The organism is Trinickia sp. EG282A, assembly GCF_040965455.1.
In the GTDB taxonomy this organism is placed as follows: domain Bacteria; phylum Pseudomonadota; class Gammaproteobacteria; order Burkholderiales; family Burkholderiaceae; genus Trinickia; species Trinickia symbiotica.
Window position 1 is genome coordinate 740,330 of the sequence record NZ_JBFRCC010000001.1, and the last position, 114,214, is coordinate 854,543.

Annotated in this window: 99 protein-coding genes, 8 tRNA genes and 1 pseudogene (2 of these 108 cut by a window edge); 61 read left to right on the forward strand and 47 right to left on the reverse strand. The window is 63.1% G+C overall.

The genetic code is table 11. From position 1 onward, the window contains the following. The 6 genes from AB4Y31_RS03375 to gmd form a co-directional block, all read right to left on the reverse strand. Positions 1-536, reverse strand: the 5' portion of a protein-coding gene (locus AB4Y31_RS03375; protein WP_368672706.1) for a putative colanic acid biosynthesis acetyltransferase. It extends 70 nt beyond the left edge of the window; 536 of the gene's 606 nt are visible here — the first part of the coding sequence; it begins with the start codon at positions 534-536; the stop codon falls past the left edge of the window. 118 nt (positions 537-654) lie between these two features. Continuing rightward, positions 655-1,839, reverse strand: coding sequence for a glycosyltransferase (locus tag AB4Y31_RS03380; protein ID WP_368672707.1), 1,185 nt, complete (start codon positions 1,837-1,839; stop codon positions 655-657). Next, positions 1,836-3,134, reverse strand: a complete 1,299-nt coding sequence (locus AB4Y31_RS03385; RefSeq protein ID WP_368672708.1) for a group 1 glycosyl transferase — start codon at positions 3,132-3,134, stop codon at positions 1,836-1,838. The genes AB4Y31_RS03380 and AB4Y31_RS03385 overlap by 4 nt, the downstream gene beginning before the upstream one ends. After that, a complete protein-coding gene (locus AB4Y31_RS03390; protein WP_368672709.1) occupies positions 3,131-4,294 on the reverse strand; it encodes a glycosyltransferase in 1,164 nt (387 codons plus the stop codon). Before AB4Y31_RS03390 ends, AB4Y31_RS03385 begins: the two co-directional genes overlap by 4 nt. Before the next feature lie 91 nt (positions 4,295-4,385). Further along, on the reverse strand, positions 4,386-5,363 hold the full coding sequence (locus AB4Y31_RS03395) for a GDP-L-fucose synthase family protein (protein ID WP_368672710.1): 978 nt from the start codon (positions 5,361-5,363) through the stop codon (positions 4,386-4,388). Between the two features lie 18 nt (positions 5,364-5,381). Next, positions 5,382-6,476: a GDP-mannose 4,6-dehydratase gene (gene gmd / locus AB4Y31_RS03400; RefSeq protein WP_368672711.1), complete on the reverse strand. Its 1,095-nt coding sequence runs from the start codon at positions 6,474-6,476 to the stop codon at positions 5,382-5,384. A gap of 711 nt (positions 6,477-7,187) precedes the next feature. On the opposite strand from gmd, the gene AB4Y31_RS03405 reads away from it, so the two are divergent. The 13 genes from AB4Y31_RS03405 (at position 7,188) to AB4Y31_RS03465 (ending at position 24,085) form a co-directional block, all read left to right on the forward strand. Continuing rightward, on the forward strand, positions 7,188-8,636 hold the full coding sequence (locus AB4Y31_RS03405; protein ID WP_368673440.1) for a mannose-1-phosphate guanylyltransferase/mannose-6-phosphate isomerase: 1,449 nt from the start codon (positions 7,188-7,190) through the stop codon (positions 8,634-8,636). A gap of 93 nt (positions 8,637-8,729) precedes the next feature. Beyond that, the gene (locus AB4Y31_RS03410; RefSeq protein ID WP_368672712.1) at positions 8,730-10,112 is read left to right on the forward strand and encodes an undecaprenyl-phosphate glucose phosphotransferase; all 1,383 of its coding nucleotides are present in this window, start codon (positions 8,730-8,732) and stop codon (positions 10,110-10,112) included. 110 nt (positions 10,113-10,222) lie between these two features. Next, the gene (locus AB4Y31_RS03415) at positions 10,223-11,350 is read left to right on the forward strand and encodes a polysaccharide biosynthesis/export family protein (RefSeq protein ID WP_368672713.1); all 1,128 of its coding nucleotides are present in this window, start codon (positions 10,223-10,225) and stop codon (positions 11,348-11,350) included. 121 nt (positions 11,351-11,471) lie between these two features. Next, positions 11,472-12,554, forward strand: coding sequence for a helix-turn-helix domain-containing protein (locus tag AB4Y31_RS03420; RefSeq protein ID WP_368672714.1), 1,083 nt, complete (start codon positions 11,472-11,474; stop codon positions 12,552-12,554). Next, entirely contained in the window at positions 12,551-13,888 is a 1,338-nt protein-coding gene (locus tag AB4Y31_RS03425) for a glycosyltransferase WbuB (protein WP_368672715.1), read from the forward strand. The genes AB4Y31_RS03420 and AB4Y31_RS03425 overlap by 4 nt, the downstream gene beginning before the upstream one ends. A gap of 29 nt (positions 13,889-13,917) precedes the next feature. Further along, on the forward strand, positions 13,918-16,167 hold the full coding sequence (locus AB4Y31_RS03430) for a polysaccharide biosynthesis tyrosine autokinase (protein ID WP_368672716.1): 2,250 nt from the start codon (positions 13,918-13,920) through the stop codon (positions 16,165-16,167). A gap of 65 nt (positions 16,168-16,232) precedes the next feature. After that, positions 16,233-16,670: a hypothetical protein gene (locus tag AB4Y31_RS03435; RefSeq protein ID WP_368672717.1), complete on the forward strand. Its 438-nt coding sequence runs from the start codon at positions 16,233-16,235 to the stop codon at positions 16,668-16,670. 34 nt (positions 16,671-16,704) lie between these two features. Further along, positions 16,705-17,970: an oligosaccharide flippase family protein gene (locus AB4Y31_RS03440; protein WP_368672718.1), complete on the forward strand. Its 1,266-nt coding sequence runs from the start codon at positions 16,705-16,707 to the stop codon at positions 17,968-17,970. Continuing rightward, positions 17,967-19,040, forward strand: coding sequence for a glycosyltransferase family 4 protein (locus tag AB4Y31_RS03445; RefSeq protein ID WP_368672719.1), 1,074 nt, complete (start codon positions 17,967-17,969; stop codon positions 19,038-19,040). The genes AB4Y31_RS03440 and AB4Y31_RS03445 overlap by 4 nt, the downstream gene beginning before the upstream one ends. Before the next feature lie 287 nt (positions 19,041-19,327). After that, complete coding sequence (locus AB4Y31_RS03450) at positions 19,328-20,341, forward strand: helix-turn-helix domain-containing protein (protein WP_368672720.1); 1,014 nt, start codon at positions 19,328-19,330, stop codon at positions 20,339-20,341. A 135-nt stretch (positions 20,342-20,476) separates the two neighbouring features. Then, positions 20,477-21,853: a sigma 54-interacting transcriptional regulator gene (locus tag AB4Y31_RS03455; RefSeq protein ID WP_368672721.1), complete on the forward strand. Its 1,377-nt coding sequence runs from the start codon at positions 20,477-20,479 to the stop codon at positions 21,851-21,853. Between the two features lie 310 nt (positions 21,854-22,163). Continuing rightward, the gene (locus AB4Y31_RS03460; protein ID WP_368672722.1) at positions 22,164-22,616 is read left to right on the forward strand and encodes a response regulator; all 453 of its coding nucleotides are present in this window, start codon (positions 22,164-22,166) and stop codon (positions 22,614-22,616) included. Further along, positions 22,613-24,085, forward strand: coding sequence for a PAS domain-containing protein (locus AB4Y31_RS03465; protein ID WP_368672723.1), 1,473 nt, complete (start codon positions 22,613-22,615; stop codon positions 24,083-24,085). The genes AB4Y31_RS03460 and AB4Y31_RS03465 overlap by 4 nt, the downstream gene beginning before the upstream one ends. Positions 24,086-24,089: 4 nt before the next feature. On the opposite strand, the gene AB4Y31_RS03470 is transcribed toward AB4Y31_RS03465, so the two are convergent. Next, positions 24,090-24,938, reverse strand: a complete 849-nt coding sequence (locus AB4Y31_RS03470) for a helix-turn-helix domain-containing protein (RefSeq protein ID WP_368672724.1) — start codon at positions 24,936-24,938, stop codon at positions 24,090-24,092. Positions 24,939-25,471: 533 nt separating this feature from the next. On the opposite strand from AB4Y31_RS03470, the gene AB4Y31_RS03475 reads away from it, so the two are divergent. Next, positions 25,472-26,698: a Bcr/CflA family multidrug efflux MFS transporter gene (locus AB4Y31_RS03475; RefSeq protein ID WP_368672725.1), complete on the forward strand. Its 1,227-nt coding sequence runs from the start codon at positions 25,472-25,474 to the stop codon at positions 26,696-26,698. Between the two features lie 173 nt (positions 26,699-26,871). Here AB4Y31_RS03475 and AB4Y31_RS03480 read toward each other — a convergent pair whose 3' ends face one another. The 4 genes from AB4Y31_RS03480 to zwf all read right to left on the reverse strand — a co-directional run bounded on the left by AB4Y31_RS03480 (position 26,872) and on the right by zwf (position 32,583). Further along, positions 26,872-28,017 carry a porin gene (locus AB4Y31_RS03480; protein WP_368672726.1) on the reverse strand — a complete coding sequence of 382 codons (1,146 nt, stop codon included), beginning with the start codon at positions 28,015-28,017 and terminating at the stop codon, positions 26,872-26,874. Positions 28,018-28,421: 404 nt separating this feature from the next. Then, on the reverse strand, positions 28,422-30,344 hold the full coding sequence (locus AB4Y31_RS03485) for a bifunctional transcriptional regulator/glucokinase (protein ID WP_368672727.1): 1,923 nt from the start codon (positions 30,342-30,344) through the stop codon (positions 28,422-28,424). Continuing rightward, on the reverse strand, positions 30,322-31,023 hold the full coding sequence (gene pgl, locus AB4Y31_RS03490) for a 6-phosphogluconolactonase (protein WP_368672728.1): 702 nt from the start codon (positions 31,021-31,023) through the stop codon (positions 30,322-30,324). Before pgl ends, AB4Y31_RS03485 begins: the two co-directional genes overlap by 23 nt. 99 nt (positions 31,024-31,122) lie before the next feature. Further along, complete coding sequence (gene zwf / locus AB4Y31_RS03495) at positions 31,123-32,583, reverse strand: glucose-6-phosphate dehydrogenase (protein ID WP_368672729.1); 1,461 nt, start codon at positions 32,581-32,583, stop codon at positions 31,123-31,125. A gap of 667 nt (positions 32,584-33,250) precedes the next feature. On the opposite strand from zwf, the gene AB4Y31_RS03500 reads away from it, so the two are divergent. The 4 genes from AB4Y31_RS03500 (at position 33,251) to AB4Y31_RS03515 (ending at position 37,641) form a co-directional block, all read left to right on the forward strand. Further along, positions 33,251-34,516, forward strand: coding sequence for an ABC transporter substrate-binding protein (locus AB4Y31_RS03500; RefSeq protein WP_368672730.1), 1,266 nt, complete (start codon positions 33,251-33,253; stop codon positions 34,514-34,516). A 125-nt stretch (positions 34,517-34,641) separates the two neighbouring features. Further along, positions 34,642-35,583, forward strand: coding sequence for a carbohydrate ABC transporter permease (locus AB4Y31_RS03505; RefSeq protein ID WP_018440514.1), 942 nt, complete (start codon positions 34,642-34,644; stop codon positions 35,581-35,583). Then, positions 35,573-36,430: a carbohydrate ABC transporter permease gene (locus AB4Y31_RS03510; RefSeq protein WP_026229639.1), complete on the forward strand. Its 858-nt coding sequence runs from the start codon at positions 35,573-35,575 to the stop codon at positions 36,428-36,430. The genes AB4Y31_RS03505 and AB4Y31_RS03510 overlap by 11 nt, the downstream gene beginning before the upstream one ends. 92 nt (positions 36,431-36,522) lie before the next feature. After that, positions 36,523-37,641, forward strand: coding sequence for an ABC transporter ATP-binding protein (locus AB4Y31_RS03515; protein ID WP_368672731.1), 1,119 nt, complete (start codon positions 36,523-36,525; stop codon positions 37,639-37,641). 45 nt (positions 37,642-37,686) lie between these two features. Here the strand turns inward: AB4Y31_RS03515 and AB4Y31_RS03520 are convergent, their stop codons facing one another. The 3 genes from AB4Y31_RS03520 to trxB form a co-directional block, all read right to left on the reverse strand. Continuing rightward, positions 37,687-38,307 (reverse strand): trimeric intracellular cation channel family protein, encoded by a 621-nt coding sequence (locus tag AB4Y31_RS03520; RefSeq protein WP_026229640.1) that lies wholly within the window; start codon positions 38,305-38,307, stop codon positions 37,687-37,689. 12 nt (positions 38,308-38,319) lie between these two features. Beyond that, entirely contained in the window at positions 38,320-39,036 is a 717-nt protein-coding gene (locus AB4Y31_RS03525) for a Smr/MutS family protein (RefSeq protein ID WP_368672732.1), read from the reverse strand. Between the two features lie 71 nt (positions 39,037-39,107). Next, complete coding sequence (trxB, locus tag AB4Y31_RS03530; RefSeq protein ID WP_368672733.1) at positions 39,108-40,106, reverse strand: thioredoxin-disulfide reductase; 999 nt, start codon at positions 40,104-40,106, stop codon at positions 39,108-39,110. Positions 40,107-40,431: 325 nt separating this feature from the next. On the opposite strand from trxB, the gene AB4Y31_RS03535 reads away from it, so the two are divergent. The 6 genes from AB4Y31_RS03535 (at position 40,432) to AB4Y31_RS03560 (ending at position 47,200) form a co-directional block, all read left to right on the forward strand. Further along, complete coding sequence (locus AB4Y31_RS03535; RefSeq protein WP_368672734.1) at positions 40,432-42,744, forward strand: DNA translocase FtsK; 2,313 nt, start codon at positions 40,432-40,434, stop codon at positions 42,742-42,744. 65 nt (positions 42,745-42,809) lie between these two features. Beyond that, a complete protein-coding gene (lolA, locus tag AB4Y31_RS03540; protein ID WP_368672735.1) occupies positions 42,810-43,541 on the forward strand; it encodes an outer membrane lipoprotein chaperone LolA in 732 nt (243 codons plus the stop codon). A 4-nt stretch (positions 43,542-43,545) separates the two neighbouring features. Further along, a complete protein-coding gene (locus AB4Y31_RS03545) occupies positions 43,546-44,859 on the forward strand; it encodes a replication-associated recombination protein A (protein WP_368672736.1) in 1,314 nt (437 codons plus the stop codon). Between the two features lie 113 nt (positions 44,860-44,972). Next, positions 44,973-46,268 carry a serine--tRNA ligase gene (serS, locus tag AB4Y31_RS03550; protein ID WP_368672737.1) on the forward strand — a complete coding sequence of 432 codons (1,296 nt, stop codon included), beginning with the start codon at positions 44,973-44,975 and terminating at the stop codon, positions 46,266-46,268. A gap of 192 nt (positions 46,269-46,460) precedes the next feature. Next, positions 46,461-46,551: transfer RNA gene (locus AB4Y31_RS03555), tRNA-Ser, on the forward strand. A gap of 232 nt (positions 46,552-46,783) precedes the next feature. Next, on the forward strand, positions 46,784-47,200 hold the full coding sequence (locus tag AB4Y31_RS03560; protein WP_368672738.1) for a hypothetical protein: 417 nt from the start codon (positions 46,784-46,786) through the stop codon (positions 47,198-47,200). A 50-nt stretch (positions 47,201-47,250) separates the two neighbouring features. Here AB4Y31_RS03560 and AB4Y31_RS03565 read toward each other — a convergent pair whose 3' ends face one another. Then, positions 47,251-48,627, reverse strand: a complete 1,377-nt coding sequence (locus AB4Y31_RS03565) for a GGDEF domain-containing protein (protein WP_368672739.1) — start codon at positions 48,625-48,627, stop codon at positions 47,251-47,253. Positions 48,628-49,071: 444 nt separating this feature from the next. On the opposite strand from AB4Y31_RS03565, the gene AB4Y31_RS03570 reads away from it, so the two are divergent. The 4 genes from AB4Y31_RS03570 (at position 49,072) to minE (ending at position 51,586) form a co-directional block, all read left to right on the forward strand. Further along, positions 49,072-49,587: a GNAT family N-acetyltransferase gene (locus tag AB4Y31_RS03570; RefSeq protein WP_368672740.1), complete on the forward strand. Its 516-nt coding sequence runs from the start codon at positions 49,072-49,074 to the stop codon at positions 49,585-49,587. 78 nt (positions 49,588-49,665) lie between these two features. Continuing rightward, positions 49,666-50,433, forward strand: coding sequence for a septum site-determining protein MinC (gene minC / locus AB4Y31_RS03575; RefSeq protein WP_368672741.1), 768 nt, complete (start codon positions 49,666-49,668; stop codon positions 50,431-50,433). 68 nt (positions 50,434-50,501) lie between these two features. After that, positions 50,502-51,317, forward strand: a complete 816-nt coding sequence (gene minD, locus AB4Y31_RS03580; protein WP_368672742.1) for a septum site-determining protein MinD — start codon at positions 50,502-50,504, stop codon at positions 51,315-51,317. 14 nt (positions 51,318-51,331) lie between these two features. Beyond that, positions 51,332-51,586, forward strand: coding sequence for a cell division topological specificity factor MinE (gene minE / locus AB4Y31_RS03585; RefSeq protein ID WP_368672743.1), 255 nt, complete (start codon positions 51,332-51,334; stop codon positions 51,584-51,586). A gap of 121 nt (positions 51,587-51,707) precedes the next feature. Here minE and AB4Y31_RS03590 read toward each other — a convergent pair whose 3' ends face one another. Both AB4Y31_RS03590 and AB4Y31_RS03595 read right to left on the reverse strand, forming a co-directional pair. Next, positions 51,708-53,108: a chloride channel protein gene (locus AB4Y31_RS03590; protein WP_368672744.1), complete on the reverse strand. Its 1,401-nt coding sequence runs from the start codon at positions 53,106-53,108 to the stop codon at positions 51,708-51,710. A 183-nt stretch (positions 53,109-53,291) separates the two neighbouring features. Beyond that, the gene (locus AB4Y31_RS03595; RefSeq protein WP_368672745.1) at positions 53,292-53,531 is read right to left on the reverse strand and encodes a hypothetical protein; all 240 of its coding nucleotides are present in this window, start codon (positions 53,529-53,531) and stop codon (positions 53,292-53,294) included. 271 nt (positions 53,532-53,802) lie between these two features. Between AB4Y31_RS03595 and AB4Y31_RS03600 the strand changes: the two genes are divergently transcribed. After that, complete coding sequence (locus AB4Y31_RS03600; RefSeq protein ID WP_368672746.1) at positions 53,803-54,957, forward strand: OpgC domain-containing protein; 1,155 nt, start codon at positions 53,803-53,805, stop codon at positions 54,955-54,957. A 5-nt stretch (positions 54,958-54,962) separates the two neighbouring features. Here AB4Y31_RS03600 and AB4Y31_RS03605 read toward each other — a convergent pair whose 3' ends face one another. The 4 genes from AB4Y31_RS03605 to AB4Y31_RS03620 form a co-directional block, all read right to left on the reverse strand. After that, positions 54,963-56,279, reverse strand: a complete 1,317-nt coding sequence (locus AB4Y31_RS03605) for an MFS transporter (protein ID WP_368672747.1) — start codon at positions 56,277-56,279, stop codon at positions 54,963-54,965. A 123-nt stretch (positions 56,280-56,402) separates the two neighbouring features. Beyond that, positions 56,403-56,915 (reverse strand): energy transducer TonB, encoded by a 513-nt coding sequence (locus AB4Y31_RS03610; protein ID WP_368672748.1) that lies wholly within the window; start codon positions 56,913-56,915, stop codon positions 56,403-56,405. Positions 56,916-57,050: 135 nt separating this feature from the next. Then, positions 57,051-57,650 carry a papain-like cysteine protease family protein gene (locus AB4Y31_RS03615; protein ID WP_368672749.1) on the reverse strand — a complete coding sequence of 200 codons (600 nt, stop codon included), beginning with the start codon at positions 57,648-57,650 and terminating at the stop codon, positions 57,051-57,053. A 10-nt stretch (positions 57,651-57,660) separates the two neighbouring features. Then, positions 57,661-58,416, reverse strand: coding sequence for a hypothetical protein (locus AB4Y31_RS03620; protein WP_368672750.1), 756 nt, complete (start codon positions 58,414-58,416; stop codon positions 57,661-57,663). A gap of 436 nt (positions 58,417-58,852) precedes the next feature. Between AB4Y31_RS03620 and AB4Y31_RS03625 the strand changes: the two genes are divergently transcribed. Then, positions 58,853-59,569: a helix-turn-helix transcriptional regulator gene (locus tag AB4Y31_RS03625; RefSeq protein WP_368672751.1), complete on the forward strand. Its 717-nt coding sequence runs from the start codon at positions 58,853-58,855 to the stop codon at positions 59,567-59,569. Positions 59,570-59,589: 20 nt separating this feature from the next. On the opposite strand, the gene AB4Y31_RS03630 is transcribed toward AB4Y31_RS03625, so the two are convergent. From AB4Y31_RS03630 to rph, 4 genes are all read right to left on the reverse strand, one after another. Then, positions 59,590-59,679 (reverse strand) — tRNA-Ser (locus AB4Y31_RS03630). Between the two features lie 47 nt (positions 59,680-59,726). Next, positions 59,727-60,968: a radical SAM family heme chaperone HemW gene (hemW, locus tag AB4Y31_RS03635; protein WP_368673441.1), complete on the reverse strand. Its 1,242-nt coding sequence runs from the start codon at positions 60,966-60,968 to the stop codon at positions 59,727-59,729. Continuing rightward, on the reverse strand, positions 60,968-61,576 hold the full coding sequence (rdgB, locus tag AB4Y31_RS03640; protein WP_026229644.1) for an RdgB/HAM1 family non-canonical purine NTP pyrophosphatase: 609 nt from the start codon (positions 61,574-61,576) through the stop codon (positions 60,968-60,970). The genes hemW and rdgB overlap by 1 nt, the downstream gene beginning before the upstream one ends. Before the next feature lie 46 nt (positions 61,577-61,622). Continuing rightward, positions 61,623-62,363 (reverse strand): ribonuclease PH, encoded by a 741-nt coding sequence (rph, locus tag AB4Y31_RS03645; protein WP_368672752.1) that lies wholly within the window; start codon positions 62,361-62,363, stop codon positions 61,623-61,625. 150 nt (positions 62,364-62,513) lie between these two features. Between rph and AB4Y31_RS03650 the strand changes: the two genes are divergently transcribed. The 4 genes from AB4Y31_RS03650 (at position 62,514) to AB4Y31_RS03665 (ending at position 66,915) form a co-directional block, all read left to right on the forward strand. Further along, on the forward strand, positions 62,514-63,437 hold the full coding sequence (locus AB4Y31_RS03650; protein WP_018440552.1) for a YicC/YloC family endoribonuclease: 924 nt from the start codon (positions 62,514-62,516) through the stop codon (positions 63,435-63,437). Positions 63,438-63,449: 12 nt separating this feature from the next. Then, positions 63,450-64,154 (forward strand): guanylate kinase, encoded by a 705-nt coding sequence (gmk, locus tag AB4Y31_RS03655; RefSeq protein WP_107150852.1) that lies wholly within the window; start codon positions 63,450-63,452, stop codon positions 64,152-64,154. A 60-nt stretch (positions 64,155-64,214) separates the two neighbouring features. Then, positions 64,215-64,418 (forward strand): DNA-directed RNA polymerase subunit omega, encoded by a 204-nt coding sequence (gene rpoZ, locus AB4Y31_RS03660; RefSeq protein ID WP_006999799.1) that lies wholly within the window; start codon positions 64,215-64,217, stop codon positions 64,416-64,418. 106 nt (positions 64,419-64,524) lie between these two features. Continuing rightward, entirely contained in the window at positions 64,525-66,915 is a 2,391-nt protein-coding gene (locus AB4Y31_RS03665) for a bifunctional (p)ppGpp synthetase/guanosine-3',5'-bis(diphosphate) 3'-pyrophosphohydrolase (protein WP_368672753.1), read from the forward strand. Positions 66,916-67,007: 92 nt separating this feature from the next. On the opposite strand, the gene AB4Y31_RS03670 is transcribed toward AB4Y31_RS03665, so the two are convergent. Next, a tRNA-Arg gene (locus AB4Y31_RS03670) sits at positions 67,008-67,084 on the reverse strand. 74 nt (positions 67,085-67,158) lie between these two features. Then, positions 67,159-67,235, reverse strand: a tRNA-Arg gene (locus AB4Y31_RS03675). Between the two features lie 204 nt (positions 67,236-67,439). Between AB4Y31_RS03675 and greB the strand changes: the two genes are divergently transcribed. Then, complete coding sequence (greB, locus tag AB4Y31_RS03680) at positions 67,440-68,006, forward strand: transcription elongation factor GreB (RefSeq protein WP_368672754.1); 567 nt, start codon at positions 67,440-67,442, stop codon at positions 68,004-68,006. Positions 68,007-68,074: 68 nt separating this feature from the next. Here the strand turns inward: greB and AB4Y31_RS03685 are convergent, their stop codons facing one another. Then, complete coding sequence (locus tag AB4Y31_RS03685; RefSeq protein WP_368672755.1) at positions 68,075-69,238, reverse strand: porin; 1,164 nt, start codon at positions 69,236-69,238, stop codon at positions 68,075-68,077. Between the two features lie 554 nt (positions 69,239-69,792). Further along, entirely contained in the window at positions 69,793-70,056 is a 264-nt protein-coding gene (locus AB4Y31_RS03690) for a hypothetical protein (protein ID WP_368672756.1), read from the reverse strand. Positions 70,057-70,437: 381 nt separating this feature from the next. On the opposite strand from AB4Y31_RS03690, the gene AB4Y31_RS03695 reads away from it, so the two are divergent. Both AB4Y31_RS03695 and AB4Y31_RS03700 read left to right on the forward strand, forming a co-directional pair. Further along, a complete protein-coding gene (locus AB4Y31_RS03695) occupies positions 70,438-70,641 on the forward strand; it encodes a cold-shock protein (RefSeq protein ID WP_018440558.1) in 204 nt (67 codons plus the stop codon). 122 nt (positions 70,642-70,763) lie between these two features. Then, on the forward strand, positions 70,764-71,972 hold the full coding sequence (locus tag AB4Y31_RS03700) for an exonuclease domain-containing protein (protein ID WP_368672757.1): 1,209 nt from the start codon (positions 70,764-70,766) through the stop codon (positions 71,970-71,972). On the opposite strand, the gene AB4Y31_RS03705 is transcribed toward AB4Y31_RS03700, so the two are convergent. The 5 genes from AB4Y31_RS03705 to pcaQ all read right to left on the reverse strand — a co-directional run bounded on the left by AB4Y31_RS03705 (position 71,891) and on the right by pcaQ (position 75,990). Next, entirely contained in the window at positions 71,891-72,487 is a 597-nt protein-coding gene (locus AB4Y31_RS03705; protein ID WP_368672758.1) for a chorismate mutase, read from the reverse strand. The two genes, AB4Y31_RS03700 and AB4Y31_RS03705, sit on opposite strands and share 82 nt — an antisense overlap. 256 nt (positions 72,488-72,743) lie before the next feature. Next, entirely contained in the window at positions 72,744-72,893 is a 150-nt protein-coding gene (locus AB4Y31_RS03710) for a hypothetical protein (protein WP_018440562.1), read from the reverse strand. A 254-nt stretch (positions 72,894-73,147) separates the two neighbouring features. Next, the gene (pcaC, locus tag AB4Y31_RS03715; protein WP_107150847.1) at positions 73,148-73,537 is read right to left on the reverse strand and encodes a 4-carboxymuconolactone decarboxylase; all 390 of its coding nucleotides are present in this window, start codon (positions 73,535-73,537) and stop codon (positions 73,148-73,150) included. Between the two features lie 14 nt (positions 73,538-73,551). Next, on the reverse strand, positions 73,552-74,919 hold the full coding sequence (locus AB4Y31_RS03720; protein ID WP_368672759.1) for a 3-carboxy-cis,cis-muconate cycloisomerase: 1,368 nt from the start codon (positions 74,917-74,919) through the stop codon (positions 73,552-73,554). A 114-nt stretch (positions 74,920-75,033) separates the two neighbouring features. Then, on the reverse strand, positions 75,034-75,990 hold the full coding sequence (pcaQ, locus tag AB4Y31_RS03725) for a pca operon transcription factor PcaQ (protein WP_368672760.1): 957 nt from the start codon (positions 75,988-75,990) through the stop codon (positions 75,034-75,036). A 118-nt stretch (positions 75,991-76,108) separates the two neighbouring features. Between pcaQ and pcaH the strand changes: the two genes are divergently transcribed. Both pcaH and pcaG read left to right on the forward strand, forming a co-directional pair. Beyond that, positions 76,109-76,867, forward strand: a complete 759-nt coding sequence (gene pcaH, locus AB4Y31_RS03730; RefSeq protein ID WP_018440566.1) for a protocatechuate 3,4-dioxygenase subunit beta — start codon at positions 76,109-76,111, stop codon at positions 76,865-76,867. Beyond that, positions 76,867-77,547 carry a protocatechuate 3,4-dioxygenase subunit alpha gene (gene pcaG, locus AB4Y31_RS03735; protein WP_368672761.1) on the forward strand — a complete coding sequence of 227 codons (681 nt, stop codon included), beginning with the start codon at positions 76,867-76,869 and terminating at the stop codon, positions 77,545-77,547. Before pcaH ends, pcaG begins: the two co-directional genes overlap by 1 nt. Positions 77,548-77,696: 149 nt before the next feature. Here the strand turns inward: pcaG and AB4Y31_RS03740 are convergent. The 3 genes from AB4Y31_RS03740 to pepN form a co-directional block, all read right to left on the reverse strand. After that, positions 77,697-77,772: transfer RNA gene (locus AB4Y31_RS03740), tRNA-Thr, on the reverse strand. 62 nt (positions 77,773-77,834) lie between these two features. Beyond that, positions 77,835-78,869 carry a class 1 fructose-bisphosphatase gene (locus tag AB4Y31_RS03745; protein ID WP_368672762.1) on the reverse strand — a complete coding sequence of 345 codons (1,035 nt, stop codon included), beginning with the start codon at positions 78,867-78,869 and terminating at the stop codon, positions 77,835-77,837. A gap of 137 nt (positions 78,870-79,006) precedes the next feature. Beyond that, entirely contained in the window at positions 79,007-81,697 is a 2,691-nt protein-coding gene (gene pepN, locus AB4Y31_RS03750; protein WP_368672763.1) for an aminopeptidase N, read from the reverse strand. A gap of 168 nt (positions 81,698-81,865) precedes the next feature. Here pepN and AB4Y31_RS03755 point away from each other — a divergent pair. The 17 genes and pseudogenes from AB4Y31_RS03755 (at position 81,866) to AB4Y31_RS03835 (ending at position 99,160) form a co-directional block, all read left to right on the forward strand. Continuing rightward, positions 81,866-82,518, forward strand: a pseudogene (locus AB4Y31_RS03755) (DUF4136 domain-containing protein). 414 nt (positions 82,519-82,932) lie between these two features. After that, positions 82,933-83,640 (forward strand): beta-ketoacyl synthase chain length factor, encoded by a 708-nt coding sequence (locus AB4Y31_RS03760; RefSeq protein ID WP_368672764.1) that lies wholly within the window; start codon positions 82,933-82,935, stop codon positions 83,638-83,640. After that, the gene (locus tag AB4Y31_RS03765; RefSeq protein WP_368672765.1) at positions 83,637-84,545 is read left to right on the forward strand and encodes a lysophospholipid acyltransferase family protein; all 909 of its coding nucleotides are present in this window, start codon (positions 83,637-83,639) and stop codon (positions 84,543-84,545) included. The genes AB4Y31_RS03760 and AB4Y31_RS03765 overlap by 4 nt, the downstream gene beginning before the upstream one ends. Then, positions 84,526-84,831: a phosphopantetheine-binding protein gene (locus AB4Y31_RS03770; RefSeq protein ID WP_368672766.1), complete on the forward strand. Its 306-nt coding sequence runs from the start codon at positions 84,526-84,528 to the stop codon at positions 84,829-84,831. Before AB4Y31_RS03765 ends, AB4Y31_RS03770 begins: the two co-directional genes overlap by 20 nt. Further along, a complete protein-coding gene (locus AB4Y31_RS03775) occupies positions 84,828-85,082 on the forward strand; it encodes an acyl carrier protein (RefSeq protein WP_368672767.1) in 255 nt (84 codons plus the stop codon). The genes AB4Y31_RS03770 and AB4Y31_RS03775 overlap by 4 nt, the downstream gene beginning before the upstream one ends. Beyond that, positions 85,075-85,725: a hypothetical protein gene (locus tag AB4Y31_RS03780; RefSeq protein WP_368672768.1), complete on the forward strand. Its 651-nt coding sequence runs from the start codon at positions 85,075-85,077 to the stop codon at positions 85,723-85,725. The genes AB4Y31_RS03775 and AB4Y31_RS03780 overlap by 8 nt, the downstream gene beginning before the upstream one ends. After that, the gene (locus AB4Y31_RS03785) at positions 85,722-87,431 is read left to right on the forward strand and encodes an AMP-binding protein (RefSeq protein ID WP_368672769.1); all 1,710 of its coding nucleotides are present in this window, start codon (positions 85,722-85,724) and stop codon (positions 87,429-87,431) included. Before AB4Y31_RS03780 ends, AB4Y31_RS03785 begins: the two co-directional genes overlap by 4 nt. Continuing rightward, on the forward strand, positions 87,428-89,140 hold the full coding sequence (locus tag AB4Y31_RS03790; protein ID WP_368672770.1) for a glycosyltransferase: 1,713 nt from the start codon (positions 87,428-87,430) through the stop codon (positions 89,138-89,140). Before AB4Y31_RS03785 ends, AB4Y31_RS03790 begins: the two co-directional genes overlap by 4 nt. Further along, entirely contained in the window at positions 89,127-90,722 is a 1,596-nt protein-coding gene (gene hutH, locus AB4Y31_RS03795) for a histidine ammonia-lyase (RefSeq protein ID WP_368672771.1), read from the forward strand. The genes AB4Y31_RS03790 and hutH overlap by 14 nt, the downstream gene beginning before the upstream one ends. A 2-nt stretch (positions 90,723-90,724) precedes the next feature. Beyond that, positions 90,725-91,156, forward strand: a complete 432-nt coding sequence (locus AB4Y31_RS03800) for an acyl-CoA thioesterase (protein WP_368672772.1) — start codon at positions 90,725-90,727, stop codon at positions 91,154-91,156. Further along, the gene (locus AB4Y31_RS03805; RefSeq protein ID WP_368672773.1) at positions 91,144-91,887 is read left to right on the forward strand and encodes an outer membrane lipoprotein carrier protein LolA; all 744 of its coding nucleotides are present in this window, start codon (positions 91,144-91,146) and stop codon (positions 91,885-91,887) included. Before AB4Y31_RS03800 ends, AB4Y31_RS03805 begins: the two co-directional genes overlap by 13 nt. After that, entirely contained in the window at positions 91,887-94,292 is a 2,406-nt protein-coding gene (locus tag AB4Y31_RS03810; protein ID WP_368672774.1) for an MMPL family transporter, read from the forward strand. The genes AB4Y31_RS03805 and AB4Y31_RS03810 overlap by 1 nt, the downstream gene beginning before the upstream one ends. Beyond that, positions 94,289-95,470 (forward strand): beta-ketoacyl-[acyl-carrier-protein] synthase family protein, encoded by a 1,182-nt coding sequence (locus tag AB4Y31_RS03815; protein WP_368672775.1) that lies wholly within the window; start codon positions 94,289-94,291, stop codon positions 95,468-95,470. Before AB4Y31_RS03810 ends, AB4Y31_RS03815 begins: the two co-directional genes overlap by 4 nt. 24 nt (positions 95,471-95,494) lie before the next feature. After that, positions 95,495-95,986: a beta-hydroxyacyl-ACP dehydratase gene (locus AB4Y31_RS03820; RefSeq protein ID WP_368673442.1), complete on the forward strand. Its 492-nt coding sequence runs from the start codon at positions 95,495-95,497 to the stop codon at positions 95,984-95,986. Beyond that, complete coding sequence (locus AB4Y31_RS03825) at positions 95,983-96,714, forward strand: 3-ketoacyl-ACP reductase FabG2 (protein ID WP_368672776.1); 732 nt, start codon at positions 95,983-95,985, stop codon at positions 96,712-96,714. Before AB4Y31_RS03820 ends, AB4Y31_RS03825 begins: the two co-directional genes overlap by 4 nt. Next, entirely contained in the window at positions 96,714-97,940 is a 1,227-nt protein-coding gene (locus tag AB4Y31_RS03830) for a beta-ketoacyl-ACP synthase (RefSeq protein WP_368672777.1), read from the forward strand. Before AB4Y31_RS03825 ends, AB4Y31_RS03830 begins: the two co-directional genes overlap by 1 nt. Next, positions 97,937-99,160 carry a beta-ketoacyl synthase N-terminal-like domain-containing protein gene (locus AB4Y31_RS03835; RefSeq protein WP_368672778.1) on the forward strand — a complete coding sequence of 408 codons (1,224 nt, stop codon included), beginning with the start codon at positions 97,937-97,939 and terminating at the stop codon, positions 99,158-99,160. Before AB4Y31_RS03830 ends, AB4Y31_RS03835 begins: the two co-directional genes overlap by 4 nt. A gap of 49 nt (positions 99,161-99,209) precedes the next feature. On the opposite strand, the gene AB4Y31_RS03840 is transcribed toward AB4Y31_RS03835, so the two are convergent. Further along, positions 99,210-99,941, reverse strand: coding sequence for a class I SAM-dependent methyltransferase (locus tag AB4Y31_RS03840; protein ID WP_368672779.1), 732 nt, complete (start codon positions 99,939-99,941; stop codon positions 99,210-99,212). Between the two features lie 140 nt (positions 99,942-100,081). On the opposite strand from AB4Y31_RS03840, the gene AB4Y31_RS03845 reads away from it, so the two are divergent. Next, positions 100,082-101,326 (forward strand): NAD(P)/FAD-dependent oxidoreductase, encoded by a 1,245-nt coding sequence (locus AB4Y31_RS03845; RefSeq protein ID WP_368672780.1) that lies wholly within the window; start codon positions 100,082-100,084, stop codon positions 101,324-101,326. A 57-nt stretch (positions 101,327-101,383) separates the two neighbouring features. On the opposite strand, the gene guaD is transcribed toward AB4Y31_RS03845, so the two are convergent. The 7 genes from guaD to AB4Y31_RS03880 form a co-directional block, all read right to left on the reverse strand. Next, entirely contained in the window at positions 101,384-102,745 is a 1,362-nt protein-coding gene (gene guaD / locus AB4Y31_RS03850; RefSeq protein ID WP_368672781.1) for a guanine deaminase, read from the reverse strand. Positions 102,746-102,865: 120 nt separating this feature from the next. Further along, positions 102,866-103,888: an adenosine deaminase gene (locus AB4Y31_RS03855; protein ID WP_368672782.1), complete on the reverse strand. Its 1,023-nt coding sequence runs from the start codon at positions 103,886-103,888 to the stop codon at positions 102,866-102,868. Then, entirely contained in the window at positions 103,869-104,942 is a 1,074-nt protein-coding gene (gene xdhC, locus AB4Y31_RS03860; RefSeq protein ID WP_368672783.1) for a xanthine dehydrogenase accessory protein XdhC, read from the reverse strand. The genes AB4Y31_RS03855 and xdhC overlap by 20 nt, the downstream gene beginning before the upstream one ends. An 18-nt stretch (positions 104,943-104,960) precedes the next feature. Next, positions 104,961-107,432 carry a xanthine dehydrogenase molybdopterin binding subunit gene (gene xdhB / locus AB4Y31_RS03865; RefSeq protein WP_368672784.1) on the reverse strand — a complete coding sequence of 824 codons (2,472 nt, stop codon included), beginning with the start codon at positions 107,430-107,432 and terminating at the stop codon, positions 104,961-104,963. Then, positions 107,429-108,982 (reverse strand): xanthine dehydrogenase small subunit, encoded by a 1,554-nt coding sequence (gene xdhA, locus AB4Y31_RS03870; protein WP_368672785.1) that lies wholly within the window; start codon positions 108,980-108,982, stop codon positions 107,429-107,431. Before xdhA ends, xdhB begins: the two co-directional genes overlap by 4 nt. Positions 108,983-109,267: 285 nt before the next feature. Further along, positions 109,268-109,789, reverse strand: a complete 522-nt coding sequence (locus AB4Y31_RS03875; RefSeq protein ID WP_368672786.1) for a disulfide bond formation protein B — start codon at positions 109,787-109,789, stop codon at positions 109,268-109,270. Positions 109,790-109,937: 148 nt separating this feature from the next. Beyond that, a complete protein-coding gene (locus AB4Y31_RS03880; RefSeq protein ID WP_368672787.1) occupies positions 109,938-111,365 on the reverse strand; it encodes an amidase in 1,428 nt (475 codons plus the stop codon). A 307-nt stretch (positions 111,366-111,672) separates the two neighbouring features. On the opposite strand from AB4Y31_RS03880, the gene AB4Y31_RS03885 reads away from it, so the two are divergent. From AB4Y31_RS03885 to AB4Y31_RS03900, 4 genes are all read left to right on the forward strand, one after another. After that, positions 111,673-113,148 carry a gamma-glutamyl-gamma-aminobutyrate hydrolase family protein gene (locus AB4Y31_RS03885; protein WP_368672788.1) on the forward strand — a complete coding sequence of 492 codons (1,476 nt, stop codon included), beginning with the start codon at positions 111,673-111,675 and terminating at the stop codon, positions 113,146-113,148. Between the two features lie 147 nt (positions 113,149-113,295). Beyond that, positions 113,296-113,371, forward strand: a tRNA-Gly gene (locus tag AB4Y31_RS03890). A gap of 78 nt (positions 113,372-113,449) precedes the next feature. Then, positions 113,450-113,525, forward strand: a tRNA-Gly gene (locus tag AB4Y31_RS03895). Positions 113,526-113,640: 115 nt separating this feature from the next. Then, positions 113,641-113,714 (forward strand) — tRNA-Cys (locus AB4Y31_RS03900). 42 nt (positions 113,715-113,756) lie between these two features. Here the strand turns inward: AB4Y31_RS03900 and AB4Y31_RS03905 are convergent. Both AB4Y31_RS03905 and AB4Y31_RS03910 read right to left on the reverse strand, forming a co-directional pair. Continuing rightward, the gene (locus AB4Y31_RS03905; RefSeq protein ID WP_107150817.1) at positions 113,757-114,149 is read right to left on the reverse strand and encodes a type II toxin-antitoxin system HicB family antitoxin; all 393 of its coding nucleotides are present in this window, start codon (positions 114,147-114,149) and stop codon (positions 113,757-113,759) included. Positions 114,150-114,168: 19 nt separating this feature from the next. Next, positions 114,169-114,214 carry the end of a type II toxin-antitoxin system HicA family toxin gene (locus AB4Y31_RS03910; protein ID WP_368672789.1) on the reverse strand. The gene runs 125 nt beyond the window's last position, so the window shows 46 of its 171 coding nt (coding positions 126-171); its start codon lies off the right edge, out of view — the gene reads right to left on this strand; the stop codon is at positions 114,169-114,171.

The following is a 114,214-nucleotide window of genomic DNA, read 5'->3' on the forward strand; positions in this document are numbered from 1 at the left end:
TCGAGGTCCTTCATCGCCACTGCGCGTGCGCCGAGAATGGCGCCTTCATGTACCGTAACCCCCGGACCGACGAAGGCTTCGGTACATATCCATGAATCTGCGTTCAGGGTTATGGGTCGCGCGTATAAGGGGAACGCTGAGTCTTCATAGTCGTGGCTCGCCGTGCAGAGGTAAGCGCCTTGGGAGACAATTGCGCGCCTGCCGACTGTCACCTTGCCGATGTTGTAGCAATTGACGCCCGGCCCGATGGTTGCGTATTCGTGGAGCTCCAGGTTCCAGGGCGCCCATATTTTTGCATCCGGATACACATGGGCCCGCGAGCGAAGGGATGCTCGCGCACCCCATAAGATCAGGATCCACAATCGGTATCGGTGGAAGGGGGTAGGCGAGAATCTGAAGAACAGCAGCCGGAAAATTTGCCACGCGGCACGCTTCGAGCGATTGCCCAGCGTGAACGTCGCTCCGTCGAAGCCAGTTCTGGATCCGATCAAGGCGTCGACTTGCCTCGATGGATTCGCTTGGGGTTGTTCGATCATCTATCCTCCCAGGCGTCCCGGTGGGGCGCCGGCAATGGCCGGACTCGGCTCTTGGACACAGCTTCCGCCCGGTTGCGCGGCACATGAAGGCGACGCACTCGCCAAGGCGCAAGCGTCGCTAGCGATAAACGCCATAGGTTGCAAATGCATCCTGCAGCGATCGCAATGTTGCCGATATGTGAAACCGCGTGTTGAAGCATTCGCGCGCGCGCGAGCGCATGGCCAGTCGTTCGTCATGCGACGTTTGCAGCCATCGACGCAGCAACCCGGTCGTCCCCGGTTCGTCGTCCTCGTCGACGAACCCCGCCTGCGCCTGCTCGATTTCCCGCCAGATATTGACCCTCCTGGTGATCAACGTGGGCAGGCCTGCCGATAGCGCTTCGACGACGGCGATGCCAAAGTTCTCCTGGTGGGAGTTCAGCACGAAGGCGTCGGACGCATGAAAAGCTCCCCACTTCAAATCGCCGCTCAGCATGCCCGTCCACGTGATTCGACTTTCGAGGCCCAAACGCTTGCCGAGATCCTTGATTGTCGATGCGTATGCGCTGTCGTCGGGGCCTGCGATGACCAGACGGATATCTTCAGTCTGCGCAATGGACGCGTCGGTCATACATTGCGCGAGCCCGTTAAGTGTGAGGTCAATTCCCTTCTTTTCGTGAACGCGCCCGAGAAAGAGGAGATTGCGCTTGCCGCGAAGATGCGAAAACTTCGAGAAGAATGCTTCGCGCTGTTGTACGGCGTCCCCGGAGGCACCCGCCGTGCCGTAGTTGACGACGACCGGTTTGCAGTCATATGGCCAGAACGACTGGCGAGCCAACCGCATTTCCTCCTCGCAGGTGAAGAACACTGCATTTGCGTCGCGCAGCACTCGATATTCGGCCCATGGCCAGTACAGACATTTCTTCAGGTGCTTGAGCGGATATCGTCTGCGAAAGTAGGGGTCGAGCATCCCGTGGGTGAAGACGAAATAGGGGGTCGACGAGCCATGCAGTGCGCGCCACGCGCCTAGCGACGCATAGTTCCATATACCGTTGACGATGACCGCATTGAACCTCGATGCGTTGTCCTTGAGCCAAGACACGAGTTTGGGCGTGTAGCGATATTTGCCCAACGAGGGCCCCACTGCATGGCAGGGGACCTCGCAAGTTTTGACGGAGCGATCGCTCGGGCAGTCGAGCGAGACGATTTCGACCGTATCGCCGTTACGCTTGTGTCCCCGCGCCATTTGAAGGATCCCTTCGATTGGCCCACCGCTCGCGGGATTCACGGTGGCGACGACGTGCAGGATGCGCAAGCTCATCATCGATGCCTCGTGTCAATCGGCGCGAGATGAGCGTCTATGGCCTTTCGCACCGGGCGGCTCGCGTCGGGGCGGTTGGCATCCGCAGACGTGCGGTCCGTACTGATTGCGGCGGCGAGCGCTTGTTTGAAGCAGTGGAGCGTGTTTTGGGCAAGCATTCGCGTGTCGTCCTCGATGGAGCGGAATGGGATGTTCCATTCGCAGTGATAGATCGCGCTTTTGATCGCCGCGCCGATCGTCGACGGCAGCAGGTTGGGAAGGAGGGGGCCCATTTGATCGTGCTTTGCAAACCAGCCGATCAACCCCGCGGATGTCGCGATCACGATTCTTCGGAAGCGGTGCGCTTGAACGAGGACACCACTCATGCCGTAGTGCTCCTTGTATCCGACCCAAACGACATCGCAGGCCGAGAAGAGGTCCGTTTCCATTTGCGCCGATATGAAGTGGTCGAATACCCTGATACGGCCATCAAGCGCGGATCTGAACGAGCGGAGATAGGCGCGGACAGTGTCATCCTGTTCGCCCGCAATGATGACGAGGGGATGAGCGTCTAACGCCAGACATGCGTTGAGCAGTTCTATGACTCCCTTCCGTTCGGATATGGCGCCGTAGACGAGAATCGTTCGTTGGGCGTCGATTCCTAGGCGCGTTTTGGCTTTCGCCCTTTCGACGGCGCTCACTTCGGGGAACGGATCGGGCAAGTAGTCGACGCGGGTCCGGAGTGCGGCGTACGGCGAGGACGCGTGCCAGCGGGCGAGCGTAGGGTCGATCGAGAGCACTGTCCTGAGGTTCCCATTGCGTAGCGCACGGACGAACAGCTGCTTGTTGACGAAGTCGATGTACCGCCGACGAGGCACCTTGACGCCCATCTGCTGTAGATGAAAGGACTGCCGCATCGTGATGCAAACCCAGGGCGTCGTGGAAAAAGGAGAACCGAGGAGAGCCACCCCCTTCAGGATGTAATCTCCGTATGGAACCACGACCAGGTCGACCGGCTGGGTCTCGACGACAGAGCGATAGGCCGATGCGAACAATGCGTGAAAGGCGAATTCGTCCTTTACGCGAGCCAGGAGCGCGCGTAGCGCTGTCGATGGTGCAGGGTCGCCCTCGAGCCACGACAACGAGATTGCGGATCGACCGCTCCGGTACGACTGGATGAGCGGATGCTCGAAGTTGCGCACATCGGTCGACAAGGTGCATTCATATCCGGCTTCGAGGAGCGTTTCCAGCGTCCACTCGACATATCGCCAGCGATGGCCTGAAAAATTGGGCTCGATGACGAGCGCGCGAACCGTCATGGCGCCGCCCCCACCGCATCGGCAAGAGCGAGGACATTCTCGGCGAAAAGGGAAGGCGTCCACTCTTCAACCGCCTTGACGGCATTGAGCGAGAAGTTTCGACGCAGGCCATGATCTTCGGTGAGCAGGGACATCCTCTGGGTAAGTTCCTCGACGTCGCCTGGCCTCACGATGAAGCCGTTTACGCCGTCGTGCACGAGTTCATGGGCACATCCGCAGGTCGACGTCACGATCGCCGGACACCCTGTCGCCATGGCTTCATGTATGCAGAGACCCCATTGGTCGAACGTGCTGGCCAGAATGATGAAATCGGCAAGGGCGTACAGCGTCGGCATGTCCTGGTTGGGCATCTTCGAGATGATGAGGACTCGCTCATGCAAATCCAACGCGTTGATCCGATCTCGAACTGCCTGCTCCAGCGGGCCTTCGCCTACGAGCAATAGAGAAATGCCGCGGTGCGGGAGAGGCGATCGCGCGAACGCCTCGACAACGAGCAACACATTCTTGCGCTGGACAAAGCGGCTCACACAGATTGCGTAGCGTTCGGGCAAACCGAAACGGGTGCGCTCGTACACAGCATCCGCTTTGGCTCGCTGCGCAGCCTCGCGAAAATAATCGACGTCGATGACATCGAAGCCGATGCGTGAGCGAGCGAAGGGAATGCCGAGCGAGCGCGCATAGACGCGATGCTTTTCTCCCGCAACCAAGGCTCCGTCAAAGCGGGATACGAGTAGCTTCTTCAATCGCTCCTTGAGCCACCGGCGCTTGCCGTCGTCGGCCTTCGAATCGGACATATAGACGAGCTTGAAGCGCTGTGTGATTATTTTTATGGCGCAAAGATAGATCGAGTAGCTCGTCTGGTACCCAAGTGTAACGACGAGATCGGGGCTTCGCGCGCGGAGGACTTCACGTAGTCGCCCGATGATCGATAGCCAATGCTCGTCGCCGTGAGCCTGATTCTTGAAAAGCGTGACCACATTCACGCGACCTTCGGCAAAGAATTTGGCGCGAGCGGGCTGCGGATAAGCGTTTGATCTCGAACGCCCAAAAATCTCCACAAGCGAAACATCGTGTGCGCGCCGCGCCGCAAGCTGAGCCATGGCACGATATCGCGGTATCTGGTAATCGACAAGATTGCAGACGACGAATAAGACGCGCATACGAAGCCATGTTTATTGACGTATTGCTCGACGCAGGGGACCGTACAGCGCGTTGCGCTCCAGACGATGTTCCGCGACCTGCGAGCTGCTTTCATGCCGTTGCATGTTCGGCCGTAGCGACGGCTCGGACGCTGCAAGCATCGAGGTAGCTTTCGTAAGTCTTGCGGATTCCTTCCGAGAGAGAGGTATTGGCACGCCAGCCGAGTGCACGCATCCGCTCGACGCAAAGCAGTTTGCGCGGCGTACCATCAGGTTTGCTGGCATCGAAGACGATGTCGCCTTTGAAACCCACCGTATGCATGATGAGCTCGGCCAAGTCGCGGATCGTGACATCTTCTCCAACTCCAATGTTGAAGATGCCTTCCGTCACGCCGGACTCCATCAAAAAGACGCTTGCGTCCGCCATATCGTCGACAAAGAGAAACTCGCGGTGCGGCGTCCCGGTGCCCCATACCACGATCCTGGAGTCGCCGCGAAGCTTGGCCTCATGTGCCTTGCGCAGCAGAGCGGGCAGCACATGGCTCGTCTGCAGGTCGTAGTTGTCGTTCGGGCCGTAAAGATTCGTCGGCATGAGGCTGATGTAATGCGTTCCGTACTGACGGTTGTATGCTTCGCACAGCTTGATTCCGGCGATCTTGGCGATGGCGTAAGGTTCGTTCGTCTTTTCCAGCGGCCCTGTGAGCAGATACTCCTCGCGTATCGGCTGCGGACAATCGCGCGGATAGATGCACGACGAACCCAGAAAGATCAGCTTGTCGACGCCGGCTTCCTTCGCTGCATGAATGACGTTCGTCTCGATCAACAAGTTGTTGTAGATGAAATCGGCCGGGTAGGTGCTATTGGCGTAGATTCCGCCGACCTTGGCCGCGGCAAGGAAGACGCAGGCGGGCCGCTCCTCGCGAAAGAAGCGCCGAACGGCTTGCTGATCGAGCAGGTCGAGCGAAGCGCGATCACGCGTCACGATGTTCGAGTAGCCGAGCGTATGCAGACGCCTGACGATTGCCGAGCCCACCATACCTCGGTTCCCGGCGACATAGATCGGCGCGTCTCTGTCGATCGATTGATTCATGGGTGGCCTCTTCGCAAGTCATTCGTTGAACGCGAACGTTTCATAGCCGTGCTCCCGCACGAGCTCGTCACGCTCGGCACTGCGTAAGTCTTCGCGAACCATCTCGGCGACGAGATCGGCGAATTTGGTGCGCGGCGCCCATCCGAGCCGTACGCGGGCCTTCGTGGCGTCGCCCAGCAGGCTCTGGACTTCCGTCGGCCTGAAATATCGTGGATCGACGGAGACGATCACGTTCCCGTTCGTGTCGTAGCCTCTCTCGTGGATGCCGCTGCCGCGCCAGGCGATGGGCATGTCGAGCTCTCTCGCGGCTGCGTTGATGAAGTCACGCACGCTGTGCTGGACGCCGGTCGCAATGACGAAGTCTTCGGGCTCGTCCTGCTGGAGCATGAGCCACTGCATTTCGACGTAGTCGCGCGCGTGGCCCCAATCGCGCTTGGCGTCGAGATTGCCGATGTAAAGACATTTTTGTAACCCGAGCTTGATCCGCGCAAGCGACCGGGTGATCTTTCTTGTGACGAACGTTTCGCCCCGAAGCGGCGATTCGTGGTTGAAGAGGATGCCATTGCAGGCATAGATGCCATACGCCTCACGGTAGTTCACCGTGATCCAGTATGCGTATAGCTTTGCGACGGCATACGGAGACCTGGGATAAAAGGGCGTCGTCTCGTTCTGGGGTATTTCCTGGACAAGACCGTACAGCTCGGAGGTCGACGCCTGATAGAACCGTGTCTTCTTCTCGAGCCCGAGGATGCGGATAGCTTCGAGAATGCGGAGCGTGCCGAGTGCGTCAGAGTTTGCCGTGTATTCCGGTTCTTCAAACGAGACAGCCACGTGGCTCTGAGCGGCCAGGTTGTAAATCTCGTCGGGTTGGACGTGCTGAATGATGCGGATCAGACTCGAGGAATCGGTCAGGTCCCCGTGATGCAATAAAAAGCGGGGATTGGGCTCGTGTGGATCCTCGTAAAGGTGGTCGATTCTATCGGTATTGAAAAGTGATGTACGGCGCTTGATGCCATGTACCGTATAGCCGTAGTTAAGCAGGAATTCGGCCAGATAAGCGCCGTCCTGACCCGTCACGCCTGTGATTAATGCGACTTTCACGCAGACCCCCATTAACATTTTTTAAGATAAAGGCAGCCCCGTCACCCTGTCGGAGAATCGACTCCGAAGACCGGTTTCGGCGAACTATGCCGCCCCGCATGACGCCTTGCAAGGCACGGCAAAAAAATGGCGGCCGACGCCTATGCGGGTACAGCTACCTCCACTGTCTTTAGCGTTCGCCCGAAATTTATGGCGCCAAGATAGGCCGTGCGATGGCTGCCCGCCATGGACAACGTTTGCCTCCCCGAACGCCTGTTCTGCGTGCGCGGCGAGATTCGGTGAAGGCAACAGGACTCTTCTTTTCCGAGCGTGACACATGGCGTTACGAGGTCGTTACGTAACGAGTCGACACGTTCGAGAAAAAAATAAATCACGCTCGAGATTCAATTGCGAGCGGGGTCGACAGAACTCGCCAATCTCTAAGCCGCGATCGCGGCTTTCACGCTTGTTTTCCGGACGCATCGCCTGAGGGTTGGCACACATTCTGCAGATTGTCAGGCAGACACCGGGGTCGCCGAGTATCGCAACCGCTCGGAGAAGCGCCCGTCGGGGACGGGCGGCACAACTTAGACAATCGAACCACAAACGAGGGCCACTATGAAGCAGGGGATAACGGACATCGCCACGTATGGCAGCCAACGGGGTTTGCACAATGACCACGCGCCAGATGACCGTCTTGAAAACGTGGGGCTGCTGGCCGGCTCGACGAGCGGCCGCATTGCGATGCCCTTTGCGTTTCCGCTGGCCCCGGTCATTCTGGCTGGAGGGATAGGGACTCGCTTGTGGCCGCTTTCACGAGAGCAATATCCCAAGCAACTGATTGACCTGCTCGGCGACGATACGTTGCTGCAAGCAACGGTTCGGCGAACGCAGCGGCTCGCCGCAACGCACGCGGCGACCGAACCCATTGTCGTCTGTGGCGCCGATCAACGCTTTGCTACTGCCGCGCAAATGCGAGCATGCGGCATCGAGGCGTCTTTCATCGTAGAGCCGGTGCGTCGCAATACGGCGCCGGCACTGACGTTGGCCGCGGCAGTGGTCGCCGCCCAGGGTGACGACGCGATCCTGATGGCGATGCCGGCCGATCATGCCATTGTTGACCAGCACGCGTTCGAGCGCTCGCTGGCTATTGCAACGAGTCATGCGCAGCGCGGTGCGGTGGTCGCGCTCGGCGTGCCGCCTGCGCGGCCGGATACCGCCTTCGGCTATATGCGCGTCGGAGCGCCCGTCGGCGACGGCGCTTTCGCCATTGAGCGCTTCGTCGAAAAGCCGCGTCCAGAGTTCGCCCTCGAATACGTTCAATCGGGCGCCTATTGGTGGAATTGCGGCATATTCGTCGTTCTTGCGACCGTCTGGCTCGATATGGTTCAAGCGCTGCAGCCGCGCATGTACGACGCGTGCATGGCGGCGGTCGAGTCCGGTACGCGAGAGGGCGTGTTCTTCCATCCCGATGATCAGCGATTTGCCGAAGCGCCTTCGGACTCGATCGACTTCGCAGTGATGGAGCATCTGGCCGGAGACGAGGCGCTCGCGCCGGCCGTGGCCGTGCCGCTCGATGCGGGCTGGTCTGACCTCGGTTCGTGGGACGCGGTCTGGGACGCGCTGGATAAAGACGCCGATGGAAATGTCTCGAAAGGCCGTGTCATTTTCGAGGGCGCGAAGTCGACCTTTGCGCATTCGCAAGGACGGCTCGTTGCGTGCGTGGGCGTGACGAACATCGTCGTGGTGGAGACCGATGATGCGGTGCTCGTCGCGGACCGTGCCCACGTGCAAGCCGTGAAAGCCCTTGTGGAGCGCATCAAGGCGCAGGCGGCTCCTGAGGCCGATCATCATCGCAAGGTCCAGCGGCCATGGGGCTACTACGACTCGCTCGATCGAGGGGAGCGCTTCCAGGTCAAGCGCATCGTGATCGAGCCTGGATGCAGGCTGTCGTTGCAGCGGCATCATCATCGCGCTGAACACTGGGTGGTCGTTCGAGGGACGGCACTCGTGACGCGCGGCAGCGAGCAATTCCTCGTCAGCGAGAACGAATCGACGTTCATCCCGGTCGGCGTCATCCATCGTGTCGAAAACCCCGGAAAGTTTCCTCTAGAGATCATCGAGGTTCAATCGGGCGCTTATCTCGGCGAAGACGACATCGTGCGCTTTGATGACAGCTACGGAAGAGCCTGACTCGGCAAATCAAGCGTAGTCGTTCGCTGGCAGGAGCACGAGCCGCGGCAGGCGTGCTCTCGCCTGGTCCACTGTGGATGTTGGAGATGGGTTATGGCCATTCCGGGATCGCTTGCGCGAATTCTCGACGTCGTACTGGTGTTCGCTGGTGCGCAGATAGCCTCACTGATACGCCTGGATGCGCTCGCTGCCAATCCGAACCATGCGGGGTTCGTGGCCTTCGCCGAGGCTGGGGCATTAGCCATGTTCCCGGTGTTCGGCGTCTATCAGTCATGGCGTGGGCGTTCCTTGACGGGGCTTGCGAGCCGCGTCGCCTTGGCTTGGCTGGTGGTCCAGGCGTCGGGCCTCATGCTGATGTTCTCATTGCATGCGAGCGGTGCGATTTCCCGCCTGTGGTTCTTTGATTGGAGCACGCTGACGGGCAGCGCGATGATCGCTTCGCGTCTGGCGGCGGGTGCCGCGCTCGCCCGAGTGCGGCATGCCGGGCTCAATCTGCGGTCGGTCGCCGTCGTGGGCGGCGGTGAGCACAGCGAGCAGATCATTCGCAAGATCGAGGCCTCGACGGGGAGCGGCTTTCGAGCCGTATCGGTGTTCGATGCGCGCGGCGGCGGCATTTCCGCTGCTGTCTGCGCGGGCCTCGCTGAGTTCGATGATTTTGCGCGATTCGCCGGCCACGTGCGCGCGACAGATGTGCGCGAGCTGTGGATAGCGTTACCGCTGTCGGACGAATCGATGATCCTCAAATGTCTCAACGAGTTCCGTGACGATCTTCTGAATATTCGACTATTTCCCGACGTGCGCAGTCTCGAAGTGTTCAACGGAGGGATGGTCGATCTGATCGGGGTGCCGGCGATCAACCTCGTCGCATCGCCGCTCTCGCCCGGCGCGCGCATGCAAAAGGAAGCGTTCGACCGTATGTTCGCCGCTTTGGCGTTGCTCGCGCTCGCGCCGCTTCTGCTCGTGATCTCGATCGGCGTCAAGCTTTCGTCGCCGGGGCCGGTCTTGTTCAAGCAACGACGCAAGGGCGCGGACGGACACGTATTCACTATTTACAAGTTCCGCACGATGCGTGTGCATACGGAGGCGCCTGGCCAACTGCGTCAGGCCACACGCAAAGATTCCCGCATCACGAAGCTTGGTGCGTTCTTGCGTCGCACGAGCCTTGACGAGCTGCCGCAATTCATCAATGTCCTGCGCGGGGAAATGTCGGTTGTGGGACCGCGTCCGCATGCGCTCGAGCACGATGACTTCTATGGACGGATCGTCAACGGTTACATCCATCGCTACAGGATGAAGCCGGGGATTACTGGCTGGGCGCAAATTAACGGCCTGCGTGGTGAAACCGATCGCGTCGAGAAGATGCAGCGCCGTGTCGAGCACGACCTTTATTACCTGCGCAATTGGTCATTCGCGCTCGACATTCGCATCATCGTGGCGACGATCGCAAAGGGCTTCGTGCATCCGAACGCCTATTGAGCCCGTGCTCGACGAATGGCCGGCACGGACGGCCGGCCCCGGATGATTTTCAGGAAGGTTGTCGCGATGCGGCGATACCGGTATGACTGACTGGCTGTGGAGAAGAACCTATGAAGCGTTTGACGATGGCTGGCATTGGATGCGCTGCGCTGCTTTCCGCATGCGGCGTCGCGCCCGGCATGAGGATGACGGACAACCCGACGGTGCTCGTATCGAGTGGCACTGCGCAAACGCCGCCGGTCAATCTTCCCGTGACGATCGAAGACATCACCGTCGATCTGATCAAGGAATTGAACTCGGGAACGAAGAACGGTGAGTCCGATCAGATCCGCTCGCTCGTTGCGCCTGCGCATCCCTATCTGCTGGGCCCGGGCGACGTGCTACAGATCACCGTCTGGGACCACCCGGAGCTCGCGGCAGCAATGGGCGCGCAGCAGCAGACCACCACGCGGCCGTCCGATCCCGGCCAAGGATTCGTCATCGACGAAACCGGCGATCTGCAATTCCCCTACGTTGGCTCCTTTCACGTGGCCGGGCTGACTGTGCAGCAAGTCCAGCAGCGCCTGCGACAACTGCTTTCGATGCCGGGTCGCTACGTGAATCCGCAGGTGACTGTGCGCGTCGAGTCTTACCGCTCCAATCAAGTCTACGTGGACGGGGAGGTGCGCACGCCAGGTGCCGTGCCCATCAACGATGTACCCATGACCGTGTATGAAGCGATCAACCGCGCTGGGGGGTTCACAGCCAATGCGGACGAAAGCCAAGTGAAGCTCGTGCGCAATGGCGTGTCGTATCCGCTCGATCTGGTCGGAATGATCGCGCGCGGGCAGAACCCGGCCGACATCATGCTGAAAAAGGGTGACTTGCTGCGCGTATCGACGCGCTCCGACAACGGAGCGTACGTGCTCGGAGAAGTCAATAAGCCGACGACGGCCGTGCCGACGATCAACGGCGAGCTCACGCTGAGTGAAGCGATTTCGCAAGCAGGCAGCATCAATCCCGCAAGCGCCGATGCGGCTCAGATATTCGTCATTCGGGGTTCTCTCGGCGGAAAGCCGCAGGTCTATCACCTGAATGCACGTTCGCCCGTCGCCATGGTACTCGCGAACCAGTTCACCTTACGGCCGAAGGACATCGTGTACGTGGACGGCAACGGGCTCGTCCGATTCAGCCGCTTCCTCACCTTGCTCCTGCCAGGGATCGACGCAGGGCTGACAGGGGCGGTGTTGGCGAAGTGACCGGCACGGACCCGGGTCGCCGATGGAGGTCGAGCGAGCCCCGGGGGCGGCAGGTTTGATTGATGACGGGAAAAGAGGCCTCTGGGCGCAGCACTACCTGGTTGAAACGTGGGGATCGAATATGGCTTACATCGATGTTGAGACTGCCGGGGCCGACGGGTCGATAGCCTTGGCGCCGAACGTGACGAGGCATAGCAGTCGGATCGGACTGCTGTTGCTCGAGGATTTCTCATTCTTGGCTTTGGCGATGGTCACCGAGGTTTTCCAGGCGGCCAATGAGATCGTCTATACCGAGATGGGCAAGGCACGGCGCTACGACCTTCGTCTGCTATCCCTCGATGGGGGAGACGTCGCCTGCGCTTCTTCGGCGAAGGCATGCACGGATCGGCTCGATCCGCGCGTGGTCGGGGAACTGCATGCGGCTTTCGTCATGGGCAAGGAAGGCGAGAGCAATGCGGCACGCGATCGGCGGCTCATCAAGTTAGTGCGTCTTCTCTATCCGAATACCGCGCCGATGGATCCGTTCGGAGCCGAAACTGCGCTTGGAGCCGCTGGCACCAGGCGGCCGCGCGCGTCCGGGTTCGGTCACCGGATCAGCGTGGAGCGGCATGTCAAGCAGGGGCGCCCTGGCGTCAACGACGATCCCTATCAGGCGATGTGCGCGGCGCTGATACAAGTGAAGCGCGATTGGGGACTCGATGTCGCCATCGCCGTGGCAGAGCGGTTGTCCCCGGGTTTCGGCAGCGAACTCGCTCCACTGCTGAGTCAGGTCAACGGCAAAACGGTTGGCGACAAGGTGCGCGCATCGGCACGCTGGCTCCTTGCTCATTGCGAGCAACCCGTCACCATTGCCGATGCCGCCGAAATCGCGGCCATGAGCGAGCGCAACTTCCTGCGGTGCTTCAAGCGTGAGATGGGCGTCGCACCGTCGGAATTTCTCCTGCAGACGCGGTTGGATTTGACTTGTCACTTGCTGGCGAAGACGAATCTGCCGGTCGACAACATTGCGCGATGCACGGGGATGCGCAACGGCGATCGGCTCGCGAAGATGTTCCGCAAACGCTTCGCCGCCTCGCCGACGGAGTACCGGCTCCGCACTCAACACCGGAGCGAGGACGCCGGAAAGCCGACTCGTTCTCCGCCCATCCGATACGGGCAAAGCTCCCTGCAGAGCTCGCAGGCTGAATTGGAGTGCGAAGAGTGAGCCATGTCGAGAAAGCCGGACGCGTCGACCGCAGGATTCGACGGCGCGCACAAGAACACGCGCACGGGCATGTCGAGAGGGCGAGCGTCGCCACTGCACCGTTGCGCGTTCTCGTCTACAGCTTGAACTATGCACCGGAGCTGACAGGCGTAGGGAAGTATTCGGGCGAACTCGTCGAGTCGCTAATCGAGCACGGCGGCGAAGCGGCGGTTGTTGCTGCGCAACCGTACTACCCGGGGTGGAGGATTTTTGACGGGTTTCGCAATCGATACGCAATCGAGCGCACGAGGCCAGGCGTCACCGTCTACCGATGTCCGCTGTATGTGCCGGCTCGGCCGAGCGGAGGCAAACGTCTCCTTCATCACGCCAGCTTCGTGATGGCCACCTTGCCGATCATGGCGCGCCTTCTCGTCTGGCGGCCCGATGTCATATGGGTGGTCGAGCCCAGCCTGATGTGCGCGCCCATCGCGCTTGCTGCCGCGCGGCTCATCGGCGCGAAATGCTGGCTCCACGTGCAGGATTACGAGGTCGATGCAGCCATCGGGCTCGGGCTCGTGAAATCGACGTGGTTCAAGAGAATGGCGCTCGGTGTCGAGCGGTGGCTGATGCGCCGGTTCGATGTCGTGTCGTCGATTTCCACGAAGATGATCGAGCGTGCAAAGGCGAAAGGGGTGGATCCACGCAAGCTCGTCTCGCTTCCCAATTGGGTCGACATTGCCGAACCCTACAGCCATCGCGGCGATGGTCATGGTGGGCGGTATCGCGAAGAGCTGGGCATTGCCGCCGGAACGAAGGTGTGTCTCTACGCCGGCAACATGGGCCAGAAGCAAGGCCTCGAAGTGATGGCAGACGCGGCCCGGCGTCTCGCGCGGCGCACGGACATTCGATTCGTGTTTTGCGGTGAAGGCTCGGGACGGCAAAGCTTGGTCGAACGCTGCGCGGGATTGCCGAACGTGACGTTTCTGCCGTTGCAGCCCGCTCATCACTTGTCGGAATTGCTCCATTCGGCCGACGTCCATCTTTTGCCGCAGCGCGCCGACGTGGCTGATCTCGTGATGCCTTCGAAGCTGGCCGGAATGCTGGCCAGCGGCCGGCCGATCGTCGCGATCGCGGAGAAAGGAACGGAGGTCGGTACCGTGGCATCGCAATGCGGCGTCGCTGTGGCGCCAGGCGACCTGGAGTCGTTTGCCGCGGCGATCGAAGCGATGATCGACGAACCGGAGCTTGCGAGCCGGTGCGGCATGCAAGGGCGTCAGTACGCGATGGCGAATCTCGATCGCCGGCGTGTGATGGAGCGTTTCGTGAGTTCTCTCGTGCAGTTGTGCAGCACCTGAGAGCAAGCGCTGTCTATTTAGGAAAAGCGATGAAACCACTAGATCAGCCAAAGAGCAATTTTTTGCAACCCGAGGAAGATGGGGTCTCCATCACGGACTACGTCGATTTCCTGATCGGCGCCCGCTGGTCGATTCTGATTTCAGTCATTGTCGCCTTGCTATTCGGTACGGCGTATACGATGCTCGCTAAACCGGTGTATCGAGCGGATCTGCTGCTGCAGGTCGAAAAATCTTCTTCGGATTCGGCGAAGAGTTTGCTCGGCGACCTCTCTTCGCTCTTCGATATCAAGACCGAGGCGGTGACCGAGATCGAGATCTTGCGATCTAGGCTCGTGGTGTCGCGAGCAGTCGATGCGGTTCACTTGTACTACAGTGCCGAGCCTCGGCATTTTCCTGTGCTCGGTACGTTCATCGCGTCGAGGGCCAAAGGTTTGTCGAACCCCGGCATTCTAGGATGGGGAGGCTTCGCGTGGGGGCGGGAAAAGATCGACGTCGGCGCGTTTGACGTTCCGGAAAGCCTTTACGGCAAACGGTTCGATCTTGAATACCTCGGGCACGACGTCTATCAGCTCACGATCCCGGGGAGCGAGCATGCGTTCCAAGGCAGTGTCGGCGCGCTCGAAACATTTCATCTTCCCGCCGGCGACATTTCCCTGAAAGTCGCGTCCATCACGGCCAAGCCTGGCATTCGCTTTACGTTGATGCGTACATCGCGGCTGCAAGCGATCGAGCAATTGCAGGATCGGCTCAACATCTTCGAGAAGACCACCCAATCGGGGGTAATCGAAGTGACACTCGATTGCGCGCAGCGTCTTCAGTGCAGGGACCTCCTTCATGCGCTCGGCAAGGCTTACATCGGACAGAATATCGAGCGCAAGGTCGCCGACGCCGAGCAGTCCCTGGCATTTCTGAACGAGCAGTTGCCTGCGCTGAAGAAGCAGCTCGAGGACTCCGAGGAAAGGTACACGCGCTTCCGGGACGAGCACGGAACGATCGACCTCAGCGCAGAAGGACAACAGATGCTTCAGCAGTCCTCGGGGGTCCGTGAGCGATTGCTGGACCTGCGCGTCCAAAGACAAGATCTGTTGACTCGCTTTTCGGCAACGCATCCGACCGTGCTTGCATTGGACGAACAAATCAACGCGCTCGAAGCGTCCGCCGGGCAATCAGAGGAAGCAATCAGGCAGTTGCCCGACGTCGAGCGGCAGGCGGTCGGGCTGATGCGCGACGTTCAGGTGAACACAGAACTTTATACGGGGCTTTTGAACAACGCCCAGCAGTTGAGAGTCATCAAAGCCGGCAAGACCGGTACGGTGCGCCTTGTCGACGATGCCGCCGCGCCGGAGTTGCCGGTCGAGCCGAAAGCGCGGCTCATCATCGGCTTCTCTCTGATTGCAGGGATCGTGTTGGGTGTGGTCGCCGCACTCATACGGAAATTCTTCGTGGGAGGCCTGTCGGATCCACACGAAATCGAGCAGCTTACCGGGCTCAACGTGATGGTGACCGTTCCGTACAGCGCGCCTCAGGAAGCGCTTTCGAACGAATCGCGGCTCAGTGGCGCACCACTGAGCCTGCTCGTCGATCGCGAGCCGCACGACCCCGCGATCGAGAGTTTGCGCAGCTTGCGCACGGCTTTGCAGTTCGCGATGCTCGGTGCCCGAAACAATGTCGTGATGTTGGCGGGCCCCATCTCCGGCGTTGGCAAATCATTCATTTCGGCGAACCTCGCCGAGGTTTTGGCTGCGGCTGGCAAGAAAGTGTTGCTGATCGATGGCGATCTGCATAGAGGTAACCTGAACGAGTACCTGCAGGTGGCGCGTGAGGGCGGCCTATCCGAATGGATTGACGGGAAAATGACTATCGAAGAGGTCACGAGGCGTGACATCGGGAGTGGCTTCGATTTCATCGCGACGGGCGCTTTGCCGCCGAATCCCTCGGAGCTCGTCTTGTCGCCGGCGCTACGCGCCGGGCTCGAGACAGTCGGGAAGCGCTACGACATCGTGCTCATCGATTCGCCGCCGGTTCTGCCTGTGTCGGACGCGCAGGCGCTCGGCGCGCTTGCGGGCACGGTCTTCATCGTCACGCGCGCCGAGGTCAACCGGCTCGGCGAAATTGAAGAGTCGACCAGGCGCCTCGCGCTCGCGGGAGTCGGTGTGAAAGGAGTCGTTCTGAACGGCATCAAGCTCAATACGAGCCATCGCACCTACGGCTCCCGATACAGCCGTTTTCGGCACGATCAGTACGCTTACTACATCTATCGGAACCAGAGCAAGGTTTGAATGAGGGCGTGGAGGCGTCTTCGATGCTTCCCGCGGTGTAGCAGGCCTACCGTTACGAGGTCTCCATGACGAAGCTGTTATTGCCCGTCTGTTGCGTACTGGTCGTTCATGCTGCTTGCTGTTCGGCAGCGGATTCATCACCTTATTCGGGCGCTCATGGCGACGCATTTGCATACGGCGGCACGGGTTACACCGAGATCGATCGTTCGACCAATCCGGGGCTCGTCAATCCACGCAAGGGAAGCGCGATTCGCAACGACATGTGGCAACGCCGCCATGGCGCGGCAGCGGGTGCGACGCCTCGGACGGAGCAAAACCTGCTCGCACCGTCGATACCGGACGGTAGCCGGCACCTCGTGCCGTCGCTCGCAAATCTGTCCGTCGAACACGCGCCGCCGATGCCGACCAAACCCTTCCGCGCTGCGCGCAAAGTCAATAAGCCCGTATCGCTGCGCGGATGCGGCCGTTACCCGACGAGCGTTTGTCCCGCGAACTTACGCTGAATCGACACGAGACCAACGCGAATCGCTCTAATCCATGCAGCTAACCAACTTATTGCGGTCGATCGGGTTGCCGCAAGTCTCTGTGCGAGCCGGCTTTGGCGCCAGCGCCGCGACCTGGGTGCTTTTGCAGCAGGCATTCGTGCGTGCGCTCGTTGCGGCGAAATTCCTGCTGCTCGGACGCATTCTCGGGCCCGCGGCGATCGGTAGCATCGGCGTGGCGCTGCTTGCCATCGCGATCGCGGAGTCGCTCTCGGATACCGGGCTCGCGCAGGCGATCGTGCAAGGGCGAAACGAGCCTACGCGAGCAGAGCTCGGTGCGGTCCTGACGACGCTCGCGACGCGCGGCCTATGCATCGCGCTTTGCCTCTTCTTGGTCGCTCCGGTTATGGCAAGTGCGTTTCATCTCGGCGGGGCGCTCATGCTGTTGCAACTTGCGGCTCTGCCGCCGCTGATTCGAGGTCTGGCATCGCCGGCTTACTTCGTCACGCAACGCGAGCGGCGCTTTGCGCAGGTCGCCGGCGTCGAAGTATCTGTAGCGCTCCTGGATTGCTGCTCGAGCATCGGTATGGCTTTGGGTGGCATAGGGGCCTATTCGGCGCTGGTCGGCGCGATCGCCGGTGAGACGTTGAAGACAACGCTGACGTGGACGACGATGACCCCGAGACCACAGATTCGTCTCTCGTGGTCTGGCATCGGACATTACATCCGCTTTAGTCGTTGGATCTGGGCGTCCAGTGTAGTCAGTCTGCTCCTCAACCAGTTCGACAAGGTTATCGTGGCAAGGCTGCTCGGGCCGTCGGAGCTTGGCGCATATCAAATGTCGTCGAGGCTCGCCCAGATGCTGCTTGCGGACGCTGCGATCGCCATGTCGCAATATCTTTTCCCGACGTTTTCCGCAAATCATCGGCGCGATCCAGGAAAGGCGGCGCTCCTGGTCAAGCGATATCTTGCGCTCGCAACCGTTGGATTGGCGGCGATCGTCCTGCTATTGCGTGCGTTCGCTGCACCGTTCTTATCGTTGTTGCTCGGCCAATCGTGGTTGGTTGCTGTTCCGCTCTTCAGGATCTTTGTTGTCAATATGTCTATTGGCGCTCTGATTGCGGTACTGGTAGCGTACCTGCGCGCGGTAGGCGATGCGAAGGCGGCAACACACGGTTCGCTGCTTCAGGTCATCGTGCTTGCCGTGACGGTGCCGATCGCGACAAAGCATTATGGCGTAGTGGGGCTTGCGTGGTCGATGACGGCAGGTTTGGGCGGCGCAGCGGCGCTGATGCTCTATCGGCTCATGAAGAGGTCATGATGCGAATACTTCATCTCGTGCTGGCGCCGCGATTGTCAGGCGCTGAAGTGCTGGTAAAAGACCTTGCTGCATATCAGCGCCGTCAAGGGCACCCAGTCTGGGTCACCTCGCTCTTGCCCGAACAGGAGGACTTCACCCCACTGCGCGCAGCCCTCGATAACGACGGCGTAGTGTGCCGGTTTCCACGGCGACGATATCCTCTGCTAGGAAAGCTATGGCATCTCTTCAGAGTCGCTCGGCGCTTTCGACCCGACGTGGTCTTTGCGCATGCGACTATTCCGTCGTTTTATGCGCGCGCTCTCCCGATCGCTGTTCCGATCGTGTTTGTCATGCATTCGGCCACGAACGATTTCGCGTATCCGGTATTCCGCGGGGTAGAGCGAATCTTGCGCCGACGCGCGCGCGCGGTGATCGGCGTCTCGCAGGCGAACGTCGACGACTATATCGCGGCAGTCGGCGCTCATCCTGTGATGTCGGTCATTCCGAACGGCGTGGACGTCTCGCGCTTTTCAACTGTGGGCCGCCCACAGGGGGGTAAGGCTTCGGCTCACGTGGTGCAGGTCGGACGTTATACAGCGGTCAAGAACCAACTGCAAACCGTGCGCGCGTTTAGAGAAGTGCTGACGGAAGTGCCGACGGCTCGCCTCGGGTTGTATGGCGTCATCGAAGATCCGGCCTACCACCAATCGGTGATCGAGCTTACGCACGAACTGGGCATTGCGGATCGAGTGACCATCGAAGGCCCGCGTTCGGATATCCCGCACCTGCTGTCGGAAGCCAATGTATTCGCCATGCCATCGCTCTCAGAAGCGCACAGCATTGCGTTTATCGAAGCGCTCGCATCCGGGGTCCCTATCGTTGCGAATGCGATTCCTTCGTTTGTGTTCGCGAAGCGGCTGAAAAACGTCCAACTGATCGAAGCGAACGACACGATGGCCTTTGCACGCGCGCTCGTCGTGGCGCTACGGCAGGAGAGAGCTGAACGCCGGCTCCATGGTTTGACGCTCGCCGATACCGCGGACCAGTACGGATCGATCGCGTCGAGGGTAGTGTATGGGCGAGGCGCCTGATGTAGGGCTGCAGGTGAAGCACGTCAATGTCGCCGGAATTAGACAGACAGGGTTGTATATTTCGGCGGCCACGATTTTTGGCGAATATTACATATATATAATCGCTCGTTTGTTGTTGACAATTGGAAAGAATTTCCGGATTTTGCCCTGATGCGGATGAGATTGACTCACGCAAATTCTGCCAACAAAACCTACCGTTCCGACAAAACCCCTGTGGGCGGAAAAAGATATAGGTAGACTTATGACGCGGTGCGGAACGTCGACTTGCCAGCCATAACGAGGGGTTTATGACTTCAAGTAAGAGCGAAAGCCAGCCAACAGTGAAGTACGCGTACCAACCCGTCGCCGAGCAACAAGACATCGGGAACCGTTTCACGGCGAACTTCGGCAGCGGCCTGCGTGTCGCTATTCTCGTGCATGATGAGTTTCCATTGATTGACGTCGCGCAAACTTTGGCGAGGACCTGTGAGCGGTTTGGCGTCGGAAAGGAGCAGGCCACCCATTGCCAAAACGGGAGCATTACAGTTGTCTCCGGCCACGCCGGTTTCGTTTTTCGGGAAAATTCCTCGATGCCGGTATGGTCTGTCGCCGTTAGCGATGTCGACCCGGCCGATTTCGATGCAATCGTCGTGCCCCAGCCATTTCCCGATTCGGCCACTTGCGACGCGGAAATTCTTTCATGGCTCGCGGACGCTGACGGAAAGAGTGAGATCATCCCGCTTTTTTTGCAAGCCGGAGCGGTAATGGTGCCGGGCTTTCCCGGCTTACCTGGAGCCTCGAGTGCGCTGGATCACGCTGGCGCCGAACGCAACAGGCGAGCAGCGAAGAGCCGGCAGATCGCTTCAGAAACGGAGCGCAGCACGCATCAAACGGCATTGAAGGCTTCAATCGCGTTGCGTATGCGAACCCTCGCGGTCTCCGCTGGACAACCCGAAATTTCCGGTCTTAGCGAGAGGATCGAGACTGCCGTTCAGTGGCTGAAAGAGCACTACGGCGAACGTGTATCCATATCGGAGATGGCCAAGCTGGCGTTGATGAGCGAGCGGAATTTCCAGCGCCGATTCAGGAGTGAAGTCGGGATGACCCCCCACGAGTATCTCTCGAAGGTCCGATTGGAGAGCGCCAGGTCTTTGTTGGACAATACCGCGCTGCCGATGGACAAAATTGCGCGTCACTGTGGCCTCTTTAACGGCGATCATTTGCGCAAGCAATTTTTGAAAAGGTTTGGCATAACACCGGCGGAATACCGTTCGACGCGAGTCAGTATCATGCGGTCGGCCGCTGACATGGGTGTCGATTAATTTTCGGTTGACTTTTTGAAAGAAACAATCCGAATCAATCGGCTGGAAACGATTCTCAGGGCTGCGCACCGACTTCGCGAGACGTAACGCTCGCTACGAGTCGTGCAAGCGGGCCCGTCCACTGACGAGCGAAAGATGAAAGGCGCTGACCAAATTGGCGAACTCGATATCTATGTACTGGGAGGGGACGTCGACCTCGCCGACCGTGTTGCGCGCTACCTGAACGGTGTCGACATCAACATCATTCCGACCGACGAGCTGACGATCCCGGCGACGGCAAGTCCGTCGCGCGCATCACTGGCGATGATAAGCACCACCGTGATCGACGGATCCGCTGCGGCAATCGGCGAATGCCAGCGCGCCATCTCGATGCCGATCATCTGGATCGGCGAAGTGCCACGGGGGCCAGGTCAGCTTTTGCCGCAAGACTTCCATGCATTGCCGCTCGATTTTTCACGCGCGGGGCTACGCACCATGGTCGCGAATCTCGCGGTGCGATTGCAGGCGAGTGCCACCCGAGCGACTGACGCCGGTGCGATGGTGGCACAGTCCGAATGTATGCGGGCACTGCTTCGTGAAGTCGACATGGTTGCCGATTTCAATACGAGTGTCCTGATCCGCGGCGAGACGGGGGTCGGAAAGGAGCGCATTGCGCAGTTGCTGCATCAGAAGCACTCGCGTCGCTGCATAGGATCGTTCGTGCCTGTCAACTGTGGCGCGGTTCCTGATGGCCTCTTCGAATCGCTTTTTTTCGGCCACGCGAAAGGAGCGTTTACGGGCGCGGTGGGTACGCACAAGGGCTATTTCGAACGAGCCCACGGCGGCACATTGTTTCTCGACGAGATCGGCGATCTGCCGCTCCATCAGCAGGTGAAGCTTTTGCGAGTGCTGGAGGATGGCGCGGTGACGAGGGTCGGCGCCGGGACGCCGGTGCAGGTGGACCTTCGTGTTCTCGCGGCGACCAACAAGGACCTTCCTTACCTCGTGAGGGACGGCGCATTTCGGGCCGATCTTTACTATCGGCTCGCCGTCATCGAGTTGCATGTTCCGTCGCTCGAGGAGCGGGGCGAGATCGACAAGATCGCCATCTTCAAGTCGGTCATCGCCGCGATGCTGGGTGACGAACTGCGTGCGGCGCTGCCAGACGTGCCGCAGTGGCTGTGCACCGCGATCTCGCAGATGCGATTTCCCGGCAACGTGCGAGAGCTCCGTAACCTGGCCGAGAGAGTCGGGGTCACGGTGATGCAGACTCGGGCCTGGGACGCCCCGCGGTTACGCAGTCTGCTCGCGAACGCGCAGAGAATACAGGCTACATTGGCGGAACGGATATCCGAATCAGCCATGGGGCGAAACAGGTTGGACATGGCCGATCGGAGCCGCGTGCTCGAAGCGCTGGCAACGAACGGGTGGCGGCGCCAGGAAACGGCACAGTATTTGGGGATCAGTCGGAAGGTCTTGTGGGAAAAGATGCGCAAGTATCGGATCTTCGATAACGAGCGAATCAGCGCATAACCCGGCGCGATGTTGGGCAGCATCAACGTCAGCGATATCAGTTGTTTTTTCTTCTTGTCGAGCCGATGTCGCCGTCTATACTGCAATTCATTTCTCAGTCATTTTTTTCTTGTCGGCTCGGGTTTCGCTTGCCATTGCGGCTAGACGACACGCTCAGTCGGTTTGCAGCTGCGCGCATACTTTTTGGAGCTTCATTCTTCAAAGTCGTGTTTGTTGGCACACGTGTGCGGGAAGCCGAAGTCAAGCGCTTTGCCTTGCCGAGAGCTCCCGTTGGGAAAGCCTTCAATCCCACGATGCGAAGGGACGGTGCATGGTGATCGACATGTCGCGCAGCCTCGTAGACATTCTTCTGGTGGAGGACAGCCCCTCGGATGCGATGATGACGCGCGAGGCGTTGCTCGAGTACCGAGTTTTGAATCCGCTCCATGTCGCCGAAGACGGAGTGGCCGCGATGCGCTATTTGAAGCAACGAGGGCCGGACGGCTTAGCACATCGACCAGGACTCATCATTCTCGATCTGAATCTGCCAAAAATGAGTGGTCGGGAAGTGCTTCAGGAATTGAAACGCGATCCCGCGTTGAGCGATATCCCGGTCGTGGTCTTGACGACATCCAAAGCGGAGGAAGATGTTCTGAGGTCATACGGTCTCCACGCGAATTGCTATATCACCAAGCCAGTCGACTTCGAAAAATTTACGGAAGTGGTGCGCAGCATCAGCGACTTCTGGTTCAGCGTGGTTACCCTTCCTCCGGTCAAGCCATGAACTCACCCGACGCGGAAGTTCAGGTTCTCCTCGTCGAAGACAGTCCGACAGATGCTTGGCTCATCGAGGATGCGCTCTCCGAAGTTTCGGCATTCAAGCTTCGCTTGCTGAGGGCCGAGCGGCTGTCGGAGGCTGCGGCCCAGTTGCGCGCGGCACGAGTCGATGTCGTGCTCCTCGACCTGGGCTTGCCCGACGCGCAAGGGCTGGATACATTTCGCGCATTTCATCGGCAGGCCCCCGATCTACCGGTGCTCGTGCTCACTGGGCTCGACGACATGTCCGTCGGCTTGCTGGCGATACACGAGGGGGCGCAGGATTATCTGCTCAAGCGGGACATCGAACCGTCGTTACTGAGGCGCGCCATTCACTACGCCATAGAGCGGCACAGTGCGGCTGCGGCACTCGCGGCGAGCGAGGAGCGATTTCAGCTTGCCGTACGAGGGGCAACCGCGGGCCTGTGGGACTGGAATCTGCAATCGGACGAAATCTATTTTTCGCCTCAATTCAAGGCGATTCTGGGATATGGAGATCATGAGCTACCCAATGAGAGGCGGGCGCATCTCGATGCGATTCATCCGGACGACACCGGCAAGGTCAGGGAGGCCTTGAACGCGCATCTAAAGCACCGGCGACCCTTCGACGTGGAATATCGTGTGTCGACCCGGTCGGGTCAATTCCGCTGGGTACAATCCCGCGGGCAGGCGCTTTGGGACCTTGCCGGCAAGCCCTATCGCATGGTGAGCTGGGTGATCGACATCAGCGATCGCAAACGAAACGAGGAGGCGTTGCGAACATCTCGCGAAGAACTGAAGCGATTGTCGGGGCACACGCAACAGGTCAGAGAAGAGGAAAAGGCCCGCATTGCCAGAGAACTCCATGACGACCTGGGGCAACAACTGACCGCGCTAAAAATGGCGGTGACGCTGCTAGAGCAAGATCTCGACGTCGAAGCGTCGATACGATCCTCGGTGGGCTTGCGCGGCATCTATACATTGATCGATGGTTTGATCGACTCGGTGCGGAGAATCTCGGCCGACCTGCGCCCGGCGATGCTCGACGATCTCGGGTTGATTCCGACCATCGAATGGCTGATCAAGGAGTTTTCGATACGCTCGGGCATGCGCGTAACCAGCCGCTTCGATGTTGCCGGCATGGCATTCAGCCGCGAAAGTAGGATCGAGGTCTTCCGCATCGTCCAGGAGTCGCTGACCAACGTTGCGCGACATTCGGGCGCAACTGAAGTCGTCGTCGCGATCGAGCACGACAGCCGGTACTGCATCGTGCGGATCAGCGACAATGGCCGTGGTGCCGCGCGCGACGCAAGTCCGAGCCGACATTCGCTCGGCTTGCTCGGACTGCGTGAACGAGCTGCCCGGTTGAATGGCGAAATCCGGATTCGAACGGCGCCGGGCGCGGGTTTCTCGTTGACCGCCATTCTGCCTCTCGAAGCATTGGTCGCCGAGAATTAAGTAACTACAGGAGGTCAGGTCTTTCGGACTTCGTCGCGCGGTACTTGGCGGGAGAAATACCGAAATACTTGAGGAATTGCTTTCTCAGATGATCGCCATTGAAAAATCCGCAGTGACGGGCGATCTTGTCGACTGGCAGGTTCGTATGCAGAAGAAGTTGCCTTGCACTCTCCAACCGAATCGACGACAAGTATTGGCTCGGGGTTTGCCCCACCTCGGCCTTGAATCGCCTCAGAAAATTGCGTTCGCTCATCGATGCGCGTTGCGCGAGCGCTGAGACTGAGATGCGCTCCGCATAATGCTCATTCAACCATTGAATGGAGGCCTCGATTCTTTCGCTGAGCTGAGGAGTCTTGTGGTGAACCGGCCGATCGCCTTCAGTCAGGGCCGGGCGCCCGGCGAGGAACTTCTTCGCGTCCGGGGCGAGCTCGATAATCTTTACGTCGGGGCCTGCCTGCGCGAGCCAGTCATGCACGCTGGAGAGCTCCGCTGTTTTCTCAAATGCGGGCCGCTGTCCGATCACGATCATCTCGAACTCGCTCGGCGTCGCACTTTCCAGCGCTTCCGCCCAAACGGGTATCGACCAATCGCCGCACGAGACGAAGCCTGTACGGCTCGACAATATCTGGATGTTCAGCCGGCATCCGTCCTCGGCGAATTGCCCGTTTTCAGTGAAGAGTGCACAAGCTTTCGTAAGCATATCGACGATATGCGTCATGGAGCAGCCGTCGCAAATGAGTATTGCGACACGATGGTTGCTGTTGGAGCATTCATCGATTCCAGCGGTCATGCCAACCTTATTGTTGTCTGGTTCACATTTGCGGTGACCAGCTCCATTCACGGCCCACAGCATTTCATTGGTCCCTCGCCAAAAAACCACGCCAGCGTTTAGTTCGATTCTAACGGTGCGAGAGGCAAAATTCATAATTTACAGCCTTGGGTGTGCGCCTTGTCTGAATCGTAGGTTTCGTTGGCGGATTTGACGCGAACCTGCTTACGCTCGGCCGTCAGAGGCTTGACGCGCAAACGTTTCCTCGTCCCTTTCAGAAAGCGTGGTGTTTCTGGTTTAACTTTCTGCTTTTGGCGATATCGAGCAGTGATTCGCCTTCATCCGGCTCCGTTTTGAGATTCAAAAAAACATCGGACGAAATCCGCTCGTAGTTGGTTTGGCTATTGTCGATCGCCGTCGCAGGCGGTCATGCAGGCGACCGTTAGGCTCGTGGGACCGACGCGGCGCGTGCTTGCCGGTGAACGGACCGGCTCATCCGGCTCGCGTAGAATCAGCCTTTCGATTTGCTTCCCGGTTCATTGGACCCGGTTCCGATTGCGGCTCGGAGCCGAAGAACTTTCATTGACGGGCCTCCGCATTTTTTTCGAGCATCTTGAATGATCCCTACAGATAGGCGCACGCCGGATATCCGGCTGATCATCCTGCTTGGCGCGCTCGCCGCTTGCGGCCCGATCGCCGTCGACATGTATCTGCCCAGCCTGCCATCGATCGCGCGCGTGTTCAGCGTTCCGGACGCGGCTGCCCAGGCAACGCTCACGAGCTTCATGGCCGGTTTCTCGCTCGGCATGCTGCTCTATGGGCCGCTCTCGGATCGCTTCGGCCGGCGGCCGGTGCTGCTCGTCGGCCTTGCGCTCTTTCTGATCGCGAGCATCGTCTGCGCGAGCGCGGGCTCGATCCAACTGCTCGTCGGCGTGCGCTTCGTGCAAGCGCTCGGGGCCGGCGCCGCTTCGGTGATGGCACGCGCGATCGCGCGCGACGTGCACGAACCACGCGACGCCGCCCGCGTCCTATCGATGATCGCCATCGTGACAAGTCTCGGTCCGCTGTTCGCGCCGCTGATCGGCGGCCAATTGCTGCTGCTCGGCGGCTGGCGCGCCGTCTTCGTCGTGCTCGCGGGCTTCGGCGCGCTTTGCGCGGCGCTTGCATTCACGCGCGTGCGCGAGTCATGGCCGGCGCAAAAACGCGCGGGCGTCGATGTATGGGCGTCGTTCGCGATCTACGGGCGGCTCGTCACCGATCCCGTCGCGCTCGGCTACATGCTTTGCGGCGGCATGGCGTTCGGCTCGATGTTCGCCTACATCACGGCGACACCGTTCGTCTATATCGACTACTTCCACGTCCGGCCGCAGCACTATGGGTTTCTGTTCGGACTCAACATCGTCGGCATCATGATCGGCAACTTCCTCAATACGCGATTGATCGGGCGCTTCGGATCGCTGCGGCTCGTGGCCGGCGCTTCGCTCGTCAGTTGCATCGCTTCGTTCGCCGTGGCGGTTGCGTGCCTGACGGGGTGGGGGGGCTTGTGGTCGATCGTCGCGTCGCTGTTCTTCGTCGTCGGCGTCGTGGGCGTGCTGACAGCCAATTGCACCACCGATCTCATGCATCGCTATCCGAAGAACGCGGGAGCCGCCGCGGCCGTGTTCGGCGCCGCGCAGCTGGTGCTGGGCGCGCTGGCGAGCCTCGTGGTCGGTGTCCTGCAGAATGGCACGCCGAAGGGGCTGGGCATCACGATTCTGGCGACGGGCGTGCTTTGCTACGTCGGGCGGACGATCGTCATGCGCTGGCACGCGTTGCCGGCGCATGGGACGGCGGTGCCACGCTAGCTGACCGTTGACCTTTCCTCGCTGTGCCTCGGGCCTCTCACTCGATCGATAGCCGATAAAAAAAGCGCCGCGTGAAGCGGCGCTTTCGGAGGGTACTGCGCATCTCGTCGAGTCCCGGCAGGGCCGAAGCCCTGCCGTCCGGCGAGTTCTTTTTGCTGTTGTTCCGTTGCTGCTTAGAACTTGTGGCGGATGGCCACGCGGGCCGATACCTGGTTCGAGTTCGTGCTCGCGCCGCCGGCGAAGAGCCCGGAGTAGATGTCCGCCGTGACGCCGCCGCTCATCGCATGCTGGTAGCTGCCCAGCAGGTAGACATCGGTACGCTTCGACAGCGCGTAGTCGGCGACCGCATTGACCTGGCCATACTTCGGCCGTTGGCCCGTCCCGTGGTCCTTGCCGTTCGTGAACGTATAACCGGCACCGAGCGTTGCCGCAGGCGTCAGGCTGTACTGACCCCACAGTTCATAGCTGTTGAACCAGACCGTGTTGCCACCCACGCCCTTCGCGTTGTCGAACCGAACGTTCGAGAAGTTGCCGCCGACGAGCAGGGGTCCGACGTTGTAGGTCGCGCCAGCGCTGATGACTTGCATGTTGCTCGGCGACCCGACGAGACCCCAGATGCCGTCCGTCGGGGCCGCGGCCAGCGACGGCGGCGTCGTGTTACCCAGGAAGTTGCCGTCGTTGAACTGCACCGCCGGGTCCTTGGCGTAGAAATAGCCCGCGCCCACATAGAGAGGACCCGTGGAGAAGCTCAGGCCGCCGCCGACCGTGCTTTGGCTGCTGAAAGAGCCGGCCTGGCCGCCGAAGGCGTACATGGCCTCGGCTTGCAAGCCGTAGACCTTCGGCGAAACGTACTTGACGGCGTTGTTGATACGGAAGCCGTTGTCGGTGTTGTCGATGTCAGCCGGGTGCGAGAAGAGGGCGCCCCACTGACCGTTGAACGTCGTCGCCTGGGCCATATCGACGACCGGGTCGTATTGGCGACCCAAGGTCAATGTACCGTACGAATCGTTGGTCAAACCGACGTAAGCCTGACGACCGAATTCGCGGCTGTGTTGAGCGAGCGTGCCGTTCGCCGGGTGGAAGCCGTTTTCCAACTGGAAGATGGCCTTCGTGCCGCCGCCCAGGTCTTCAACGCCCTTCAAGCCCCACCGGCTGCCCTGCACGATCCCATCTTGCATCTGCCACTGCGAGTGGCCACCGGTGTTGTTGACGTAGGTGATGCCGATGTCGATGACGCCGTAGAGCGTCACGCTGTTTTGGGCAAACGCCGGTGCCGCGACAGCGCTCGTCACTGCGAGAGCAATTAGCGATTTCTTCATTAAAGAGGTCTCCGAGACGATTGAACTGCAAAGTGAGCACCCGGGGTGTTGAGTGCAGCGGACACGCTCGTCTCATGAACGAGTGGTCCCCGCCGCGGGTCCAGGCAGTCTCGGGGATACTAGGCAGTCGTAATCCGCCGCCTCATTGGTGTAAATACTAGTTGCTACAAATTATTGCGATAGCAGCAAAAGAGTATTTCAGTGCGTGCCTTTGCGAAAGCCGCATGACGCTTGGCTTTCAATGAAAGAGAACGCTTAAAACTCTAAAAATACCGTTGCGAGAACGCGACAAGAATCGGGACCGGATTCTTTGCCTGAGGCGGTGCGTGTGTCTTTTGCACTACGTTGGGGCAGGCGTTTTGCTGCATTGCACAACGGCGAAATCGCCCGCCCCGCGGCTTCGTTCAGTCCGTCGCTGACGACGCCGCGCCGTGGCTGAGCCAATCGAGCACGGCGACGGATTCGTCGGTGCCTGCCGCGCGGGCCTTGGCGACGGCCTTCGCGACGTCCGAGTTCGGTACGGCGCGCCGGATCGCGACGCCTACCGCCAGGATGTCGATCATGAGCAGGTGCAGAATGCGCGAGATCATCGATAGCTGCGATTCGCGAATCTCGATGTGGTCGGTCTCGAGTGCCACCGTCGCGCGTTTCGCGAGCGGGGTGTTGCTCGACGTAATGGCGATCACCTGCGCGCCGGCCTGCATGGCGACATCGAGCACGCGCAAAAGCTCGGGCGCGCGCCCCGACTTCGAGACGGCGACGATGACGTCCCCTTTGCCGAGGAGTGCCGCCGAGGCGGCCTGCATGTAAAGGTCGCCATAGGCGATCGTCGGAATGCCGAAGCGGAAGAACTTGTAGTGGGCGTCCTGCGCGACGATGTTCGAATTGCCGAGCCCGTAGAACTCGATGCGGCGCGCGCCATTCAGCAGGTCGATTGCGCGCTCGACGTGTTCGAAGTTCAGATGCTCGCGCAGCTGCAAAATCGCCGACACGGTGTTGTCGAGCACCTTCGCGCCAAAATCGGTTGCCGTGTCGCCGAGGTGAACCTGGCTGTGGCTGACCGGAATCGTGCCCGTGAGGCCGGTGGCGAGCTTCAGCTTGAAGTCCGATAGCCCCTGGCAGCCGAGCGAGCGGCAAAAGCGAATGACCGTGGGCTGGCTCACGTCAGCCTTGCGGGCGATATCGACGATCGGATCGCTGATGATCGAGCGCGGGTGGTTGAGCGCGAGATCGGCCACGCGCCGCTCGGCCGGCGTCAGTGCGTCGCGCATTTGTCGGATGCGCTCGAAGACGGCCGACGATCCGCCGCCGGTGCGGTTCGCCAGTTGCTCGGCCAGGATCGCCGATACGCCGAGGAACGCCGGATACTCGGCCGTGATGACGTAAGTCGGCACGTTGGCGAGGTAGGCCTCGAAGCGGCCTTTCGCCTCGAATCTGCGGCGGAACGACGAGCGCGCGAAAAAATCGCCGAGCTTAAGCACCACGCCGCCGCCGATGTAGATGCCGCCGAGGGCGCCGAGCGTCACGGCGATATTGCCGGCGAACGTGCCGAGAATGCCGCAGAAGCAATCGATGGCCTCGGCCGCGAGCGGTTCGCCCGCGAGCGCGCGATTGACGACGTCGGCCGGGTCCGCCGAGCCGGTGATACGCTTCTTGTCGCGCGCCGCCAGCGCGCGATAGATGAGCTCGATGCCGGGACCGGCCGCGACGCGCTCGAACGAGACGTGCGACCATTTTTTGCGCGCGAACTGGAGCACGAGATCCTCGCGCTCGTCGGACGGCGCGAAGCTTGCGTGGCCTCCCTCGCTGCCGAGCGCGATCCAGCGATCGTCCGCCGGGATGAGCCCGGAGACGCCGAGGCCCGTGCCGGGCCCGAGCAGCCCGATCACACTGTTCTGCCGGCGCGCCCCGCCGCCGATCTGCACGCGCTGCTGATCGGTCAGGCCGGGCAGGGCCATCGCGAGCGCCGTGAAGTCGTTGACGACGAGCAGCGTGTCGAAGCCGAGCGTGCGTCGCGTGGCCTCGATCGAGAAGGTCCAGTTGTGATTGGTCATGCTGACCTGATCGCCGTCCACTGGGTTCGCGATGGCGATTGCCGCATGATTGACGTGCCCGACCTTCGTATCCTTCAGGTACTTCTTGAGCACGTCCTCGACGCCGGGGTACTCGGCGCACGGATAGACGCGAATCTGCGAGATCTCGCCGGGGCCGGTTTCGAGCGCGAAGCGTGCGTTGGTGCCGCCGATGTCGGCGAGCAGCCGCGGACCGTCGGCGTGCTGACGGTTGCCGGAAAGAGGCATCGTTTTAGTTGGCACACCAGTAGACATCGAGTCTCACTCCCTTGTCGTTCGCCAGCTTCGAGATGGCGTTTTCTTGTGGTGCGGAGGCGGCGGCCTTCAGCACATCGAGCTTGCTCGGGCCGGCAATCAACAGGAAGAGCCTCGTAATGCGCGTGAGCGCGGCAAGCGAAAGGCTCACGCGTGCATGCGGCGCATTCCCCGGGTGGACGGCGACGAAGCGCGCGGCGGCCGGATCGATGATATGGAGCCACTCGGGCGCATCGGCGAAGAGCGACGCCGTGTGACCATCCTCTCCCATCCCGAGCACGGCGACGTCCGGCAGCGCGCGCGCCGGATCGGCGTTGAGCGCTGCAACGTTTGCCTCGAGCGTCGAAGCAACGTCGACGAGCGGGAAAAAGCGCGCGCCGCCCCCTGCCTTCGTGCCGTCGGCGAGCAGCGTCTCGCGCAAGAGCCGCGCGTTGCTGGCCTGATCCGTTGCGGGAACCCACCGATCGTCGACGAGCGTCACGTCGACGCGCGGCCAGTCGAGCGGCTCGTGCGCCAGCGTTTGCAGAAACGCGCGCGGGCTGGTTCCGCCGGATACAGCGAGCGTCGTGCGCGAGGCGCCGCCGGATGCGGCGAGCGATGCGTTGAGCGCATCGCCGACCGCTTTCGCCAGCGCGTCGCCCTGAGCGCGCGGGTCGTCAAAAGCGTGAAGCTCGATCACTTCTCCTCCAGACTGCTTCTCGAGTACTGCCCCAATGGACTTGTTCCTTTCCGCGCGGCGAGGCCAGCCAAAGGCGGGCCTCGCCGCGTCCGAACGTCGTCAGTTCTCTTCTTCAAGCCAGCAGGTGCCGTGCTGCGCGAGCATGGCACTCGCGGCCGCCGGTCCCCAGGTGCCGGCTGCGTAAGGCTTCGGCGGCTTCGTCGACGTCGCCCATTCGTTGAGTATCGGCTCCACCCACCGCCAGGCGGCTTCCTGCTCGTCGCGCCGCACGAACAGAGCGAGGCGGCCGTTGATCACGTCGAGCAGCAGCCGTTGGTATGCCTCCATCTGGCCTTCCTTGAAGAACTGATCGAAGGCAAGATCGAGGTGGACGCTCGCGAGATTCATCCCCTCGCCAGGCTGCTTCGCGAGACAATAAAGGCGGATCCATTCGTTCGGCTGCAGGCGGATGACGAGCCGGTTCGAGCCCGGACGCAGCGCCGGCGCGCCGAGCGCCGAATGGGGGACGGGGCGGAAGTTGACGACGATCTCGGCAATCCGGTCGGCCAGCCGCTTGCCCGTGCGCAGGAAGAACGGCACGCCGGACCACCGCCAGTTCTCGATCTCGGCCTTCAGCGCGACGAACGTTTCGGTCGTGCTCTGCGGCTTCACGCCGGGCTCCGTCGCATAGGCAGGCACCGACGAGCCCCGGATCACGCCCCCGTGATACTGTCCGCGCACGGCCACTTTCGAAATATCGCGCGAGTCGATCGGCTTCAACGCGCGCAGCACGCGCAGCTTCTCGTCGCGCACGGAATCGGAATCCATCGAATGGGGCGGCTCCATCGCGACGATCGAGAGCAACTGCAGAAGGTGGTTCTGCACCATGTCGCGCAACGCGCCCGTGTTGTCGTAGAAGTCGCCCCGCCCCTCGACGCCGAGCTCCTCGGCGATCGTGATCTGGATGCTCTCAACCCATTCGCGGCGCCAGAGCGGCTCGAAGAGCGCGTTGCCGAACCGCAGCGCGAGCAGATTCTGCACGGGCTCCTTGCCGAGGTAGTGGTCGATCCGGTAGATCTGCTCTTCGGCGAAGATCTCGCCGACGGCGTCGTTGATCGCGTTCGACGAGCGCAGATCGTAGCCGAGCGGTTTTTCGAGCACGATGCGCGAGTTCAGGTTCAGACCGACGGCGGAAAGCGCGCGGCAAATCGGGACGAACAGCGAGGGCCCCGTCGCCAGGTAAAACACGCGTATGCCTGCGTGTCCCTCGAGCGCATCGCGCAGCTTGACGAAGTCCTCCGACTTGCCGAGATCGAGCTTCACGTAGTCGATACGATCGATGAAGCGTTTCCAGACGGCCTCGTCGAAGCCGTTCTTCGAGACGTGCGCCTTGACGTTGGTGTTCATCCAGTCGAGGTAGCCGTTCAGATCGGCGGCGTGGCGTGCGACGGCGACGATCCTGCCTTGCTCTGACAGCATCCCGCCGCGATGGGCCTCGTAGAGCGCCGGCAGAATCTTTCTCATCGACAGATCGCCGGTCCCGCCGAAGAGAACGAAGGTAAAGCCTGAGTCGATTTGCATGGGTCTTGAGTCGAAAGTCGAGAGGAGGCCGGGTCGTGGGGCCGCGGCTGACTCATCGGGTTGCTGGATCGAACCTGGTCGTGCTCGGTCGTGTCTGCGCTGGTCGCTTGTCTCCGGTTCCATGTGCTCGCGCCGGGCGCGCGCCCGGCCTTGCCCGACGATCGCTCGACTTGTAGCGCGATAAAAATATTTTTGACACTGAATTGTAGTTTAACTACAATCCAAATCAAGAGGTAACGACGATTCGATGCAAAAAGCATGCGTTGCACCTTGGCGGTGCGGCTTCCCGCGTGCTTCGGGTTGAATCCGCATACGGTTTGTGCCGGCGCGTCGGCACGATGGTGTGGCATCGAACATTGAATGTTAGCAGCGCGGCAGTCCGCTTGCGGACCTGCGGCCTTGGCTTATGCCTCCCCGAGCTTTCCGCGCGACGCGGGTCGGGTCGAATCAAAACAGGAGACAGGCGTTGAGTTCCGAACCACTCATTTCCTGAAGAAGCGCTTTCGCGGCCGGGTGTGCCTTGGTCGAGCGCGCCGTACGGCACGCGCGCTCAGTGCATCGAGAGGCAGGCCTGGCCTTCCAGTGTTGTTCTGCTTGGCAACCATCGTTCCCCAACAACAAGAGCGGGGAGCATCGTTTCTCGGTTCAAATCCGGAGGAGATAAAGAATGAAAGTTCGCGCGATCATGGCGGCGCTCGCGGCCACGGGGCTCATGGTGGGTGCATCGGCTGCGCAGGCGGCCGGTGAATCCCTGGAGGTGCTGCACTGGTGGACGTCGGGCGGCGAGTCCAAAGCCATCGGCGTGCTGAAGGACGACATGACGAAGCAGGGCTACGCCTGGAAGGACTTCGCGGTCGCGGGCGGCGCCGGCGCGGCGGCCATGACGGCCCTGCGCTCGCAGGTGATTGCCGGCAACCCGCCGTCGGCCGCCCAGATCAAGGGCCCGCTGATCAAGGAATGGGCTGATCAGGACGTGCTCGTCGATATCAATTCCGCCGCGAAGAACGAGAACTGGCAGAAGAACCTGCCGCCCGAGATCGACACGATCATGCGCGCGGGCAAGAAGGACGGCGACTACTATGCCGCCCCGTTCTCGGTGCACCGCGTGAACTGGCTCTACATCAACAAGGCAGCGCTCGACAAGGCGGGCGGCAAGGTGCCGACGAGCTGGGACGAATTCTTCCAAGTCGCGGACAAGATGAAGGCCGCAGGGATCATGCCGATCGCCATGGGCGGGCAGCCGTGGCAGGATCTCACGCTGTGGGAAGACGTGGTGCTCTCGCAAGGCGCCTCTTTCTACAAGAAGGCGATCGTCGATCTCGACCAAGCCACGCTGACGGGCCCGCAAATGCACAAGGTCTTCGATACAGTCCGCAAGATTCAGGGCTACTTCGACGCCGGCCGCAACGGGCGTGACTGGAACCTCGCAACGGCCATGGTCATCAACAACAAGGCCGGCATGCAGTTCATGGGCGATTGGGCGAAGGGCGAGTTCGCGAACGCGAACAAGAAGGCGGGCGTCGATTACGTCTGCGCGCCCGTGCCGGGCACCGACAAGGCCTACACGTTCAACGTCGATTCGTTCGTCTTCTTCAAGGAAAAGGGTCAGGACAAGGCGACGCCGGGTCAGCTCGCCCTGGCCAAGACGATCATGAGCCCCGCGTTCCAGGAGCAGTTCAGCCTCTACAAGGGCTCGATCCCGGTGCGCCTCGGCGTGTCGATGGCGAAGTTCGACGATTGCGCGAAGAAGTCGTACGACGATGAGCAGAAGGCGCTTAAGGCGGGCGGTTACGTTCCGTCGCTCGCGCACGGCATGGCGCAGTCCGACGCTGTCGCGGGCGCGATCACGGACGTCGTGACGAAGTTCATGAACTCGAACGAGTCGACGGACGACGCCATCAAGGCGCTCGCCAACGCCGCCAAGACGAAGTAATCGAAATCGGGGAATCCGGCGACGCATTGCACCGCGTTGCCGCCCGCATTACCGATGACGCCCGTCCCCCCGAGCGAGATTCGCTTCGAAGGAGCGGGCGGCAGGCAAGAATTAGGAGTCGAGTTGTGCATGCCTCTCTAAGCGGCAAGGGCAACGAAGTCGCGCCCGCACCCCATCGCACGTCGTCGTTCGCGGCGCTCGCCGATCGCTGGGTTCCCAAGCTCGTGTTGTCTCCGAGCCTCTTGATCAGCCTTGTTTTCGTCTACGGTTTCATCGCCGTGACGGGCTACATGTCTTTTTCGAAGTCGCGACTGATGCCGAACTTCAAGTTCGCCGGCATCGACCGCTATGTCGAGCTGTTCCATAACGATGTCTGGTGGACCTCCGCGAAGAACCTCGGCTGGTTCGCGATCCCGTTCATCGCCATCTGCGTCGCGCTGGGTCTGCTGCTCGCGATCCTGCTCGATCAAAAGATTCGCAACGAAGGCGCGCTGCGCGCCATCTTCCTCTACCCGATGGCGCTGTCGTACATCGTGACGGGCACGGCCTGGCAATGGATTCTGAATCCCGGGCTGGGGATCGAGAAGATCATGCAGGACTGGGGCTGGACGAGCTTTTCGTTCAACTGGCTCGGCGATCCCGACAAAGCGATCTTCTGCATCGTGATCGCCGCCGTCTGGCAATCGACGGGCTTCTGCATGGCGCTGTTCCTCGCCGGTCTGCGGGGCGTCGACGCCGAGATCTTCAAGGCGGCGCAAGTCGACGGTGCGACGTTGCCGACCATCTATCGCAAGATCGTGATCCCGAGCATGCGCCCGGTCTTCTTCTCGGTGCTGCTGATTCTCTGCCATATCGCGATCAAGACGTTCGACCTCGTCGTCGCTTTGACGGCAGGCGGCCCCGGCAATTCGTCCTCGCTGCCCGCCATCTTCATGTATGTGTTTTCGTTCAACCGCGGGCAGCTTGGCGTCGGCGCGGCTTCGTCGATGATGATGCTCGCCACTGTAGTCGCGGTTTTGGTACCGCTCATGTATATGGAATCGAGGAGCACCCGCAATGCAGCCTAAGATGACTGTGAGCCGTGCCGTCATCTATGCGGCGCTCGTGCTCTTTGCGCTTTACTTCCTGTTCCCGATCTACGTCATGCTGTCGACGTCGTTCAAGGACATCGACGAACTTCGCACGGGCAATCTACTGACCGCGCCCACGCACTGGACTTTCGCGCCCTGGATCAAGGCCTGGAGTCAGGCCTGCACGGGTGTGCGCTGCGAAGGCATGCAGCCGTTCTTCCTGAACTCGGTTCGCATGGTGATTCCGGCCGTCCTGATCTCGTCGATCATCGGCGCGTTCAATGGCTATGTCCTCACGCACTGGCGCTTTCGCGGCGCCGATGCGCTCTTCACGATGCTGCTCGTCGGCTGCTTCATTCCGTTCCAGACGGTGCTGCTGCCGATGGCGCGACTGCTCGGCAGCGTCGGCCTCTCGAATACGATTACCGGCCTCGTGTTCGTGCACGTCGTCTATGGCATTGCTTTTACGACGATGTTCTTCCGCAACTTCTACGTCGGCGTGCCGGCCGAGCTCGTCAAGGCCGCGCGCATCGACGGCGCGGGATTCTTCACGATCTTCTTGCGCATCCTGCTGCCTGTGTCGTTGCCGATCTTCATGGTCTGCGTCATCTGGCAGTTCACGCAGATCTGGAACGACTTCCTGTTCGGGATCGTCTTCGCCGGTGTCGATTCGATGCCGATCACGGTGGCGCTGAACAACCTCGTCAATACGTCGACGGGCGTCAAGGAATACAACGTCGACATGGCCGGCGCGATCATCGCGGCATTGCCGACATTGTTGGTCTACGTGATCGCGGGGCGCTACTTCGTGCGCGGGCTGACGGCCGGCGCGGTGAAGGGGTAGGGCTCATACGTGTTCCGCCGGACACCGGCTAACGGACGCAACGAGCAGCAACGCATACGCGCAAGCTGCATGGCAGATTAAGGAATATCAGCATGGCAAGCCTTTCTATCCGCGACGTTTACAAGACCTACCCGAACGGCGTGCCCGTTTTGAAGGGGGTCGACATCGATATCGAGGACGGCCAGTTCCTCATTCTCGTAGGCGGTTCGGGTTGCGGGAAGTCGACGCTGCTCAACATGATCGCCGGCCTCGAATCGGTCACGAAGGGTGAGATCCGCATCGACGATCGCGTCGTCAACGATCTTTCGCCGAAGGATCGCGACATCGCGATGGTGTTCCAGTCGTACGCGCTCTATCCGTCGATGACGGTGCGCGAGAACATCTCGTTCGGGCTCAACATCCGCAAGGTGCCGAAGCGCGAGCAGCAGACGATCGTCGAGCGCGTCTCCAAGCTGCTGCAAATCGATCATCTGCTCGATCGCAAGCCGGGCCAGCTCTCGGGCGGTCAGCGCCAGCGCGTCGCGATGGGGCGAGCGCTCGCGCGCGATCCCGTCATGTTCCTGTTCGATGAGCCCTTGTCGAACCTCGACGCGAAACTGCGCATCGAGATGCGTTCGGAAATCAAGCTGCTTCATCAACGTCTCGGCACGACGATCGTCTATGTGACGCACGATCAGATCGAGGCGATGACGCTCGGCGATCGCATCGCCGTGATGAAGGACGGCATCGTCCAGCAATTCGGCGCGCCGCAGGAAATCTACGATTCGCCTTCGAACCTCTTCGTGGCCGGATTCATCGGCGCACCGCCGATGAACTTCATCGAGGGTAAGCTCGTCGAGCAGGGGGCAGGCGTCGGCATCGAGATCGATACGGGCGTCACGCGCCGTGCACTCAACTTGCCGTTCAACGCCAATCGCCTGAATGGCTCGCTCGGACAAAACGTCATTCTCGGACTGCGCCCGGAACGGATCACCGATGCGCGCAGCGCGCACAACGGCCACAGCGACGCTTTGCAGCAGATCGACGTGAAGGTCGACGTGATCGAGCCGACGGGTCCCGATACGCTCGTCTTTGCGCAAGTGAACGGCAAACGCACCGTGAGCCGTGTGCATCCGGCATCGAACCCGCAGCCAGAGCAAAAAATGCCGCTGCTGTTCGATGTCTCGAAGGCCGTCCTCTTCGACCCGGCCACCGAGGCGCGCATCGCCTGAGCGAGCTGGCCGGTCCTAAGCCGGACGTCGCTGCGTCTGCCGCTTTCAATGCGGCAGGCGCACATCGAGCTTGAATGTCACGAGCCGTGCGACGAGGATGAAAACGGTCGCGACGATGACGCTGTAGACCGGATCGACCGCGAGCCACGCGAGCAACAAATAAAGCCAGCAGCCGACGAGCGCGCAGGTTGCATAGGGACGCGAGTCCCGCAGGATCAGCGGCATTTCGTTGCACAGCACGTCTCGTATCACGCCGCCGAATACGCCCGTCACCACGCCCATCAGCGCCGCGATGAACCAGGGCATGCCGGCATCGAGCGCGATCGACGTCCCCGAAATGCTGAACAGGCCGAGCCCGACCGCATCGGCCACGAGCAGCGCCCGCTCGGAAAAGACGCGCGATGCCATCCGCAAGACGAAGGGCGCCACGAACGACATCGCAAAGATCGCGATGACATAAGTTTCGTGCTCGACCCAATAAAACGGCCGATGCCCCAGCAGCACATCGCGCACGGTGCCCCCGCCGAATGCGGTCACGAGCGCGACGAGAAACGTGCCGACGGCGTCGAGCCGTCGACGGCGTGCTTCGATGAATCCCGAGAATGCATAGGCGAAGATGGCAAGCCCCTCTATGACGGAGAGGGCAAATGTCAGCCGCGGGTGCACAGGCGTCATTCTTCAGCCGCGAGGCGCGGCCTGTGCCGCGCGCGGCTGCAGCAGGACGAGCACCGCGCCCGCGCCGCCGTCGTGCGGCCGCGCCTGACAAAAGGCGATGACTTCCGCTTTCTGCACGAGCCAGGAGCGCACCTTGCCTTTCAGCACCGGCTCCTTTCCGATCGAGCCCAACCCCTTGCCGTGGATCACGCGCACGCAGCGCAAACCGCGCTTGACCGCGTCGCGAATGAACACGGCGAGCGCTTCGCGCGCCTCCTCCCGGCGCAAGCCGTGCAGGTCGAGCTGATCCTGCACGATCCAATGGCCGCGCCTGAGCTTGCGCACGACTTCGTGGCCGATGCCGGGGCGACAGTAGGAAAGCGTTTCGTCGGTATCGAGCAACACCTCGGGGTCGAATTCGTCCGAGATCGCTTCGTCGAGTACCGCCCGCTCGTCGCGCTGCGTCTGGATCGGCAGCGCGGGCGGCGGGGTTCGGCCGTGCTCCGCGCGTGGCGGTGCCGCGAGCGGTGCCACGTCGCCGATTTCGCGGCGAAAGAGGTCGGCGTCGGCCGCCGCCTCGCGGGCCGCCTTGGCCGCGGCGATGCGAGCGCGCTCGCGTTCGGCCGCGCTCTCTTTCAGGGCGTCCCGCAAAGCGGCGAGATCGGACAATCCGGTTCCGCGCGTGCCGCGTTCCGCGCTCGCGGGCTTCGTGCCGCCCGGATGCAATCGGTGTTTCGACATGGTTTCGCCACAACTGACTCGCGCGTCGCGCTCAGAGACGGAGCGCGACGCCCATACTACGCAAGCGCGTTTCAGCAACGATCGGCTTCGTGGCTCATCACTCGCTCTTGATGCACCTCGTGGATGCTCTCGAGATAGCGCTGCGCGTCGAGCGCGGCCATGCAGCCCGTGCCCGCGCTCGTGATCGCCTGGCGATACACGTGGTCCTGCACGTCGCCGGCCGCGAAAACGCCCGGGATGCTCGTGGCCGTTGCGTTGCCGTTCAAGCCGCCGTTCGTGATGATGTAGCCGTTTTTCATTTCGAGCTGGCCGGCGAAGATGTCGGTATTCGGCTTGTGCCCGATCGCGACGAAGAGGCCTTGCAGCGCGACATCGGTCGTGACGCCTGTTTGCGTGTGCTTGATCCGCACGCCCGTTACGCCCGAATCGTCGCCCTTCACCTCGTCGAGCACATGGTTCCACTTGATCTCGACGACGCCTTCCTTTTCCTTCGCGAGCAGACGGTCGATGAGGATCGGCTCGGCGCGGAACTTGTCGCGCCGATGGACGACCGTGACCTTGTTCGCGATCCCCGCGAGGTAGAGCGCTTCCTCGACGGCCGTATTGCCGCCGCCGACCACGGCCACGTGCTGCTGCTTGTAGAAGAAGCCGTCGCAGGTGGCGCAGGCCGACACGCCGCGGCCCATGAACGCCTCCTCGGACGGCAACCCCAGATATTGCGCCGAGGCGCCCGTGGCGATGATCAGCGCGTCGCAGGTGTATTCGCCCGAATCGCCGATGAGCCTGAGCGGCCGCTCGTTCAGCTTCGCGGTGTGGATGTGATCGAAGACGATCTCCGTCTTGAAGCGTTCGGCGTGTTCGAGAAAGCGCTGCATCAGCTCGGGGCCCTGAACGCCGTTCGCGTCCGCCGGCCAGTTTTCGACGTCGGTCGTCGTCATCAGCTGACCGCCTTGCGCCAGGCCCGTGATGAGAAGCGGCGACAGGTTGGCGCGCGCGGCGTACACGGCGGCCGTGTAGCCGGCGGGGCCGGAACCGAGGATGAGCACTTTGGCGTGTTTGCGCGTGGACATGGTCTTGATCCTAAGAAATGCTTTGAGCAGCAACCGATCGGCCGGACGTCGAGCGCGGGTTCTCGCGAACGACTCGGGGGACTACGGCCGTAGGTGGGGCGTACCCGCGCATTATAAAGGGGCCTGCCGGACGCTGCCGCCTGGGCTTTTTCTATCGCGGCGATAGCCTGGTATATCGGTATCCAAGAGCGGTGGGCACGCGTTGCATGGAACGCACGTTACCGTCATTTACAGCGCGGGGCACAACGCAGCGTTTACAATAGGCCGCATCCTACGATCGGGGCGACGGCGCACTCCGGCGCGCCCGCCAAGCCTTTACGGATTCATGGCCAAAGCTCCTTATTCCGCGCACACGCAAGCGTTGCCGCATCGCATGTCGCGTCTTTTCACCGAGATTCGCTGGATCTTGCAGGTCGCGCTCTGCGTGTTCCTCGTGATGGCGCTCGTCAGCTACAGCCGCCGCGATCCGAGCTGGACGCACGCGGCGCAGGTCGACCATATCGCGAATTGGGCGGGCCGCGTCGGCGCCTGGTCGTCGGACATCCTGCTGCTGCTGTTCGGCCTTTCCGCCTACTGGTGGGTGGTGCTGCTCGCGCGGCGCATCGCCGCCAACTACCGGCTTCTGACGCGCCACGCGGAAGCCCAGGAGCAAGCGCCGCGCGACTCGTGGCTCGCCGACGCGCTGGCGTTCGCGCTCGTGCTGCTCGCTTGCGACGGCATCGAGGCGCTCCGGATGTGGTCGCTGCGCGTGCAGTTGCCGCGCGCGCCGGGCGGCATCGTCGGCGACGCCGTCGCGCGCGGCGTATCCCACGCGCTCGGCTTCACGGGCGGCACGCTCGCGTTGCTGATCGGGCTGGCCATCGGCTTGTCGCTCTATTTCCGGTTTTCGTGGCTGTCGGTGGCCGAGCGCGTCGGCGACAAGCTGATTTCGGCCGTCACGCTCGCGAAGCTGCGCCGCGAGGCCGGCCGGGATCGCAAGGCGGGCGTCGAGGCGGCCGTCAAGCGCGAGGGCAAGGTCGAGCAAAGCCGCGTGCGGCTCGAGGAGCATGAGCCGGTGACGATCGTGCCGCCCGTCGTTGCGCCGGCCAAGTCCGAGCGCGTCGAAAAGGAAAAGCAGGTGCCGCTGTTCGCGGACCTGCCCGGCGACACGACGCTGCCGCCGATCGCGTTGCTCGATGCCGCGCCGGCCGTGCAGGAAACGGTATCGGCCGACACGCTGGAGTTCACTTCACGCCTCATCGAAAAGAAGCTCAAGGATTTCGGCGTCGACGTGAGCGTCGTGGCCGCTTATCCGGGGCCTGTCGTCACCCGCTACGAGATCGAGCCGGCCACCGGCGTAAAGGGCAGCCAGATCGTCAATCTCGCCAAGGATCTTGCGCGCTCGCTGTCGCTTGTCTCGATCCGCGTCGTCGAGACGATTCCGGGCAAGAACTTCATGGCGCTCGAGCTGCCGAACCAACGGCGTCAGACCGTGCGGCTTTCGGAAATCCTCGGCTCCGAGGTCTATGCCGACGCAGGCTCGAAGCTGACGATCGGCCTCGGCAAGGACATCGGCGGCAAGCCCGTGTGCGCCGATCTCGCGAAGATGCCGCACCTTCTCGTGGCCGGTACGACGGGCTCGGGCAAGTCGGTTGGGATCAACGCGATGATCCTTTCGCTCGTCTACAAGGCGAGCGCCGAGCAGGTCCGGATGATTCTCATCGATCCGAAGATGCTTGAGATGAGCGTCTACGAGGGCATCCCGCATCTGCTGTGCCCTGTCGTCACCGATATGCGGCAGGCGGGCCACGCGCTCAACTGGACCGTCGGCGAGATGGAGCGACGCTACAAGCTGATGAGCAAGCTCGGTGTGCGCAATCTGGCGAGCTACAACAACAAGATCGAGGAAGCGGCCAAGCGCGACGAGAAGCTGCCCAATCCGTTCAGTCTCACGCCCGACGATCCCGAGCCGCTCACGCGGTTGCCCAACATCGTCGTCGTCATCGACGAGCTGGCCGACTTGATGATGGTCGTCGGCAAGAAAGTCGAAGAGCTCATCGCCCGCATCGCGCAAAAGGCGCGCGCGGCCGGCATCCACCTGATCCTCGCGACGCAGCGGCCGTCGGTCGACGTGATCACGGGCCTCATCAAGGCGAACGTGCCGACGCGAATCGCCTTCCAGGTGTCTTCGAAGATCGATTCGCGCACCATCCTCGATCAGCAGGGCGCCGAATCGCTGCTCGGCATGGGCGACATGCTCTATCTGCCGCCCGGAACGGGCTTGCCTGTGCGCGTGCATGGCGCCTTCGTATCGGACGACGAGGTCCATCGCGTCGTCGAAAAGCTGAAGGAGCAGGGCGAGCCGAATTACATCGAAGGCATTCTCGAAGGCGGGATCGCGGGCGAGGGCGACGAAGGGTCGGCGGACGGAGCGGGCGGGGCGGCGAGCGGCGGCGAGGCCGATCCGCTTTACGATCAGGCCGTCGAGATTGTGGTCAAGCATCGGCGCGCGTCGATCTCGCTCGTGCAGCGGCATTTGCGCATCGGCTATAACCGCGCCGCGCGGCTGCTCGAGCAAATGGAGCAGTCAGGGCTCGTTTCGGCGATGTCGTCCAACGGCAATCGCGAGATTCTCGTGCCGGTGCGCGAGAGCGACTAGCCCGGCCACACAGTCCCCGCGGCAGAATGTCGTCGGCGGCGAGTTCATCACGGAGAAAAACTGATATGCAGCATCCTCTCAGCCGTCATGCCCCCGGTTCTTTTTCGTTCGGGGGCGGCGGCCTCGCCCGCGCCGGCTCGGCGGGCCGACGCTTCATTGCGGCACTGCTCGGCGCAGCGCTCGTTGTCGCCGCGCCGGTCGCGTTCGCGAGCGGTACCGAGCAACTGAAAGCGTTCGTCACGCAGGTGCACTCGGCGCGCGGCGACTTCGTGCAAAAAGAAATCAAGGCGCCTTCGAAGGCGCAGACCCCGAATGGCATGGCGCAACCGAGCGTCAGCGGCACGTCCAGCGGGACTTTCGTTTTCTCGCGCCCGGGCAAATTTATCTGGACCTATGAGAAGCCCTATGAGCAGGTGCTCCAGGCCGACGGCGAGAACCTCTACGTCTATGACAAGGACTTGAACCAGGTCACCGTTCGCAAGCTCGGCGGCGCGCTCGGCGCGAGCCCGGCGGCGATCCTCTTCGGCAGCAACGATCTCGAGCAGAACTTCACGCTGCGCGATGCCGGTGTGAAAGGCGGCATCGACTGGCTCGAGCTGACCCCGAAGGCACACGACACGCAATTCGAGCGCGTCGGCATCGGCTTTCGCGACGGCAATCTGGAGGCGATGGAACTGCACGACGTATTCGGCAACGTGACGCTGCTCACGTTCTCGAACATCCAGAAGAACCCGCCGTTGAAGCCCGACGCGTTCAAGTTCGCGGTGCCGAAAGGTGCCGACGTCATCAACGGGTAACGCCATGTTCGAAGAGCCCCGCGGCAATGTACCGCTCGCCGAGCGGTTGAGGCCGCGCACGATCGACGAGGTGATCGGCCAGAAGCATCTGCTCGGGCCGATGAAGCCGTTGCGCGTCGCGTTCGAATCGGGCGAGCCGCATTCGATGATTCTTTGGGGGCCGCCCGGGGTCGGCAAGACCACGCTGGCGCGGCTCATGGCGAATGCGTTCGATGCCGAATTCATCGCGCTCTCGGCGGTGCTGTCGGGCGTGAAGGACATTCGGGAGGCCGTCGAGCTCGCACAGGCGCATCGCGCGCATGGCCGCCGCACGCTCGTGTTCGTCGACGAAGTGCATCGTTTCAACAAGAGCCAGCAGGACGCGTTTTTGCCGCACGTCGAGTCGGGGCTGTTCGTCTTCATCGGAGCGACCACGGAGAACCCGTCGTTCGAGGTCAACAGTGCGTTGTTGTCGCGCGCGGCCGTCTACGTGCTCAAGAGCCTCGACGACGACGAGCAGCACGAGCTGCTCGAGCGGGCGCTGACCGAGCTCGGGGGATTGCGCGTCACTGAAGAGGCCAAGCAGGTGCTGATCGGCGCAGCGGACGGCGACGGCCGCAAGCTGCTGAACAACGTCGAGATCGCCGTTCGCGCGGCGGCGGCACGCAAGGCGGACGAGATCGACGGCGAGCTGATCGCGAGCGCGCTGACTGAAAACCTGCGTCGCTTCGACAAGGGCGGTGATGCGTTCTACGATCAGATCAGCGCCTTGCACAAGTCGGTTCGCGGCAGCAATCCGGATGGCGCCCTCTATTGGTTTTGCCGCATGCTCGATGGCGGCGCGGACCCGCGTTATCTCGCGCGCCGCCTCGTCCGGATGGCCTGGGAGGACATTGGACTGGCCGATCCGCGCGCGGCACGCATCGCGCTCGACGCCGCCGAAACCTACGAGCGCCTCGGCACGCCGGAGGGCGAACTCGCGCTCGCTCAGGCGGTGATTTATCTGGCGGTCGCGCCCAAGTCGAATGCGGGCTATGCCGCGTACAACGAGGCGCGCGCGTTCGTCGGCAAGGACCGCTCGCGCGGCGTGCCCGTTCATCTGCGCAACGCGCCGACGAAGCTGATGGAATCGCTCGGCTACGGCCGCGAGTACCGCTACGCGCACGACGAGCCCGACGCGTATGCGGCCGGCGAGACCTACCTGCCCGACGGCATGCGCGAGCCGCATTGGTACCGCCCGACGCCACGAGGGCTCGAGGGCAAGATCGGCGAAAAGCTCGCGCGGCTCGCCGAGCTCGATGCCGCGTGGCGCGAAGCGCACAAGTCCAAGGGCGACTGACCAATCCGGGGGAACGAAGGGCCGCCGAACCGGCCATTTCCCAAGGGCGGGCGGGGGGTGCCTTACCGGTGCGCTAAAATCGCCTCCTTACTCCACGACACACGCTTTTTCTCATGCTCGACATCCAGTTGCTGCGCAAAGACCTCGAAGGAGTCGCGAAGCGCCTTGCCGCGCGCGGCTATATGCTCGACGTCGCGGCCTTCTCGGCGCTCGAGGCCGAACGCCGGGCCATTCAGACTCGCACCGAAGAATTGCAGGCGCGCCGCAATAGTCTGTCGAAGCAGATTGGCGCGATGAAGGGGCGCGGTGAAGACACTTCGGCATTGATGGCGGAAGTGAGCGGCATAGGCGACGAGATGAAGGCTTCGGCGGCTCAGCTCGATGACGTGCAGGCACGCGTATCGAAACTCATGCTCGAAATGCCGAATCTGCCGCACGAGAGCGTCCCGCTCGGCGATGACGAGAGCGGCAATGTCGAAGTGCGCCGCTGGGGCACGCCGCGCCAGTTCGATTTCGAAGTAAAGGATCACGTCGATGTCGGCACGCCGCTCGGCCTCGACTTCGAGACCGGCGCGAAGCTTGCCGGTGCGCGGTTCACGATGCTGCGCGGCGCGATGGCGCGTCTGCATCGCGCGCTTGCGCAGTTCATGCTCGATACGCATACGCAGCAGCATGGCTATACCGAGATCTATACGCCGTACATCGTCAATCCCGAGATCCTCTACGGTACCGGCCAGCTTCCTAAGTTCGCCGACGACATGTTTCGCGTCGAAAAGGGTGGCGGCGAGAACGTCATCACGCAGTACCTCATTTCGACGTCCGAAATTTCGCTGACGAACACGGTGCGCGAGAGCATTCTCGACGGTGAGGCATTGCCGGTGAAGCTCACGGCACATTCGCCGTGCTTTCGATCGGAGGCGGGATCGTATGGTCGAGACACGCGAGGCATGATTCGGCAACATCAATTCGACAAGGTCGAGATGGTGCAGATCGTTGCGCCTGACGCGTCGTACGAGGCGCTCGAGCAGATGGTCACGCATGCCGAGGCGATCCTGCAAAAGCTGGAGTTGCCGTATCGCGTGATCACGCTTTGTACCGGCGATATGGGCTTTTCGGCGGCAAAAACCTATGACCTCGAAGTCTGGTTGCCCGCGCAGAACACCTATCGCGAGATCTCGAGCTGCTCGAATACCGAGGCGTTCCAAGCGCGCCGCATGCAGGCGCGTTTCCGCAACGCGCAGGGCAAGCCGGAGCTCGTGCATACGCTGAACGGTTCGGGGCTCGCGGTGGGGCGCACGCTCGTCGCCGTGCTCGAGAACTTCCAGAATGCGGACGGATCGGTCACGGTGCCAACGGCGTTGCGCCCTTATCTTGGTGGCGTGGAACGAATCGGGCCTGCTGCACTTTGAGACTCGCAGCACCGCGGGCGCTTTGATCCGCGCCTGCACTTCCATCTCGTCTTGCAAAAAGGTCTTGGAATGTCCTGTTGGATGTTCTATAATCTTCGCTTCGCCAAACAGCGACCAGCTTGGTGAACACTGGGTGGAGCGGTGTGCGCACGACGTCTATTGACGTGCGACGCAAGCGCGACATCCGAAAAAGGAAAGGTGGCAGAGTGGTCGAATGCGCCGGACTCGAAATCCGGTGTACGGTTATACCGTACCGTGGGTTCGAATCCCACCCTTTCCGCCAGGATTAGCGAGAGCCCCGTAAGTCATCGATTTGCGGGGCTTTTTTGCGTCCGGCCTATCGTCGTCAGCTCGCCGAATGCCTTGGCACGCGCGCAAATCGAAAACCATTAGCGATCATCGTGGCCTTTCCGATCGAGCTCGCCGGAGCCGCTCAGTGGGTAATCAACGGAAAACGTCCTAAAGATACCGCGCACGGGCTAGTCAGTCGCGAGATCGAGTAGGCTGCCACGCAAATGGCCTACTTGGTAGGCCATCCGGCTGAATTTCCCGCACTTTGCGATATAGCTACCCTGGATGCCGTTACGTTGACGATTTCGATGATTTCAATGATGAACTCCTGTCAAGTTTCCCAGAGGGCGCGGTCCAAGTCCCGCAAGTTGACGCAGAAGGCCGGGCGCAGTGGCGGTGACATCGAAGGACGCGTTGCGTTCCTCGAAATGGGCTTTTATGAGATCCGAGACCGCCTTTCCAAGATCGAGACGCGAGTGGATAGGCTCGAATCCAAATTCGATAACCTAGCATCGAGGATGGATACGTTCGTCACCAAAGAGGAATTACACCGTGAGCTTCACGGCCTGACGTGGCGCATCATGGGCGGCGCGACCGTGCTTGTATCGGGCGTCTTCTATATCGCCAGATATGTGCACTAGCGTGTTCGAACGCCGGCCGTGCTTCCCTCGAACAAGCACGTGCGCAAGCGTTAACCGCGATCGATGACGGCAACGCGCTCCACGCGGTTGCGCCCCGCGCGCTTCGCCGCATAAAGCGCTGCATCCGCGCCGCCGAGAAGCTCGCTCGCGTTCGAGGGTTCGCTCCCCTCGCTGCATGCGCATCCGGCGCTGACGGTAACGCGGCCGCTTGGCCCCGGCGCCGTCAGGCCGATCGCGATGACGGCGTTGCGCGCTTGTTCGGCCCGAGTCGTCGCATCGTCGAGCTCTGAGCCCGGCAGCACGATCACGAACTCTTCGCCGCCATAGCGCGCAACATATTCGCCCGCGCGCCGGGCTGTTTGCGCCAGTGCCTCGGCGACCGCGCGCAGGCAGGCGTCGCCGCGCGGATGGCCAAAAGCATCGTTATATGCCTTGAAATTGTCGATATCGACCATGACGAGAGAAAGCGGCCGGCGATGCAGCCTCGCGCGATCGAAGTCCCTGCGGAATTGTTCGTCGAAGTAATGGCGGTTATAGACGCCTGTCAGTGCGTCGTGCGTGGAGGTCTGCAACAGCGAGGCATGGGCCTCGGCCAGCTGGCGATAGAGCACCGTAACTTCCCATATCAGGACGCCGACGAGCACGCCCGGCGCAAGCATGCTGAAAATCCTCGCAACATACCAGCCGACGGTAAATCGGCCCACGCTGAGCATATTCAAGCTCGCATCGACAAAGGAGGCCAGGAGCGCGATCGTGATCCATAGGTCGAGCACCGAGCGTAGTCGCCCTTTCACTAGGACCAGCACGATCGCGAATGCGTCGAGCAAGCAGACGACGAGGGCGGTCGGGCTGATCCTCGCCGAATCGATGTCGGTCATGGGATAGAAAGGCGCGGAGAGATTCGCGTTTGCGGCGAACACACCCAGTACAGCGGCAAGTACCGCGGGCATGCCGATGAGCGTCAGGGTCCACTCGTGGAACCGGAAGCGGCCGGCCGGCGACCCATCGATCGATTGATCGCGCAACAGCATCGCGATAGCGACGAGGAGCGGAAATCCACCGTGCCAGAAGACCCACATCCATGCGGCGCTGTTGGGCCGCGCGCCAAGCAGTCCCGTGTGCGAGAACACGCCGGGAAACATGAGCAATTGCAGCGCGACCGTGATCGCGGTGAACGCGTAGGCTCCGCCCAGGGCGCAGAGCATCGGCCGCTGCGTCGCGGCAAAACGGGCGCCGAGCAGGAATGCCGCGATCCCCGAGGTCGTGAAGACGGTCAGCGCGCACATCGGCATGAACGGCCCCACGGGCGATAGTGGCTGCCGTGCCTGAGGCGCCGCGATCGCGAGCGCAAGCAGCACGAGCAACGCTGACGTTCCCGCACAAGCAGCATGCTTGCGTGTCGCCGGTCCTATGAGCAGGCTTTCCATCGCTTCTGCCGCCGCGTAGTTGATTGATGGCTAGGCCAGGGCTCGCCACGGCGCGAAATCGACGCTGAGCGACGCTGCGCTATTTTCCTACAAGTTGCTGGCCAAAGCTTCGTCGAAAAGCGCCCTGATCGATACGGCCGATTGCCGTTTCGGGGCGCCCCCCCGCACTTTCTTTCAATGCGCTTTCATGCTGGTGCCTGTCCTGCAAGTTCCTTCCATATGAAATCGCCCAGATGGCCGCCAAGTGCCCCGAAAGCAAATTCCTTTTGCGGGACGGCGTCGGTCATCGTTGCCATAGCAGCTAAGACCTAAGACTATGGCATCGTCGCTCGCGATGCGGGCGTTGCGCGGTCCCCGCACGAGGGCCCGCACAAGCGAGATTTGACTCGCTGGCCCGATAGGACGAAGCTACGGTTTGCCTGTTATGCCCTGAACCGGAGCCCCATGACTTCATCGCTGACTGTTCGCCGTATCGCTGCCGACCAAGGCGCGATGCTGCGCGAGCTCCGCACGGCCGCGTTGCGCGAAGCCCCCTACGCATTCGGGGAGACGCTCGAGCAGGCGCTCGACGAGAAACGCGAGACGTTCGAAACCGTTGCCGCTCGTCAGGCGATTTCGGATTCGTCCACCTCGTTCATCCTCTATACGGAAGGGCATCCGGCCGGACTCATCGGTGCCTATTTCGACGATCGGCGCATGGCATTCGTTTGCGCGCTATGGGTTGCCCCGGCTGTGCGCCATCTGCGCGGCGGCGAACTGCTCGTGAATACGGCGAGCGAATGGCTGGCGGAGCATGGCGCGACCGAGGTGCATGCGTGGGTGACGGACGCCAACCGCACCGCCATGCGTTTTTACGAACGTCTCGGGTTCGGTCCCACCGGGGAGCACGAGCGCATGACGCGCGCGCCCGACGAATGGGAGACGCTGCTCGTGCGGCATGTGCCGCGCACTCACGATTGACGGGGGACGTCTCGCTCGAAAATGCTGGCCGCGCGCGCGGACCCCTGTAAAATAGGCGAAATTTTTTGCTTCAACGCCATGTCGCTGAACAAATCGCCATACTTCGAATTACGCAGCGGTTCCGTCGATACGCTCATGTTCGTCGTCAAGACGACGGATCTCGAGGCGCTGAAGAGCGAGCTCACGCGACGCTTCGAAGCGACTCCTGAATTTTTTGCGGGCGACGTCGTCGCGATCGATCTTCGCCGTCTCGGCGAAGGCGAACGCATCCCGCTCGCCGAAATCGCGCATCTGTTGGACAGCGTCCGCATGCGTCCTCTCGGCATCGTCGCCGCGCCTAATCAAACCGGCTGGGCGGCGGACGCCGGCTTGCCGCTGCTCGAAGCGCGCGACAGGCGGGGCGGCGGCGCCAAGGCCGACGATCGGCAACCGGACGAAGTCAAGCAGTCCGAACGCGCGGCCTCGCAGCCGCTTGCCGCTGCCGAAGCGCCGGGCAGGCAGGCACCGAGCGCCCAAACGCTCGTCGTCGACAGGCCGCTGCGCTCGGGCCAGCAGGTCTATGCCAAGGGAGACCTGATCGTGCTGGGGCTCGTCAGCCATGGCGCCGAAGTCATCGCGGAAGGCAATATTCACATCTACGCGCCGCTGCGCGGGCGGGCGCTCGCCGGCGTGCACGGCAACCACGGTGCGCGCATTTTCTGCACGTGTCTCGAGCCGGAACTCATCTCGATCGCCGGCATCTATCGAACCACTGAAAATCCGTTGCCGGCCGACGTTCTCGGCAAGTCCGTCCAGATCCGACTTGCCGAAGAGAAGCTGATCATCGAACCGTTGAGGCTCACTTAGGACGCGCGAGTACGCGCCGCGCCGCGCGGGCCTCATCGAACTCATTTGACGAACAAGGGTAAGGGGAAATGGCAAAAATCGTTGTGGTGACTTCGGGCAAGGGCGGCGTGGGCAAAACGACCACGAGCGCGAGCTTTGCGTCGGGACTCGCATTGAGAGGCCACAAGACGGCCGTGATCGATTTCGACGTCGGCTTGCGCAACCTCGATTTGATCATGGGCTGCGAGCGCCGCGTCGTCTACGATTTCATTAACGTGATCCAGGGTGAGGCCAACCTCAATCAGGCGCTCATCAAGGACAAGAAGTGCGAGAACCTGTATATCCTGCCGGCCTCGCAGACGCGCGACAAAGACGCGTTGACGCTCGAGGGCGTCGAAAAGGTCATCAACGATCTGACCGGCATGGGCTTCGACTACATCGTCTGCGATTCGCCGGCCGGCATCGAATCGGGCGCGCTCTACGCGATGCATTTCGCCGACGAGGCGCTCGTCGTGACGAACCCTGAAGTGTCGTCGGTGCGCGACTCGGATCGAATCCTGGGCATTCTGTCGTCGAAGACGAAGCGCGCAATCGAAGGCAAGGAGCCCATCAAGGAGCATCTGCTCATTACGCGCTACAACCCGAAGCGCGTCAGCGAAGGCGAGATGCTGTCGCTCTCCGATATCCAGGAAATTCTGCGCATCGAGCTGATCGGCGTCGTGCCCGAATCTGAAGCGGTCCTGCACGCGTCGAACCAGGGCTTGCCCGCCGTGCATATGGACGGTTCCGACGTGGCCGAGTCCTACAAGGATGTCGTCGCGCGCTTTCTCGGCGAGGACAAGGCTTTGCGCTTCACCGATTATCAGAAGCCGGGCTTGCTGCAGCGCCTGTTCGGCAACAGATAAGGGGGAGCCGCGATATGTCGATTCTTTCCTTTTTGCTCGGCGAGAAAAAGAAGTCCGCGGTCGTCGCGAAGGAGCGCCTGCAACTCATCATCGCGCACGAGCGCGCGGGCGGGCGCCCGCCGGCCGATTATCTGCCCGCGCTGCAACGCGAGCTCGTCGCGGTCATCTCGAAGTACGTCAACATTTCCAATGACGACATCCGCGTGAGCCTCGAGCGCCAGGACAATCTCGAGGTTCTCGAAGTCAAAATCGAGATTCCGCAGGTTTGACGGCGGTGCAGGCGGCTCACGCCTGCATGCCCTCTTGCCTTTCCCAGCGTTGGGTGATCGATTCAGTTCATCGCAATCACCCTGGAGGCTCCACGCGCTCGCGAGAGCGTCGGCGCCTGAATTATTTTCCCGGCGTGTCGGTGCGCGGCTCCGCGCTCGCGTGCTCGTCTTCGAACAGCGGCTCGAGCGTTTTCGGTGAGTCGGCCGCTGGCGCTGCTTCCCGCTTCGGTGTCAGATATCGATGCGAGAGCGCTTCGTAAAGCGGCGGAGCGAAGAGGCGTGACACGCGGCTCGCGACCAGCGCCGTGGCCATCAGCGAAATCACGAGCGCATGGCCGTTGATCATTTCCATCACGATGACGAACGAGGTGATCGGCGATTGCGTGACGGCGGCCAGATAGCCGACCATCGCAAGCGCGATCAGCATCTGCAGTTGCATGCTCGTGAACGCAAGGTGCAGCAAATTGCCGAAGCCCGCGCCAATCGATAGCGACGGCGCGAAGATGCCGCCCGGAATGCCGGGCAGGTATGAAGCGACCATCGAGGCCATCTTGGCGAACGGGTAGAGCATCGACAACTGCTCACGACCCTCGAGCAATCCACGCGCTTCGGCATACCCGCTGCCGAACGTGTGGCCGCCACTGGCGATGCCGACAACGGCGATTGCCAGGCCGCAGAGCGCTCCAAACACGACCGGTCGCTCGCGATGCAGGCTGGCGAGCGCGGCCGGTTGCCAGCGCGACGTGTGAAGCAGCAACCAGGCGAAAACGCCTCCGGCCACGCCCGTGACCAGCGCCGTGACGATGACGGCGAGCGCCAGCACGCCAGGGAAATGGGGCGAGACCTGAATCGTGCCGAAATAGGTGTAGTTGCCGTTGAGCCCGAGCGCGATTACACCCGCCACGATGATGGCGGTGATCAGCACGCCGCTCGTACGTACTTCGAAGCTGCGCGTCAGCTCTTCGATCGCGAAGACAATGCCGGCGAGCGGCGTATTGAACGCGGCGGACAACCCCGCCGCGGCGCCCGCCAGCACCAGTTGCCGCTCGATGAGAGCGGTCGAGCGCGGATAGAAGCGCCGCAAGTTGTACATGAGCGTTGCGCCGATCTGCACGGTTGGCCCTTCGCGGCCGATCGTGAAGCCGCCGAGGATGCCGATGAACGACACGGCGATTTTCCCCGCGAGCAGCCGCAGCGCGAGCAGCCGAGGGCCGAGCGACGTGGTGCCTTCTTCGAGCGTCGCGATGACCTGCGGAATGCCGCTCCCTTCGGAGCCACGGAAAAAGCGGCGCGTCACGAGGACAGAGAGGGCGCCGGCGGCGGGCGTGACGATGAGCGGCAGCCAACTATAGCGATGCTGCAACGCTAGAAACGCGCTGTAGCCCCAGTCGATCAGTCGTGCATAGAAGACCGCGACGAGGCCGACGGCGATCGCGCCGAGCCAGAAGACGCCATAGCGGCGCCACAACTGCTGCGCACGCCGCAAGACGCTGTAACGGCGGGCGAAGGGAGCGCGGAACATGAATCTCGGGGCCAAAGTTGAGATTATACGACCCGGCCTCCGCAACCCGGACGCAAACGAAGCCGCACGCCCGCGACGCACGCTGAGCGGGGCAGCAAATTACAAGCCTGTTAAAACTGTGACCGTATGTTGGAGCCGTAATATCGGCCGCTTACCGCGGGCACCGATATTTGGGCGCTCGGGCTACGACAGCATGACGTCGAACGCCAGCACCGCCGCGATAGCGAGGGCGTTCGCGAGCAAAATTTCGAGCGCCACGCCCAGCCACGTCGTCGGCCGGAAGCGAAATGCAAGCAACAATGCGGCGAGCAATGCGAGGGCGACGATCGCTACGATGTCGGCATTGCCCAGTTCGATATCCATCGCCCGTTCCTCTTGCTGATCGGGAAGTCTTGCTTTCAAAAGCGATACAGCGGCTTTCATGAAGTGCGCCGTACGACTCAGTATCGAGCCGCCAACTCGAGCGGACAAGATCGGAAAACCACTGACGCGGCGGGCCAATTGCGCTTTTCTAGCGCATGGAGATGTTTTCGACGATTGGCACGCGGCGCCCGGTCTCGCCGATGGCACGAAGATTGGAATACTGAATTGCGCCGGGAATCTTTTTGGCCCGGCTTCGCCGAATTTGCTTTGACCGTATGAATGCTCGGGCGGCGCCGCTGCCGGTCCCGCCGTCAACCGGGAAGGTGAATCAATGAGTTCGTCAACCAGGCGATCGCTCGAAGTCGATTTTCTCCGAGGCGTAGTGCTGATCGTCATTGCGCTCGATCACATTTCGAGAGGCATCCTGCAATACGCCATGCTGCACAGCTACGCCTACTGCGATGCGGCTGAGGTGTTCGTGTTTCTCGGCGGGTACGCGTCGGCGGCGGCCTATGTCGGCGTGGCGGAACGCCGTGGCGAGGCGGCGGCGCGGCTTCGCTTTCTGAAGCGCGCATGGGAGATCTATCGCGCCTACCTGCTGACGGCCGCGCTGATGCTCGCTTGCGGTGCGTTGCTCACGCTGTTGCCGAGCGCACCTGCCGTCGATACCGGCTGGCAGGCATTCGTCCGTCACCCGTTGCGGGAACTCGCGAGCATTGCATCGTTTCGTGAACAGCCGTTCTTGTCCGCCGTATTGCCGATGTATGTGCTCTTCGCGCTTTGTGTGCCGTTCGCGGTGCCGCTCGCCGGCCGGTCGCCTTGGTCGATGCTCTCGTCGAGCGTAGTTGTCTGGGCCTTGGCGCCGTGGCTCGAAAACTGGCTACCCCGCACGGGCGATGGAAACTGGCCGTTCAACCCTTTCGCATGGCAATTGATGTTTGCGTTCGGCATCCTGTGCCGGCTGCATCCCGTTTCAGCCGACGTTCAGACATCGAGGATGGGCAGAGCGATCACGCGCGTCGCATTCGTCGTCGCGTTGACGTTCGCTTTCGTCAAACTTTGCATCGATGGACATCCATCGCCCGGCTTCATGAAACAAGACCTCGCGAGCGTGCGAATCGTCAGCTTTCTTTCGATTGCGTGGCTCTGCGCGCAGGCGGTGCGTCTTGGCTGGCTGCGATCGCTCGCCGTTGCGGTACCGGCGATCGTGACGGTCGGCAGGCAAGGTCTTGTCTGCTTCGTGGGCGGCACGCTCGTCTCGATCGGCGTCGATGCGGCCTTGCAACTGACCGGCGTCCGAACGACAGAACTGCTGACCGATTGGCCGATACGGTTGCTCGGAGACGCATCGGCGATTGCCGTGCTCATCGGGCTCGGGAGCGTTGCAAGCCGCCTGAAAGCGGCCCGTCTTCAGCCGGCCAAGCTGCCGGCGCGGATGGCGCCCGCGCGCGCGACGTCGCGCGAGCAACCGCGGCGGCCCCGGTGAGTCGGTCAGGACAATGACACGTCGCGCGTCTCACGCATGAGGAGAACGGCGACGAGGCTGATCGCCGCGGCGACGGATACGTAGCCGCCGACCCAGGCGAGACCGCCGCGCGCGGCTAGCATCGTCGCGATGTAGGGCGCGACCGAGGCGCCGAGAATGCCGCCGAGGTTGTATGCGACACCCGCGCCCGTGTAGCGCACGCGCGTGGGGAAGAGCTCCGGCAGCAGCGCGCCCATCGGTGCGAACGTGACGCCCATCAAGAACAGCTCGATCGTGAGGAAGAGGGTGACGAGCGGTGTCGAGCCGCTGCTGACTAGCGGAGCCATCGCAAAGCCGGAGACGATAGCGGCTGTGATCCCCGTGATGAGGACAGGCCGCCGGCCGAACCGATCGCTTGCCCATGCGGAAAGCGGTGTGGCGATCGCCATGAAGACGACGGCGAAGCAGAGCATCGCGAGGAAGCTCTGCCGTGAGAAATGCAATGCCGATACACCGTACGAGAGCGTGAAGACGGTGGAGATATAGAAAAGCGTGTAACAGACCACCATCGCGAGTGCGCCGAGCAGCGTCGGCCAACCGTGATTCGCGAATAGTGAGACGAGGGGAACACGCACGCGCTCACGCCGCTCGATCGCTGCCTGGAACGCTGGCGTTTCGGCAATCTTCAGCCGCACATAGAGCCCGAGCGCAACGAGCACCGCGCTCAGAATGAAGGGCACGCGCCACCCCCAGCTTCGAAACTGCGCGTCGGATAGCGCGAGCGCCAACCCGAAAAAGAGGCCGTTCGACGCAAGAAAGCCGACCGACGGTCCGAGCTGAGGGAACATGCCGAACCAGCCGCGGCGTTGTGCCGGCGCGTATTCGGTGGCGAGCAATGCCGCGCCGCCCCATTCCCCGCCGAGCCCGATACCCTGACCGAGTCGTAGGATGCAGAGCAGTACGGGGGCCAGGCCGCCGATGGAATCGTAGCCGGGCACGAAGCCGATCAGCGTCGTGGAGAGGCCCATGACGAGCAGCGAGGCCACGAGCGTCGACTTGCGTCCGATCCGGTCGCCGAAATGGCCGAACAGGAGCGACCCGATGGGCCGCGCGATGAAGGCGAGGCCGAACGTGACGAATGCCGATAGCGCCTGCGCGGTGGTCGAACTGTGGGGAAAGAACACCGGCCCGATGACGAGTGCGGCGGCGGTCGCGTAGACGTAGAAGTCGTAGAACTCGATCGCCGTGCCGATGAAACTGGCGAATACGATACGCGAGCGACTTGATGCGTTTGCCGCGTCGGAAGAGGATGCCACGGTGGGGGAAGACGGCGAAGCCGACATAGGTTTGGTCTCCATGTTTGTCGGGACGCGCTCGAGCGTCACAGCGCGCGATGGCGCGCGTGACGGGCTCGCGACGCGTCGATCGCCGCGATCCGGGCGCGGGGTGCCCGGAATTATAAGACGCTAATCGAACGCTTGTGCTTGAGGGAGGGCGAGCGTGCGGAGCTGGAATTTACCGTCGTCGTTGAAGAGCCAGTCTTCCATCATCTCGACCTGGCCGAGCCGGTTGAGCAGCTTTGGCGGCGGCGGCGGCAGCGGCGATGCGCGGCGTAGCGTTGCCAGCGCGGTCGCTTCCGCGTCATCATCGCCGTTGGTCCGGTAAACGGAGGACGACACAACTTCGCCGTTCCGATTGATCGTGAACGCGACGACCACGAGCGAACGCAGCATAGCTTGCGGTGCGCGCTTGAGCACGTAAGACGGATTGCGCTCGGTGATTCGTTGGGCAACGGCATACCGATACTGATCGAGAGTCAGGCTGTTGACGGCGGCCGGGGGCGGCAGCGTCAGAGCCGAGGGACGCTCGGGTGGCGTGAACGTGCAGGCGCCCGTGACGAGCAATGCGCCGAAGGAAACGAGGTGCCACAACCCATGGGCGCGCAAGATGGGCCGGCGACGGTTGACGATGGTGAGCATGGCAGTGGTGCGGTGAAGCTTCCGATGAGCGCTCGGCTGAGCGCGATGAAAAGCGTTGATAAGAGCCTAGGCGACGCAGCGCCGTTGCGCATCCCGATTCGCCCTGCTTAGGTGCGGCTCCTAACGAGGCGCAGCTCAATAAGTAATCAGCGATTCCGACCACCAGTGCGTGCCCATCTCTCCGCTCCCGTCGCGGATCCACTCGTAGTCCCCGATTCCCGCTCCCTCCCCCGGCCAGGGATTCATGAAGTACACCCTGGAGCCGTCATCGTCGTAGCCGTCTATGACGATGAAATGTCCGCCGCCGCCGTACCAGTTCCACAGAACGACAATGGGATGACCGTGCATGATCGCCGATCGCACTGCCGGATACACGAGCGGTTCCGTGTAGTACCGAGAATGGCGTCGGCCCCAATACCAAAGGATCCCTGCAATTCCCGTCGTTCCCGCGAGATAGTTCGGCGAGTTCGCTGGGTCGTCCCAATAGAACGGATAGTTCGCGCAAGCGTAGTCGATCGAGCCGACCCAGTTCCCGATCGCGCACTGCGTCGCGGGGACGCCGCGGAAGGCGAGCACGGCGGAGGCGTCGGCGTCCCAACACCATTCGCTGTGCTCCTGTTCGACGACCGGAAGGTCCAGTTGATCAGCAGCGGCGAATGCGGCCGGAGAGAGGCCGAGCAATAGAACCGCGATGAATGCGGTGACGACAAGGGCAAATCCCATGCGAACGTTCATGCGCGTCTCCTCACCGCATGAAGCGAGGATCGCGCATGCCGAGGCGCACGCGCTCGATGAGCCTGCTTTCGACTTCCGATTCGGGTAGGGGTGGGGCCGAAAAGCCGTCCGTCCGCAGCTGCTCGTCGTAAAGCGCGGCGCGCGCGCTCGCGAGCGGAACGTAGCTTCGTCGGACGGGTTCGCCGAAGGCGGAGGGGTAGGTCACTTCGATGAAGTCGGCTACGGCCTGCAAGCTGCGGATGAAGCGCAATCGTGGCCGCGGCGTCTCGGCGGCATAGCGCGCTTCGACGCCCGCGACTTCCGCGGCGAGTCCGCTTGCGCCGGCAGCCACCATTTTCCACTCGTTGCGGACCCGCTCGACGGTCAGAAGCCCTACCGGTTTGCCAGCCACGATCACCAAAAAGCGCCATTGCCCGGTGCCTCGAAGGCAGGCATCGAGCGGCTGTCCGGCCAACAGCGCGACAGGGTCGACGATATTGATTTCGAAGCCGTCACCGAGTGACGCGTGGCGCAATCGAGCGTAATCGTCGACGGCCATGACGCGATTGATACCGTTTGCGTCCGAGTTGGCACTCAGGCGATCGGCGAGGCCATGCAGCGCCGCTTCCGCTGCCTGACGCTGCGGCGTGCGGAGGGCGGCCGCGATCGAAACTGGCGCAGGGGCCGTATCGACGCTCGGCGGGCCGCTCTTTTGTGCGGATGCGGAGCACGACATCAATAGCGCTATCGCGGGCGCCAGTATCGTATGCGATCTTCGTGCATGCATTTGCCTTCTCCAGGCGTACAGGCAAATCACCTCGAGCAAATCACTTGCCTATGCGAATTGGCTTAAGCGCGGTGGCGAGAGGGGCACGGAGCTCGAATCGCTGCCAATTGGAGGTGATGTCGCATTTGTTGGGAAAAGCATTGGCAAATCAGGTTTTCCCGCCGCGAGGTGTCCGATCTCTTGTGCGAGCACTCCATGCCCCGCCTAAGGCCAATTTAACAACCCAAAACCCAACGTTTGAGAAATCGACTTATTGATCTCGACGATTCGAGCGATTAAGTGCAGATTTCTCATATATGGGGATGACAGGGGTCATATAAAAATTTGAAAATAATCTAATTACCTTGTATCTTCGATCTGCCAAACGATAAAAAGAACCGTCTGCCTCGCGGCGCGCAGGCAAGGTGGCATTTTGATAACTACTCTGGGGGGCAGCATGCTTCGTGAGTTTATCGATTCCTCACTACAGAACACGGTGAATATTGACGTCTGGTTCAATGCGCTCGTCGAGGTGGGGCGGCGCCACCAACTCGAGTACACGACCTTCGCGCTGCTGCCAAGAGATAGCCTGCCTTATAGTGAGGTTTTTTATAAGAGCAATTACTCCGCCGTGTGGCAAAAAATCTACGAGCAAAAGCGATATGCGGAGATCGACCCGATCGTTCGGCATTGCTGGTCAAAGATGACTCCCCTTGTTTGGGGAAGCGAAACCTTCATTGGCGCGCAGGAAGAGGCGCTCTATGAGCAGGCATGCGCATTCGGGCCGAGATGGGGCGTGGCGCTGCCGATTCACGGCCCAAAGCACGAGGTCGGCATGCTGTGCTTCGCAAGCAGCGTCCGATCGGATGAGGCAAAGCGTGATGCCGTCTCGAGCCTGCCCGAATTAGGTCTTGTGCGCGACTTTGCATCTCCGGCAGGTCTCTCACTCGCGAGGCAGAAAACGAGCGCCGTCGCACCGAAGCTCACGCCGCGAGAGATGGAATGCCTGAAGTGGATGTCGTTGGGAAAGGGGACTTGGGAGATTTCTCAGATCCTCAGTTGCTCGCAGTCGACGATCAACTATCACATCACCAATATCCGCATCAAAATGGGGGTTCATTCGAGAAGCGCCGCGATGATCAAGGCCGTGGGGATGGGACTGATCGAATTGTGACGCGGGACGTTGGGCGGGGGTGGCGGAGGGCGTGGGATTCGAACCCACGAAGGCCGTGAAGCCTTGCCGGTTTTCAAGACCGGTGCATTCAACCGCTCTGCCAGCCCTCCGAGGACGGCGATTGTAACTCGAAACGCCGGCGCCGGCGCTGCCAGCGTCAGCGAACCGGCTCGCTCTCAGCGCCGCCTTCGTTACGATCGCGTAGAAAAAGCGCCTGTAAATCGTTGAGAAACCGCGATCCGAGCGGCGTCGGCGCGATGTGCTCGTAGTCGCGCACGATCAGCCCGCGCCGTTCCGCTTCTTGCAGCGCCGGTTCGATCGAGGTCATCGTGAGCCCGGTCCTTTCGAGGAACCGATGAACGGGGAATCCTTCGTTCAGCCGCAGCGCGTTGAGCATGAACTCGAAAGGCAGTTCGTGCGTATCGACCTCGTGCTCCTCCTGTACCGGCGTTCCCGCGCGTGCCTGCTCAATGAATGTGGCGGGGTGCTTATAGCGCGCTTGCCGAACGATTCGGTGTGCGAACGACAATTTCGAGTGCGCGCCGGCACCGATTCCTAGATAGTCGCCGAAGCGCCAATAGTTGAGGTTGTGCTTGCACTGCCGATTCGGCTTTGCGTAAGCCGATACTTCGTAGTGCTCATAACCCGCCTGCGCCATGCGTTCATGAATCCAATCCTGCATGTCGGCCGAAGCGTCGTCGTCGGGCAACGCCGGCGGGTATTTCGCAAAGAGCGTATTCGGCTCGAGCGTCAGGTGATAGAGCGAGAGATGCGGGGGCGCATAGGAGAGCGCGCTCTCGACATCGGCCCGGCATCCTTCAAGCGTCTGCCGCGGCAGCGCATACATCAGATCGAGGTTGAAGTTGTCGAAATGGCGAGCCGCGATTTCCACTGCGCGATGGGCCTCGGCACTGCCGTGGATGCGTCCGAGCGCTTTCAGATGGGCGTCATCGAAACTCTGAATGCCGACCGACAGCCGGTTGATGCCGCTCGCGTGGAACTGCGCGAATTTGTCGGCTTCGAACGTGCCCGGATTCGCCTCGAGCGTGATTTCGGCATCGGCGTCGATCGGCAGCAAGGCGCGCGCATCCGAAAGTAACCGATCGAGCCCGCGCGCCGAAAGCAGACTCGGCGTGCCTCCGCCGATGAAAATCGTATGGATGCGACGCCCCCAGACCAGAGGCAACGCCTGCTCGAGATCGGCGCGCAATGCGTCGAGGTAATCGTCCTCCGGGAAGCGCTCGCCTTTCCATTCATGCGAGTTGAAATCGCAGTAAGGACATTTGCGCACGCACCACGGGAAATGCACGTACAGCGCGAGCGGCGGGAGCGAGCTCAAGCTGATCTTTCCCGGAGCGAGAAAGGCTGTCACGACGCCGTCTCGGGTGGGCCCGTCCATCATGCCTCCATGAGTCGCGCGAGCATTGCGCGCAGCGCCAGCGCGCGATGACTATGGGTGTTTTTCACAGCGGGCTCGAGTTCGGCGGCGCTCGCGCCGAGCGCCGGCACGAAGAAATGCGGATCGTAGCCGAAGCCGTTCGCGCCGCGCGGCGCATCGAGAATCTCACCGTGCCAGCGGCCTTCGGCGACTAGCGGCTCCGGATCGTCGGCGTGACGCATCAGCACCAGCACGCAGTAGTAGTAAGCATGCCGATCGGCCACGCCGCGCAGCTCGTCCATGAGGCGTGCGTTGTTGGCCGCATCGCTTTTTTCGCCGCCCGGCGCTTGCGCGAAACGCGCCGAGTACACGCCCGGCGCGCCGCCGAGTGCGCGCACGCACAAGCCGGAATCGTCGGCGAGAGAAGGGAGCCCGGTCGACTGTGCCGCATGCCGCGCCTTGGCGAGTGCGTTCTCGATGAACGTCGCGTGCGGCTCTTCGGCCTCGGTGACCCCAAGCTGGCCCTGAGCGATGAGCTCGATACCAGCCGCGCCGAGCAACGCTTCGAACTCGCGCAGCTTGCCCGCGTTATTGGACGCGAGCACGACGCGACCGAACGTGCCGGGCACCGGCTGCGGCGTTGCGCAGGTGTTCCTTTCGCTCTCTTTGCTCCGTTCAGTCACGCCCCGTCTCCAACGCGGCCTTCTGGCTCTGGATCAATTGCCCGATGCCTTGCTCCGCGAGGTCGAGCAAGGCGTTCATCTCCGCCCGCGAAAAAGGCGAGCCCTCTGCCGTACCTTGAACTTCGACCAACCCGCCGCTGCCCGTCATGACGACGTTCATGTCGGTATCGCAGCGCGAATCTTCGTGGTAATCGAGGTCGAGCACGGGCGTTCCGTCATAAATGCCGACCGAGATCGCCGCCACGTAATCGGTAATTGGCGAGCTCTCGATGCGGCCTGCCGCGATGAGTTTCGTTACCGCATCGTGCGCCGCAACGAACGCGCCCGTGATGCTCGCCGTGCGCGTGCCGCCGTCCGCCTGGATCACGTCGCAATCGATATGCAATGTGCGCGGGCCGAGCTGCTCGAGGTCGAACACGGCGCGCAGCGCCCGCCCGATGAGGCGTTGGATCTCCTGCGTGCGTCCGGTCTGCTTGCCGCGCGCCGCCTCGCGATCGCTGCGCGTGTGCGTCGCGCGCGGCAGCATGCCGTATTCGGCGGTGAGCCAGCCCTGACCTCGTTCGCGCAGGAATTCCGGGACGCGCTCGAGCACGCTCGCCGTGCAGATCACTTTGGTGTCGCCGAACTCGACGAGCACCGAGCCTTCCGCATGTTTCGTGTAGTGGCGCGTGATGCGCACATCGCGCAGCTCATCGGGCCGGCGTCTGCTCGGACGTTGGACGGTATCGGTCATGGTTGGGGCGAGGGCAAGGAAGGAAACCCCGATTTTACCGCCGCCGACCCGACGAGGCCCGCCGCCGTCCGTTGTCGCGCGCCGCCTGCGCCAGGAGACGGTTGCAAAAATGGGATAATGCACGCTCAACTCTCAATCGCGAGACGGACGATGATTTACAGCATGACAGGCTACGCGAGCGCCACGCGCGAGATCGCGGTTGCCGGGGCGACTGGAAGCATGAGCGTATCGGTCGAACTGCGCACCGTGAACTCCCGTTTTCTGGACCTGAATTTCCGCATGCCTGAAGAGGCGCGCGTCTGCGAGCCGACGCTGCGCGAAATGCTGATGACGAAGCTCTCGCGCGGCAAGGTCGACATCCGAATCAACGTGCAGCGCAGCGAGCAGGCGCCGAGCGCGGGCGCGCTCAACCACGAGGTGCTCGCACAGCTCGCTCAACTCGAACAGGCGGTGCTGAGAGCGTTTCCGGGCGCGGAACGCATGCGTAGCGGCGAGGTGCTGCGCTGGCCCGGCGTGCTGGCGGAAAGCGAGGCCTCGGCGGAGGCGCTGCGCGACGGGGTGCTCGCGTGCGGCAAGCAGGCCTTGACGGAGCTGATCGAAGTGAGGGCGCGCGAAGGCGCGCAGCTTGCGACGATGCTGCTCAACAACGTGACCGAGATGGAAGCGATCCTGCAGCGCATCGCGCCGCTCGTGCCGGAACTCATCGCCAAGCATCAGCAGAAGATCGTGGAACGCCTGCAGGAAGCGCTCGGCATTGCCGCCCCCGACACGGCCGCGACGATCGTCTCGCGCGAGGAGATCGCCGAGCGTATCCGCCAGGAAGTGACGATGTACGGCATCCGCATCGACATCGCCGAGGAGCTCTCGCGGCTCGCGGCGCACCTCGCGGAGACGCGGCACGTGATCGAGAAAGGCGGCAAGGTCGGCAAGCGGCTCGACTTCATGATGCAGGAGCTCAACCGCGAGGCGAACACGCTCGGCTCGAAGGCGGCGGCGAAGGAGCTGGCCGATGCATCGATGACGCTCAAGCTGCTGATCGAGCAGATGCGCGAACAAGTGCAGAACCTGGAGTAAGTGAGTACACCGATGACCCATGCTACGCCCGAAGGCGGCGCCCAACGCGACGCGGGCGCCGCGCCCCGCAATCCGTATGCCGGCGCTTATCCCGGCAATCTCTTCATGGTCGTCGCGCCGTCCGGCGCCGGCAAGTCGACGCTCGTGAACGCATTGCTCGCGAAGGATCCGGCGATCCGGCTGTCGATCTCCTATACGACGCGCAAGCCGCGCCCGGGAGAGCAGGACGGGCAGCATTATCACTTCACCACGGTCGACGATTTCCTCGAGCGGCATGCGAGCGGCGAGTTCCTCGAGAGCGCCGAGGTGCACGGCAACTACTACGCGACGTCGCGCCTCTGGATCGAAGAGCAGATGAAAAGCGGTCACGACGTCCTGCTCGAAATCGACTGGCAGGGCGCGCAGCAGGTGAAGAAGCGGTTTCGCAACGCCGTCGAGATTTTCATCCTGCCGCCGTCGCTCGACGCGCTCGAGATCCGGCTCAAGAAGCGCGGGCAAGACGAGCCGAATGTCATCACGCGGCGGCTTCTCGCGGCCGGCAGCGAGATGGCGCATGCGTCCGAGGCCGAGTACGTGATCATCAACGAGCACTTCGAGCGCGCGCTTTCGGATCTGCAGTGTGTCGTCGACGCGACGCGTCTGCGTTTCGGTTCGCAATACGCGCGCCACAGCGAGCTTTTCGTCGAGCTCGGCATTCATCTGCCCCATGTCGAATGAGGGCGGGCAGTTGTGCACTTACGGTAGAATAAGCAACATATTGAGAAGGAATTCCCGAACATGGCTCGCATTACAGTCGAAGATTGCCTGAAGCAGATCCCGAATCGTTTCGAGCTGGCGCTCGCGGCGACGTACCGTGCCCGGCAACTGGCACAGGGTCACACGCCGAAGATCGAGAGCCGCGACAAACCGACAGTCGTCGCGCTGCGCGAAATCGCGGCCGGGCAGGTCGGTATCGAGATGCTGAAGAAGGTACCCGTCTGAAGCATCGGGCGCGGAAGACCCGAGGGCGCCCGATGAGGGCCGTGTCGGGTCTTCCGCGATCGTGCGAAACGTGTACTCTGTCCTGCAACCCTGAACGGAGGCGAATATGAGCAACACCCCATCGTCTGCCTCCGCTGCCGCTGACGCCGAAGCACTTCACCTCGAACGAGAACACGAACACGAGGCGCCGGGCGCTGCGCGAAAATACATCGACGCGGTTCTCGAACAGTCGTTCCGCCACCTGTTCGGGCCGACGGCCACCCCTGAGCAACCTCGCAAGCACGATGTCGTCTCGATCGCGAAGCTGACGTCGATGCTCGGGGGCTACATGAGCCCCGAGGAGATCAAGGAGGTCAAGGCCGCCTTCCATTTCAGCGACGAAGCTCACTTGGGCCAATATCGTCAAAGCGGCGAACCGTATATCACGCATCCCGTCGCTGTCGCGGAGACTTGCGCGGGCTGGAAGCTCGACGCGCAATCGATCATGGCCGCGCTCCTGCACGACGTGATGGAAGACCAGGGGGTGACGAAGGCCGAACTGGCGGAGCGCTTCGGTGCGAAAGTCGCCGAACTCGTCGACGGATTGTCGAAGCTCGACAAGATGGAGTTTCGCAATCGCGAGGAGGCGCAGGCGGAAAACTTCCGCAAAATGCTGCTCGCGATGGCGCGCGATGTCCGCGTGATCCTCGTGAAGCTGGCGGACCGGCTGCACAATATGCGAACGCTCGGCGCGGTGCCGCCGGAAAAGCGGCGTCGCGTGGCGCGTGAAACACTCGATATCTACGCCCCTATCGCGCATCGGCTGGGCCTCAACAACACCTATCGCGAACTCCAGGATCTCAGCTTCGCGAACTTCAACCCGAACCGCTACGCGACGCTCGAAAAGGCGGTGAAGGCCGCGCGCGGGAATCGGCGAGAGGTGGTCGGCAAGATCCTCGAGTCAGTGCAGCGCGCGATCGCCGACGCCCATATCGACGCGGAGGTAACGGGCCGCGAAAAGACGATCTTCAGCATCTACAAGAAGATGCGGGACAAGCAGCTTTCGTTCTCGCAGGTGCTCGATGTCTACGGTTTCCGTGTCGTGGTCGGCTCACCGCTCGAGTGCTACACCTGCATCGGCGCGCTGCATGCGCTCTACAAGCCGGTCCCGGGCAAGTTCAAGGACTACATCGCGATTCCGAAGGTCAACGGGTATCAGTCGCTCCATACGACGCTCGTGGGTCCGTTCGGCGCCCCGATCGAGTTCCAGGTGCGTACGCGCAAGATGCACGAGATCGCGGAAGCGGGCGTGGCCGCGCATTGGCTCTACAAGAGCGGCGCCGCCGACCTCAACGACGTGCAAAAGCGTGCGCACCAGTGGCTGAAATCGCTGCTCGATATCCAAAGCGAAGCAGGCGATTCGAGTGAGTTCCTCGAGCACGTCAAGATCGACCTGTTTCCGGATGCGGTCTACGTCTTCACGCCGAAGTCCAAGATCATCGCATTGCCGCGCGGCTCCACGGCGCTCGACTTCGCGTATTCGATCCATAGCGACCTCGGCAACCAATGCGTCGCTGTCAAAATCAACAACGAGCTGCTGCCGCTCCGCACCGAGCTGAAGAGCGGCGACATCGTCGAAGTGATCACGGCGCCGTATTCGAAGCCGAATCCTGCCTGGCTCGGCTTCGTGCGCACGGGTAAGGCGCGCTCGGCGATCCGGCACTACCTGAAGACGATGCGTCTCAACGAATCGGTGCAGTTGGGCGAGCGCCTGGTCGACCAAGGTCTCAAGGGGTACGGTCTTTCGCTCGCGGACGTCGAGCCGGAGATCTGGGACAAGCTCGTGCAATGGACGGGCAACAAGAATCGTCAGGAGATCTTTGCCGATATCGGCCTCGGGCGGCGTGTCGCCGCGGTGATGGCCAAGCGCATCGAAGTGCTCATCAGCGGGCGCGACGCGGACGAAGACCATCCGCGCGGAGACCACGCCCACACGCCGCATGCGCCGCCTGTCGTGATCACGGGGACCGAAGGCATGTCCGTGCAGTTGTCGGCTTGCTGCCGGCCGATCCCGGGGGACGACATCATGGGCTACATCGGCATCGGGCTCGGCATGGCGATCCATACCACCGCTTGCCGTGTTGCTCAGCGCATTCACCGGCGGGATCCGGGGCGCTGGATCGACGTGGCATGGGCGCCGCAGCCAGGACGGCTCTTCGACGTCGCAATCAAGGTGCTCGTCAAGAATACGAAGGGCGTCTTCGCACGCGTGGCGGCCGATATCACGTCGGCGGACGCGAATATCGTCCACATTGCGATGGACGAGGATTTGTCGCACGAGTCCACATGCTTGCGTTTCGTGATTCAGGTCAGCGATCGCGTGCATCTCGCCAATGTGATGCGCCGGGTGCGGACGAATCCCGACGTCATTCGTATCGCGCGCGAGCGGCCAAGCGAAGAGGGGCATCATCGGCACGACGGTGGCATGCGCGTCGAGCGCGAGCGGGCCGATTATTGATGTTCTGAAGAGACACGTGTCCCAAAGATGCACGTGTCCTGTACCACCGCCGAAAAGGCAAAGGGCCTTCCGTTCGGAAGGCCCTTCGAAGATGGCGCGGCTGGCAGGATTCGAACCCACGACCCCTTGGTTCGTAGCCAAGTACTCTATCCAACTGAGCTACAGCCGCACGTCAGACGGTGCATTCCACCGCTTATCGCGGTGAAAGAAAAGAGCCTTCCGCTAAGAAGGCTCTCGAAAAGGTGGCGCGGCTGGCAGGATTCGAACCCACGACCCCTTGGTTCGTAGCCAAGTACTCTATCCAACTGAGCTACAGCCGCACGCAGAAGCGAAATTATAGCAAACTCCAGAAAAAAGGGAAGTGCTCGTCGCTTCATTGACGCCGCTTACTCCCAACCGCCTCCGGCCGCGAACGGCTGCCGCCGCCATTGCAGGGGACGGTGCAGGCCGATCTTATGTCGACTCCAACGATCGTGTACGCTAGAAGTTCGATTGAAGGAACCCTCGAAGTTTGATTGAGCATCATGAACAAAGCTTTCGTGAAAGAGTCGGGCGACGACGACGCAGACGACGATCTGGAGATCACGCAGCCCGAGGTGCCGGCGGGCACGAAGAACTACATCACGCCCGCGGGCCACAAGCGCCTGCGGGACGAACTGTTGCACCTCATCGACGAGGAACGGCCGGAAGTCGTGAAGCTGGTTTCGTGGGCGGCCTCGAATGGGGACCGCTCCGAGAACGGCGATTATATTTACGGCAAACGGCGGCTGCGCGAGATCGATCGGCGCATTCGCTTTCTGACGAAACGGCTCGACTTGGCCGAAGTGGTGGACAGCAGCAAGCAGGAGAACGTCGATCAGGCGTTTTTCGGGGCGACGGTCGACTACGCCACTTCAGACGGTGAAACGCATACGGTCACGATCGTTGGCGTCGACGAAGTGGACCTCGAGCACGGGCACGTGAGCTGGATTTCGCCGATTGCGCGCGCGTTGCTGAAAGCGCGCATCGGGGACGTGGTCACGCTGCATACGCCCGCGGGAGCCGAGCAGATCGACGTGCTCGACGTACGGTATCCGTCAGCGGGCGACTAACGAGAAAGCGCAAAAAAAAGGCGCCGCAAGCGGCGCCTTCGAAGGTGCAACGGTTTCTTCGAATCTTATTAGAACCGGTGACGGATACCGGCCGTGACAGCGACCTGGTTGGAGGTCGACGACGCCTTGAACGTGTTGAGGTCGGCATTGAACGTACCGCCCGCGCTGTTCATCACGTGCTGGTATTCGCCTTGCAGGTACACGTCGGTACGCTTCGAGAGGTAGTAGTCGGCGAGCAGGCCGGCCGTTCCCCACTTCGGGCTGAGGCCGTTCAACCTTCCGTCCGTGTACGTGTATTCGGCGGCCAGACTCAGAGCCGGCGTCAGCGCGTAGCGGGCGTTCACTTCGTAGTTGTTGAAGCGCATCGAGCCCGGCACGCCAGGGGCGGCCAGCAGGCTCACCGCCGTGCCGTTGCCGATGCTGCCACCACTGATGCTCGCCGCACCGGTGAGACGCGTCTGCGTGAACACGAAGCCGGCCGTTGCGGGGCCGAACGTGTAGTTCAGGCCGGCACCCCAGGTGCGCTGACGCTGAGCGAGGAACGGCGAGTCGGTCACGGCGCCGCCCGAATTGAGCGGGCTCGCAGCCGTGATCGAGTTCACTCCGCTGTTCAATTGCAGGTAAGCCGCGGCGAAATTGAAGCCGGCAAAGCTATACGACGCGCCGACGCTGTACTCGCGGTTGTTCGAGAAACCGGTCGAGTTCGAGAACCCGTACATCGCGCCGAGCTTGAAGCCGGCGTAGTTCGCACTTTGATAGTGAACCGAGTTGTTGACGCGGAACGTATTGTCGAGGTTGTCGTTATCGAACGGATGGGCGAAGAACGTGCCGCCGTATTGCGTGCCCGTCAGCGAGAGCGGCCCGAGGTACTGGACGACGTCGTCATACTGACGACCGAGGGTCACGGCACCGAACTGGTCGCTCGACAGACCGACGAAAGCTTGACGGCCGAACTCACGGCCTTGCTGGCCGAGCGTGCCATTGGCGATGCTGAAGCCGTTTTCCAACGTGAAGATCGCCTTCAGGCCGCCGCCGAGGTCTTCAGCGCCGCGCAGGCCCCAACGGCTCGAGTTGATTGCGCCGTTCGATTCTTGCCAGAGGCTGTGACCTCCGGAGTTGTTCGCGTAGGTGATACCGGCATCGATCAGCCCGTACAGCGTAACGCTGCTCTGTGCATGCGCCATCGTTGCGAATGCGCCGGCGAGAGCGCCGACCAGAAGCGTCTTTTTCATCTTTCTTACTCCATTTAACAGGAAGTTTATTTACGGCTTCGGGAAGCGATCATGCCCTAATAATGCGAGAGGCGAATCGAGCATGAAGACCGGCGCACAGCGAAACAACCCGGCTCTTCCCAACTCGGCCGAGTGTAAATATCTCTTCGCCCATATCGCCATTGCGATTCATGCAATAAAGTATTCGCGTTCCCGCAACGGCGCGAGAAGTGCTTGGAAGCCTTGCCGCGCAAGGGGTTCCGCGGAAGTTCCCGCTTCTTGCCATGCATTGCGGATAATTGAATGTTGTGTTTTCGTCACACGCGGAAACCATTCGCGTCCTGCGGTTCGTGACGGTTTGGTGACGATTATTGAGGGGCGGGAAATACAGGATTGCGGCGCGCGGGGATGATCGCCGGGCTGATTCTGATTACACTGGGTTCTCTGCTCTAGCGAGCGGACTTTTTCGCGAACCGAAAAAGAGGTCTCCAAACCTTTGTCTGCGCGGCTCTGTGGCCGCGCTTTTTTTGGGGGCGCCGGCTGTCATTGGATCAGCCGGCGGCGTGCGTTGCCGCTCATGCCGCGCGGCGCCCGCGGCGGCGATCCTTCGACGATGCGTCGTAACGGGAGTCACGCTCTTCCGACGACGGCACGGCCCAGTCTTCCATGACATAGTGCCGGGCGTCCATCGGCGAAGCGAGAAGGTTCTGCCAGTGATCTCCATGCCAGAATGGATCGAAGTCTAGCGGTGCAGCTCCGCCCGCGACGCCAACGGGGCCCGTGACGCGGGGAATCCGCAGCAGGCCGGAGAAAAAGTGCTTCACATCTGCGATACGCATGACAATCTCCACAGCGCAAACCTATCTTCTGATTCGATGATCCAGTTCGGTGCGAGCCGCGGCAACCCGGAAAAATACTTACACTCGAAAAGATTTGTTGCAAACTCGGTAGGTTTTTCCATTTATCGGTGCCGGATCGTTAGTAGCAGGTAACATTGACGGCGGTTTCCCAATCCGTTTGCAGGCTATGCGCAATGGATCGGACGTTTGCCCAATTAATGAAAAATTCCTTGACGAGCCGTCGCCGTTCCCTTTATAACAACAGCGCCGGATTGACCCGGTATGGCGCGGCCGGCGGAGAGGCGGCGGTGTCATGCCCGAGGCATGGGTTTCGGTGGAGGGCGCTGCCCGTCTATTAAAAATCTCGAGGGAATTAGTACTATGGAAACTGGTGTCGTCAAATGGTTCAACGATGCTAAAGGGTTTGGATTCATCACGGCGGACAAGGGCGGTGAAGATCTGTTTGCGCATTTCTCCGAAATCCGGGCGGATGGCTTCAAGTCCCTGAAGGAAAATCAGCGGGTCGAGTTCGATGTGAAAACTGGCCCCAAGGGCAAGCAGGCGGCCAATATTCGTCCGCTTTAAGCTGACAATTTCGTCCGGACGGAGTGCGCCTCGCGCAAAGGCGCGCGTCGGCCGGCCAGGCGCTCGGTCGTACGCCGATGATTGAGGCATACTTCGGTCATCGACGCACCGAGCGCTTTTTCATGTCCGAATCCCCTCTGCCGAATGCGGCAGTCGATACCTCCGTCGTTTTCGTCGATCTCGAGACCACGGGCGGTTCCCTTTCCGACCATCGGATCACCGAAATCGGCGTTGTCGAGGCCGGGCCGCACGGCGTTTCGCGCTGGAGCACGCTCATCAACCCTCGGCAACCGATCCCTCCGTTCATTCAGCAGCTCACGGGCATTACCGACGAGATGGTGCGCGATGCGCCCCCGTTCGAGGCGATCGCGGCCGAATTGTTCGAGCGTCTCGACGGCAGGCTCTTCGCGGCACACAACGCCGGCTTCGATCGCGGCTTTCTGCGCAGCGAGTTCAAGCGCGCCGGCTTTGCTTTCAATCCCGACGTTCTCTGTACGGTGCGCCTCTCCCGCGCGCTTTTCCCCGAGGAGAAGCGTCACGGACTCGATGCGCTCATCGAGCGCCATGAGCTCGTGCCGCTCGCGCGCCACCGTGCACTCGCGGACGCTGATCTGCTGTGGCAGTTCTGGCGCACGCTGCATGGCCGCTGGGCGATCGACGTCCTTCGCGAGCAGATCGAGCGAACCGTGCGCTACTACCGCATCGCCGGAGAAATCACGGAGGATCTGCTCGACAGCGCCCCGGCCGGCTGCGGCGTCTATGCCTTTTACGACGAAGCAGGCGTGGCGCTCTATGTCGGGCGCAGTGTGCGCTTGCGCCAGCGCGTGCGCGCCCACCTCGTGGGCGAGCGTCGCTCGGCGCGCGAGCTGCGGATTGCCGAACAGGTTCGGCGTGTGCAATGGTGCGAGACGGGTGGCGAGATTGGCGCTCTCTTGACCGAGGCGCAGTGGATCGCCGATTTAAAGCCGAGATTCAACCGCATACCGAGGGCGGGGCGCAACGATCCGTGCGATGCTCCCTGGCCTTACGACGGCGCGATCGCCTTCGAGGAGCGCGGTCGCGGTGACGATGATGCAGCTCCGACTTTCCATGTCGTCGATCTGTGGCGTTACCTCGGCGCCGCGCCTTCGCTCGAGCAGGCCGCCGACCTCGCGGCCGGGCGCCGCGCCGCGCCGGCGTTCGAGCTATCGACCTATCGGATCCTGGAATCGCGTCTCGCGCGCGGTCTGCGAGTGCTTACTCTTCCATCTCAACCGACGCCGCCCATTCCGCCGGCCGAACAGACGTGCGCGAGTGCGGTCGAGAGCGGCGCGGCTTCGCTCGCGTCGTAGCGGGTCATCGATTTCCAGTTCTGGACGCTGCGTGCGAGCCGCGTCGGGCAATCGGGCGCGTCGCGCAACGGCTGCACGCGCGCGAGCGCCGCGATCATCGCTCGAGTGAGCCGGTCCAGCTGCGGACGCGTCGATGCGGCCAGGTCGGGCGCGGGGCTCTCGGGGGGCCTTGACGTCCGCCACTTCTCGAACAGTGCGGTTTGTGCCTCTTTACTTGCCTGGATCTGGTCCTGGAAGAACGCGTGTGCGAAGGCGGGATCCACGCCGCCGGCGCGCGCCCGCTGCTCGACGTCGGCGAGCAGTGCCGCTTCGCGCGGCGCGTCCGTAATCGGTCGATGGTTGGCCCACTTCCATTGGGCGACGGGCACGGCAAGGGCCAGGCGTTGCGAGGCCAATGCAACGAGGTTCACGAGCGGTGTGTCGTCACCATCGGCAACCGCGTTGCAGGGAGTCGCCAGTATGGCGGCGCTGAGGACGGTCAGGCAGGCGATAAAGGCGCGGAGAGAACGTTTCATCGGCGTGGAGATCGGAGCGCAATCGGCAAGCCTCGTCAAGCCATCCGCCGTGTAACGACGCGGCGCATGCACAGCGGCGCTTGCGGGCTGAGTGGATGGAGCGGAACGAGCGGGCAGACGGAACGGGCTCGGCGTACGACCGACCCGGCAGATCGACATCAATAGGTTTGCACGTGCGCGCGCCGCGCGACTCGCGTTTGCGGCGAGCGCGCATGACCTGCCGCGTCGTGCGGCCTGTTACTGGCATGACGCACGGTCATTTCGAATCGCACGATTTGCGTTGCTCGTCGAAAAACGCACGAACGTGTTCGGGCAGCGCAGCGCCCAGAAATTCGACGCCTACCGGCTCAGGATCCGGGCTCGCGACCTTGTCAGGGGGCGGAATGTAGGCGGGTTTTGCTTCCATGATGTCTCTCCTCGCGTAAGGCGATTATCCGACGCGCTCACGGGTCCATGCCAGCAGCGAAGCGATTTTTAACGCTTTGTTGCCGCTTTGTTGCATTAACGGCACACATACCCTTTTTGTGAAGCTCGCGCCGTCAGGAGTTTCCCGAGAGCACGTCGACGGCGTCCAATCGCGCCGTGCGACTTATCACGCAAGATAGAGACGATCTGTCCGGAAACGAACCTTGCCGAACCGGTCACGCTTTGCCGGCGCGCTCACGCGCTCGATTCGTCTTCGTCACGGAAAATGCGCTCGGCGAGGTGGAAGGCTGAGTTCGCTGCCGGCACGCCGCAGTAGATCGCGGTTTGCAGCAAGACTTCCTTGATCTCTTCGCGCGTGACGCCATTGTTTTTTGCGGCGCGCAGATGCAGCGCGAGTTCCTCGCCGCGATTGAGCGCCACCATCATCGCGATCGTGAGCAGGCTGCGCGTGTGGCGGGGCAGGCCGGGGCGAGTCCAGATTTCCCCCCACGCGTAGCGTGTGATCAAGTTCTGAAAATCGGCGGTGAGCTCTGTTCGGTTCGCGATCGATCGATCGACATGCGCATCGCCTAGCACGGCCCGACGCACGGTCATACCGGCGTCATAACGGTCTTCGTCGTTCATGGTTGGTCACGTTTTCAGGTGGGTTTGCGAGTGCGGAAGGCGTCGAGCACCGCATCGACGAAGGCCTCGGCGCGTCCGCTGTAGTTGGCGGGATCGAAGAGCGCGTCGAGTCGCTCCGTCGATAGCCGCTTCGTCACCTCCACGTTCGCCGCCAGCACTTCACGCAAACTTCGTCTGCTCGCCACTGCCTCTTTCGAGGCGTGTTCGACGAGATGGTGAGCTTCGAGGCGGCCCATCGTTTCCCCGAGCGCAAGCATGATCGCTTCCGCCAGGATGAGGCCGCGAGTCGCGTCGAGGTTGGTGGCGAGGCGTGCGGTGTCGATCTCTAGACCGTCGACGATCTCGGTTGCCTGCGCCAAGGCGCCGGCGCAGAGTCGGACGATATCGGGCAGCGTCTCCCATTCGGCCTGCCATCCGCCGAGCGCGCGCTCGTGCTCCTGGACCATGCCCGCCAGCATCGTGGCGACGAGGCCAGGGGTGCGCGCCGCCGCGCTCAGCACGGCAGCGCAACCGACCGGGTTGCGCTTGTGCGGCATCGTCGACGAGCCGCCTTTGCCGGCCCCGGACGGCTCGGCGAGTTCGCCGATTTCCGTTTGCATCTGCAGCGAAACATCGCGCGCGATCTTGCCGAGCGTGCCGGTGACGAGCCCGAGCACGGTCGCGATTTCGGCGATGCGATCGCGATGCGCGTGCCACGGGATGGCGGGCAACGGCAATTGAAGGTCGCGCGCGAGCGCCTGCGCGACTGCGTCGGCACGCTCGCCGAGGCTTGCAAGCGTTCCGGCCGCGCCGCCGAACTGCACGGCCAGCGCCCGCGCGCGCAGTTGCGCGAGCCGCGTGCGGTGGCGCTCGATCGCGTCGAGCGATTGGGCGAATTTCAAGCCGAGCGTGATCGGCAGTGCCTGCTGCAACCAGGTTCGTCCGACCATCGGCGTCGAACGATGGCGCTCGGCCTGCCGCGCGAGCGCCGCCGACAGCGTATCGAGCTGGGCCTCGATGGCCGCAAGCGCATCTCGCAACTGCAGGATCATCCCCGTATCGATGATGTCCTGGCTCGTTGCACCCCAGTGGACATACTTCGCGGCTTCCGGCGAGCTCGATGCGACGAGCGCCGTCAGCTGCTTGACGAGCGGAATCGCCAGGTTGCCGGCTCGAGCAGCGGCCTCGGTCAGCGCGTCGGCGTCGATCCGATCCGCGTCACAAGCCGCCTCGATCGAATCGACAGCGGTGGCCGGGATGACGCCGCACGCAGCCAGGGCACGCGCGAGCGCGGCTTCGACGTCGAGCATGCGCTGCACCGTCGCACTTGGCGAGAAAACGGCGATCATCGCGTCGGTGGAGGTCAGCCGATCGGTTAGTCGTCCTTCGAAGTTTTGAACCATAGCGGGCGGTCCTCGATGACTCGCGTGATGTGAGCTATTGCATGTTCGATAACCGAACAATATGTCGCATAACGAACAAACACGGCCGATGGTATGTCCGGCTTCCCTCGCCGGTCAAGAAGCGCGGGTTGCTCGTTTGCGGCCGGACTGACGTTCGGGCCGCGCATCGCGCGCGCAGTCCCTCAGCAGATCGAGCAGCAGTTGCGCCAGTTCGCTCGGGGCGCCGGCGCTTCGGCGCAGGATCCCGACTGGCTCCTCCGCGCTGGCCGTAGGCAGGTCGAGACGGGCCAGCAGGCCGTCGTCGAAATCGTCGCGCGCGGCTCCTTGCGGCGTGATCCAGACCGCATTGGAACGCCGCACGAAGAGTCGGGCCACGGAAACCGATAGGGTTTCCATCGAGCTCGGCGGCACACGCAGCGCATGGGCATCGAGCCACGCGTCCGTATGCAGCCGCGGCACCGTGCCGGCCGGAGCGACGACGAGCGGATAGGCGAGCACGGCCGCCAGGGAAATGCCGGCTTTGCCCAGCAGAGGATGGCGAGGGCGAACGGCCATGATGAGCCGCTCGCCATACAGTAGTTCGAAAGAAAGACCTTGCATGGCGGAGGGCTCGGCCATGCGGCCGACGACGAAATCGAGTTCACCCGCCTTGAGCGCCGCGAGCAGGACCGCGTTCGTCGCCGTGCGCAGGCGTATGCCGGCATGCGGCCGCACTTCGCGCAAGCGTGTCAACGCATCGGGCAGCAAACCGCTTGCGACAGTGGGCAATGCGCCGATGTCGAGGATCGCGGCCGAGGGCTCGACTACGCCGGCGAGCGCGGCGCCGGCCGAATCGAGCGCGCGCCCGACATCCGCCGCATAGCGGAGAAAATGCTCGCCTGCCTGCGTGAGCCGAGCGCCGTGACGGCCGCGCTCGACTAACTGCGCGCCCGCCAGGGCTTCGAGCTCGGAAAGCGTTTTGGAGACTGCCGGCTGGCTGAGGTGAAGCCGCTCGGCTGCGCGGCCGAGGCTGTGTTCCTGCGCGATGGCGAGAAAGCAACTGATATGGCGAAAGCGGATCCGGTTTTCCATCACCAAAGGTTATGGAAAGTGGCAGAACATGTCAATTTACCTAAAGCTTTATTCAACTTACATTGAGGGCTCGCCGTGGCGCGTTTGGCCGCGGCCATCCGTTTAGAGGAGACGAACGATGCATATCTCGGCAGCCGGGGAGGGCGCGGCGTACGGCGAATTCGCGCAGCGCGAGACGACGCTTCACCCGCCCGCTTACACGGCCGGCTACAAGACGAGCGTACTGCGCTCGCCGCGCAATGCGCTGATTTCGACGCTGGCCACATTGTCGGAAACGACAGCGCCTGTTTTTTCGCCGGATGAATTGGGCCCGCTCGACAACGACCTCATCATGAATTTCGCGAAAGACGGACTGCCGATCGGCGAGCGCATCGTCGTGCACGGCTATGTTCGCGACGAGTTCGGGCGTCCCGTGCGCAACGCGCTCGTCGAGGTATGGCAGGCCAACGCGGGCGGCCGATACCGTCACAAGAACGACAAATACATCGCGCCGATCGATCCGAACTTCGGCGGATGCGGGCGCATGCTGACCGACGAGAACGGGTACTACTTCTACCGGACGATCAAGCCCGGCCCCTACCCGTGGCGCAACCGTATCAACGATTGGCGGCCGTCGCATATCCATTACTCGCTGAGCGGCGACGGCTGGGCGCAACGGCTCATCACGCAAATGTACTTCGAGGGAGATCCCCTCATCGCTCAATGCCCGATCTTGAAGACTGTCCCGGGCGAAGAGCAGATTCGCGGGCTCATTGCGCTGCTCGATACGGCCAATCACATTCCGCTCGACAGCCGCTGTTATCGCTTCGACATCACGCTGCGCGGGCGGCGTGCCACGCATTTCGAGCAGGCGATTCAGATTCAGGGAGCTAAGTGATGTCCTCCAAACCGTTTTTCTTTTCGCCGCATCCGTCGCCGGCGTCGTCGGGCCTCGTCCATTTCGACGAGACGGCATCGCAAACGGGAGGCCCTTATGTCCATATCGGCCTTGCGCCGAAGCAGGCGGGCTTCGATATCTTCGAGAACAATTTCGGGAATGTGCTCGTGGCGGACGAGACACGCGGCGAGCGCATCGACATCCAAGGGCACGTCTACGACGGTTCCGGCTCGCTCGTGCGCGATGTGCTCGTCGAAATTTGGCAAGCCAATGCCGACGGCAAATACGCGCATCCGGCGGACCGGCAGGCGAAACAGCTCGATCCGTCGTTTCGCGGATGGGGGCGCACCGGTGCGGATTTCGAGACAGGCCTCTATCGGTTTGAGACGATCAAGCCGGGGCAGGTTGCGGGTCGCAATGGCATGACCCAGGCGCCGCACATTTGCATGGTGCTGTTCGCGCGCGGGATCAATATCGGCTTGCACACGCGTCTTTACTTCAGCGACGAAGCCGAGGCCAATCAGCGCGACCCGGTACTGACGGGCATCGAATGGGAAGTTCGGCGCAAAACGCTGATCGCCGAGCGCAGTGAGCGCGACGGAAGAACGGTCTACACGTTCGATATCCGGCTGCAAGACACGCCCGACGGCGGACGCGAGACTGTGTTCTTCGACATTTGAGGCACGTCGACAAATGAAAGCGGCCGCATAGGGATATGCGGCCGTTTTCATTGCTCCTATTCGCCCACCGTTGCGGCATGCGAGCAGTGTCGATCGCAGCTGAAAGCAAAAGGCCCAATCCGAGGACTGGGCCTTTTGCATGATTCTGTTGGTGCCGGAAAGAGGAATCGAACCCCCGACCTTCGCATTACGAATGCGCTGCTCTACCGTCTGAGCTATTCCGGCAACCGGAGAAACGAGATTATAGAGACAGGTCTGCGTTCGTTGCAAGCCCCTGCATCAAATTTTTATGCGCTTCGTCCGGCGGCCGCCGTTTCTTCCTCGTGATATCGGGTCACGCGTTCCACTTCGTTTTTCGAGCCGAGGAAGACCGCCACACGCTCGTGGAGGCTCTTCGGCTCGATCTCGAGAATCCGTTGCCTGCCGTTCGTTGCCGCGCCGCCTGCCTGCTCGACGATGAACGACATCGGGTTCGCTTCGTACATCAGCCGCAGCTTGCCGGGCTTGTCGGGCGTGCGCCGATCGGCCGGATACATGAAGATGCCGCCGCGGCTCAGAATACGATGAACGTCCGCCACCATCGACGCAACCCAGCGCATGTTGAAGTCCGCTTGCCGCGGCCCCGTCTTGCCGGCCATGAGTTCGTTCACGTATTGCTGCACGGGCGGATACCAGTGCCTGGCGTTAGATGCGTTGATCGCATACTCGCGCGTGTCTTCAGGGATGCGCATGTTGGGATGCGTCAGCACCCATGAGCCGAGTTCGCGATCGAGCGTGAAGCCATTCACACCATTGCCCGTGGTCAGCACGAGGACGGTTTGCGGCCCGTAGACGGCGTAGCCGGCCGCCACCTGACGCGTGCCGGGCTGCAAGAACGAATCCTCCGTTGCTTCAGAGCCGTTCGGACAACGCAAAACCGAGAAGATCGTGCCGATCGAGACGTTGACATCGATGTTCGACGAGCCGTCGAGCGGGTCGAAGACGAGCAGGTATTCGCCGCGCGGGTATTCCGAAGGAATCGGGAAAAGTGTTTCCATTTCCTCCGAGGCCATCGCAGCGAGGTTGCCGCCCCATTCGTTGGCATCGAGCAGGATCTCGTTCGACAGGACATCGAGCTTTTTCTGCACTTCGCCTTGGACGTTCTCCGTGCCCGCGGTGCCGAGCGCTTCGCCCAGCGCGCCTTTGCTGACGTGGTAGCTGATCAGCTTGCACGCCCGCGCGACAACTTCGATCAAAAGGCGCAGATCCGCGGGCAGATTGTTGTTCTCGCGTTGCTGCTCGATCAGATACTTCGTGAGGGTGGTGCGTCGTTGCAAGGACATTGCGGACTCCGGGAAGCCAAGTGAGATGCCGGAATTTTACTCGCCGGGGCGGACCTGGCCGCGGGTTTTTGCGCGGTCGCCCACGCTCGAGGGCGTGGGCGGCGCTAACGGCCGTTACATCGTCCAGGCAGGTTGCATTACGCCAGTGCCTTTTCGACGATTTCGCGGACATCACGCGAAGACGCTTGCGCCGCTACGCGCTCGAGCGCTGCGCGCATACGCTCGCGCAACGCCGGCGTATAGCGCCGCCAGAGCTCGAGCGCTCGCGCGAGGCGCGCGGCCACTTGCGGGTTCAATGCGTCGAGCGCGATCACCTGCTCGGCCCAGAACGCATAGCCGGAGCCGTCCGCGGCATGGAACTGCGCGGGGTTGCCCGAGCAGAAGCTGAATATCAGCGAGCGCGCGCGGTTCGGATTGCGCAACGTAAACGCCGGATGTGCCATCAACCTGCGCACCGTTTCGATGATCGGCCGCTCCTGGCTGCCACGCTGCGTGGCTTGCATCGCGAACCACTTGTCGATGACGAGCGGTTCGCGCTCGAAGCGCCGATAGAAGTCGTCGAGCGCTCGATCCGCCTGCGCTGTCGAACGCGTAGCGGACGCTGCGAGCAGCGCCGAAAGCGCCGCGGCACGATCGGTCATATTGTTGGCGGAATCGTATTGCGCGACGGCCAGGCGAATGGCATCGGATGGATCGTCGAGCTCGGCCAGGTAGGCAAGTGCGAGGTTCTTCAACCCCCGGTGTCCGGCCGCTTGCGGCGTCGGGTCGAAGGGCCCCGGTGTTTCATGGCGCGCATAAACGGCCAGCCATTCGTCGCGCAGTGCGGTGGCAAGGCGCTGGCGAACGAACTGTCTCGCCGTGTGCACGGCCGCCGGATCCGCTTCGGCCATCTGTTCGGCCAGATAGGGTTCGGAGGGCAGCACGAGTGCGAGCTCGCGGAATGCCGGGGAAAGCGATTCGTCCGTCAGCACGCGGGCGAACGCGGCGACGACCGAATCGTCGAGCGACAGCGGCTCATTGGCGGCGGCTCGCGCGGCGAGCGCCAGCAGTTCGCGCGTCGCGAGGCGCTGGCCGGCTTCCCATCGGTTGAACGGATCGCTATCGTTCGCGAGCAGAAAAGCGAGTTCGTCGTTGGTGTAGTCGTATTCGACGATGACGGGCGCCGAGAAGTTGCGCAGCAGCGAGGGTAGCGGAGGTTGCTCGACGTCGACGAACGTGAAGGTCTGTTCGGCCTCGGTCAACTCGAGCACGCGCGTCGTGCCGCCGGCCGCCGGCTCGCCCTCGAGGCGCAATGGCAGATCGGCACCGTCTCGGCCGATCAGGCCGATCGCGAACGGAATCAGAAGCGGGCCTTTCTGCGTTTCCCGCGCGGCTGGCGCGGCGTCGCCGTAGCGTTGGGAGAGCGTGACCGCATAGCGGCGCGCGGCCGAGTCATAGGCGGCGCGCACGGCAATGCGCGGCGTGCCCGCCTGGCTGTACCAACGCTCGAACTGCGTGAGGTCGCGGCCATTTGCATCGGCCAGCGCGTGGCGAAAATCGTCACAGGTTACCGCTTGCCCGTCGTGGCGCTTGAAGTAGAGGTCCATGCCGCGCCGAAAACCCTCGCGGCCGAACAACGTCTGATACATCCGCACGACTTCCGCGCCTTTTTCATAGACGGTCATCGTGTAGAAGTTGTTGATTTCGACGTAGCTTTCCGGCCGCACCGGATGCGCCATCGGGCCCGCATCCTCGGCGAATTGCATCTGCCGCAGCACGCGCACGTCCTCGATGCGCTTCACCGCTCGCGCGGCGCCGTCGGTCGCGCCGCCTTGCATGTCGGCTGAGAACTCCTGATCGCGGAACACCGTCAGGCCTTCCTTTAGGCTCAACTGGAACCAGTCTCGGCAAGTGACGCGGTTGCCCGTCCAGTTGTGGAAGTACTCGTGACCGACCACGGCCTCGATGTTGGCGAAATCCGTATCGGTCGCAGTTTCCGGATTAGCAAGCACATACTTCGTGTTGAAGATGTTGAGGCCCTTGTTTTCCATCGCGCCCATGTTGAAATCGCTGACCGCGACGATCATGAAACGGTCGAGGTCGAGCTCGAGGCCGAAGCGCTCCTCGTCCCAGTGGATGGCGTGAATCAGCGAATCCATGGCGTGCCGGGTCTTGTCGAGATCGTGCGGCTCGACCCAGACCTGCAGCAGCTTTTCCTTGCCCGAGCTCGTGCGGATCCGCTCCTCGAGCGCGACGAGCTTGCCGGCGACGAGCGCGAAGAGATAGCTCGGTTTCTTGAACGGATCTTCCCATTTCGCGGCATGCCGGCCGTCGGGCAGGTCGCTCGCCTCGACGAGGTTGCCGTTCGACAGCAGCACGGGGTAAGCCGCCTTGTCGGCCCTGATCGTCACCGTATAGGTCGACATGACGTCGGGGCGATCGAGGAAGTAGGTAATGCGCCTGAAACCTTCCGCCTCGCATTGCGTAAAGAAGTTGCCGCTCGATACGTAAAGGCCCGAGAGCGTCGTATTCTCGGCCGGCTTGCAGATACTTTCGATCCTGAGCTCGAAGGTGTCGGGAACATTGTCCACGGTGAGTCCATGCTCGTGCGCGCGATGGGCCGGGTGCGGGGCCCCGTCGATCGCAACCGAGACCAGCTCGAGCGCTTCGCCCATCAGGTCGAGTCGCGCAGCAGGCGCCGCGTCGGGGTTGCGGCGCACGCGCATCGTGCTCTTGACGAACGTACGCTCGGGCACGAGGTCGAACTCCAGTGCGACGGAATCGATCAGGAAGGCGGGCGGCGTGTAGTCGGCCCGGCGAATCACAGTGGAAGTGGCGGTGTCGGACATGGCGGATCGATACTTGGATGAAGGGATCCCAGCCATTGTACAAAGGCGCGGGCGCGTTCGCCGCGTTGGCGTATCATCGCACCGGCCTCTCGGGGGAGGTCGGCGAGCATTTGAGATAAGGCGAGGTAGAAGATGATGGCGAAGTGGGAGCAATGGCGGCGCGCGGTCATGCCAGTGCTTGCGATAGGCGCAATGTGGCTCTCGGGCTGCACGACGTACGTGACGACACAGGTGACGGCGTTTTCCGAGTGGAGCGGCAGCGATGCGACGCGGACTTACGCGTTTAGCCGCACGCCGCAACAGCAAAACAGCATCGAACAGGCGACGTACGAGCAACGGGTGGCCAACGAACTCGCGAGTGACTCGTTCAAGCAGGTGCCGAGTGCGCAGGCGCATTACCTCGTCGCCCTCGAGTACTCGAGTCACGGCGTACGGTGACGGTTTCGCAGCCCGTCTACTATGCGAACCCCTGGCCGGGGCCGTTCTGGCGACCGATCGATCCGTGGGGGCCATTCGGCCCGTTCCCGGCGGGCTATGTCAGCCAGTCGTACCCCGTCTATACGCATACGCTTGGCATTCGGATCACGGAGCGGGCATCGGGCAAGGAGGTCTACAACGTGACGGCGCGCAATACGGACGAGGAGCCCTCGCTAGTTCGCGCGATGCCGTATCTCGTGCGCAGCGCGCTCGCCGATTTCCCACTCGGCAACGGCGTCGTCCGCACGATCCGCATTCCGGTCGACAAGCACGGCGGCGCATCGAACGAGGTTGCCGTCACGCCGCCGTCCGCGTCGTCGTCGGGCAACGCCCAGCCGCATTGAGGGGCGCGGATTCTAGCACAGTCCGGTCTTTTCGAAACGGGCAAATTGGCTCGACAAAGCGGGTGTGTCCGGAATCCTGAATCGACTATCAGGAATTTCTGCATTTTCGCTAGGAATTCGTCGCCTGTTTTTTCCAGTGACGCGTAGCGCGAATGATACGAATGCAGACAGCGCTGTTTTTGAGACTGTTTTTTCAGTATTATCTCCCCCGCGAATTCCGGGGCGTTTGGGCTTGAAATCAGCCGCGCCGTAGCCGTCGTCATTCGATCAGGCGCGCTCCCCGGCGTTCAGGCAAGGACAAACAAGAACATTGGCCAACTCGGGGGTATGGTGGGCGCGAGTGCAGCGGGACTGTCGTCGTCCGCGTCTTTGCGCCGGGTAACCGGCCATTGAACAAGCTGCGGACGCTTCGATATGCTCGACATGTACTGGACCATTCCGGTCGCCCGCTGGTCGTATTGGTCGCCAGGCGCCGGTACGCCCACGCTGCCATTCATCGAGCCGATGGTCCGTCGTCGCTTGAGCGTCCTATCGAAAATGGCGCTTCACGTCGCTCACGAATGCGCGGCGGGGTTGAGCGCTCTCCGAGTCGTCTTTGCGTCGCGGCATGGCGAGCTGCGCCGGACCACCGATATCCTCGATAGCATCGCTTCCGATCAGCCCGTTTCTCCGACGGCATTCAGTTTGTCCGTGTTGAACGCGATGACGGGTGTTTTCGGTATTGCGCGCCGGGACGGCTCGGCAGCCACGGCGATGTCCGCGGGCGCGGAGACGCTCGGCTACGCTTTGCTGGAAGCGCATGCCCAATGGAGCGCAGACTCGTCGTCGCCGGTGTTGCTCGTCTACGCCGATGAGCCGGCCGATGCGCGTTACGGCGCGGTGGACGATGAGGTCGGCGCGGGCGCCCTGGCCATTCTTATCGATGCATCGGCCACGGCAGGGCTTCGCTGCCGCGTCGCTACATCGAAGCCCGATGGGGCGGCGCATGCACTCGAGCAAGTCGCGGGGACCCGTTTCGCCGTGCAAAGCGATGCTGTCGTGCATGGGCTCAGCGGGTCCGGCCCGGCCGCGTGGGAGGGCTTGGGGCGCCGCTGGCAATGGAACGGGGAAGGCGCACCATGAAGCGTATTCGCCTGCAAATCGGCCAGGCATTGCGCCGATCTCCCGATTGGGCCGACACCGTCGAGGACACAACGGTCTCGGGCGGCACACCGGGTGCGGCAAGCGTCGACCGCAGTCTCGGCGACCGTTTCGGCTGGGGCTGGCGGCTCGTCGCGACGGCCGCCGCGTTCGTCGTATTCGGCATCTGCGGCGGATTGTTCTCGATCGTCTTGTTTCCGGCAGCCTGTCTATGGCCGCGTCGCGCTTCGCGGCAGCGCCTGGTCGCTACCGTTATTCACTGGTTCTTCCGTGCGCTCGTTCGGGTGCTGCGCGTGATCGGCGTCATGAAGCTCGACGTCACGGGGGCCGCGTTGCTGCGTGGGAAGCAGCCGTACATCGTCGTTGCCAATCACCCCACCTATCTCGACGTCGTCATGCTGCTGGCATTGACGCCGCGCGCCTGCTGCGTGGTGAAGCGCGCGCACTGGGGCAACCCCTGCATGTGGGGGATCGTCCGGGCAGCCGAATACGTCAGCAATGCCGATCCGGCCGAACTTGTGGAGGCCGGTTCGCGTCAGCTCGCGGCGGGCTATTCGATGATTGTCTTTCCCGAAGGAACGCGCAGCCCGGCGCGCGATCGACTGCATCCGTTTTCGCGCGGGTTCGCGCACATGGCGGCGAAGAGCGGCACTCCGATTCTTCCGGTTCTGATCGACTGCAACCCGCCCGCATTCGCGAAAGGGATGCGCTGGTACGACGTGCCGGAGCGTCCGTTCCACATGCGCATCGCCGTGCTCGAGCCGCTTGCGCCCGAACGACTGAAGGGAGCCGATATGCCGCCCTCGCTGGCCGCGCGCACGCTCACGCATTCGGTCGAGGCTGTCATTACCCAGCATCTTTTTACGTATGGATTCTTTAAAACTTGAAATCAAGCAGTTGTTGATCGACGCGCTCGATTTGACCGATATGAGCCCCGACGATATCGACGACGATGCGCCGCTTTTCGATACGAACGGAGTCGGTCTCGATTCGATCGACGCACTCGAGATCGGCATCGTGCTGCGCAAGCACTATCGACTGACGATCGCGGCGAACGACGAGCGCACGCGCGAGTATTTCCGTTCCATCAATACACTCGCCGCGCTCGTCGAGAGCCAGCGCGCGCACGCGCCAACCGATAACGACACTGCAACCCAGGGGGACCCATCGTGACGGACGCAGAGATCCTCGAGCGCATTCGCGCCATCTTTCACGAGAACTTCGCGATCGAGCCCGAGCGAGTGATGCCTGAAACGCATCTGTTCGAAGAGCTCGATCTCGACAGCATCGACGCCGTCGATCTTGCGATCAAGCTGCAGGAAATGACCGGCCGGCGCATCAAGCCCGAAGAGTTCAAGGCGGTGCGAACGGTCGGCGACGTCATCGGCGCCGTCAAAACGCTCCTGGCTTCGGCCGATGCGTGATTTGCCGGCCGGCGCTTCGTCGGGCGCGAGCTACGCGAGCGGCGCGTTCGGTCAGTGTGCCCGCGCCGCGCTCGGCGTGGCGCTCAAGCTTGCCTACCCGATCGTGCTGCTCGCCGCCTGGCGCACGGGATCGGCCCGCTGGGCGGGGCTCGCCCTCTTCGCGCTGCTCTGGGTGCAGCGCTGGTTGGGGGCGGGCAGCCTCGCCCGTTTGCTCGCGCGGCTCAGCGCCCTCGAGTGGATCGTCGCGGGGGGGCTCAGTTGTGCGTCCGCCGCGATCGCGCTCACCGGCAGCGAACTGCTGCTGCGCTTTTATCCGGTTCTCGTCAATGCCGGAATGCTCGCGGTTTTCGGCGCGACCCTGGCCGGCGGCGGCCCATCGATGATCGAGAAGTTCGCGCGCATGCGCAAACCCGACCTCGGCGCGCGCGCCGTGCGCTATACGCGCGGCGTCACGCAGGTCTGGTGCGGCTTTTTTGCCGCCAATGGCGCGACGGCCGCCGCGCTCGCGTGGTATGGCTCCCGCGTTCAGTGGGCGCTCTATAACGGTGTCATCGCTTATGCGCTCATCGGCTTGCTGATCGCCGGCGAGATCGTGTGGCGGCGGATGTTCGTGCCACACGACGACGGAAGGGGAATGGCATGATCGCCCTTCACGAGCTCCTGCTCGATCGTTGCGACGACTCCGCACCGGTTTGTGTCGACGGCGCGACGACGATCGACAGGGTCGCTTTCAAGCGGCGCGTGCACGCGTACGTGCAGCGGTTTGGCTCGATGGCCGGCAATCGATACGCGCTGTGCCTCGATGACCCCTTCGAATTCGTTTGCGCGCTCTTTGCCATGCTGGCGACGGGCAAGGAGGCGGTGATTCCTGCCAATGCGGCACCCGGCTATCTCGAGGCACTGGGAAAAAACGCCTATGACGCGATAGTGACCGACGCTGACGCCAGCGCCGTGAAACCCGCGTGTGGGCCGATGGGCGTGCATGACGATCTCTCCTCGAACGAGCTGAGGATCGATCCTTTCGCGCCGTTGACGCTCTACACATCGGGCAGCAGCGGGGCGCCTAAGCCGGTCAGCAAGACGCTCGCGCAGTTCGACGCCGAGGTGCGTACGCTGGAAGCTCAATGGGGCCGGACAGTCGGCCAGGCGACGATGCTTGCCAGCGTGCCGCATCGGCACATCTATGGGCTGCTCTTTCGTTTGTTCTGGCCGCTTGCTTCGGGGCGGCCATTCGATCGCGCGACGTGCGGCGAGCCGCTCGAGTTGGTCAGGCGTCTCGCGCATTGCTGCGCAGGCGCCGTCGTCTCGAGCCCTGCGCAACTCGCGCGCTGGCCGGCGCTCCCGGGCTTCGGCGAGTTGATCCCCGCGCCTTGCTTGTTTTTTTCTTCGGGCGCCCCGTTGGACGAAGCGACGGCACTTGCGTTCGCCCGCCGCTTCGGCATCGCTCCCGCGGAGATTTACGGCAGCACGGAGACCGGTGGAATCGCATGGCGCCAGCAGCATGTCTCATCGGCCTGGCAGCCGTTGCCGGGCGTGGAGGTCGCGCGCGATGACACGGATACGGCGCTCGCCGTGCGCTCGCCACATCTCAGCCATGACGGCTGGCACCGTACCGACGATGCGGTGACCTTCGATGAAAACGGCCGCTTTCGCTTGCGCGGGCGGCTCGACCGCATCGTCAAGCTCGACGGCAAACGCGTCGCGTTGCCCGAGATCGAAACGGCACTCGCCGCGCATTCCTACGTCGCCCAAGCCGCCGCCATCGTCGTCTCTGGAACGTCGCGCGAGCGCCTCGGCGTCCTGGTCTCGTTGACGGGAAAGGGTGCTGTCGCATTGCGAGACGTTGGCCGCGTCGAGCTCATTCGCGCGCTGCGGACTCATCTGGCCCAGTACGTCGACGTCGTCGTGCTGCCACGCCGGTGGCGTTTTTGCACGTCGCTGCCGACTGACGGGCGGGGCAAGCTGCCCGCCGCGGCCGTCGCCGCCGCGTTCGGACCCAGGCCGACCGGCGTCGACGTGCTTGCGCGGCTCGATGACGCCGACGCTTGGCACTACGAGTTGCGCGTGCCGCCCACGCTCGTTCATTTCAGCGGCCACTTTCCCGGACTGCCGATCTTGCCGGGCGTAGTCATGGTCGACTGGGCGATCGATCTGGCTTCCGATCATCTGGACGGCGTGCGCGAAATCAAGTCGATTCATCGATTGAAGTTCATGGCGCCGGTACCGCCGAACGCAACGCTGCGCCTGACCCTCGGCCATGACGCGGCGCGCGGGAGTGTCCGCTTTTCGTATCGGCTCGGCGAGCGCGAATGCGCATCGGGCGTCATCGATTACCGGGGGCGCCCATGAGCATCCGCGTCTGCGCCGTCATCCCGATCTACAACCACAAGAAAGAAATCGGTACGACCGTCGCACGGCTCGTGCCGCACGGCCTGCCTCTCATCATCGTCGACGACGGCAGCGATGTCGCGACGCAAGCCGTTCTTGCCGATCTCGAGCGCGTCCATGCGCCGCTCGTCACCGTGCTGCGTCTGCCCCGGAATGGAGGGAAGGGCGCCGCGGTGATGGCCGGAGTCAAAGCGGCGCACGCCGCCGGCTTCACGCACGCATTGCAGATCGACAGCGATGGCCAGCACGACGCGGCCGACGTGCCGAAGTTCCTGCTGGCCGCGCGCGAGGCGCCCGACGCCGTCGTGCTTGGCCGCCCCGTCTACGACGAGACAGTGCCGAAATCGCGTCTCTACGGGCGCTATCTGACGCATCTCTGGGTCTGGGTCGAGACGTTGTCGTTCGAAATCCGCGATTCGATGTGCGGCTTTCGGCTCTATCCGCTTCAGGTGTTTTGCCGGCTGATCGACGAGGTCGCATTGCCGACGCGCATGGACTTCGACATCGAGGTTCTCGTGCGGCTGTCGTGGCGAGGGGTGCGCTTTCGTTCGATCGCGACGCGCGTGACTTATGCGCAAGGCGGGCTCTCGCATTTCGACGTCGTTCGCGACAACATCCGCATCACGAAGAGTCATACGCGTCTCGTCGCCGGCATGCTGCTCCGCTTGCCGTTGCTCTTAGCGCGAAAGGTGTCGCGCCGCGCCAACGCGCCGAACGCCGGCGGACCGGCGCGCTGGTGGCGGATCGCCGAGCGTGGCAGCCTCGTCGGCATGCAACTGCTCGCGTTGAGCTGCCGGCTGTTCGGCACGCGCGCGACGGGACTATGGCTGCACCCGATCGTCGCGTACTTCCTGCTGACCGGCCGTGCCGCGCGCGCCGAATCGCGGCGCTACTTCGCGCGGCTGCGGGAGGCTTCGCCTGATGCCGGTACGCCCCGTCCGGGTTGGCTATCGGCCTATCGCCAAATGCTCGCATTCGCGCAAGCGGGGCTCGACAAGCTTGCCGCCTGGTCAGGCCGTATCGGTTCCGCTGCAGTCGCGTTCGACGACTCAGCGCCATTCGAGGCGCTCGTGGCGAGCGGGCGTGGCGCCCTCGTCATCGGCGCGCACCTCGGCAATCTCGAGATGACGCGAGCGCTTGCCGTGCGCGGCGCTCATGCCAAGGTGACGGCGGTCGTCTACACGGAACATGCGCGGCGCTTCACTAGCGTGCTCGCGGGGGCGCACCGCGATTTCTCGCTGCGGCTGCTCGAGGTAGACGACTTCGGCCCCGCAACGGCCATGCTGATGCAGGCGCGCATCGACGCGGGGGAACTACTCGTCATCGTCGGCGATCGGGTTCCCGCTCACGAGGCGGGACGCACCGTCGATGCACCGTTTCTCGGCGCCATCGCGCCGTTCGCGCAAGGGCCCTACGTGCTCGCGCATGCGCTCGGGTGTCCCGTCTATCTCTTCTTTTGCCTCAAGGAAGGCCGGCGCCACAGGCTCTACTTCGAGCCATTCGCCGAGCGGATCCAGTTGCCGCGTCGCGACAGGGCCGAGCATCTGGCGGCCTACGCACGACGCTATGCGGAGCGGCTCGAGCATTACTGCCGCAAGGCGCCGTTTCAATGGTTCAACTTTTTCGATTTCTGGGCGCGGCCCAGCGGAGCACCGAATGGCCGAGCGTGATCTGGCTCAGGAATTACGTCGCGATCGGACGGCGAGCGTCGTCGTCGGGGGGCGGCGCTTGACGATCGAGGACGTCGTCGCTGTCGCGAAGGGGCGCCGCGGTGTCGTCCTGAGCGACGATCCGCACTGGCGGGACCATATCGAGCGCGGCGCTGAATTTCTGCGGGTGCGACTCGCGGCGGGGGCGACGGTCTATGGCGTCAACACCGGCTATGGCGACGCCTGCGTCGTCGATGTGCCGCCCGAGCTGGTCGAGGCGTTGCCGCTGCAACTGACGCGCTATCACGGGTGCGGGATGGGCCGGCATTTCGACGAGGCGGAAACGCTCGCGGTCGTCGTCGCGCGATTGAACTCGCTGGCATACGGCTACTCGGGTGTACGCGGTGTCCTGCTCGAGCGGCTCGCCGATCTCGTCAATCTACGCGTGCTGCCGAGGATTCCCGCGGAGGGATCGGTGGGGGCGAGCGGCGATTTGACGCCGCTCTCGTACGTGGCCGCCGCGCTCGTCGGAGAGCGCGACGTGACGTTCGAAGGAGCCGTTCATCCGGCGGCGGCCGTTTGGGCGCGGCTCGGCCGCGCGCCGCTCGTTCTTGCGCCCAAAGAAGGGCTCGCGTTGATGAATGGGACGGCCGTCATGACGGGACTCGCTTGCCTCGCGTTCGTGCGCGCCGCGCACCTTGCGCGAGTGGCGGCGCGCCTCACGGCGCTTGCGACGGTGGCGCTCGACGGACGCGCCGCGCATTTCGATCGGCTCATATTCGACGCCAAGCCGCACGCGGGCCAGGCGCTGGCCGCCGAGTGGATCCGGGACGATCTCGCGGGCCGCGACGATGCGCCGGGTCAGCGTCTGCAGGATCGTTATTCGATCCGTTGCGCGCCGCACGTGATCGGCGTCGCCTGCGATGCGCTCACCTGGATGCGCCGCGACATCGAGAACGAACTCAACAGTGCCAACGACAATCCGCTAGTCGACCCTGACCGCGAACGCGTGCTGCACGGGGGGAACTTCTATGGAGGCCATATCGCGTTCGCGATGGATGCGATGAAAACGGCTGTCGCGAACCTCGCCGATCTGATGGATCGGCAACTTGCGCTGCTCGTCGACGAGAAGTTCAACAACGGGTTGCCGCGAAATCTCTCGGGCGCATCGCCGGCGCGCCTGGCCATCAGCCACGGGTTCAAGGCCGTGCAGATCTCGTCTTCGGCATGGACGGCCGAAGCGCTGAAGCTGACGATGCCGGCCAGCGTTTTTTCGCGTTCGACGGAGTCGCACAACCAGGACAAAGTCAGCATGGGGACGATTGCCGCGCGCGACTGCCTGCGCGTCATCGAATTGACCGAGCAGGTCGCGGCGGCTCATGTGCTCGCCACGGTTCAGGCGGCGCGCCTGCGCGTCGCCATGGAAGCCCGCGAGGACGTCTTGACCGCACCGTTGGCGACGTTCGTCGAGGAGGTGGCGGCGGTATCACCTTTCGTCGATGAAGATCGTCCGCTCGAGCCCGACCTGCGCCGCTTGACCGCGAAGATGGCGGACGCGGCGCTCGTCGTTTCAACGAACGATTCGACGCACGGAGCGCGCTAGACATGGAACGGAGCGATCGCTCGATTACCGCCAGCGCGCGTGTCGAGGTGCCTTTTCATGACGTCGATGCCATGAACGTCTGCTGGCACGGCCACTATCTGAAGTACTTCGAGGTGGGGCGCGCCGCGCTCTTGCGCGTCTTCGACTACGACTATCCCGAGATGCAAGCGTCGGGTTTTCTCTGGCCGATCGTCGAGGCCCATCTGAAGTATGTGCGGCCCGCGACATACGGGCAGGTGCTGCAAGTCCGAACCGAGCTGCTCGAATACGCGAACCGCTTGAAGATCGGCTACATCATCGTCGATGAAGCCTCGGGGGAGCGGCTCACGAAAGGCTATACGGTTCAAGTCGCGATCTGTGCCGCGACGCGTGAATTGCAGTTCGAGTCGCCGCCCGTCGTGTTCGAGAAGGTGGAGCGTCTATGGTCGCGCTGAATGAGCTGCGAACGCTTCGGCGATGCTGGCCGAATTCGCGCTCGATGACGCTGAGCGCGGCATGCTTTTTCGCCCTCACGCATGCCTCTATCGCGGCATCCGCATCGTCTTCGACGCCCGCTGTGGCGCAGGCCCCGGCGAGCCTTGTGGCTTCGCAAACGGGCGCACGCGAGGCCGGTCTCGTGGCCGCCGTTGCCGCCCGTCTTGCGGAAAAGCCGGCCATACGGGCCCGCTTTCGTGAAACACAGACGCTCGCCGCGTTGAAGAGTCCGCTCGTCAGCACCGGCACGCTGCTGTTTGTGCGCGAGCGCGGCGTCATCTGGCGCATCGATACGCCCTATGCCGCGGCCTACGTGATCGGCGACGCGGGCGTCGCGCGGATCGGCGCCAACGGAGAACGGGCCGCGCAAGCTGGCCGATCCCGCGCCAGCGCTGGCGTTGCCCAAGTGTCGCGGATGATGCGCGCCATGCTCGGCGGGGACTTGTCCGCGCTCTATGCCCAGTTCGATGTGAGAGCAACGGGCACACCGGCGCAGTGGCGCATCGAGCTGACGCCGAACCAGCCGCAAATCGCTCAGGCCATCGACAGCCTGCAAATGGAGGGCGGCGAGTTCTTGCGCTCGCTCGTGATCCGATCGGCGAGCGGCGACATCACCCGCATCGATTTTGTCGACAGTGCCGTCGTCGGCGCACCAGCGGCAGCCGACCTCGCGCTGTTTGGAGCGCGCTGATGGGTGGCTTGCGCTCGGCTACGGTCAGAGGCTTCGGCGGCGTCCGCATCGTCTGGCTCGCGCTCGCCCTGGCAGCGGTCTTGTACTGCATATGGCGGTTTGCCGGTCCCTCGCCGTTGCAGACCAACCTGCTCGCGCTCGTGCCTCGAACGGAGGCCGACCCGATCGCCGAGCGGGCGGTCGACACGCTGGCATCGGCGATGGGCGACCGCACTGTATTCCTCGTGAGCAGCGACGACGCGGACCGAGCGAAGACAGCTGCCAGGCAATTTGCCGCGACGCTTGCTGGAACGAGGGCGTTTCGCGGCATCGTGGCCGAGTTGCCCCCGTTCGATGCAACGCAGGTTGCCCGCTTTTATTCGGCCTATCGATTTCGACTGCTGACCGACGCCGATCGTCTCGCGCTCGACGGCGACAGTCCCGCTTTATCCTCGATGCTGGCCACGCATCTCTACAATCCGCTGCGAGCGGGCTTCGCCACGCCGCTTGCCGTCGATCCGTTCGGCTGGCTCGGCCGTTGGATCGCATCGCTGCCGCTTGCCGCCTCGAATCTCGTCCTGGAAGACGGCATGCTCGTTACCCACCGCGCGGATGTGACGAGCGTGCTCGTCATGGCCGACCTGCCGGGATCCGCTTATGAGCCTTCGGTGCAAGCTGCCGTGCGCGCTGCCGTCGCCGAAGGCCAAGCGAAGCTTCGCGCGTCCTATCCGGACGTGCGCATCCTGCGCGCCGGCGCGGTCTTCTATGCGGACGCGGGACGCCGAGCGTCCGAGCGGGACGTTCATCGAATCGGCATCGTGTCGATCTTCGGCATCGCGCTCTTGATGCTCTGGATCTTTCGGTCTCCTAAATTGATGTTGCTCGGGTTCGCGTCGACCGCACTGGGGATCGTCTGCGCGCTCGCCGCCACGATGCTCGTCTTCGGCGAAATCCACCTGCTGACGCTCGTTTTCGGTACGAGCCTCATCGGCGAGGCAGTGGACTACTCGATTCAATACTTCGTGCTCTATCTGGGCGCCGGTAGCCAGTGGGATGCGCGGCAAGGTGCGCGCGCCGTGCGGCCGGCGCTCGCCATCGCGCTGGCAACGAGCTTGCTCGGCTACGCCGTGCTTGCATGGATGCCGTTTCCCGCGTTGAAACAGATCGCATGCTTTGCGATGACAGGGATCGCGGTGGCGTTCGGATCGGTACTCTCGTTGTTGCCGTCGTTTCTGCGGCAACCGCCGCGCCGCGTGCCGCGACACCTCTTCGCCGGTGCGGCGCGGCTTGCGTCGGGCTGGCATGCCGCCATCGGCGGCTGGCGCGCGGGATTGCTCGCCGTCGTCGTCATCGCGGCCGCCGTGCCCGGCTGGCTGCGCTTGAAGGCGAACGACGACATTCACTTGCTCGTTCAGCGCGATCCGTTGCTCGTCAGCGAGGAACAGCAAGTACGAGACGCAATCGGCATCGAGGACACGAGCCGCTTTTTCCTCGTCAAAGGCGCGACGCCCGAGCAGGTGCTCGAGCGCTGCGAGACGCTTTCCGCCGCGCTCGATGCACCGGTCGGCGGGAAACGGCTTGCGGGATGGCAGTCGGTCTCGCGGTTCGTACCGTCAGTGCGTCGGCAGGACGCCGATCGCGCACTGCTGGCAAAGGCCGTCTTCGGCGAGCCGTCCGCGCTGCGTGCGACGCTCCTTCAGGCAGGCTTTCGCGAGGATGTCGCCGATCGATATAGCCATGCATTCGCGAAGAACGACGCACCGCTTACGGTAGATCGCTGGCTCGCGCAGCCGTGGTCGCAACCCTATCGACATCTGTGGCTCGGCTCGACAGCCGGCGCGGGCGAGGTGGGCTACGCGGCCCTCGTGATGCCACTGGGCGCGGCACCGGATCAGCTGCCCGCGCTGGGCGAGCTGGCCAAGGGCCAGCCGGGCGTCGTCTTCGTCGATAAGGCGGCGAGCGTCTCGCGACTCTTCGGCGCCTATCGTGACGACTGCGGCATCTGGCTCGCGATTGCGCTCGTGTTCGTTTCGGTACTGCTTGCCCTCAGGTACGGTCTCATCGGCGGTCTCGCGGTGATGCTTCCGGTCGCGCTCGCCATCGGCGTAGCGCTTGCCGCATTCGGCTATGCGCGAGTCCCGCTCACGCTCTTCAATTGGCTCGCGCTAATGCTCGTGCTCGGCGTCGGCCTCAACTACGCGGTTTTTCTCCGAGAGGGCTGCCTGCGCGAGCGCGCGGATCTGGGTGCGGTCTGGACCGGCGTTGCACTGTCCGCCGCAACGACGTTGCTCTCGTTCGGCCTGCTCGCGGCGAGCTCGATGTCGGTTCTCAAGAGTTTCGGGGCGACGCTCGCGCTCGGCATCAGCGTGTCCGTGCTGCTCGCGCCGATCGGCATGCCGCCGATTCAGTCCGGAGGCCGTCGATGAAATCGCCTCTCGTCTACTTGCATGCCCTCGGCATGATCAACGCGCTCGGCGGCGATACGGACGCGGTCGCTCGAGGCCTCGTTGCCGATTGCGCGCCGGGCATGGGTGTCGCGGCATTCGGTGAGACAGGCGCGGCGTTCGTCGGACGCGTGACGGCGCCGCTCGATGTCGCGCCGCCACCGCATTTGCGACGCTACGACTGCCGCAACAACCGGCTGCTGCTTGCCGCGCTGGTCCAGATCGGACCGGCGGTGGCGGCTGCATGCGAGCGCTATGGCGCTGGGCGCATCGGCGTCGTTCTGGGCACGAGTACATCAGGTATCGCCGCGGCCGAGGCGGCGCTTGCGGGAAACGCGCGCGACGAGCGATGCAAGGCAGCTTTCGATTACGTTCAGCTCGAGATCGGCACGGCGGCGCCGTTCGCAGCGGCCGCGCTCGGCCTGCAAGGGCCGGCTTTCACGATCTCGACGGCGTGTACGTCGAGCGCGAAGGCCATCGTCGCCGCGCGGCGATTGCTGCAACTGAACCTATGCGATGCGGTCGTGGCCGGCGGCGTCGATTCGCTGTGCGAGACGACGGTGCGCGGGTTTTCGGCGCTCGAATCGACGAGCTCGTCCCGAATGAATCCGATGAGCGCCAATCGCTCAGGCATCAACGTGGGGGAGGCAGCCGCTGTCTTCCTCATGAGTCGGGAAGAGGGCCCCGCCGTGCTTGCCGGTGCGGGTGAATCGAGCGATGCCCATCATATTTCGGCCCCCGATCCGAGCGGAGCCGGCGGTGAGCGCGCGCTGCGCGCCGCGCTCGATGACGCCGGTGCGGTGCCCGAAGCGATCGGCTATGTGAATCTGCACGCGACGGCGACACGCAAGAACGACGAGATGGAAGCCCGGCTCATGGCGCGTGTCTTTCCAAACGGTGTTCCCGTGAGTGGGACGAAGCCGCTGACGGGCCACACACTCGGCGCGGCAGGGGCGACCGAGCTTGGCTTCGCCTGGCTCCTGCTCACGAACGAGGGGACTGTATTGCCGCGCCACCTTTGGGATGGCGTGCCCGATCCCTCGCTGCCGGCGCTCGATCTCGTCGAAGATGCGCGGCGGCTCCAGCCGGGCCGCCTCGTGATGAGCAATTCGTTTGCATTCGGAGGCAGCAACGTGAGCCTCGTGCTTGGGCAGTCATAGATGAACGATGGTAATGAACGTTGCATGACGGAAGAGGCGCGTCATTTCGGAGATACGGCGGCCTATCCGCCGATCGAGGAAATCCTTCCCCATCGCGGCACGATGCTGCTGCTGGAGCGCGTTCTGGCTTTCGACGACGCGGCACTCGTTGCGCAGGCGCGCGTCGACCGGGCGGCCTGGTACGCCGATGCGGCGGGTGCCATGCCCGCGTGGATCGGCATCGAGTTGATGGCGCAGGCGATCGCGGCGCACGTCGGTCTGGCCGCGCTGCGAGCCGGCGGTCGTGCAAGGCCCGGCGTTCTGCTCGGATCGAGCCGTTATGAGGCGCATCGGAGCGCCTTTGCGGACGGCTCTCGATTGCGCGTCGAGGCGAAGGAGCTTTTGCGCAGCGAGCAAGGGCACGGGGCTTACGAATGCGCGATCGAGGCCGAAGGAGAGCGCGTGGCGCAAGCGGTGATCAAAGTGTTTCAGCCGAGTGATTTTCAGGCATTCATTGAAGGGAGCTTTGCCTCATGAGCAACCGGCGTGTACTCGTCACCGGTGCAAGTCGCGGTATCGGCCGCGCCATTGCGAATCGATTGGCGGCGGACGGTTTTGCCGTCGGCGTTCACTGCAAAAGCGCCAGAGCCGAAGCGCAAGCGATCGTCGATGGCATTGCCCGCAATGGGGGCCGTGCGCATCTGCTCCAGTTCGACGTGCGCGATCGCGAGACCTGTAGGGCCGAGCTCGAAGCGGACGTCGCGCGCGAGGGCGCTTACTACGGCATCGTGCTTTGCGCGGGACTGACGCGCGACGCCGCGTTTCCGGCGCTGACCGGCGACGATTGGGATGCGGTCGTCGATACGGGTCTCGATGGGTTCTTCAACGTCGTGCATCCGCTGACGATGCCGATGGTGCGGGCGAAGGCGGGGGGGCGGATCGTGACGATCGCCTCGGTCTCGGGCGTGATCGGCAATCGCGGCCAGGTCAACTACAGCGCGGCCAAGGCCGGGCTCATCGGCGCGACGAAGGCGCTCGCGGTCGAGCTGGCATCGCGCCGCATCACCGTCAATTGCGTTGCTCCCGGCTTGATCGACACAGAAATGCTTGCCGACGTCGAGCATCTCGACGAAGCGCTGCGCATGGTCCCGATGGGGCGCGTCGGCAAGCCGGAGGAAGTCGCGGCCGTGGCGAGCTTTCTCATGTCCGATGCGGCGTCGTACGTGACGCGTCAGGTCATCGGCGTGAATGGCGGGATCATCTGATGAAGCGCGTCGTGGTGACTGGAATGGGCGGCGTGACCGCATTCGGCTCGAGCTGGGATGAGATCGAAGTCGCATTGCGCGGCGGGCGCAACGCCGTTCGTCGCATGCCCGAATGGGACTACTTTTCCGCGCTGCATTCGCGGCTTGCGTGCCCGTTGCCTGCATTCGAGCTGCCTGCGCACTATCCACGCAAGAAGACGCGCTCGATGGGGCTGGTCTCGATGTATGCCGTTCGCGCGAGCGAGTTCGCGCTCGCCGATGCGGGCCTGGCCGGTGACGCGTCGATTGCCGACGGGCGCATGGGCGTCGCATACGGTTCTTCGTCGGGCTCCGTACAGCCGATTCGCGCGTTCGGCGCGATGCTCGAGACCGGCTCGATGACGGACGTGACGTCGAATAGCTACGTGCAGATGATGCCGCATACGACCGCCGTCAACGTCGGCCTGTTCTGGGACCTCAAGGGAAGGGTCATCCCGACGTCCTCGGCCTGCGCGTCGGGAAGCCAGGCGATCGGCTACGCCTATGAGGCCATCGCGACGGGCAAGCAAGCCTTGATGCTCGCGGGCGGTGCCGAAGAGCTCTCAGGGCCAGCCGTCGCGGTGTTCGATACGCTCTACGCGACGAGCACGCGCAACGACGAGCCTCATTTGACGCCGCGGCCGTTCGACGTTGAGCGCGACGGGCTCGTCGTCGGCGAAGGGGCGGCGACGCTCGTGCTCGAAGAGTACGAGCATGCACGCGCGCGCGGCGCGCGGATCCATGCGGAGGTCGTCGGTTTCGGCTGCAATTCCGACGGGGCGCATATGACCCAGCCGACCGCCGCCACGATGGCGCACGCAATGCGGCTCGCCCTTGCCGACGCGACGCTGGCCGCCACGGCGATCAGCTACGTGAACGCGCACGGCACGTCCACCGATCGCGGCGACGTGGCCGAAAGCGCCGCGACGGCCGAGATCTTTGGCGACGCCATGCCGATCAGCTCGCTCAAAAGCTATGTCGGTCATACGCTCGGTGCATGCGGCGCGCTCGAGGCGTGGTGGACGATCGAAATGATGAAACGCAATTGGTACGCACCGACGCTGAATCTCGATGACGTCGATCCGGCTTGTGCGCCACTCGATTACATCCGGGGCGCCGGACGCGAGATCGATGCCGAATATGTCATGAGCAACAACTTCGCCTTCGGCGGCATCAACACGTCGCTCGTTTTTCGGCGGGTCCAATGAGCGGTGTGGGCGAGCGGGTGGTCGTGACGGGAATGGGGATCGTCTCGTGCCTGGGCAATACCCTCGACGATGTGGCTCACGCGCTGCACGCCGGCCGTGCCGGGATCGTCGCCATCGACGCATGGCGAGAGCGCGGTTTTGGCAGCCAGGTGGCCGGCCGGGCCACCGTGGCGGGGGAACCCGCGTTCACACGCAAGCTCGAGCGTTTCATGGGCGACACCGCGCGCTTTGCCTGTCACGCGGCGCGCAAGGCGATCGAAGACGCCGAGTTGCCTTCCGCGTCGCTTCGCTCGCCGCATGCGGGTGCCGTCATCGGTTCGGGCAGCGGCGCGCTTTCCTCGTACGACGCCGCGCTCGCGATCGTCGCCGCGCGCGGCATCGAAAAGGCGCCGCCGTTCATCGTGCCGCAGGCGATGAGCAGCACCGTGTCGGCGAACGTCGCTCACGCATTCGGGCTCGAGGGCATCGTCTATTCTCCGTCCTCGGCTTGTACGACGTCAGCGCTCGCGATCGGCCAGGCAATGCAGCTGATTCAGACGGGCCGACAGCAAATCGTGCTCGCGGGAGGCAGTGAAGAGCTGCACGACAACTACACGCTGATGTTCGACGCGATGGGCGCGCTTTCGCGCCGCTTCAACGACGATCCGCGGCGCGCGTCCCGGCCGTACGACGCCGAGCGTGATGGCTTCGTGATTGCGTCCGGCGCCGGCGTGCTCGTACTCGAATCACTGACGCACGCGCGGGCGCGTCGGGCGCGTATCTATGCCGAGCTGACCGGTTTCGGTCAATCGACCGAAGCCATCACGATGGTCGCGCCCGGCCCGGCCGGCATTGCGCGTGCCGTGCGTCAGGCACTCGCCGAAGCGGGTGGCGCGCCTGACTATGTGAACACGCACGCGCCGTCGACCCCGCTGGGCGACGCCGAAGAACTGGGCGCATTGACCGCCGTATTCGGCGAAGCGCTGCCACCGTTCTCGTCGACGAAAGCCTTGAGCGGTCATCCGCTCGCCGCGGCGGGCGTGCACGAGGCGATTTACACGCTGTTGATGATGCGCGACGGCTTCATTGCCGGCAGTCCGGGCATTGAAAACCTCGATGCGTGCGCGGCCGGGAAGCCGCTCGTGCGCGAATCGCGGGCCGCGCGGATCCGCACGGCGATGTCGATTTCGTTCGGGTTCGGCGGCAGTTGCGCGAGCCTTATGTTCGGCGCTTGTGAGTAGGCGTGCGGACGGTGCTGCGCGCGTCGGGGCACGGACGGTTGACCGCGGCTCAGCCGATCTTGCGGGCCGCCACGTTCACGAGCGTTTCGCGGCGCTTGCCGGGCTGGGGCCGGTGCAGCCCGAGCCGCTCGAGGAGGCCGAAGTCCGTTGCCCGGCTCCACCAGAGATAGGGCAGCGAAACGTTGTTCGGTCCGAAGGTGAAGCCGCCGGCGCGCAGCACGTCGAGGTAACCGTCGGCGCTCTTTTGCACATGCATCGGATGGCGAAAGAGCCGCCGAATCACCCACGACTTGATGTAGACCTCGGTCGATTCGGCGAAGAGCAACAGCCCGCCGTCCTTGAGCACGCGATGGAACTCCGCGAGCGCGCGCTCCTGCTCGACGAGATGATGAAACGTTTGATGGCAGAAGACGATGTCCGCGCTGGCGTCCGCAAGCGGCAACGCGGCGCAGTCACCGTGCTGCAACTCGACGCCGGTCGTAAGTTCGCTTGCGGCTCGGGCGGCAAGCTCGAGCGAAGGCTCGTGAAAATCGACGCCGACGATGCGGCGCGGCGCGAAGGCATGTTCGAGCAGCTTGAACGACAGGCCTTGGCCGCAGCCGACATCGACGATCACCGGTGCTTGCGGTAGCGGACCGTCGATGAGGTGCTTGAGATCGTCGATGGCAACGCGGAGCACGTGATGCTGCCACGTATGCGTGCGCAGGAACCATGTGCCGAACGCGGTTTCCGGCACGAACGCGACGGCCCGGCGCGGCGTGTGGATGGAAGAGGATGACACGTTCGTTTTTCCCCTAAGGCGAATTGTCATTGTTAATGCGGCAATTGTAATGGCAATGAGCCACTTAACGCTGAGCGTTGGATGGCTTTATCGAAGACCGCATGGATTTACAACAAGATCGGACCAATGAAGAGAAAAAGATGACTAGAGTTTCGCTGAATGACGTCGAAGTAGACGTGGCCGTGATCGGGGCGGGCCCCGCCGGCGCGGTTGCCGCCGCCCTGCTCGCGCGAGCGGGCCGCTCGGTGCGGGTGCTCGAGCGCGAAGAGTTCCCCCGCTTTCCGATCGGCGAAAGCCTGCTGCCGCAAAGCATGGCCTATCTGGAAGAGGCCGGCATGCTGCAGTCCGTCGTGCAGGCCGGATTTCAATACAAGAACGGCGCGTACTTCGTCTGCGGCGAGAAGTCCTCGGCGTACGATTTCCGCGACAAGCACACGCAAGGGTGGGGCACGACCTATCAGGTCGAGCGCGCGGTTTTCGACGACCTGCTGATTCGCCGGGCGGCCGAGCAAGGGGCCGATGTGCGCTTCCGCCACGTCGTGCGATCGATGCGCACGGGCGCGGCACCCGAGCTCGATGTCGCCGACGAAACGGGCAACCACTATGTGGTGCGAGCGCGCTTCGTGCTCGACGCGAGCGGATTCGGCCGCGTGCTGCCGCGCCTGCTCGGGCTCGAAAGGCCCACGCGCATGCCGGCGCGCGCCGCGCTCTTTTCGCACGTGCGCGATGCGCTGCCGGCCGGGAGCACCGATCGCGACAAGATCTGCGTGGCAGTCCATCCGCGGCATCGCGACGTCTGGTACTGGATGATTCCGCTCGCCCAGGGCCGCACGTCGGTAGGCTGTGTCGCCGAAGCGGCGTTCCTCGACGTGCCCGAGGCGGCGCGCGAAGCAAAGCTGCGCGACCTGATGCGCGAGGAGCCAACCATCGCGGCGTTGATTGGCGACGCGCCTTTCCTGATGCCGGTACGGCAGATTGCCGGCTATGCCGCGAACGTCGAGCGGCTGCACGGCCCGGGCTATGCGTTGCTCGGCAACGCAGGCGAGTTTCTGGACCCGGTGTTTTCGTCGGGCGTGACGATCGCGCTGCGATCCGCCCATTTGGCGGTGCAGGTGCTGCTGCGTCAATTGGGCGGCGAGAGCGTCGACTGGATGACCGAGTATGACGTGCCGCTGCGCAAGGGCATCGACACGTTCCGTGCGTTCGTCGAGCGCTGGTACACGGGCGAACTGCAGGACATCATCTTCGCGCCGAATCAGGCGCCCGAGATTCGCCGCATGATCAGCGCGGTACTCGCGGGGTATGCGTGGGACGAGACGAACCCCTATGTGGCCGATCCCGCACGGCGGCTGAACACCCTGCACGAGATTTGCACGGCGACTTGAAACATGGGGCCGAGCGCGAGCAGGGCGCCTGTCGTGTGTGTGACGTGAAATCCGGCGCTAGCCGCGACTCGGTGCGGTGACAGTGCCAAGCGGCCGCTTTTCGTCGCGCCGATGAACGCACGATCCGGCGGCGTAGGTCTCGTACACCGCCCGATCGTCGCCCAGTAGCGCGAATGCAAAAAGCCATTCCTCGAGCGATTCCGCGCGCGCCGTGCGGCGCGCGATGAGCGGCGTCGCCTCCGGGTCGAGCACGACGAAGTCGGCTTCCGTCCGCGGTGCGAGCGTACCGATCGTCTCGCCCAGATCGAGCGCTTGCGCGGCACCCGCCGTCGCGAGCCAGAACATGCGCGTGGCCGTCAGATGATGGCCCGTCATGCGGGCGACCTTGTGCGCTTCGTTCATCGTTTGCAGCATCGAAAACGATGTGCCGCCGCCGACGTCGGTGCCGAGCGCGACCGGCATGCTGCTGGCGTCGGCCTTCGCCATATCGAAGAGGCCGCTGCCAAGAAAGAGGTTCGACGTAGGGCAGTGCGAGGCGACGGCGCCTGCTTCGGCCATTCGTAGGCGATCGTTCTCGTCGAAGTGAATGCAGTGCCCGTAAATGGCACGACGGCGCAGCAATCCGCGGCGATCGTAGACGTCGAGGTAGCTGCGGTGTCCGGGGAAGAGCTCGGCGACCCACTTCACTTCGTCGACGTTTTCCGCGACATGCGTCTGAATGAACACGTCGGCGTGCTCGCGCGCGAGCGCGCCGCACGCTTCCAGCTGCTCCGGCGTCGAAGTCGGCGCGAAGCGCGGCGTGAGCGCGTAGAGTTGCCGTCCGCGGCCATGCCAGCGCGCGATGAGTTCAGCGCTATCGTCGTAGCCCGATTGCGCCGTATCGCGGAGGTAGTCGGGACAATTGCGGTCCATCAGCACCTTCCCCGCGATCATGCGCAGATTTCGTGCTTCGCTTGCCGCAAAAAGCGCGTCCGCCGATTGCTTGTGTACCGTGCAGTAGACGAGCGCCGTCGTCGTCCCGCACGCGAGCAATTGATCGAGGAAGAAGTTCGCCGTCTCCTCCGCATGGGCGAGCTCGGCAAAGCGGCGCTCGGTCGGGAACGTGTAGTTTTCGAGCCATGGCAAGAGCCCAGGCGCCGGCGAGGCGATCATGTCCGTCTGCGGGTAGTGCAGATGGGTATCGATGAAGCCCGGCACGATCATCTTGCCGCGCAAGTCGCGAACTTCCGTTGCCGGCGTCAATTGCGCCGCAAGCGAGCCATAGGCACCGCGCGCCACCACGCGCCCATCCTCGACGATGAGCAGACCATCGTCCTCGAAGTCGACTGCGTCGTCCGCGTGCGCGGGATCGCCCCTGAACGAAAGCAGCTTTGCACGATAGGCGATGCGTTGCGTGATGCGGTTGCCTTTGTCACTCATGATTTCGAATCTCTTCTCATAACGCGATGCCGCTGCTCGGCTGTCCGATGGCATGCTTGCGGGGCGCGCTGCGCAGCCGCAGGCAGCGCGTCGACATGCACTGGAGTGCGGCGGCTTGCCTTATCGTCGCCAGTAGTCGTCGAGCGTCGCGACCAATGCGGCGCGCTCGTCGGCGGCGACAAACGATGCCTCGAAGCCATTGCGCAGAATCGTATGGACTTCGGCATCGGTCAGGTCGAGCGCTTCGGCAGCGCTCAAATAGTTCGCGTTGACATAACCGCCGAAGTAAGCCGGATCATCCGAATTGATCGTCACGGCCACGCCGTGCGAGAGCAATGTCTTCAACGTGTGCTGCTTCATGTCGTCGAAGACTCGCAGCTTCAGGTTCGACAGTGGGCAGACGGTCAATGGAACGCGTGTCTCGGCAAGCCGTGCGACGAGCGCCGGGTCCTCGATGCTGCGCACGCCGTGATCGATGCGATCGACCTCGAGCAAATCGAGTGCCTCATAGACATAGGACGGCGGACCTTCCTCGCCTGCATGGGCGACAGTCTTCAGTCCCCGTGCGCGGGCCTTCTCGAACACACGCTCGAACTTGGAGGGCGGATGGCCGCGCTCCGACGAATCGAGGCCGACGCCGACGAGCCGGTGCGCGTACTGGTCGAAGACGGGCAGCGCGGCTTCGAACGTAGTCAGTGCATCCTCTTCCGAGAGATGCCGCAGAAAGCAAAGAATGAGGCGGCTCGTGAGTCCGCGCCGCTCCGCAACGGCCAGCGCACGTTCGATGCCGGCCACCGCGGTGGCGATCGAGACGCCGCGCTCGGTATGGGTTTGGGGATCGAAGAAGATTTCGGCGTGCACGACGTGATCGGCCAGCGCGCGCTCGACATAGGCCGCCGTCATCTCGTAGAAGTCCTCTTCGGTCAGCAAGACGCTCGCACCGGCGTAGTAGATGTCGAGGAACGATTGCAGATCGGTGAAGGCATAGGCGGCGCGAAGCGCTTCGATCGAGTCATAGGCGAGCTTTACGCCATTGCGTTTCGCGAGCTTGAAAATGAGCTCGGGCTCGAGCGAGCCCTCGATATGAATGTGCAGTTCGGCCTTCGGCGCGCCGGCGATTTTTTTAGCGAATGTCGGTGTCATGGTCGATCGTGGGTCGATGAATGGCGTGCGATGCGGACGATGTCTCGGCGCCGCCGCGTTTCGCGCGTACCGCCTCGACCGCTTGCAGCAATTGCGCGGCCACGGCGATCGCGATGATTTCGGGCGATTTGTCGGCGATGCCTTCGATGCCGATCGGGCAGTGCATTCTAGCGACGATCGCGGGATCGATGCCGACGGCCGCGAGCCGGTGCTCGAATTTGCGGCGCTTCGTGCGCGAGCCGATCATGCCGAAGAACGCGAAGTCGCCGCGCCGCAGGATGCGTTCCGCGAGCGCAAGGTCGCGCGCGTGGTTATGCGTCATGACGACGAAGTAGGTGCCGGGTTCCGCGTCGTCGACGGCTTCGTCGGGCGCATCGTTCGCGTCGATCGTCACGTTGGCAAACTCGTTCGGCCGCACATGCTGCCCGAACTGCGCATCGCGCTCGTCGACCCAGCGCACGCGGCAGGGCAACGTCGCGAGCACGCGCACGAGCGCCGCGCCGACATGGCCGGCCCCGAAGACGACGACGGGAAATTCGCGCGGCACGATCGTTTCGGTCAGCAGCGCGTTGCCTTCGTCGAAACCGGCGCCGTCCCAGAGCAGGCAATCGGGCGTCACCGTGCCCGGCTCGGGGTCTGAAAGCTGCACGCCGTCGAGCGCGGGGCCGAACGACACGGTGCGCACGCAGCTTGCGCCCGCTTGCAGCCGTTTCGCCAATGTCGCCACCCATCCGAGATCGCCGACATCGAGGCGCTCGAATGCGAGCACGACGGCACCCCCGCAGCACTGTCCGAGACTCGGCCCCAGCGCGAATCGCTCCAGCCGGCGCAGATGCGGTACGCGCATGCCGTCGCGCAGCACCTCGCGCGCGATCTCGATGGCGCGCCATTCGAGATGTCCGCCGCCGATGGTGTGCCGTGCGGCGTCGCGCGTGACGATCATCTTTGCGCCTGCTTCGCGCGGCGCCGAGCCTTCGATGCGCGCCACGGTCACGAGCACGGCGGCGTCGCCGTGCGCGAGCAGATGCTGCAAATCGGTGAGCCACGTATGCATCTGGATCCTGATCTCTCGTCAGTCGGCGCCGAGCACATCGCCCGGTACGGCTTCGCTTGCATCGTTGGAGGAATCGGCAGTGGCTGTCGTCGCTGTGCCGTTTGCGGTCACTGCGTCACCGGCTCGCGATGCTTCCAGGGCAGCGATGGCATCGAGAATCGCTTCGGGCGTCGCGGGCGCCCTGAGCGGCGGCGCGGCCTGCGCATCCGGCACGGCGGCGGACACGGCATCGCGCAGCGCGAGGAAGACCGAGAATGCGAGCAGCAGCGGCGGCTCGCCGACAGCCTTCGAGCGGAACACGGTCGGCTCGGCGTTTTCGTTGCGATAGAGCGCCGTATGAAAATCGGCGGGCACGTCGCTCACGGCAGGAATCTTGTAGGTCGACGGCGCATGCGTCATGAGGCGACCCTCATGATTCCACCAGAGCTCTTCGGTCGTGAGCCATCCCATGCCTTGAACGAAGCCGCCTTCGATCTGGCCGATATCGATGGCCGGATTGATCGAGCGGCCGACGTCGTGCAGCAAATCGGCGCGCAAGAGCTTCCATTCGCCCGTCAGCGTATCGACGACGACCTCGGAGACGGCGGCGCCATAGGCAAAATAGTAAAACGGGTGACCCGTCAGCGTCTTCGAATCCCAATGCACTTTCGGCGTTGCGTAGAAGCCGTCGGACCAGAGCTGCACGCGAGAGAGATAGGCTTCGTTGACGAGTTGCGCGAACGGCATCGACGCCCCGCCTGCCTCGACCGTGGCGTTTTCGAAGCGCACCTCGGCGGGCTCACCGCCGAGGATTTTCGCGGCCAGCTCGGCGAGCCGCTCGCGAATCGTGCGAGCGGCGGCCTCGGCCGCCTTGCCGTTCAGGTCACTGCCGGTCGAGGCGGCCGTCGCCGAGGTATTCGCAACCTTCGACGTGTCGGTCGCGCTCACGCGCACCTGAGTCAGTGGCAGCCCGAGCTCGCCGGCGACGACCTGCGCGACTTTCGTATTGACACCCTGACCCATCTCCGTTCCGCCGTGATTGACCAGCACGGAGCCGTCGCGATAAACGTGCACGAGCGCGCCGGCCTGATTGAGGAACGGCACGTTGAACGAAATACCGAACTTGACCGGCGTCATCGCGATTCCGCGCATGAGCACAGGGCTTCGTCGATTGAACTCGCCAAGCGCGGCGCGTCGCTGGCGATAGTCGCTCGACTCGAGCAGCTGAGCGGTGAGCGGGGCGAGCACGTTGTCCTCCACGCGCTGACCATACGGCGTCAGGTCGCGCTCGCCGATACCGTAGTAGTTCGCCATTCTCACGTCGAGCGGATCGCGGCCGAGTTCGCGCGCGACAGCATCGAGCATGACTTCCATGACGAGCGCGCCCTGCGGTCCGCCAAAGCCGCGAAACGCCGTATTCGACTGCGTGTTCGTCTTGCAGCAAAGCGCGACGATGTCGACGTCGGCGAGGTAGTAGGCGTTATCAAAATGACAGACCGCGCGCGTGGCGACGGCGCCCGACAAGTCGGCCGAGTAGCCCGCGCGCAAGGCGATTTCGACACGCGTGCCGAGAATGCGTCCGTCATCGTCGAAGCCGACTTCATAGCGGTAGACCGCGTCATGGCGCTTGCCGGTGATCATGAAATCGTCGTCGCGATCGGGGCGCAGCTTGACCGGGCGCCTGAGCCGATCGGCGGCGAGCGCCGCGATGCAGGCGAATACCGCCGATTGCGATTCCTTGCCGCCGAAGCCGCCGCCCATGCGTCGGCATTCGCAAACGATGTTATGCGCGGGCCGGCCGAGCATATGCGCGACGACCTGCTGCATTTCGCTCGGATGCTGAGTCGAGCTGTAGACGAGCATGCCGGCGTTTTCCTTCGGGATCGCATAGGCGATCTGCCCTTCGAGATAGAACTGCTCTTGTCCGCCCACCTCGAACTCACCTTGCAGGCGATGGGCCGCGGCTGCGATCTTCGCGGCCGGCTCGCCGCGCGTCAGATGAAGCGGCGGCAGCACGTACTGCCTACGCTCGCGTGCGGCGGCGACCGTCAGTACGGCTTCGAGCGGCTCGTAGCGCACGACGTCGTCGCTTTTCGCAAGCGCGGCCGCGCGGCGAGCGAGCTCGCGGCTCGTCGCGATCACCGCGAAGACGGGCTGGCCGAGGTAGAAGACCGTGTCCTCGGCGAGGATCGGATCGTCGTGCAAGACCGGGCCGCAGTTGTTCTCGCCGGGTATGTCGGCCGCCGTCAATACCTCGACCACACCGGGCGCGGCTCGGACTGCCGAAAGGTCGAGCGATGCGATGCGCGCGTGCGCATACCTCGAGAGGCCGAGCGCGACATGAAGCGTGCCGGCGAGTTCGGGCAGATCGTCGGTGTAGGCGGCCTCGCCGCTCACGTGCAACTCGGCCGATTCGTGCGGCAGCGGCACGCCGATCGCGATGTCCGCGTGCGTTGCAGCGCCGGCGCGCGCGCCCGCGCTGCTTGTCGATGCATGGATTCGCGCAGTCATTGCAAGTCCCTCCCGGCAGCCTGCTCCGCAAGATCGGCCTCGTCCCCGCCGAAAGCGAATGCGTCGACTTGCGCGAGCGCGAGCGGCGATGCTTCGCGCGTTTCAAGGTAAAAGCGCCACAGCAGATTGCGCGCGACCTTCGTCCGATAACCGCTCGACGCACGCATGTCGGTGAGCGGCACGTAATCGCTGGCGAGCGCCTCCATTGCGCGATGGGCGCATTCAGCGTCCCACTGAGCGCCCGCGAGCGCGGTTTCGGCGCGGCTCGCGCGTTGGGGCGTCGCTGCCATGCCGCCGAAGGCGACGCGCGCCGAGACGATCGAGCCGTCTTCGATCTCGAGCGCGAACGCGCCGCAAACGGCCGAGATGTCCTGATCGTAGCGCTTGGAGACTTTGTAGGTGCGAAAGCGCAAGCGCGGTCCCGGGCGCGGCACGCGCAGCGCCGCGACGAATTCGCCCGGCTCCAGCGCTGTTTTCTGATAGCCCAGATAGAACGCTTCGAGCGGCAGCGTGCGCGTTGCGTCGCCGCGGCGCAAGACGACCTCGGCGCCGAGCGCGATCAATGCCGGCATCGAATCGCCGATCGGCGAGCCGTTCGCGATGTTGCCGCCGAGCGTGCCCGCATTTCGGATCGGCAGCGACGCGAAGCGCTTCGCGAGCTCGGCGAGCTCCGGGTAATCGCCGACGAGTTCGGCGTAGGCGTCTTCGAGCGTCGCGGCGGCGCCGATGGTCAGCGTCGTGGCGTCGCGCTCGATGGTTTTCAGTTCGGCCACATTGCCGATGTAAAGCACGTCGCCCAGTTCACGCATCTGCTTCGTCACCCAAAGGCCGACGTCCGTGCTGCCCGCGAGCACGCGTGCGTGCGGGTGCTCGGCGCGCAACCGGGCGAAGCCGTCGAGCGACACCGGTGCCCGAAACACCGGGTGGCCAAACTCAGCGCCGCGCACGTCGGGGCCCGCGTACTCGAACGTATCGGCGCGGCGAATCTTGCGCAACGCGTCGGCGACCGCATGACGATCGAGCGTCGGGCGAGGGTAGTGCTCCTCGTCGAACATCGCTTGCGCGGCATCGACGATCGGCCGGTAGCCCGTGCAGCGGCAGAGATTGCCCGATAGCGCCGTCGCGATTTCTTCGCGCGTCGGCAATCCGGCCGCGCGCGGATGATTCTCGTAGAGCGCCCACATCGACATCGTGAATCCCGGCGTGCAAAAACCGCATTGCGACCCATGGCAGTCGACGAGCGCGCGTTGCACGGGATGCAGCGAACCCTCGGGGCCCCGCAGATCCTCGACCGTGAAGAGCGCGCGGCCATCGAGCGTGGGCAGGAATTGAATGCATGCGTTGACGGCTTTCAACACGAGCTCGCCATGCGAGTCGAGCTCTCCGGTCACGACCGTGCAGGCACCGCAATCGCCCTCGGCACAGCCTTCCTTCGTGCCGGTGCAGCGCACGTTTTCACGCAGGTGTTGAAGCACGGTCTGGGTGGGCGGGACGCCGTGCACTTCGCGGATGGCTCCGCGGTAATAAAAACGGATGGGATGCGTCGTCATGGCCGAATCCTTGGTGATATGGATCAGGCGCGCGTTACGCTTCGCGCCGGCCGAGGACCGGTTTCGCGCACGTGGATCGCCATCCGTGAAGAAGATAGCACTGCAAATTGCCGAGCGGATCGCCCGGCGCTGATGCGGGCTATCAGCTCACCGATAAGTACGACGCCCCGCGCGCGAGGAAGTTGCGAGCAGCCGCATCGGCCGAACCCGAGCAACAGGCCATGCCAGAAAAGGCCGCGCTCGAAGCGCGGAGGTCATATCCGGCGAAATCTCAGCGAAATCAGGTCAGATCGCTTTCAACCGTCGACGGCGCGCGCGCCGGCCCCAGAGGCTTGCGACGACGGGCACGAAGGTCAGGCCGAAAGCAATGAGCGCCCAGCCGGGCAGCAGGATCCCGAAAATCGGCGGGTAGACGGTTTCGCAAAGGCCGGCGACCTTGAAGACGCTCGGGAGCCAATGCGCGGGCGGCAGGCCGTCGACGACGGGCTGCAGTGCATCGAATCCGCAACTGAAGCCGGGATGAAGCTGGATGTAGAGATGGCGGGCGGCCGTGCCGATGCCAGCCGCGGCGATGATGGCGATCAGCGTCTCGAAGAAGGCGATGCCGCGCCAGCCGCCGAATGCTGCGCCGGCGAACGCAAAGATGGCAACGAAAATGAAGAAATAGCGCTGGATGATGCAAAGTGGGCAAGGGTCCTCACCTTTTGCGTACTGCAGGTACAGCGCGCCGCCGACGAGGCCCAGGCAGACGATGCCCAGCAGGACGAGCAGGCGGCGCTCGCGGCGTTGCGAAAGCAAATCGTTCATGAAGCGAAAGCTCCTTTTTCGACGATGCGTAGACGGGCGAGGCCGTTTCCGTTTCGTCAGGTCATTGGCAAAAAACCTGCAGCCTACCGCGTCCGTGCCGAGTTCGCTCGAGCGTTCGACGTTTATTCGAAGCGGCGGGGCTACGGAACTATCGGATCGACGCCAAGACGCGTTCGACGGCGAGAGCAACGCCGAACAGTGCCTCGTCGCCGTGCGGCGCGCTGGCCAGCATCAGCCCGACGGGGGCGTCACCGCGCGGATGGCAGGGCAGCGAGATCGCGCAGGCGTCGAGCATGTTGAACACGCTCGGATTGCGCAGCACGAGCGCGTTGATGCGGGCGTACTCGCTGTCGCTGCGATCGCAATCGGCAAGGCGCGGGGGCACGATCGGCACAGTCGGCGCTACGATCGCATCGAAATGTTGCCACAGCGTTTCATGCGCTGCCTCGATGAGTTCCGCGCGTTCCGCGAGCAGGTCGATGTAGTCGCTCGCGCTCGCCGTCTCGGCTTTCAGGATTCGCGACAGCACGCGGGGATCGTATTCGTCGCGGTGAGCGGCAATGAGCGGGCGATGCCAGGCGCAGGCCTCGATCGCGGAGAGGGCATAGCGGCCGGCGCCGGGTAGCCGCTCGAGCGGGGCGAAGCGCACGTCGGACAGGATCGCGCCGGCCGCTTCGAGATGCTTGAGCGCCGCATCGAGCGCGGAGGCGACGGGCGCTTCGACGTCGTCCGTCACATAATGCGTCAGCACGCCGAGGCGCAAACCTTCGATCTGGCGCGCGGCCGGTACGCGCGGCTCGAGGCCGGCGAGGATCCTGTCGACGAGCGCGCAACAGGCGGCCGAAACGCCGATCGGTCCGAACGAATCGAGCGTCTTCGAGAGCGGCACGGCGCCTTCTCGAGGAATGCGGCTCGCGGTTGGCTTGAAGCCTGTCAGGCCCGTGAACGCCGCGGGAATCCGGATCGAGCCGCCCGTATCGGTCGCGAGCGCCACGGCCGCCATTCCGTCGGCAACCGAGGCCGCGGCGCCGGACGAGGATCCGCCCGCGATCCGCTCGTCCCCCGAGGGAACGTCCACTTCCTCAGGGAGCCCCCGAGAGGGGGCGTCCCCGGCGGTGCCGCGACCGTACGGGGAAAGCGGGGTGCCGTAATGCGGGTTGAGCCCGAGCCCGGAGAAAGCAAACTCCGTCATGTTGGTTCTTCCGACGATGACGGCGCCCGCGCGCCGCAACCGCGCCACGACGGGCGCATCGGCGCTGGCCGGCGGCGCGCCGGCCAGCGCGCGGGAGCCGGCGCGGGTCACTTGACCGGCTATATCGAAGAGGTCCTTGACCGACACGGGTATGCCGGCGAGCGGGGACAGAACGGTGCCCGCCGCGCGCAGCCGATCGTGCGCATCGGCCGCGGCGCGGGCGGCGGCGGCATCGACTTGCAGGAAGACGGTCGAGCCTTGGCCCGCCGGATCGGCGATACGTTCGAGCGCGGTTTCGACGAGGGCGCGGCTCGTCGTCGCACCCGAGGCCAGATCGGCCGCGAGGCGCGCGAGCGGCGGAAAGGGGACGAAATGGGAGGTCATGGGTATCGTCGTTCGTTCAGTATTTGGCCGAAGAATGCACATCGGCGCGCTTTTTACTGCCGTTAGTCGGCCTGCGGACATTCGTCTTTCGCGGGCCCGACCGGCACCGTTTTTGCCAGCCCGGCTGCCCGCATTGTAGCTGCGAGCAATCGAGCCCGTATGGGGCCGATCGTGGCGAAGGGCGGGGCGCGATACACCTCGAAATCTCATCAGCCTGTCCGCTCCGCATTGCGGGGGCTTTGTGCGGTGGCGGATAATAGGGGTTCTTAGATCGCCAATTGCGTGCGACGCGCGCCTGCCCATCGTCATGAGCGAAAACACGCCACCGAACGTCCCACGTCCCAGCCCGGACACCTCCTCTCCTTCCAGCAGTTCCCCCGAAACTTCGCAGTCTTCCGCGCGTCCTGGCCCGGCCTTGCCGCCTGCGGGTGCTGACGCCGGTGCCGCGGCTCAGGCTTCGTCGGCGTCGCCGCCTTCGCCGTCTTCGCCGTCTTCATCGAGGCACACCGTCCGTGCATCGACCGATACGGTCGCGAGCGACCCTCCCGTCGGCGCGGGCGCGGATTCCGTCGCCGCTGGGGCGATGCGCGGCTCTTCGCCGGCGGATTCCGCGACCGCCGAAGCGGCCGAGCGTGCGTCGAGCGATACGCTCGAGAGCGCATCGGCGGTGGAGCCCGCATCGAGCCCGCCATCGCACGCTGCCGAAGCGGCGGAGGCACGCGTGACGGCGGCGCGCGAGACGGCAGAACAAGAAGCGGCTGCGGAGCAGAGCGCCGAACTGCAACTGCAGCAGGAACGGGAGGCCGCCGCCGCGCGCGGCGCACCGCCTCCTGGCTTCGGCTCGCAACCCGATTTCGACACACCGCGCCCGCCGCCGCCGGGCGCGGTTCCCCCGCCCGAGAAGCCCGCCTATTTGAAGCAAAGCGATTCGCCGTGGAGCGTGTTCGGCCGCACGATGGTGGCGCGGGCGCGGCGCCTGTTCGATCGTGCGGGACAGCGAATCACGCAGCGCACGCTGCGCATCGGCGTTTCCGCGCGGATCTTTCACCCCGAGCCAGGGGCTGTGGGGCTGCGCGGCAAAACGCTGCAGTATCTCGAGGAATCGGTTGCGCACTGGGTGATGTCGCGCGACGTGATGGTGTTCATGATTCCGACGGTCGGCCATCAGGGGATGCTCCATCCGAGCAATATCCGCTTGCGCGATTATGCGAAGCATCTCGACGGCTTGCTGCTGCAAGGCGGCGCCGACGTTTCGCCGCAAACGTACGCTGGAACGGAGGCTAGCGCCGAGTGGCCCGGCGATCGTGTGCGCGACATGTACGAGCTCGAGCTGCTCTATGAGTTCATCGAATCGGGCAAGCCGGTGCTCGGGATCTGCCGCGGGTGCCAATTGATCAACGTCGCGTTCGGCGGCACGCTCTATCAGGACATTGCGACCGAAGTGCCGACGGCCGGCGTTCATGTCAACGAGCGCTACGACCAACACCGGCATGCCGTGCGCTTTCCGCAGGGCTCGACGCTGGTGAACATGTTTCCGGGGCGTCACGAGGCGCTCGTGAACTCGATCCACCATCAAGCCGTCAAGACACTCGGACGCGACCTGAACGTGGAGGCCGTGTCGTCGGAGGACGGGCTCATCGAAGCCGTCCGGTACCGGCGTGCTCCGTTTGTCATGGGCGTGCAGTGGCATCCCGAGTTCCATCGCGCGGGCGGCCCTGAATTGCTCGACTGCACGCCGCTGCTCGATTCGTTCTTGCGCGCTTCGCGTGAGACGCGATTCTGATTCTAAGTCGCTGATGCGCGCGGTCGAGACGGTCCTCAGCCGCCTGGACGAAACGGGGCCTCAACGAAGGTATTGACACGATTCAGTGGCTTATACATAATCTCGTTTCTTCGGCGCGCTTGTTTATGTCGGCGCTGTCGAGCCGATGCGGGAATAGCTCAGTTGGTAGAGCGCAACCTTGCCAAGGTTGAGGTCGCGAGTTCGAGACTCGTTTCCCGCTCCAGGTTTTTTGGCATGACGATCTCGCGGTGGTGTATGGCGATGAGCGTTGTGCGAGCAAGTTGGTGAACGCAAGTTCGAAGCGGGAGTAGCTCAGTTGGTAGAGCGCAACCTTGCCAAGGTTGAGGTCGCGAGTTCGAGACTCGTCTCCCGCTCCAGGTATAGGGGAAGCTTGGCTTCCCTTTTTGTTTGGCGGCCAGTGCCGGCGCCAATCGAGAAAATCGACGAATCGCTGCGCGGCATGCCGCGGCAACGATCGGATGACCCGCTTACGGCGCGATAGCAAAGCGGTTATGCAGCGGCCTGCAAAGCCGTGTAGGCCGGTTCGACTCCGGCTCGCGCCTCCATATAAAGCCCTGACTTGTCAGGGCTTTTTCTTTTCCGCGGGACTAAGCGTTTGCCATTTCGTGTTCGGCAGCGAGCGCCAAGAATGCCGAGCGCGACAGCTTACGTGCACGAGCCACTGCGTCGATCTGCTGAACAAGGCGTTCCGGCAAGCTGATGTTCAATCGAACGGCCTTCGAGTTGATCTTCGTCAGGTCGATATCAAAGAGCATCCAGACACCTCCCTCGTATTGAGGATCAGCAGCGAGTTGTTCGAGCGGAGTGGGCTCGGGAATGGGCTCATCTTCGCCTTCGAAGTGCGCCTCGACAGCTTCTTGGACCGCGCGCGGCAGATCCTCCCAGTCGTCGGCTGCAGAATAGCAGCCCGGGAAATCGGGAAATGTGACGCCGTGCGCATGCTTAGCATCGCCGACATGCACGTAAAGTGGGTAGAGCATTTCGCGCTCCTTCTACGAGTTACGAGTTTTTCAAGCCAGCCTGCTTGAGTATGCTGCGCACCGTG

Bases quoted from the DNA above. Each gene is read 5' to 3' on its own strand.
- AB4Y31_RS03435 (WP_368672717.1), top strand. From the start codon at position 16,233: ATGACGAAGCTGTTATTGCCCGTCTGTTGCGTACTGGTCGTTCATGCT.
- AB4Y31_RS03510 (WP_026229639.1), top strand. From the start codon at position 35,573: ATGCAGCCTAAGATGACTGTGAGCCGTGCCGTCATCTATGCGGCGCTC.
- AB4Y31_RS03410 (WP_368672712.1), top strand. From the start codon at position 8,730: ATGGCCATTCCGGGATCGCTTGCGCGAATTCTCGACGTCGTACTGGTG.
- AB4Y31_RS03595 (WP_368672745.1), bottom strand. From the start codon at position 53,531: ATGAAAGCCGCTGTATCGCTTTTGAAAGCAAGACTTCCCGATCAGCAA.
- trxB (WP_368672733.1), bottom strand. From the start codon at position 40,106: ATGTCCACGCGCAAACACGCCAAAGTGCTCATCCTCGGTTCCGGCCCC.
- AB4Y31_RS03610 (WP_368672748.1), bottom strand. From the start codon at position 56,915: ATGCTCACCATCGTCAACCGTCGCCGGCCCATCTTGCGCGCCCATGGG.
- AB4Y31_RS03845 (WP_368672780.1), top strand. From the start codon at position 100,082: ATGACTAGAGTTTCGCTGAATGACGTCGAAGTAGACGTGGCCGTGATC.
- lolA (WP_368672735.1), top strand. From the start codon at position 42,810: ATGCAGCATCCTCTCAGCCGTCATGCCCCCGGTTCTTTTTCGTTCGGG.
- AB4Y31_RS03780 (WP_368672768.1), top strand. From the start codon at position 85,075: ATGCGTGATTTGCCGGCCGGCGCTTCGTCGGGCGCGAGCTACGCGAGC.
- AB4Y31_RS03760 (WP_368672764.1), top strand. From the start codon at position 82,933: ATGCTCGACATGTACTGGACCATTCCGGTCGCCCGCTGGTCGTATTGG.
- AB4Y31_RS03440 (WP_368672718.1), top strand. From the start codon at position 16,705: ATGCAGCTAACCAACTTATTGCGGTCGATCGGGTTGCCGCAAGTCTCT.
- AB4Y31_RS03720 (WP_368672759.1), bottom strand. From the start codon at position 74,919: ATGGTTCAAAACTTCGAAGGACGACTAACCGATCGGCTGACCTCCACC.
- AB4Y31_RS03785 (WP_368672769.1), top strand. From the start codon at position 85,722: ATGATCGCCCTTCACGAGCTCCTGCTCGATCGTTGCGACGACTCCGCA.
- greB (WP_368672754.1), top strand. From the start codon at position 67,440: ATGAACAAAGCTTTCGTGAAAGAGTCGGGCGACGACGACGCAGACGAC.
- AB4Y31_RS03605 (WP_368672747.1), bottom strand. From the start codon at position 56,279: ATGTCGGCTTCGCCGTCTTCCCCCACCGTGGCATCCTCTTCCGACGCG.
- AB4Y31_RS03710 (WP_018440562.1), bottom strand. From the start codon at position 72,893: ATGGAAGCAAAACCCGCCTACATTCCGCCCCCTGACAAGGTCGCGAGC.
- minE (WP_368672743.1), top strand. From the start codon at position 51,332: ATGTCGATTCTTTCCTTTTTGCTCGGCGAGAAAAAGAAGTCCGCGGTC.
- AB4Y31_RS03460 (WP_368672722.1), top strand. From the start codon at position 22,164: ATGGTGATCGACATGTCGCGCAGCCTCGTAGACATTCTTCTGGTGGAG.
- AB4Y31_RS03695 (WP_018440558.1), top strand. From the start codon at position 70,438: ATGGAAACTGGTGTCGTCAAATGGTTCAACGATGCTAAAGGGTTTGGA.
- xdhC (WP_368672783.1), bottom strand. From the start codon at position 104,942: ATGCATACGTGGCTCACCGATTTGCAGCATCTGCTCGCGCACGGCGAC.
- AB4Y31_RS03535 (WP_368672734.1), top strand. From the start codon at position 40,432: ATGGCCAAAGCTCCTTATTCCGCGCACACGCAAGCGTTGCCGCATCGC.
- AB4Y31_RS03705 (WP_368672758.1), bottom strand. From the start codon at position 72,487: ATGAAACGTTCTCTCCGCGCCTTTATCGCCTGCCTGACCGTCCTCAGC.
- AB4Y31_RS03500 (WP_368672730.1), top strand. From the start codon at position 33,251: ATGAAAGTTCGCGCGATCATGGCGGCGCTCGCGGCCACGGGGCTCATG.
- AB4Y31_RS03475 (WP_368672725.1), top strand. From the start codon at position 25,472: ATGATCCCTACAGATAGGCGCACGCCGGATATCCGGCTGATCATCCTG.
- AB4Y31_RS03525 (WP_368672732.1), bottom strand. From the start codon at position 39,036: ATGTCGAAACACCGATTGCATCCGGGCGGCACGAAGCCCGCGAGCGCG.
- AB4Y31_RS03885 (WP_368672788.1), top strand. From the start codon at position 111,673: ATGAGCGAAAACACGCCACCGAACGTCCCACGTCCCAGCCCGGACACC.
- AB4Y31_RS03485 (WP_368672727.1), bottom strand. From the start codon at position 30,344: ATGTCTACTGGTGTGCCAACTAAAACGATGCCTCTTTCCGGCAACCGT.
- AB4Y31_RS03390 (WP_368672709.1), bottom strand. From the start codon at position 4,294: ATGCGCGTCTTATTCGTCGTCTGCAATCTTGTCGATTACCAGATACCG.
- zwf (WP_368672729.1), bottom strand. From the start codon at position 32,583: ATGCAAATCGACTCAGGCTTTACCTTCGTTCTCTTCGGCGGGACCGGC.
- AB4Y31_RS03455 (WP_368672721.1), top strand. From the start codon at position 20,477: ATGAAAGGCGCTGACCAAATTGGCGAACTCGATATCTATGTACTGGGA.
- AB4Y31_RS03625 (WP_368672751.1), top strand. From the start codon at position 58,853: ATGCTTCGTGAGTTTATCGATTCCTCACTACAGAACACGGTGAATATT.
- AB4Y31_RS03790 (WP_368672770.1), top strand. From the start codon at position 87,428: ATGAGCATCCGCGTCTGCGCCGTCATCCCGATCTACAACCACAAGAAA.
- pcaG (WP_368672761.1), top strand. From the start codon at position 76,867: ATGTCCTCCAAACCGTTTTTCTTTTCGCCGCATCCGTCGCCGGCGTCG.
- AB4Y31_RS03515 (WP_368672731.1), top strand. From the start codon at position 36,523: ATGGCAAGCCTTTCTATCCGCGACGTTTACAAGACCTACCCGAACGGC.
- AB4Y31_RS03875 (WP_368672786.1), bottom strand. From the start codon at position 109,789: ATGAACGATTTGCTTTCGCAACGCCGCGAGCGCCGCCTGCTCGTCCTG.
- pepN (WP_368672763.1), bottom strand. From the start codon at position 81,697: ATGTCCGACACCGCCACTTCCACTGTGATTCGCCGGGCCGACTACACG.
- AB4Y31_RS03665 (WP_368672753.1), top strand. From the start codon at position 64,525: ATGAGCAACACCCCATCGTCTGCCTCCGCTGCCGCTGACGCCGAAGCA.
- serS (WP_368672737.1), top strand. From the start codon at position 44,973: ATGCTCGACATCCAGTTGCTGCGCAAAGACCTCGAAGGAGTCGCGAAG.
- AB4Y31_RS03545 (WP_368672736.1), top strand. From the start codon at position 43,546: ATGTTCGAAGAGCCCCGCGGCAATGTACCGCTCGCCGAGCGGTTGAGG.
- gmk (WP_107150852.1), top strand. From the start codon at position 63,450: ATGACCCATGCTACGCCCGAAGGCGGCGCCCAACGCGACGCGGGCGCC.
- rpoZ (WP_006999799.1), top strand. From the start codon at position 64,215: ATGGCTCGCATTACAGTCGAAGATTGCCTGAAGCAGATCCCGAATCGT.
- AB4Y31_RS03450 (WP_368672720.1), top strand. From the start codon at position 19,328: ATGACTTCAAGTAAGAGCGAAAGCCAGCCAACAGTGAAGTACGCGTAC.
- AB4Y31_RS03600 (WP_368672746.1), top strand. From the start codon at position 53,803: ATGAGTTCGTCAACCAGGCGATCGCTCGAAGTCGATTTTCTCCGAGGC.
- AB4Y31_RS03685 (WP_368672755.1), bottom strand. From the start codon at position 69,238: ATGAAAAAGACGCTTCTGGTCGGCGCTCTCGCCGGCGCATTCGCAACG.
- AB4Y31_RS03830 (WP_368672777.1), top strand. From the start codon at position 96,714: ATGAAGCGCGTCGTGGTGACTGGAATGGGCGGCGTGACCGCATTCGGC.
- AB4Y31_RS03905 (WP_107150817.1), bottom strand. From the start codon at position 114,149: ATGCTCTACCCACTTTACGTGCATGTCGGCGATGCTAAGCATGCGCAC.
- AB4Y31_RS03800 (WP_368672772.1), top strand. From the start codon at position 90,725: ATGGAACGGAGCGATCGCTCGATTACCGCCAGCGCGCGTGTCGAGGTG.
- AB4Y31_RS03650 (WP_018440552.1), top strand. From the start codon at position 62,514: ATGATTTACAGCATGACAGGCTACGCGAGCGCCACGCGCGAGATCGCG.
- AB4Y31_RS03825 (WP_368672776.1), top strand. From the start codon at position 95,983: ATGAGCAACCGGCGTGTACTCGTCACCGGTGCAAGTCGCGGTATCGGC.
- AB4Y31_RS03380 (WP_368672707.1), bottom strand. From the start codon at position 1,839: ATGATGAGCTTGCGCATCCTGCACGTCGTCGCCACCGTGAATCCCGCG.
- AB4Y31_RS03385 (WP_368672708.1), bottom strand. From the start codon at position 3,134: ATGACGGTTCGCGCGCTCGTCATCGAGCCCAATTTTTCAGGCCATCGC.
- AB4Y31_RS03405 (WP_368673440.1), top strand. From the start codon at position 7,188: ATGCCCTTTGCGTTTCCGCTGGCCCCGGTCATTCTGGCTGGAGGGATA.
- gmd (WP_368672711.1), bottom strand. From the start codon at position 6,476: ATGGGGGTCTGCGTGAAAGTCGCATTAATCACAGGCGTGACGGGTCAG.
- AB4Y31_RS03765 (WP_368672765.1), top strand. From the start codon at position 83,637: ATGAAGCGTATTCGCCTGCAAATCGGCCAGGCATTGCGCCGATCTCCC.
- AB4Y31_RS03560 (WP_368672738.1), top strand. From the start codon at position 46,784: ATGGCCTACTTGGTAGGCCATCCGGCTGAATTTCCCGCACTTTGCGAT.
- rph (WP_368672752.1), bottom strand. From the start codon at position 62,363: ATGACCGATACCGTCCAACGTCCGAGCAGACGCCGGCCCGATGAGCTG.
- AB4Y31_RS03855 (WP_368672782.1), bottom strand. From the start codon at position 103,888: ATGACACCGACATTCGCTAAAAAAATCGCCGGCGCGCCGAAGGCCGAA.
- AB4Y31_RS03480 (WP_368672726.1), bottom strand. From the start codon at position 28,017: ATGAAGAAATCGCTAATTGCTCTCGCAGTGACGAGCGCTGTCGCGGCA.
- guaD (WP_368672781.1), bottom strand. From the start codon at position 102,745: ATGAGTGACAAAGGCAACCGCATCACGCAACGCATCGCCTATCGTGCA.
- AB4Y31_RS03430 (WP_368672716.1), top strand. From the start codon at position 13,918: ATGAAACCACTAGATCAGCCAAAGAGCAATTTTTTGCAACCCGAGGAA.
- AB4Y31_RS03445 (WP_368672719.1), top strand. From the start codon at position 17,967: ATGATGCGAATACTTCATCTCGTGCTGGCGCCGCGATTGTCAGGCGCT.
- AB4Y31_RS03565 (WP_368672739.1), bottom strand. From the start codon at position 48,627: ATGGAAAGCCTGCTCATAGGACCGGCGACACGCAAGCATGCTGCTTGT.
- AB4Y31_RS03620 (WP_368672750.1), bottom strand. From the start codon at position 58,416: ATGCATGCACGAAGATCGCATACGATACTGGCGCCCGCGATAGCGCTA.
- minC (WP_368672741.1), top strand. From the start codon at position 49,666: ATGTCGCTGAACAAATCGCCATACTTCGAATTACGCAGCGGTTCCGTC.
- AB4Y31_RS03690 (WP_368672756.1), bottom strand. From the start codon at position 70,056: ATGCGTATCGCAGATGTGAAGCACTTTTTCTCCGGCCTGCTGCGGATT.
- AB4Y31_RS03395 (WP_368672710.1), bottom strand. From the start codon at position 5,363: ATGAATCAATCGATCGACAGAGACGCGCCGATCTATGTCGCCGGGAAC.
- AB4Y31_RS03770 (WP_368672766.1), top strand. From the start codon at position 84,526: ATGGATTCTTTAAAACTTGAAATCAAGCAGTTGTTGATCGACGCGCTC.
- AB4Y31_RS03835 (WP_368672778.1), top strand. From the start codon at position 97,937: ATGAGCGGTGTGGGCGAGCGGGTGGTCGTGACGGGAATGGGGATCGTC.
- AB4Y31_RS03420 (WP_368672714.1), top strand. From the start codon at position 11,472: ATGGCTTACATCGATGTTGAGACTGCCGGGGCCGACGGGTCGATAGCC.
- xdhA (WP_368672785.1), bottom strand. From the start codon at position 108,982: ATGACGACGCATCCCATCCGTTTTTATTACCGCGGAGCCATCCGCGAA.
- AB4Y31_RS03815 (WP_368672775.1), top strand. From the start codon at position 94,289: ATGAAATCGCCTCTCGTCTACTTGCATGCCCTCGGCATGATCAACGCG.
- minD (WP_368672742.1), top strand. From the start codon at position 50,502: ATGGCAAAAATCGTTGTGGTGACTTCGGGCAAGGGCGGCGTGGGCAAA.
- AB4Y31_RS03590 (WP_368672744.1), bottom strand. From the start codon at position 53,108: ATGTTCCGCGCTCCCTTCGCCCGCCGTTACAGCGTCTTGCGGCGTGCG.
- pcaQ (WP_368672760.1), bottom strand. From the start codon at position 75,990: ATGGAAAACCGGATCCGCTTTCGCCATATCAGTTGCTTTCTCGCCATC.
- pcaC (WP_107150847.1), bottom strand. From the start codon at position 73,537: ATGAACGACGAAGACCGTTATGACGCCGGTATGACCGTGCGTCGGGCC.
- AB4Y31_RS03805 (WP_368672773.1), top strand. From the start codon at position 91,144: ATGGTCGCGCTGAATGAGCTGCGAACGCTTCGGCGATGCTGGCCGAAT.
- AB4Y31_RS03465 (WP_368672723.1), top strand. From the start codon at position 22,613: ATGAACTCACCCGACGCGGAAGTTCAGGTTCTCCTCGTCGAAGACAGT.
- AB4Y31_RS03700 (WP_368672757.1), top strand. From the start codon at position 70,764: ATGTCCGAATCCCCTCTGCCGAATGCGGCAGTCGATACCTCCGTCGTT.
- AB4Y31_RS03415 (WP_368672713.1), top strand. From the start codon at position 10,223: ATGAAGCGTTTGACGATGGCTGGCATTGGATGCGCTGCGCTGCTTTCC.
- AB4Y31_RS03880 (WP_368672787.1), bottom strand. From the start codon at position 111,365: ATGACCTCCCATTTCGTCCCCTTTCCGCCGCTCGCGCGCCTCGCGGCC.
- AB4Y31_RS03470 (WP_368672724.1), bottom strand. From the start codon at position 24,938: ATGCTGTGGGCCGTGAATGGAGCTGGTCACCGCAAATGTGAACCAGAC.
- AB4Y31_RS03570 (WP_368672740.1), top strand. From the start codon at position 49,072: ATGACTTCATCGCTGACTGTTCGCCGTATCGCTGCCGACCAAGGCGCG.
- AB4Y31_RS03820 (WP_368673442.1), top strand. From the start codon at position 95,495: ATGACGGAAGAGGCGCGTCATTTCGGAGATACGGCGGCCTATCCGCCG.
- AB4Y31_RS03745 (WP_368672762.1), bottom strand. From the start codon at position 78,869: ATGTCCTTGCAACGACGCACCACCCTCACGAAGTATCTGATCGAGCAG.
- pcaH (WP_018440566.1), top strand. From the start codon at position 76,109: ATGCATATCTCGGCAGCCGGGGAGGGCGCGGCGTACGGCGAATTCGCG.
- hutH (WP_368672771.1), top strand. From the start codon at position 89,127: ATGGCCGAGCGTGATCTGGCTCAGGAATTACGTCGCGATCGGACGGCG.
- AB4Y31_RS03810 (WP_368672774.1), top strand. From the start codon at position 91,887: ATGGGTGGCTTGCGCTCGGCTACGGTCAGAGGCTTCGGCGGCGTCCGC.
- AB4Y31_RS03615 (WP_368672749.1), bottom strand. From the start codon at position 57,650: ATGAACGTTCGCATGGGATTTGCCCTTGTCGTCACCGCATTCATCGCG.
- xdhB (WP_368672784.1), bottom strand. From the start codon at position 107,432: ATGACTGCGCGAATCCATGCATCGACAAGCAGCGCGGGCGCGCGCGCC.
- hemW (WP_368673441.1), bottom strand. From the start codon at position 60,968: ATGGACGGGCCCACCCGAGACGGCGTCGTGACAGCCTTTCTCGCTCCG.